Source organism: Nostoc spongiaeforme FACHB-130, assembly GCF_014698475.1.
Taxonomy (GTDB): Bacteria; Cyanobacteriota; Cyanobacteriia; order Cyanobacteriales; family Nostocaceae; genus Nostoc_B; species Nostoc_B spongiaeforme.
In genome coordinates, this window is the sequence record NZ_JACJTB010000001.1 from 1 (window position 1) to 115,343 (window position 115,343).

96 protein-coding genes (1 of these 96 running past the window's edge) are annotated in these 115,343 nt (G+C 41.3%); 42 read left to right on the forward strand and 54 right to left on the reverse strand.

Going from position 1 to position 115,343, the window contains the following annotated elements:
• Positions 1-243: 243 nt before the first annotated feature.
• The 9 genes from H6G74_RS00005 to H6G74_RS00045 form a co-directional block, all read right to left on the reverse strand.
• On the reverse strand, positions 244-696 hold the full coding sequence (locus H6G74_RS00005) for a nitrate reductase associated protein (protein ID WP_190965724.1): 453 nt from the start codon (positions 694-696) through the stop codon (positions 244-246).
• Positions 697-783: 87 nt separating this feature from the next.
• On the reverse strand, positions 784-1,242 hold the full coding sequence (locus H6G74_RS00010; protein WP_062289960.1) for a phosphate-starvation-inducible PsiE family protein: 459 nt from the start codon (positions 1,240-1,242) through the stop codon (positions 784-786).
• Between the two features lie 203 nt (positions 1,243-1,445).
• The gene (locus H6G74_RS00015; RefSeq protein ID WP_190965725.1) at positions 1,446-3,665 is read right to left on the reverse strand and encodes a molybdopterin oxidoreductase family protein; all 2,220 of its coding nucleotides are present in this window, start codon (positions 3,663-3,665) and stop codon (positions 1,446-1,448) included.
• 182 nt (positions 3,666-3,847) lie between these two features.
• Complete coding sequence (locus H6G74_RS00020) at positions 3,848-5,347, reverse strand: NarK family nitrate/nitrite MFS transporter (RefSeq protein WP_190965726.1); 1,500 nt, start codon at positions 5,345-5,347, stop codon at positions 3,848-3,850.
• 102 nt (positions 5,348-5,449) lie between these two features.
• Positions 5,450-6,280 (reverse strand): nitrate ABC transporter ATP-binding protein, encoded by an 831-nt coding sequence (locus H6G74_RS00025; RefSeq protein WP_190965727.1) that lies wholly within the window; start codon positions 6,278-6,280, stop codon positions 5,450-5,452.
• Between the two features lie 119 nt (positions 6,281-6,399).
• Positions 6,400-8,388 (reverse strand): ABC transporter ATP-binding/substrate-binding protein, encoded by a 1,989-nt coding sequence (locus tag H6G74_RS00030; RefSeq protein WP_190965728.1) that lies wholly within the window; start codon positions 8,386-8,388, stop codon positions 6,400-6,402.
• A gap of 59 nt (positions 8,389-8,447) precedes the next feature.
• Positions 8,448-9,287 carry a nitrate ABC transporter permease gene (gene ntrB, locus H6G74_RS00035; RefSeq protein ID WP_190965729.1) on the reverse strand — a complete coding sequence of 280 codons (840 nt, stop codon included), beginning with the start codon at positions 9,285-9,287 and terminating at the stop codon, positions 8,448-8,450.
• 69 nt (positions 9,288-9,356) lie between these two features.
• The gene (locus H6G74_RS00040) at positions 9,357-10,673 is read right to left on the reverse strand and encodes a CmpA/NrtA family ABC transporter substrate-binding protein (protein ID WP_190966085.1); all 1,317 of its coding nucleotides are present in this window, start codon (positions 10,671-10,673) and stop codon (positions 9,357-9,359) included.
• 119 nt (positions 10,674-10,792) lie between these two features.
• On the reverse strand, positions 10,793-12,388 hold the full coding sequence (locus H6G74_RS00045) for a ferredoxin--nitrite reductase (protein ID WP_190965730.1): 1,596 nt from the start codon (positions 12,386-12,388) through the stop codon (positions 10,793-10,795).
• A gap of 548 nt (positions 12,389-12,936) precedes the next feature.
• On the opposite strand from H6G74_RS00045, the gene H6G74_RS00050 reads away from it, so the two are divergent.
• The 4 genes from H6G74_RS00050 to H6G74_RS00065 all read left to right on the forward strand — a co-directional run bounded on the left by H6G74_RS00050 (position 12,937) and on the right by H6G74_RS00065 (position 15,819).
• Positions 12,937-13,131: a QcrA and Rieske domain-containing protein gene (locus H6G74_RS00050; protein WP_190965731.1), complete on the forward strand. Its 195-nt coding sequence runs from the start codon at positions 12,937-12,939 to the stop codon at positions 13,129-13,131.
• 163 nt (positions 13,132-13,294) lie between these two features.
• The gene (locus H6G74_RS00055) at positions 13,295-14,479 is read left to right on the forward strand and encodes a HEAT repeat domain-containing protein (RefSeq protein ID WP_242051126.1); all 1,185 of its coding nucleotides are present in this window, start codon (positions 13,295-13,297) and stop codon (positions 14,477-14,479) included.
• Between the two features lie 36 nt (positions 14,480-14,515).
• Positions 14,516-15,094: a Uma2 family endonuclease gene (locus tag H6G74_RS00060; protein ID WP_190965733.1), complete on the forward strand. Its 579-nt coding sequence runs from the start codon at positions 14,516-14,518 to the stop codon at positions 15,092-15,094.
• A gap of 23 nt (positions 15,095-15,117) precedes the next feature.
• Positions 15,118-15,819 carry a hypothetical protein gene (locus H6G74_RS00065; protein WP_190965734.1) on the forward strand — a complete coding sequence of 234 codons (702 nt, stop codon included), beginning with the start codon at positions 15,118-15,120 and terminating at the stop codon, positions 15,817-15,819.
• An 80-nt stretch (positions 15,820-15,899) separates the two neighbouring features.
• On the opposite strand, the gene H6G74_RS00070 is transcribed toward H6G74_RS00065, so the two are convergent.
• Entirely contained in the window at positions 15,900-17,291 is a 1,392-nt protein-coding gene (locus H6G74_RS00070) for a 1-acyl-sn-glycerol-3-phosphate acyltransferase (RefSeq protein WP_190965735.1), read from the reverse strand.
• A gap of 161 nt (positions 17,292-17,452) precedes the next feature.
• Here H6G74_RS00070 and H6G74_RS00075 point away from each other — a divergent pair, with 161 nt between their 5' ends.
• Together H6G74_RS00075 and H6G74_RS00080 are read left to right on the forward strand one after the other, a co-directional pair.
• The gene (locus H6G74_RS00075) at positions 17,453-19,267 is read left to right on the forward strand and encodes a proline--tRNA ligase (RefSeq protein ID WP_190965736.1); all 1,815 of its coding nucleotides are present in this window, start codon (positions 17,453-17,455) and stop codon (positions 19,265-19,267) included.
• A gap of 360 nt (positions 19,268-19,627) precedes the next feature.
• Positions 19,628-20,248: a GerMN domain-containing protein gene (locus tag H6G74_RS00080; protein ID WP_190965737.1), complete on the forward strand. Its 621-nt coding sequence runs from the start codon at positions 19,628-19,630 to the stop codon at positions 20,246-20,248.
• 155 nt (positions 20,249-20,403) lie between these two features.
• On the opposite strand, the gene H6G74_RS00085 is transcribed toward H6G74_RS00080, so the two are convergent.
• The 3 genes from H6G74_RS00085 to efp all read right to left on the reverse strand — a co-directional run bounded on the left by H6G74_RS00085 (position 20,404) and on the right by efp (position 22,107).
• Complete coding sequence (locus H6G74_RS00085) at positions 20,404-20,751, reverse strand: ArsR/SmtB family transcription factor (protein ID WP_062289993.1); 348 nt, start codon at positions 20,749-20,751, stop codon at positions 20,404-20,406.
• 62 nt (positions 20,752-20,813) lie between these two features.
• Complete coding sequence (gene accB, locus H6G74_RS00090; RefSeq protein WP_190965738.1) at positions 20,814-21,335, reverse strand: acetyl-CoA carboxylase biotin carboxyl carrier protein; 522 nt, start codon at positions 21,333-21,335, stop codon at positions 20,814-20,816.
• A 214-nt stretch (positions 21,336-21,549) separates the two neighbouring features.
• Positions 21,550-22,107: an elongation factor P gene (gene efp, locus H6G74_RS00095; protein ID WP_190965739.1), complete on the reverse strand. Its 558-nt coding sequence runs from the start codon at positions 22,105-22,107 to the stop codon at positions 21,550-21,552.
• Between the two features lie 263 nt (positions 22,108-22,370).
• On the opposite strand from efp, the gene H6G74_RS00100 reads away from it, so the two are divergent.
• Positions 22,371-23,477 carry a peptidylprolyl isomerase gene (locus H6G74_RS00100; RefSeq protein ID WP_190965740.1) on the forward strand — a complete coding sequence of 369 codons (1,107 nt, stop codon included), beginning with the start codon at positions 22,371-22,373 and terminating at the stop codon, positions 23,475-23,477.
• Positions 23,478-23,520: 43 nt separating this feature from the next.
• On the opposite strand, the gene H6G74_RS00105 is transcribed toward H6G74_RS00100, so the two are convergent.
• Positions 23,521-24,090: a Uma2 family endonuclease gene (locus tag H6G74_RS00105; RefSeq protein WP_190965741.1), complete on the reverse strand. Its 570-nt coding sequence runs from the start codon at positions 24,088-24,090 to the stop codon at positions 23,521-23,523.
• A gap of 100 nt (positions 24,091-24,190) precedes the next feature.
• Here H6G74_RS00105 and thiL point away from each other — a divergent pair, with 100 nt between their 5' ends.
• A complete protein-coding gene (gene thiL, locus H6G74_RS00110) occupies positions 24,191-25,189 on the forward strand; it encodes a thiamine-phosphate kinase (protein WP_190965742.1) in 999 nt (332 codons plus the stop codon).
• A 54-nt stretch (positions 25,190-25,243) separates the two neighbouring features.
• On the opposite strand, the gene H6G74_RS00115 is transcribed toward thiL, so the two are convergent.
• Positions 25,244-26,257 carry a type I glyceraldehyde-3-phosphate dehydrogenase gene (locus H6G74_RS00115; RefSeq protein WP_190965743.1) on the reverse strand — a complete coding sequence of 338 codons (1,014 nt, stop codon included), beginning with the start codon at positions 26,255-26,257 and terminating at the stop codon, positions 25,244-25,246.
• 116 nt (positions 26,258-26,373) lie between these two features.
• On the reverse strand, positions 26,374-26,997 hold the full coding sequence (gene nadD / locus H6G74_RS00120) for a nicotinate (nicotinamide) nucleotide adenylyltransferase (protein ID WP_190965744.1): 624 nt from the start codon (positions 26,995-26,997) through the stop codon (positions 26,374-26,376).
• Between the two features lie 398 nt (positions 26,998-27,395).
• Between nadD and murC the strand changes: the two genes are divergently transcribed.
• The 4 genes from murC to H6G74_RS00140 all read left to right on the forward strand — a co-directional run bounded on the left by murC (position 27,396) and on the right by H6G74_RS00140 (position 31,100).
• Positions 27,396-28,856: a UDP-N-acetylmuramate--L-alanine ligase gene (gene murC / locus H6G74_RS00125; RefSeq protein WP_190965745.1), complete on the forward strand. Its 1,461-nt coding sequence runs from the start codon at positions 27,396-27,398 to the stop codon at positions 28,854-28,856.
• Between the two features lie 95 nt (positions 28,857-28,951).
• Positions 28,952-29,953, forward strand: a complete 1,002-nt coding sequence (gene murB, locus H6G74_RS00130; RefSeq protein WP_190966086.1) for a UDP-N-acetylmuramate dehydrogenase — start codon at positions 28,952-28,954, stop codon at positions 29,951-29,953.
• A 210-nt stretch (positions 29,954-30,163) separates the two neighbouring features.
• Complete coding sequence (locus H6G74_RS00135; protein WP_190593026.1) at positions 30,164-30,511, forward strand: YbaB/EbfC family nucleoid-associated protein; 348 nt, start codon at positions 30,164-30,166, stop codon at positions 30,509-30,511.
• 103 nt (positions 30,512-30,614) lie between these two features.
• Positions 30,615-31,100 carry a low molecular weight protein-tyrosine-phosphatase gene (locus tag H6G74_RS00140; RefSeq protein ID WP_190965746.1) on the forward strand — a complete coding sequence of 162 codons (486 nt, stop codon included), beginning with the start codon at positions 30,615-30,617 and terminating at the stop codon, positions 31,098-31,100.
• A gap of 133 nt (positions 31,101-31,233) precedes the next feature.
• On the opposite strand, the gene H6G74_RS00145 is transcribed toward H6G74_RS00140, so the two are convergent.
• Complete coding sequence (locus H6G74_RS00145; protein ID WP_190965747.1) at positions 31,234-31,917, reverse strand: response regulator transcription factor; 684 nt, start codon at positions 31,915-31,917, stop codon at positions 31,234-31,236.
• Between the two features lie 477 nt (positions 31,918-32,394).
• On the opposite strand from H6G74_RS00145, the gene smpB reads away from it, so the two are divergent.
• Both smpB and H6G74_RS00155 read left to right on the forward strand, forming a co-directional pair.
• Entirely contained in the window at positions 32,395-32,862 is a 468-nt protein-coding gene (gene smpB, locus H6G74_RS00150) for an SsrA-binding protein SmpB (protein WP_190593029.1), read from the forward strand.
• Between the two features lie 235 nt (positions 32,863-33,097).
• Complete coding sequence (locus H6G74_RS00155; RefSeq protein WP_190965748.1) at positions 33,098-33,376, forward strand: WGxxGxxG family protein; 279 nt, start codon at positions 33,098-33,100, stop codon at positions 33,374-33,376.
• Positions 33,377-33,575: 199 nt separating this feature from the next.
• On the opposite strand, the gene H6G74_RS00160 is transcribed toward H6G74_RS00155, so the two are convergent.
• Both H6G74_RS00160 and H6G74_RS00165 read right to left on the reverse strand, forming a co-directional pair.
• Entirely contained in the window at positions 33,576-35,000 is a 1,425-nt protein-coding gene (locus H6G74_RS00160; RefSeq protein ID WP_190965749.1) for an IctB family putative bicarbonate transporter, read from the reverse strand.
• A 370-nt stretch (positions 35,001-35,370) separates the two neighbouring features.
• Positions 35,371-36,924 (reverse strand): GAF domain-containing sensor histidine kinase, encoded by a 1,554-nt coding sequence (locus H6G74_RS00165; RefSeq protein ID WP_190965750.1) that lies wholly within the window; start codon positions 36,922-36,924, stop codon positions 35,371-35,373.
• A 668-nt stretch (positions 36,925-37,592) separates the two neighbouring features.
• Here H6G74_RS00165 and H6G74_RS00170 point away from each other — a divergent pair.
• From H6G74_RS00170 to H6G74_RS00200, 7 genes are all read left to right on the forward strand, one after another.
• Positions 37,593-38,762 carry a DegT/DnrJ/EryC1/StrS family aminotransferase gene (locus H6G74_RS00170; protein ID WP_190965751.1) on the forward strand — a complete coding sequence of 390 codons (1,170 nt, stop codon included), beginning with the start codon at positions 37,593-37,595 and terminating at the stop codon, positions 38,760-38,762.
• Between the two features lie 133 nt (positions 38,763-38,895).
• A complete protein-coding gene (crtB, locus tag H6G74_RS00175; protein WP_190965752.1) occupies positions 38,896-39,795 on the forward strand; it encodes a cyanoexosortase B in 900 nt (299 codons plus the stop codon).
• A 10-nt stretch (positions 39,796-39,805) separates the two neighbouring features.
• Entirely contained in the window at positions 39,806-40,249 is a 444-nt protein-coding gene (locus H6G74_RS00180) for a hypothetical protein (RefSeq protein WP_190965753.1), read from the forward strand.
• Positions 40,250-40,416: 167 nt separating this feature from the next.
• Positions 40,417-42,462, forward strand: a complete 2,046-nt coding sequence (locus H6G74_RS00185) for an NACHT domain-containing protein (RefSeq protein ID WP_190965754.1) — start codon at positions 40,417-40,419, stop codon at positions 42,460-42,462.
• 152 nt (positions 42,463-42,614) lie between these two features.
• Positions 42,615-43,337, forward strand: coding sequence for a cyanoexosortase B system-associated protein (locus H6G74_RS00190; RefSeq protein WP_190965755.1), 723 nt, complete (start codon positions 42,615-42,617; stop codon positions 43,335-43,337).
• A 215-nt stretch (positions 43,338-43,552) separates the two neighbouring features.
• Positions 43,553-44,962, forward strand: a complete 1,410-nt coding sequence (locus H6G74_RS00195) for a polysaccharide biosynthesis/export family protein (RefSeq protein WP_190965756.1) — start codon at positions 43,553-43,555, stop codon at positions 44,960-44,962.
• A 66-nt stretch (positions 44,963-45,028) separates the two neighbouring features.
• Positions 45,029-47,209, forward strand: a complete 2,181-nt coding sequence (locus H6G74_RS00200) for a GumC family protein (RefSeq protein WP_190965757.1) — start codon at positions 45,029-45,031, stop codon at positions 47,207-47,209.
• Between the two features lie 131 nt (positions 47,210-47,340).
• On the opposite strand, the gene H6G74_RS00205 is transcribed toward H6G74_RS00200, so the two are convergent.
• From H6G74_RS00205 to H6G74_RS00235, 7 genes are all read right to left on the reverse strand, one after another.
• On the reverse strand, positions 47,341-47,538 hold the full coding sequence (locus H6G74_RS00205; RefSeq protein WP_062298195.1) for a hypothetical protein: 198 nt from the start codon (positions 47,536-47,538) through the stop codon (positions 47,341-47,343).
• Between the two features lie 112 nt (positions 47,539-47,650).
• On the reverse strand, positions 47,651-48,280 hold the full coding sequence (locus H6G74_RS00210; protein WP_190965758.1) for a low-complexity tail membrane protein: 630 nt from the start codon (positions 48,278-48,280) through the stop codon (positions 47,651-47,653).
• Positions 48,281-48,401: 121 nt separating this feature from the next.
• Positions 48,402-51,512, reverse strand: coding sequence for a translation initiation factor IF-2 (gene infB / locus H6G74_RS00215; protein ID WP_190965759.1), 3,111 nt, complete (start codon positions 51,510-51,512; stop codon positions 48,402-48,404).
• A gap of 475 nt (positions 51,513-51,987) precedes the next feature.
• Positions 51,988-52,263: a YlxR family protein gene (locus H6G74_RS00220; protein ID WP_190965760.1), complete on the reverse strand. Its 276-nt coding sequence runs from the start codon at positions 52,261-52,263 to the stop codon at positions 51,988-51,990.
• Positions 52,264-52,584: 321 nt separating this feature from the next.
• Positions 52,585-53,898 carry a transcription termination factor NusA gene (gene nusA, locus H6G74_RS00225; RefSeq protein ID WP_190965761.1) on the reverse strand — a complete coding sequence of 438 codons (1,314 nt, stop codon included), beginning with the start codon at positions 53,896-53,898 and terminating at the stop codon, positions 52,585-52,587.
• Positions 53,899-54,038: 140 nt separating this feature from the next.
• Complete coding sequence (gene rimP, locus H6G74_RS00230) at positions 54,039-54,500, reverse strand: ribosome maturation factor RimP (protein ID WP_190965762.1); 462 nt, start codon at positions 54,498-54,500, stop codon at positions 54,039-54,041.
• 272 nt (positions 54,501-54,772) lie between these two features.
• Positions 54,773-56,221, reverse strand: coding sequence for a hypothetical protein (locus tag H6G74_RS00235; RefSeq protein ID WP_190965763.1), 1,449 nt, complete (start codon positions 56,219-56,221; stop codon positions 54,773-54,775).
• A 238-nt stretch (positions 56,222-56,459) separates the two neighbouring features.
• Here H6G74_RS00235 and H6G74_RS00240 point away from each other — a divergent pair, with 238 nt between their 5' ends.
• A complete protein-coding gene (locus tag H6G74_RS00240; protein ID WP_190965764.1) occupies positions 56,460-57,110 on the forward strand; it encodes a peptidoglycan-binding domain-containing protein in 651 nt (216 codons plus the stop codon).
• Positions 57,111-57,205: 95 nt separating this feature from the next.
• Here H6G74_RS00240 and H6G74_RS00245 read toward each other — a convergent pair whose 3' ends face one another.
• The 3 genes from H6G74_RS00245 to H6G74_RS00255 all read right to left on the reverse strand — a co-directional run bounded on the left by H6G74_RS00245 (position 57,206) and on the right by H6G74_RS00255 (position 59,399).
• Positions 57,206-58,087 (reverse strand): SDH family Clp fold serine proteinase, encoded by an 882-nt coding sequence (locus H6G74_RS00245; protein WP_190965765.1) that lies wholly within the window; start codon positions 58,085-58,087, stop codon positions 57,206-57,208.
• Positions 58,088-58,299: 212 nt separating this feature from the next.
• Positions 58,300-58,851 (reverse strand): hypothetical protein, encoded by a 552-nt coding sequence (locus H6G74_RS00250; protein WP_190965766.1) that lies wholly within the window; start codon positions 58,849-58,851, stop codon positions 58,300-58,302.
• Positions 58,848-59,399 carry a restriction endonuclease gene (locus tag H6G74_RS00255; RefSeq protein ID WP_190965767.1) on the reverse strand — a complete coding sequence of 184 codons (552 nt, stop codon included), beginning with the start codon at positions 59,397-59,399 and terminating at the stop codon, positions 58,848-58,850. The genes H6G74_RS00250 and H6G74_RS00255 overlap by 4 nt, the downstream gene beginning before the upstream one ends.
• Before the next feature lie 476 nt (positions 59,400-59,875).
• Between H6G74_RS00255 and H6G74_RS00260 the strand changes: the two genes are divergently transcribed.
• On the forward strand, positions 59,876-61,207 hold the full coding sequence (locus H6G74_RS00260; protein WP_190965768.1) for a serine/threonine-protein kinase: 1,332 nt from the start codon (positions 59,876-59,878) through the stop codon (positions 61,205-61,207).
• A gap of 87 nt (positions 61,208-61,294) precedes the next feature.
• Here the strand turns inward: H6G74_RS00260 and H6G74_RS00265 are convergent, their stop codons facing one another.
• The gene (locus H6G74_RS00265) at positions 61,295-63,508 is read right to left on the reverse strand and encodes a phosphoketolase family protein (RefSeq protein ID WP_190965769.1); all 2,214 of its coding nucleotides are present in this window, start codon (positions 63,506-63,508) and stop codon (positions 61,295-61,297) included.
• A gap of 274 nt (positions 63,509-63,782) precedes the next feature.
• Here H6G74_RS00265 and H6G74_RS00270 point away from each other — a divergent pair, with 274 nt between their 5' ends.
• Positions 63,783-64,541: an LmeA family phospholipid-binding protein gene (locus H6G74_RS00270; RefSeq protein ID WP_190965770.1), complete on the forward strand. Its 759-nt coding sequence runs from the start codon at positions 63,783-63,785 to the stop codon at positions 64,539-64,541.
• A gap of 105 nt (positions 64,542-64,646) precedes the next feature.
• Positions 64,647-66,341 (forward strand): beta-carotene ketolase CrtO, encoded by a 1,695-nt coding sequence (crtO, locus tag H6G74_RS00275; protein WP_190965771.1) that lies wholly within the window; start codon positions 64,647-64,649, stop codon positions 66,339-66,341.
• Between the two features lie 152 nt (positions 66,342-66,493).
• On the opposite strand, the gene H6G74_RS00280 is transcribed toward crtO, so the two are convergent.
• Positions 66,494-67,192 (reverse strand): hypothetical protein, encoded by a 699-nt coding sequence (locus H6G74_RS00280; protein WP_190965772.1) that lies wholly within the window; start codon positions 67,190-67,192, stop codon positions 66,494-66,496.
• 455 nt (positions 67,193-67,647) lie between these two features.
• The gene (locus H6G74_RS00285) at positions 67,648-68,202 is read right to left on the reverse strand and encodes an SRPBCC family protein (protein ID WP_190965773.1); all 555 of its coding nucleotides are present in this window, start codon (positions 68,200-68,202) and stop codon (positions 67,648-67,650) included.
• 269 nt (positions 68,203-68,471) lie between these two features.
• Between H6G74_RS00285 and H6G74_RS00290 the strand changes: the two genes are divergently transcribed.
• The 5 genes from H6G74_RS00290 to lpxD all read left to right on the forward strand — a co-directional run bounded on the left by H6G74_RS00290 (position 68,472) and on the right by lpxD (position 73,076).
• Complete coding sequence (locus H6G74_RS00290; protein ID WP_190965774.1) at positions 68,472-68,666, forward strand: hypothetical protein; 195 nt, start codon at positions 68,472-68,474, stop codon at positions 68,664-68,666.
• A 204-nt stretch (positions 68,667-68,870) separates the two neighbouring features.
• On the forward strand, positions 68,871-69,035 hold the full coding sequence (gene rd / locus H6G74_RS00295; protein ID WP_190589008.1) for a rubredoxin: 165 nt from the start codon (positions 68,871-68,873) through the stop codon (positions 69,033-69,035).
• Between the two features lie 226 nt (positions 69,036-69,261).
• Positions 69,262-70,584: a BaiN/RdsA family NAD(P)/FAD-dependent oxidoreductase gene (locus H6G74_RS00300; protein ID WP_190966087.1), complete on the forward strand. Its 1,323-nt coding sequence runs from the start codon at positions 69,262-69,264 to the stop codon at positions 70,582-70,584.
• A 203-nt stretch (positions 70,585-70,787) separates the two neighbouring features.
• Positions 70,788-71,858, forward strand: coding sequence for a hypothetical protein (locus tag H6G74_RS00305; RefSeq protein ID WP_190965775.1), 1,071 nt, complete (start codon positions 70,788-70,790; stop codon positions 71,856-71,858).
• A gap of 183 nt (positions 71,859-72,041) precedes the next feature.
• The gene (gene lpxD / locus H6G74_RS00310) at positions 72,042-73,076 is read left to right on the forward strand and encodes a UDP-3-O-(3-hydroxymyristoyl)glucosamine N-acyltransferase (RefSeq protein ID WP_190965776.1); all 1,035 of its coding nucleotides are present in this window, start codon (positions 72,042-72,044) and stop codon (positions 73,074-73,076) included.
• Positions 73,077-73,230: 154 nt separating this feature from the next.
• Here lpxD and H6G74_RS00315 read toward each other — a convergent pair whose 3' ends face one another.
• Positions 73,231-74,136 carry a CoB--CoM heterodisulfide reductase iron-sulfur subunit B family protein gene (locus tag H6G74_RS00315; RefSeq protein WP_190965777.1) on the reverse strand — a complete coding sequence of 302 codons (906 nt, stop codon included), beginning with the start codon at positions 74,134-74,136 and terminating at the stop codon, positions 73,231-73,233.
• Between the two features lie 59 nt (positions 74,137-74,195).
• Complete coding sequence (locus H6G74_RS00320; protein WP_190965778.1) at positions 74,196-74,411, reverse strand: hypothetical protein; 216 nt, start codon at positions 74,409-74,411, stop codon at positions 74,196-74,198.
• A 40-nt stretch (positions 74,412-74,451) separates the two neighbouring features.
• On the opposite strand from H6G74_RS00320, the gene H6G74_RS00325 reads away from it, so the two are divergent.
• The 4 genes from H6G74_RS00325 to H6G74_RS00340 all read left to right on the forward strand — a co-directional run bounded on the left by H6G74_RS00325 (position 74,452) and on the right by H6G74_RS00340 (position 79,071).
• A complete protein-coding gene (locus H6G74_RS00325; protein ID WP_190965779.1) occupies positions 74,452-74,709 on the forward strand; it encodes an acyl carrier protein in 258 nt (85 codons plus the stop codon).
• Between the two features lie 154 nt (positions 74,710-74,863).
• A complete protein-coding gene (fabF, locus tag H6G74_RS00330) occupies positions 74,864-76,111 on the forward strand; it encodes a beta-ketoacyl-ACP synthase II (RefSeq protein ID WP_190965780.1) in 1,248 nt (415 codons plus the stop codon).
• 351 nt (positions 76,112-76,462) lie between these two features.
• Positions 76,463-78,475 carry a transketolase gene (tkt, locus tag H6G74_RS00335; RefSeq protein WP_190965781.1) on the forward strand — a complete coding sequence of 671 codons (2,013 nt, stop codon included), beginning with the start codon at positions 76,463-76,465 and terminating at the stop codon, positions 78,473-78,475.
• A 164-nt stretch (positions 78,476-78,639) separates the two neighbouring features.
• On the forward strand, positions 78,640-79,071 hold the full coding sequence (locus H6G74_RS00340; protein WP_190965782.1) for a DUF6006 family protein: 432 nt from the start codon (positions 78,640-78,642) through the stop codon (positions 79,069-79,071).
• On the opposite strand, the gene H6G74_RS00345 is transcribed toward H6G74_RS00340, so the two are convergent.
• The 6 genes from H6G74_RS00345 to H6G74_RS00370 all read right to left on the reverse strand — a co-directional run bounded on the left by H6G74_RS00345 (position 79,048) and on the right by H6G74_RS00370 (position 88,729).
• Positions 79,048-79,797 (reverse strand): phytochelatin synthase family protein, encoded by a 750-nt coding sequence (locus H6G74_RS00345; RefSeq protein ID WP_190965783.1) that lies wholly within the window; start codon positions 79,795-79,797, stop codon positions 79,048-79,050. The genes H6G74_RS00340 and H6G74_RS00345 overlap by 24 nt on opposite strands.
• A gap of 44 nt (positions 79,798-79,841) precedes the next feature.
• A complete protein-coding gene (locus tag H6G74_RS00350) occupies positions 79,842-80,783 on the reverse strand; it encodes a glycine betaine ABC transporter substrate-binding protein (RefSeq protein ID WP_190965784.1) in 942 nt (313 codons plus the stop codon).
• Positions 80,784-80,786: 3 nt separating this feature from the next.
• Positions 80,787-81,416, reverse strand: a complete 630-nt coding sequence (locus H6G74_RS00355) for an ABC transporter permease (RefSeq protein ID WP_190965785.1) — start codon at positions 81,414-81,416, stop codon at positions 80,787-80,789.
• Entirely contained in the window at positions 81,413-82,171 is a 759-nt protein-coding gene (locus H6G74_RS00360) for an ATP-binding cassette domain-containing protein (RefSeq protein ID WP_190965786.1), read from the reverse strand. The genes H6G74_RS00355 and H6G74_RS00360 overlap by 4 nt, the downstream gene beginning before the upstream one ends.
• Positions 82,172-82,596: 425 nt before the next feature.
• On the reverse strand, positions 82,597-88,113 hold the full coding sequence (locus tag H6G74_RS00365) for a translocation/assembly module TamB domain-containing protein (protein WP_190965787.1): 5,517 nt from the start codon (positions 88,111-88,113) through the stop codon (positions 82,597-82,599).
• 223 nt (positions 88,114-88,336) lie between these two features.
• Positions 88,337-88,729, reverse strand: coding sequence for a four helix bundle protein (locus H6G74_RS00370; protein WP_190965788.1), 393 nt, complete (start codon positions 88,727-88,729; stop codon positions 88,337-88,339).
• A gap of 248 nt (positions 88,730-88,977) precedes the next feature.
• On the opposite strand from H6G74_RS00370, the gene mgtE reads away from it, so the two are divergent.
• Positions 88,978-90,378 (forward strand): magnesium transporter, encoded by a 1,401-nt coding sequence (mgtE, locus tag H6G74_RS00375; RefSeq protein ID WP_190965789.1) that lies wholly within the window; start codon positions 88,978-88,980, stop codon positions 90,376-90,378.
• Between the two features lie 92 nt (positions 90,379-90,470).
• Here mgtE and H6G74_RS00380 read toward each other — a convergent pair whose 3' ends face one another.
• A complete protein-coding gene (locus tag H6G74_RS00380) occupies positions 90,471-91,766 on the reverse strand; it encodes an FAD-dependent oxidoreductase (protein ID WP_190965790.1) in 1,296 nt (431 codons plus the stop codon).
• 247 nt (positions 91,767-92,013) lie between these two features.
• Between H6G74_RS00380 and H6G74_RS00385 the strand changes: the two genes are divergently transcribed.
• The 5 genes from H6G74_RS00385 (at position 92,014) to H6G74_RS00405 (ending at position 95,347) form a co-directional block, all read left to right on the forward strand.
• Entirely contained in the window at positions 92,014-92,625 is a 612-nt protein-coding gene (locus H6G74_RS00385; RefSeq protein WP_190965791.1) for a GDSL-type esterase/lipase family protein, read from the forward strand.
• Positions 92,626-92,672: 47 nt separating this feature from the next.
• Positions 92,673-93,353 carry a Uma2 family endonuclease gene (locus H6G74_RS00390; protein WP_190965792.1) on the forward strand — a complete coding sequence of 227 codons (681 nt, stop codon included), beginning with the start codon at positions 92,673-92,675 and terminating at the stop codon, positions 93,351-93,353.
• A 45-nt stretch (positions 93,354-93,398) separates the two neighbouring features.
• Complete coding sequence (locus tag H6G74_RS00395; RefSeq protein ID WP_190965793.1) at positions 93,399-93,623, forward strand: type II toxin-antitoxin system Phd/YefM family antitoxin; 225 nt, start codon at positions 93,399-93,401, stop codon at positions 93,621-93,623.
• Positions 93,623-94,009 carry a type II toxin-antitoxin system VapC family toxin gene (locus H6G74_RS00400; RefSeq protein ID WP_190965794.1) on the forward strand — a complete coding sequence of 129 codons (387 nt, stop codon included), beginning with the start codon at positions 93,623-93,625 and terminating at the stop codon, positions 94,007-94,009. Before H6G74_RS00395 ends, H6G74_RS00400 begins: the two co-directional genes overlap by 1 nt.
• 87 nt (positions 94,010-94,096) lie before the next feature.
• A complete protein-coding gene (locus H6G74_RS00405) occupies positions 94,097-95,347 on the forward strand; it encodes a ribulose bisphosphate carboxylase small subunit (protein ID WP_190965795.1) in 1,251 nt (416 codons plus the stop codon).
• A gap of 134 nt (positions 95,348-95,481) precedes the next feature.
• Here the strand turns inward: H6G74_RS00405 and H6G74_RS00410 are convergent, their stop codons facing one another.
• The 7 genes from H6G74_RS00410 to H6G74_RS00440 form a co-directional block, all read right to left on the reverse strand.
• Positions 95,482-97,032 carry a mercuric reductase gene (locus tag H6G74_RS00410; RefSeq protein ID WP_190965796.1) on the reverse strand — a complete coding sequence of 517 codons (1,551 nt, stop codon included), beginning with the start codon at positions 97,030-97,032 and terminating at the stop codon, positions 95,482-95,484.
• Positions 97,033-97,214: 182 nt separating this feature from the next.
• Positions 97,215-97,964 (reverse strand): TVP38/TMEM64 family protein, encoded by a 750-nt coding sequence (locus H6G74_RS00415; protein WP_390848755.1) that lies wholly within the window; start codon positions 97,962-97,964, stop codon positions 97,215-97,217.
• A 126-nt stretch (positions 97,965-98,090) separates the two neighbouring features.
• Positions 98,091-98,840: a TVP38/TMEM64 family protein gene (locus H6G74_RS00420; protein ID WP_190965798.1), complete on the reverse strand. Its 750-nt coding sequence runs from the start codon at positions 98,838-98,840 to the stop codon at positions 98,091-98,093.
• 74 nt (positions 98,841-98,914) lie between these two features.
• Positions 98,915-99,616, reverse strand: a complete 702-nt coding sequence (locus H6G74_RS00425; RefSeq protein ID WP_190965799.1) for a TIGR04283 family arsenosugar biosynthesis glycosyltransferase — start codon at positions 99,614-99,616, stop codon at positions 98,915-98,917.
• 48 nt (positions 99,617-99,664) lie between these two features.
• On the reverse strand, positions 99,665-102,424 hold the full coding sequence (locus tag H6G74_RS00430) for a hypothetical protein (protein ID WP_190965800.1): 2,760 nt from the start codon (positions 102,422-102,424) through the stop codon (positions 99,665-99,667).
• Positions 102,425-102,969: 545 nt separating this feature from the next.
• Positions 102,970-103,740, reverse strand: coding sequence for an SDR family NAD(P)-dependent oxidoreductase (locus H6G74_RS00435; RefSeq protein WP_190965801.1), 771 nt, complete (start codon positions 103,738-103,740; stop codon positions 102,970-102,972).
• Positions 103,741-103,796: 56 nt separating this feature from the next.
• Positions 103,797-104,306, reverse strand: coding sequence for a GNAT family N-acetyltransferase (locus H6G74_RS00440; protein ID WP_190965802.1), 510 nt, complete (start codon positions 104,304-104,306; stop codon positions 103,797-103,799).
• Between the two features lie 135 nt (positions 104,307-104,441).
• Here H6G74_RS00440 and H6G74_RS00445 point away from each other — a divergent pair, with 135 nt between their 5' ends.
• Positions 104,442-105,110 (forward strand): class I SAM-dependent methyltransferase, encoded by a 669-nt coding sequence (locus H6G74_RS00445; protein WP_190965803.1) that lies wholly within the window; start codon positions 104,442-104,444, stop codon positions 105,108-105,110.
• Here the strand turns inward: H6G74_RS00445 and H6G74_RS00450 are convergent, their stop codons facing one another.
• Entirely contained in the window at positions 105,111-105,485 is a 375-nt protein-coding gene (locus tag H6G74_RS00450) for a DOPA 4,5-dioxygenase family protein (protein ID WP_190965804.1), read from the reverse strand.
• Between the two features lie 88 nt (positions 105,486-105,573).
• Between H6G74_RS00450 and H6G74_RS00455 the strand changes: the two genes are divergently transcribed.
• Positions 105,574-105,765, forward strand: a complete 192-nt coding sequence (locus tag H6G74_RS00455) for an RNA-binding S4 domain-containing protein (protein WP_190965805.1) — start codon at positions 105,574-105,576, stop codon at positions 105,763-105,765.
• Between the two features lie 204 nt (positions 105,766-105,969).
• On the opposite strand, the gene H6G74_RS00460 is transcribed toward H6G74_RS00455, so the two are convergent.
• The 5 genes from H6G74_RS00460 to zwf form a co-directional block, all read right to left on the reverse strand.
• Positions 105,970-106,224 (reverse strand): TIGR03643 family protein, encoded by a 255-nt coding sequence (locus H6G74_RS00460; RefSeq protein WP_190965806.1) that lies wholly within the window; start codon positions 106,222-106,224, stop codon positions 105,970-105,972.
• A 75-nt stretch (positions 106,225-106,299) separates the two neighbouring features.
• Complete coding sequence (locus H6G74_RS00465; protein ID WP_190965807.1) at positions 106,300-110,025, reverse strand: HEAT repeat domain-containing protein; 3,726 nt, start codon at positions 110,023-110,025, stop codon at positions 106,300-106,302.
• Positions 110,026-111,404: 1,379 nt separating this feature from the next.
• Positions 111,405-111,980, reverse strand: coding sequence for a hypothetical protein (locus H6G74_RS00470; RefSeq protein ID WP_190966088.1), 576 nt, complete (start codon positions 111,978-111,980; stop codon positions 111,405-111,407).
• Positions 111,981-112,478: 498 nt separating this feature from the next.
• Positions 112,479-113,843, reverse strand: a complete 1,365-nt coding sequence (opcA, locus tag H6G74_RS00475) for a glucose-6-phosphate dehydrogenase assembly protein OpcA (protein ID WP_190965808.1) — start codon at positions 113,841-113,843, stop codon at positions 112,479-112,481.
• A 164-nt stretch (positions 113,844-114,007) separates the two neighbouring features.
• On the reverse strand, positions 114,008-115,343 hold the 3' portion of the coding sequence (gene zwf / locus H6G74_RS00480) for a glucose-6-phosphate dehydrogenase (RefSeq protein ID WP_190588020.1). 194 nt of this gene lie beyond the right edge of the window; the window shows 1,336 of its 1,530 coding nt (coding positions 195-1,530); its start codon lies beyond the right edge, outside the window — the gene reads right to left on this strand; it ends in the stop codon at positions 114,008-114,010.

Here is a 115,343-nt window from a genome sequence, read left to right on the forward strand (position 1 = left end):
ATATTAGCTCAATTATCTTCTGAATTAGTATCCTCTTTGACCAGTTATGATTTCATCCTTGAAGCTCTTTTCCATCAAGCTTTATTCTATGCAGGTTCATAGAGAATTGGTATAACTACGTTCAAATTTTCTCTTTGTGTCACGCACCCTACAGAAAAAATATGTAAGTCCTCATCTACCTTACTCCCTTGTCCCTCTTGTCCCCTTGTGCCTAAATGATGTGGAGTGTGAGCTACAGATTTATTAAAGCAGATGAAATTCTGCTATGGCATGGGGAAAATTTTTATTTTCATGGCTGGGACGGCTGAGTTTAATTAAGGCAAATCTTTGCAAGGGAGTTAAAGCCGCCCACTGTTTTAAACTCAAGTTGACACCTAGTTCTTGAGCTTTTTCTTGTAAGATAGTTGGGATAGTACTAGAGTCCATCCAAGCAGGATAAGCATCTACAGGGAGTTGTCCTACAGGTGTACCTGTTTTTTCTAAAATTAGTTGTTGGAGATATTCTCTGTAAGCATCAATTTCGGTTTGTGTAGTGCAAGGTAATTCTAGTACAGCTTCACGCTCATCTTGCGTCATTTGTAACCAATCTGATAACTTGAGTTTAATTCCGCAAGTATCTAATTTATATCTCACTTGCATTGGTATGCAGCGTAGAGAACTTACAAAATCTGCTTCAAATTTAAAAAACGTTGTCATGTTTTAACTAATAGAATATGTAAAGAAGAGTTTTTCATCTACTAATTTTAATATTTTTTATATTAATTATTTTTAAATGTGAACGATCTAATGAGATTGTTTGGAATTACTAGAGCGAATTATCAAATAACTGATAGATAAAGCTAATATAGCGATTCCTAAGCCAATTATATCAATTCCTGTAACTTTCTCTAAGTCAAGAATAATAATTTTACGAGCGACAGCAATTAAAGAAGTGACAATAACTAATTCCACTTGGAATACATGTTTACGCAGGTATGCTGTGATATTTTCGAGAATTTCTAAGGCAATTAGAATATTTAAGAACAAGCCAAATATTTTAAATAATGTTGTATTGAATTTACCATAAGGAGTATCAAATAGCTCTTTAATCAAAAAAGCACCTAAATCTCCGATCGCAACTAATATTACTAGCACCATTAACACAGATAAAACTTTAGAAACTATTACCTCGACGTTTTCGATAACGTGCATAAAGCCTTCATCGGTAAATACTCCGAAGATGTTTTTGAATAGTTTTTTCATCTGCTGCATCCTGGTTATAGTTCAACAAGCAATTGGTAATAATGTAGATATAGTCAGTCAATATCAAGAATTACGATATAATTTCTTGATGTCTGCTGTAGTCAAGATTCAAGGATGAATGTTGTCAATCTTTACCATTGACTAGTATCTATTGATTTAATTACTCAATTACCAATTTCTTGTTTAAGGATATACCAAGCAGATCACCATTGTGACGATTGGAGTTGATAATTTTTGCTGGTGACTTCCACAGAAATTGGTGCTAGTTGGACTGCACAAGCTTTTAATTCTGGTTGCCCAGAATCTGGACAAGATTCGGGATGGGTGAGGGCGTTTGCTTCGGCATCATTTGCCCAGAGTGCGCCCCAGTGCATGGGGACAAATACAGTACCGGGTGCGATCGCCTTTGTCACTTTTGCGGGAAAATGAGCTTGACCACGACGCGATCGCACTTCGATTACCTGGTTATCGCTAATTCCCAACCTAGCCGCATCGCGGGGATGAATTTCAATAAATGGTTCCGGGTGCATTGAGCGAATTTTTTCAATGCGGCCTGTGCGGGTTTGCGTGTGCCAATGTCCATAAAGACGGCCATTAGTTAACACAAAAGGATAATCGGGGTCTGGTAATTCTGCTAAACCTTTAGAGTAATACGCCCCGAACCGCGCCCGACCGTCGGGAGTATGGAAGTGTAAATCGGTATAGAGTCTTTTTGAGTGTTGAGTTACTTCTTTATACTCAGCACTCAGCACTTTTAACTCAGCACTTTTTTCGGGATGCGGCCATTGGGTTGGGCCTTGTTTTTGTAATTGTTCATGACTGATACCCGACATATCGCATGGACGATTTTTTGTTAGTTGGGCAAATTCGGCGTAAACTTCGGCAGAGTTGGCAAAGTTAAACTTATCGGCAAAACCTAACCTTCGTCCGACTTCTGCGAAAATTTCCCAGTCGGCTTTAGCTTCTCTCGGCGGTTGACGGAATGCTTGACACAGAGTTACCCGGCGTTCAGAATTGGTCATTACGCCAGTTTTTTCACCCCACTGGGCAGCAGGTAACAGCACATGGGCGTAAGCGGCGGTTTCTGTGGGATAGTATGCGTCTTGATAAATTGTGAAAGGCGATCGCAATAACGCTTTCTTGGTGCGTTCCAAATCTGGCATACTTACAGCTGGGTTAGTAGCTGCAATCCACAATACACCTACATCACCAGTTTCCAAACCTGTAATCATATCCCAAGCAGTCATACCAGGAGTAGGGGAAATTTGACCACGCTTCAGTCCCCAAAAATCTTCAACTTCGGCGCGATGCTGGTCATTTTTCACCAAGCGATAACCAGGTAACAAATGCGCCAAACCTCCGGCTTCTCTACCTCCCATCGCATTTGGTTGACCTGTTAACGAAAACGGCCCCGCCCCTGGCTTACCAATTTGTGCAGTCATCAAGTGTAGGTTAATGATAGTTCTAACCTTGGCTGTACCTTCACTAGATTGGTTGACACCCATCGACCACAATGACAGCACCTTTTGTGACTGACCCCAATAACGCGCGGCTGTTTCTAAATCTTCAATGCTGATACCACATTGACGCGCTGCTACTTCGGGGGGATAGTGGCGAATGACTTCTGCATAAGCTGAAAAATTGCTAGTACAGTCATCGATAAACATTGTGTCAATGTATCCCCAACGCATTAATAAATGGGCGATACCATTTAACAAGTCGATATCTGTACCGGGACGAATTGCTAAATGTAAATCTGCGGCTTCGGCGGTGGGTGTGCGACGGGGATCAACCACCACCATTTTTACCTTGCGGTTTTTTTTGTGGTATTTCGCCAGTCTATTAAAAATAATGGGATGACATTCTGCGGTGTTAGTCCCAATTAAAAATGCACAATCAGTTAACTCTAAATCTTCGTAGCAGCAGGGTGGGCCATCAGCACCAAAACTTTGAATATATCCAGCAACCGCACTGGACATACATAACCGTGAATTCGCATCAAAATTGTTAGTTCCTAGACACCCTTTTAAAAGTTTTTGGGCGGTGTAATAGTCCTCGGTTTGAAACTGACCGGAACCGTACATACAAATAGCTTCTGGCCCTTGAGTGAAGCGTACAGTTTGGATGCGGTTGGTGATGATATTAAAAGCTTCATCCCAACTAACTTGGCGAAACTCTTGATCTAAAGAGTCCCGCACCATTGGGTAATGTAGTCTATTTTTATCTAAAGATTCGGCGATCGTTGCGCCTTTAACGCATACCATACCCTGACTAGAAGGGTGAGATTTATCACCTCTGACTCGCCAAATCGGATTACCTTTGCTATCTCGATTAGTTGCTTTATTAAGTTGTGCTGGTGGCGAAACTTCTAAACCACAGCCAACACCACAATAGGGACAAAGGGTTTTAGTAAATTCACTCATGTAGCTACACCACTTTTGATTTTTTGGAGGTTAGACACAGATAATTCATCTGTGTTTATCTGTGGTTTTTTATGAAAAAATTAAGGTAATTAGTAATAGAAAATAATTATTAAACGCTGGCTACGCAGATAAGAGAACAAGGATGAAATAATTTAGCTAATTTCATCCTTGATTTTTCGAGTTTATTCTTCAGCTAAAATTACAGATTTTTGAGTTGAATTTTCTGGTGATTCTTCCGGCGCACCTGCAAAAGAGCCTTGTGGTTCCTTGAGGAAGAAAGCACACATAAAAGCACAAATCATTGCTGCTATACCCATTGTAGAAAATAAGGTTGGTGCATCGGTTAAGCTGTAAATTGTCAGGTAAACTACGCCACCAAAATTACCATAGGCTCCGACGTTACCTGCAATTTGTCCGGTAGCTTCTTTTTTAATGAGGGGGACAATACCGTAAGTTGCACCGCAGCCAGCTTGGGCAAAGTAGGCACAAAACATAGTTACTGCGATCGCCAGCCCAATCGGCCAGTTAGCATTAATAAAATGTGCCATTAAATAGCCAACAGCAATGCCAGCCGAAATAATTGTCATTGTCCATTTGCGGGAACCAAATTTGTCAGAAATTACGCCACCGCTAGGACGAGAAACTAAGTTTAAAAATGGATAAGTTGCCGCAATCATCGCTGCAACTACGTGTTCTAAAGCAAAGGTTTTTTCAAAGAAAGCTGGCAGCATAGAAACAGCTGCTAATTCTGAACCAAAGTTAGTTACGTAAGTAAATTCGAGGATCGCAACTTGGCTAAAGTTATATCGTTGTGCGGGAGCGTAAGTTTTCTTCCCAGTTAATAGTTCTTTGTTGACTTCATAAGCTTTGTAAGTTTGGTAAGCAAATAATCCTAATAATGCTAACCAAACTAAATACATTTGGGGCAGAGTCAAAAAGTGAATATTTTTTTGTTCTAACCGCCAAGCTAATAAACCAAGGGCAAATATCAAACCAAAATTTGAGACTATCATCGCCCAGAAACTTTTGACGCTGGTAACTTCTAAAGCACCATTTTTCTTAGGTCGCTTGTAGACTTTGCCAGTAGGCGTATCTTGAACAGTGTTGAAATAAATTACGCCATAGATAGCGGCAATGATACCAGTGAGTGCGATCGCCAACCGCCAGTTAGAACCACCACCAGCCATAAAGCTAGTAGCCACAGCAAGCATCGGTAAGGCGAATTCTGCACCAAAAGCCCCAAAGTTGCCCCAACCGCCATAAATACCCTGCGCGCTTCCCATTTCTTTCGGGGGGAACCATTCAGCTACCATGCGGATACCGACGACAAACCCGGAACCAACAATTCCCATTAACAAGCGGCTGATGACTAGTTGATTAAAATCCTGAGATAACGCCGTAGCTAAACAGGGAACAGCAGCAAATACTAACAATATCGAATAAGTAATCCTGGGGCCAAAACGGTCTAACAGCATCCCAATAATTAGCCGCGCTGGAATTGTTAAGGCGAGATTGCAGATTCCTAAAGTTTTAATTTGCTCAGGTGCTAAATGCAGTTCCTTGCCAATCGTGGTAGCAAACGGAGCAAAGTTAAACCAACAGACAAAGGTGAGAAAAAAGGCAAACCAAGTCTGATGTAAGATGCGGTAGCGATCCCTGAATGAAAATAAATTTTTCAGCATTTCAATTTTCCTAAATTACTTTTGCGCTCTTCTTTGCGCAACAGTTGCTTCAAGTCGGCAGAGCCGCCCAATGCACTGCCTTGCCTATGCGCGAGAAAAATCTTACTCTTCATCATGGGCAAACCGACGATAAAGGAAATCTAAGGCGTAGTTCCGCAAGTTGTAGTATTCTGGGTCTTCCATAATGCGGCGACGGTTGCGGGGACGGGAGAAGGGAATCTCTAAAACTTCACCGATTTGAGCGGCTGGGCCATTGGTCATCATGACTACTCTGTCGGCTAGGAACAACGCTTCGTCAATGTCGTGGGTAATCATCAGGACAGTAACTTGATGGTCACTCCAGATTTGCAGTAGTTCTTCTTGCAATTCTTCTTTGGTGATTGCGTCTAACGCACCGAAGGGTTCATCCAGAATCAAGACTTTGGGGCGGATGGAAAGGGCGCGGGCGATCGCAACTCGCTGTTTCATCCCACCAGAAATCTGACTCGGTTTCTTATCTGCGGCTTCTGTCAGTCCCACCATTGCTAAATGTTCTCTAACAATGGCGCGTTTTTCGGCTTGGGGTTTTTTGGGAAATACGGAATCTACAGCCAGATAAACGTTCTCAAATACGCTCAACCAAGGTAGTAAGCAATAGTTTTGAAATACCATCATCCTGTCTGGCCCTGGTTCGGTGATGGGTTGGTCTTGCAGCATGACAACGCCATCGGTGGGTGTGTTGAAACCAGACACCATATTGAGGAGGGTGGATTTACCGCAGCCGGAGTGACCAATTAAGCAGACAAATTCGCCTTCACGAACTTTGAGGTCAATCCCATCGAGGACGGTGTAAGGGCCTTCGGGGGTGGGATAAATTTTGCTTACGCCTTCGATGACGAGGAAGTTATCTGCTTTGGTTTGTGGTTGTTGGAGAGTTTTATTTACTAATTGCATGATATTTTTTCGTTTTGCTAACTGAATTTATGAATTGTTCGCGCAAAGGCGAGGCAGCGCGGTGGACGGGTTTCCCGGCATAGAGCGACTGCCGTCGCAAAGACGCAAAGGGAAAATGACTAAATAAAGACTTCTTCTATACGGATGTCTCTTTTGATTTCTAGGCTTTTGAGGTATTCTAGGGGTTCTGAGGGGTTAAAAACTTTACCGTCGAATAGGTGAATTGGGTCGTCATAGCCGGTATCGAGTAAGCCGAGGTCACGGGCGGCTGCACCAAATATGTCTGCACGACAAACTCTTTCGATAACTTCTACCCAGTTTTTCGGGAAGGGTGTTAAGCCCCAGCGTGAGAGTTGAGTTACCATCCACAAGATTTCGGTGCGGTTGGGATAGTTGGTTTTGTTGAGGTAAAACTGGTTGTAGGCTGTGAGTGATTGGGGTTCTGTACCGTCGCCGCGATCGTAGGGATCGGTGAAGCCTGGGCGGATGTAGGCAGGATTGATATTGAGGTATTCAGGGCGGCAGAGGAAGCCGAGAATTTCTTCGCGGTTGCGGAGGTCATCACAGTATTTGCAAGCTTCTAAGAGGGATTTGACGAGGGCTAGATAAGTTTCTGGGTACTGCTGCGCCCATTCTTCCCGCACTCCTAAGACTTCTCTAGGCTGTCCTGACCATGTTTCTAGGGCGGTGGCGGCGATGAATCCTACGTCATCATGAACGGCTATATGACTCCAAGGTTCGCCTGCACAGTAACCGTCAATGGTTCCGGCTTTAAGTTGAGCGGCCATTTCCATTGGTGCGATCGCAGTTAAACTCACATCTCTATCAGGGTCGATACCACCAGCCGCTAACCAATAACGCAGAATTAAGTTCTGCATGGATGTGGGATGCACGACTCCCAATGTCAAAATTTGGTCGGGGGTAGCGTTAATGGCTGCTTTCAGGTCACTTAGATTTCGGACACCTTCGCTATACAGTCTTTTGCTTAAAGTAATAGCACTAGCATTTCGGGAGAGATTCAGCGCGTTGACAACCGGAATTGGTGTTTTACCGCCAGCACCTAAAGTAAGTGCTAAGGGCATCCCTGCCAGCATTTGGGCTGCATCTAATTTACCTGTAGCCACGCCTTTGGCGATTTCATTCCAATTAGATGCACGGCTGAGGGTGACTTCCAAACCATATTGGGCAAAGAAACCTTTTTCTTGAGCCACAATTAAAGGTGCAGCATCAGTCAAGGGCATAAAGCCAATTTCTAAGTTGACTTTTTCTAAACCTCTTGAGGATACCGCTACAGGTGCGACTGTTTGCTGTGTTTTGCGTTTCTTAGCTTGCTTTTGTTGGTTGAGGAAGTAAATCATCTCATTCCGCAGATTGTAGTAACTGGGATGATTAACGACTTCCAAACGTTGACGGGGACGAGGGATAGGTACTTCCAGAATTTGCCCAATGTGTGCTTCTGGGCCATTGGTGAGCATAACGATGCGATCGCTCAACAATAATGCTTCATCCACATCATGAGTTACCATCACACAGGTAACATTATGCTCATTGCAGATTTTCATTAATTGCTCTTGCAAACTCCCCCTTGTAAGCGCATCTAACGCACCAAACGGTTCATCTAACAACAACAACTTCGGACGAATAGCCAAAGCACGGGCTATTGCTACCCGTTGTTTCATCCCCCCAGACAACTCACTGGGACGCTTCTTCGCTGCTAGACGCAAGCCCACCATATCGATATGTTCTTCGATGATGGACAGGCGATCGCTTTTCGACTTATTTTGATAAACCTCATCCACAGCCAAAGCGATATTTTCCCGCACAGTTAACCAGGGAAGCAGCGAGTAATTTTGAAACACCACCATCCGGTCGGGACTAGGTTCTCGAATCTCCTTCCCTTCCAGAGTCACACCACCAATACTGGCTCTATCTAAACCCGCAATAATATTAAGTAAAGTAGACTTTCCGCAACCAGAATGTCCAATTAACGAAACAAATTCACCTTGGCGGATTTTTAATTCAATATTTTTCAGCGCAATGTATTTACCACCATTTGGTAAATCAAATATTCTATCAACGTGGTCAACTTCAACAAAAGTAGTAGTCATTGGTCATTTGTCCTTAGTCATTTGTCCTTAGTCAATGGTCAATAGAACTTAACTATTGACTACTTTTGTTCAGCTACAACTTTGCTTGCTATAAAACCAACCAACCTATCCAACAACAACCCAACCAAACCAACATAGATTAATGCCAAAATAATCTCACTCAAATTAGTTTCAGTCGTCGTGTTGTAAGCATCCCAAATAAACGAACCAATGCCCACACCACCAACTAACATTTCAGCCGCAACAATTGCTAACCAAGATAAACCAATTCCGATACGTAAACCTGTAAAAATATAAGGCACAGTCGCCGGAAACACTATCTTAAAGAAATACTTTGCGCCTCTTAATTTTAAGACTCTCGCCACATTCACATAATCTTGCGGAATTTGCTGCACACCCACAGTCGTGTTAATAATAATCGGCCAAATCGAAGTGATAAAAATTACGAAAATTGCTGAAGGATTAGCCTGTTGAAATGCTGCCAAAGAAATTGGAAGCCAAGCAAGAGGCGGTACAGTTCGCAATACTTGAAATATGGGATCTACCGCATTATATACAAATTGATTAGCACCAATTAAAATCCCTAATGTGATACCGACAACTGTTGCTAAAGAAAAACCTAAACCTACTCTTCCCAAACTGCTGAGTATTTGCCAACCTAAACCCTTATCACTTTCACCGTTATCAAAAAATGGGTTAATAATAAAAGGGTCAAAAGTTTCAGAAAATGTTTCTATTGGGCCAGGTAACTTAAAGCCAGGATTCAAACAAAGTAATTGCCAAACTACTAGAAAAATTGCAAGTGCTACCAAAGGCGGTACAACTTTTTGAGTAATAAATTTATTAATCGCCTTTTGAGGCTTTTTTCTAAATGTACGATTTCCTGTAATAGCTGTCATTGTTTTATTATTCCGTGGTAATTCAGTGGTACTAAATTTGGTTGTGATAGTTGGGATAAATGTTAGAAATTAGACTTTTTTAATTTTCAAAGATTGCAAATATTCTTCTGGCTTTTCAGGGTCGAATTTCACTCCATCAAAGAAAGTTTCCACGCCACGAGAACTGCTGGTAGGAATTTGAGAATCAGGTACACCAATGGCTTTTGCTGCTTTCTTCCACAGGTCTTCTTTATTTACTTGGTCAACAATTTCTTTAACTTTGGTATCTTTTGGCAAATAGCCCCAGCGAATATCTTCAGTTAAAAACCAAATATCGTGACTTTTGTAGGGATAAGAAGCATTATCAGCCCAGAATTTCATGCGGTATGGGTATTCTTTTTCAGTACGCCCATCACCATAGTCAATATTGCCTTTTGACCTTTCGATAATATCTGCTGCTGCAACATTAAAGTATTTACGGTCAGCGCAGATTTTACACATTTCTTCTTTGTTTTCTGCCTTGTCGCACCATTGTTGCGCTTCTAGAATTGCCATCAATATGGCTTGTGCCGCGTTGGGATTTTTATCAACCCAATCTTGCCGCATTGCAAAGGCTTTTTCTGGATGGTCTTTCCACAACTCACCTGTAACTAAGGCTGTGTAACCGATTTTTTGGCTGACTAATTGAGCATTCCAAGGTTCACCCACACAGAAAGCATCGATTGTATTGACTTTCATGTTGGCAACCATTTGTGGTGGTGGTACAGGTTCCAAAACCATATCTTGATCTGGGTTGATACCACCAGCAGCTAACCAATAACGCATCCACAAATCGTGTGTACCGCCTGGAAAGGTGATTCCAGCTTTCAAGGATTTTTTATCAGCTTTGGCTTGACTAGCAGCGTCTTTGAGTGCTTTGCTTTCTAGATTGACTTTGAGTTCTTTGAATTTATTGGCAACAGAAATAGCCTGACCATTGGTATTTAACCGCGCCAAGAGATACATTGGCACTTTATCGTTGATAGTCATCAGGTAAGGCATGGGGCTGAGGATGTGTGCGCCATCAATACCATCGCCAGCAGAACCAATTTTTAAGTTATCGCGGGTGACAGGCCAAGATTTTTGTTTGATAACTTCGACATCGGTCATGCCGTATTTAGCAAAGAAACCTTTTTCTTTAGCAATAATTAAAGGAGCAGAATCGGTGAGTGCAATAAATCCGAGTTTGGCTTTGGTTGTCTCTACTTTAGGAGCATTAGCAGAGGTCGAGACATTAGCTACTGGTGCTGCGGATGGGGCATTCCCGCCGTTAGAGGCTGTATTGCTGGAACAACCATGAGCAACAATAGAAGCTGCTGCTGCTGCACCAGTGGTGAGAATAAATTTTCTGCGGGAAAGATTGGTCATTAATTTGTCCTTTGTCATTTGTATGAGTTACGAACCGCCAAGGCGCAGAGTTCGCAGAGAAATGAGAGTTTTAGAGAGGTTTTGCGTAAGTAGAAGTCTAAAATTTCAGACTTCACTCTTCATACTTCAACCAAGGCTTCTTGTTTGAGTTTTGCGCCGAAGTGCTTAATTAGTAGGTCTTGCAAGACTGGTTGCAAGTCTTCGCAGGGGATACCTTTAATTGCACAGGTTCCTAAATGAGCGTCTTTGCCGACTTTGCCGCCCATATAGATGTCTACGCCTTCTACTGCTTTGCCATCTTTACGCGCTTTTGTACCCATTAAGCCGATATCTGCAACTTGCGGCTGTCCGCAGGAGTTTGGGCAACCAGTCCAGTGAATGCGGACTGGTTGGGTGAAGGTTAAGTCTGCTTCTAAGGCTTGAATGGTGGCTAAAGCACGGTTTTTGGTTTCGATGAGGGCAAAGTTGCAAAATTGTGCGCCTGTGCAGGAAACTAGCGATCGCTCCAATGTCCCCGGATTGATGGAAAATCTTTGTAGTAAGGGTTCTGCCAAAAATGTTGGGAGGCTACCATCAGAAATATTGGGAATGATGATGTTTTGTTCAACTGTCAGTCTGATTTCACCACTACCGTAAACTTCGGCTAGTCTGGCAATTTCAAACATATCTTCGGCATAGAATCTACCAACCGGGATGTTAAAGCCTACATAGTTCATTCCTGGCTGTTTTTGTTTGTATACGCCAATATGGTCGCGTTTTTCCCAATCAATTTCGTCTTTAGGCGCAGCAGGTAAAAACGATTTACCTAAACGCTGTTCGACTTCGGCACGTAACTTATCTATACCCCACTCATCAATTAGCCACATCAAACGCGATTTCAGGCGGTTTGCGCGTGAACCGTTATCTCGAAATACTTCTAAAACCGCTCTACATACCGCTACTACATCTTCTGGGGCTACCCAAGCATTAAGAGGAATTGCTGCATCACAACGTTTGGCAGAGAAAAAGCCACCAACTAAGATGTTAAAGCCGAATTTCAGTGCTGAGTGCTGAGTGCTGAGTGCTGAGTCTTCTTGGCTGTTTTGGAAAGCTGGGACAAATGCTAAATCGTTGATTTCGGCGTGAACAGAATTGTCTCGTCCACCTGTGATGGCAATATTAAACTTGCGGGGTAGGTTGGTAAACTCTGGGTTGCCTTCGCCTTTATTGGTGAGCATATCCTGAATTTGCTGCACCAAATCTCGTGTGTCGAACAATTCATCTGCATCCAGTCCAGCCACGGGATCGCCTGTGATGTTACGCACGTTATCCATCCCTGATTGCACACTGGTTAAACCAACGGCGTGAAATTTATTGAAGATATGGGGTAAATCTTCAATTCTGATCCCCCGCAATTGAATGTTCTGTCTGGTGGTAATGTCAGCACTACCTTCATCACCGTAACGCTGCAATACTTCAGCCAATACACGCATCTGGTCGCTGGTGAGAATACCGTTAGGCATCCGCAACCGCATCATAAACTTGCCTGGGGTAACTGGGCGGAAAAATACTCCTACCCATTTGAGTCGATGATCCCGGTCGGTTTCATCCATTGCTTCCCATCCGAGGGCGGCAAATTTTTCAATCTCTGCTTTAACGGCGAGTCCGTCTTTTTCAGCTTTGAATTTCTCGAATTTATTGACGCTGGTTTTGGTAGTGGTTCCTGTATCTGTCATGAGTTAACTCTCATTATTACTAATCCAGTGAGAACTTCAGGCGGTAGTTATGCAACATCAATCAACCCGTAGTTTGAATGTTGTTTCTACGAGGTTTTAGTGACTTTAAATCGAATATTTATTTATTACTAATTTTTAAGTTTTAAGTGCGTTCTGAAATAATTTATCTGCTGATGAATTGACTCAGAATTTTAGATTGATTTCAAATTTAAACTGAACGCGACTTCGTAAGGTTTGGGAGATAATTTTTAATCTTTTACATGGGGAAGATTTAGGAAGTAAACAGGGCAATTGTTTATGTAACAATTTCGACACTTTTAAGGTTAAAGTCAGATTTCTGCTAAAATCGTATAATTAGCTACAAAATATTAGTAAAATTTCTAATTTTGCATCATAAAAATGCGTTTTCTGCATTACACTGAGCAAATCAGTGATCTAACAGCGTCGCAGAATCACACCAGTATGATGTTGAGGCTAAAATCTGGAAAAACTGCTAACCGTAGAGCAGGCGATCGCTGTTAATCTAATTACAAATAATTTCCACAAACATGAAACGTCGTGATTTCATCAACTGGGTTGGTTTAGGTTTAATAGCTAGTAGCCTACCAGTGGCTATTGCTGCCTGTCCCTGTCACCGTGCAGAATATGCTTCTGATGGTCAAGTACAAAAAGGCCCAGCCGAAAAACCATTAAAAACCTACACCGCTAAAATTGAAGGTGATTCCGTTTTGGTGAAGAGTTAATAGTCAATGGTCAGATAACAGATGACAAGTGATAATTAAAAGTCTTTTGCTGTCTTGCTGATGTCCCAATTACTTTGCCAATTGCTATATTTCTACCTTGTCCCCCTTGTCCCTCTTGTCTCCCACTCCCTACCTTATGCAAGGCAATACCAACCAGCTTTTAATGCAGACACAGACAGCGTATGATGCAGCTGACTGGTCATCGTTGATTCAATATCTGCAACAGTTGATTTTGGTGGATGATGAGCAAAATCCAGAATATTTGCTGAAATTAGCACTACCTATTTTAGAAATGGGAGATTTTCAGCAGCGTTGGGAGGTTACAAAATTTTTAGTTCGTTTAGGAAATATTGCTATTGCGCCACTGGTTGAGATTTTAGAAGACGAAGAAGCAGAGGAAGAATTGCGTTGGTATGCGGCGCGGACTTTAGGCGAGTTTCAAAATCCAGATGCGATCGCACCTTTGGTAGAATTGCTTAAAACTAGCGATGATGAAGAATTAAAAGCGATCGCAGCTACAGCACTAGGACAAATGGGGAGTTTAGCAATTAGCGAACTCTCAGAACTGTTAAAACAAGATGATACCAGACTTTTGGCGGTGCGATCGCTGGCTTATATTCGCACTCCAGAAACCATTGCACCCTTATTGACTGTAGTACAAGATACTGAAGTTGCAGTCCGCGCCACCGCCCTAGAAGCCCTCAGCAGCTTTCACGATGAACGTGTACCGCCTGTACTCATCACAGCTTTAGATGATGTGGTGGCGACAATTAGGCGCATCGCTGTACTGGGTTTAAGTGTCCGCCCCGATTTAACTGGAGAATTAGATTTAGTTACCAAACTCCAACCCAAGCTTTATGACTTCAATATAGATGTTTGTAGTGCTACAGCAATCGCCCTTTCTCGCCTTGGTGGTGATGAAACTACCCAACATTTATTTTCTGTGCTGATGTCACCCCACACACCCACAACCTTACAACTAGAAATTATTCGGGCTTTAGTTTGGGTAGAGACAATTTCGGGTTTGGAATATTTACAGCAGGCGTTAAACCAAAGTAAATCAGAAATATTGTGTCAAGAAATTGTCACAGTTTTAGGAAGAGTCGAAAAACCACAATTAACTACAAAAGCCACAGAAATTTTATTAGAATTATTAAATTCACATCATCCAGCTAAAGAAATTGCCTATATCAAAAGTGCGATCGCTTTATCTTTAGGACGGTTAGGTAATCAGCAAGCTATCCCTTCATTAACTACTTTATTACAAGACTCGAACGAACAGGTAAAACTACACGCGATCGCTGCACTGAAAAAACTCGCACCAGAATTTATCCCCATTCAGTCTTGATTACAATTAAAGTAATCATACTTTTATATAGTTTTTATGAGCATCTCAACAGCTAAACGCTTCACAATATTTGAATATCACCGTTTAACTGAACTCGGCTTTTTTGCAAAAAATGACCGCGTTGAGTTAATCAAAGGAGAAATTATTGAAATGGCTGCGAAAGGTACACCACACTCTGTTTGTGAAACTCTTTTATATAGAGAAGTGATTAAACTTTTAGATGACCGTGCTTTGGCAAGAAGTCAGCAGCCTATCATCTTAAGTGATTACAGTGAACCTGAACCAGATTTAGCAATTGTTCGTAATGTAGATGATGATTATCTTTCTGCTCATCCTAGCCCATCTGATGTTTTACTGCTGATTGAGGTGTCTGATTCCTCTTTAAAATACGACCAAGAAACAAAATTATCTATCTATGCTGAAGCGGGTATTCCTGATTATTGGATATTTAATTTAGTAGATAATTTTTTGGAGTGTTACAGCGAAACTTATCAAAGTCCGCAAGGTCAATTTGGTTATCGTCGCAAACTTATATTTCTTCCAAATGAATTAGTCAATTTACCATACTTCAATGATTTAGTTTTAGATTTATCTAAAGTCTTCCCAGGTGTGTAATTTATTTGAAATTTCAATAAATTATGAGTGCTGATCCAGTTTGGTGCTTGTTTAGAATAGAGCCTTCAGATGTACTCAATGTATCTCAAGCTTTTAATCAAGCTGTGGAGCGATCGCAAATTGCATATCACCTACAAGACTACCTGAAAATCAGAACTGAAATTATTAATCAGCCACCTTTTCAAACACTAAATGAAGCTAATATTTATTTCCCTGATTGTCTGATTCAAAGACAGCAAAATTCTGATGTGTTCGACTGGGAGGATTTACATCAAACATACCATCTTTTTTTCCAAAAAGAACTTGTAGAAATTTTTGATACTCTATTTGTAGGCGATACTCCAATTATTTCTCAAAGAATGAGTCAATCTCAACTAGAATTAATCATAACTAATCGTGTATGTGCCACAGAAATGTTATGGGGTGGTTTAGGTTGGCAACGTGCAAATAAACTTCCTGGTTACTTAGGAAATATGTTTGTCAAACCAGAAAATATTGCAAATGTTTTAGCAATCATAGAAGAAGTTTTTGCAGAAATAAGTAATGATGAATTTATTCAAGGAGCAAAGTCAATCGGATTCAGAGGAAACTGTAATGAAGATGATGCAGAAGCTCTACAATCAATCATCTTGTCTTGTTTTCACACGGTTTTACAGGAAGGAAATGGGCTGTTAGCCTTGAGCCATCCACATATCGGTATGATGCCATTTCCTGAAAATTATTAATTGACCTGTTATGTTAATGAAATTATACTCACTCAATAACTCTCCGCGTCTCCGCGTCTCTGTGTGAAAAAATCTTCTCCTCATAAAATCAAACTTTGCATCGCCTGTTGTAAATCATTTGTAAAATCACTAACCGCTTGCTTTGCACCTGCACGACTTTCTTTATATGCAGAATAATGCTCAGATATAGATAGCGGCTGACCGATATTAATTTTAACTTTTTGCTTACCCAACTGTGGACGCTGAAAAGATTTTTCACCTTGAATTTTGGCAATCATCTGCGATAAAATTAAAGTCGTTTCCGCAAATCTTTCAACTGATGGTTTCTCTTTAATATAATTACCAGAAACTGCCACAAAACTTTCTACTAAGCGCATGTGCCACATTCTAGCAGTTGCTTCTTCCGCAACGCGATCGCCTAAAGCTATCTCCACAGAAGATAATGCGTTGATATCCTTAAAATCTTCCCTAAATATATAATTCCAACCAGCTTGTTCTACTTTCCGACAACGGTCTGTTAAAGTGCCTTTGGCTGGTAAATTAAAATACTGTTCAGAGATTTGCAAGGCAGCATTTAATAATGCTTGTAATCGAAATGCTAAGGCCTCATTTCTATCTTTAATTTCTGCGACAGCTTGAGCATCTGCTAACTTTTGATGATAAAACCGCGTGTAAAATTGCTCCATCAAAGTTAATAAATGTTCTGCTAAAGCCAATAATCGCGGATAAAGTAACTCCATCGAAGCAATATTATCGGTTTTTCCCGCATTCACAGGCAAACCACTAGCGGCTTCTAAATCACTTAATAATTGCGCGATCGCACTCCAAGGTGCAGCAGTATAACTATATTTAAGTCCAACTGGTACAATTAAAACCTGTTCCGAGCGTCCGGCTTTTTGCAAGTCTTCCGCACACCAAAAGCCTAACTGAGCAATACCGGGTTCTAATGGACTCACAATTTCTGATAGTCCATTTGTTGCACCTTCTGGCGCAGCAGCCATCGGGAATGTACCATTAGCAAACAAATCCCGCGCCGAACGTAAACCAGTCCAGTCAGCTTTACCGCGTTGGATAGGCGTTCCACCCAACTGTGAAGCCATCCAGCCTACATAGTTACCCGCCCAAAGAGGAATGCCGCGATCGTAGATAAAATGAGCATGAATCGGAGACTGTAATGCTATACCCTGTTGTCGTGCTATCCTCGGCACAAGTTGAGACAGCAAGTAAACCAAACAAAAGGGATCATCTGTTTTGGGATGACGAAACGCCAACAAAAAGCGCACCTTACCTTCTTGAAACTGACGATAAAGATCCGCCAAAATTTCTACGTTTTCAGCTTCTATCTGGGAAATAGCTGTTTGCCATTGTATCCAACTAGGTAGAACCGTGTGAACAACTCGCAAAAATAAAGGATTAAACGCTGGCGGAATAAATTCTAAAGGTGGCTGCGCTTGATAAATTACGTCTGACAAGGTAAGTTTCTCCTGAAGTATGAGGGAGTAGGGAGTAGGGAATTGGGAGTCGGGAGTCGGGAAAAATAACAAATGACAAATGACCAATGACTATTGACCATTGACTAACCACTTTATACTTCATACTTGAGAAGATTTGGAATTTGGAAAGGGATTAAACGATGCGACTGTCACAAATGTTATTCGTTACACTCCGGGATGATCCTGCTGATGCAGAAATTCCCAGCCATAAGTTATTACTTCGTGCAGGGTATATTCGTCGCATCGGTAGCGGTATTTATGCTTATCTCCCCTTTATGTGGCGTGTGTTGCAAAAGGTTTCTCAAATTGTGCGGGAAGAAATGAACGCCACAGGCGCACAAGAATGTTTGTTACCCCAATTACAACCCTCTGAGTTGTGGAAGGAATCAGGACGTTGGGATACTTATACTAAAGCTGAGGGAATTATGTTTTCCCTAATCGATCGCCGTGAGCAACAATTAGGATTAGGGCCGACTCATGAAGAAGTGATCACAGCGATCGCTCGTGATATGATTCGCTCTTATCGTCAGTTACCGCTACATCTCTACCAACTGCAAACTAAATTCCGTGACGAAATTCGCCCCCGCTTTGGTTTGATGCGTGGACGAGAATTCATCATGAAAGATGGTTATTCTTTCCACGTCGATGAAGAAAGCCTGAAAAAAACCTACCAAGATATGTATCAAGCCTACAGCAATATGCTGCGGCGGGCTGGGTTGGCGTTCCGTCCAGTAGAGGCTGACTCTGGTGCAATTGGTGGTTCCGGTTCGACAGAATTCATGGTGTTGGCGGAAGCTGGGGAAGACGAAGTTCTCTACACCGAAGATGGTAAATACGCCGCTAACGTGGAAAAAGCCGTGTCTTTACCTGCGGATGCGGAAACTTCACCGTTTACTAGTTATGAAAAGCGGGAAACCCCAGGAACCGATACGATTGAAACACTATGTAAATTCTTCAAGTGTTCTCCTACCCAAATAGTTAAAAACGTTTTGTATCAAACAGTCTACGATAATGGCGTGACTGTGTTGGTATTGGTAAGCATTCGTGGAGATCAGGAAGTTAACGAAGTCAAATTACAGAATGAATTAACGCGGTTAGCAAGTAACTACGGCGCAAAAGCAATTATCGCCTTAAATGTACCCAGTGCGGAAACACAACAAACTTGGGCGGCGAAATCCCTACCTTTAGATTACATTGCGCCAGATATTAGCGATGAATATATTGCAGGTAACAAACAAGTCCACGCCAAATTTGTGCGGTTAGTAGATAAAACAGCCGTTGATTTGAAAAACTTCGTGACTGGTGCAAATGAAACTGGTTATCACGTTGTTGGGGCAAATTGGAATAAGCAATTTAAGCTACCAGATAGTTTAGTAGATTTGCGTAAAGCTAGACCAGGCGATCGCGCCATACACAACCCTGAACAAACTCTAAACAGTGCTAGGGGTATCGAAGTCGGTCACATCTTCCAATTAGGGACAAAATATTCCCAAGCCTTGGGTGCAACTTATACCAATGAACAAGGAGAAGAAAAACCCTTGGTGATGGGTTGCTATGGTGTGGGTGTGTCTCGATTAGCACAAGCAGCCGTTGAGCAATCTTACGATAAAGACGGGATTATTTGGCCTGTAGCGATCGCGCCTTATCACGCCATTGTGACAATTCCTAATATTAATGATGCCCAACAAGTGCAAATAGCCGAAAAACTTTACACCGAACTCAATCAAGCCGGAATTGAAACATTATTAGATGACCGTGATGAACGCGCCGGAGTTAAATTTAAAGACGCTGATTTAATCGGTATACCTTATAGAATTGTTACCGGACGTGCAATTGCTAATGGCAAAGTTGAAGTAGTAGAAAGAGCCACTCGTCAATCTCAAGAAATTGCCATTGATGAAGTGATTACTACACTAAAACAATGGATTACAGCAGCAATAGAAGGTAAAAATTAACCCAACGAATCTAGCGCCAAGCTCCTGCGAGTTATTTGCAGTTAAAGGCAAGATAGCTTTTAAACTCAGAGAAACAGGTACAGGTAATAGATAGAAATTCTGTTCCCTGTTCCCTAATTCTTAATAATTTGCTAAATCTTACGAAATAATGAGATTTATGAAATTTGACAGATGACGGATTTAAAGTACAAATTCTAGAATTAGAACAGGACTATTTAGATTTAGCGATCGCCTGATTTTAGCGTATCGAGCTATTCACGAAATCTCTGGAAACTCTCAACTTATAAGTATCGTCCATAACCAGGCTGCTCTTCACACCAAAATTATTTCAGCCCTTAGTCAGTCAGGAAGGTTTTTAATATGAATGATGAACAAAAATCTAATCGCATATCTTCGGGCGTAGTTGCAGCCGTTTCCGCAGCCGTAATTGCGGTTAGTGGTGGTGTAGCTTGGTTAACTACCCAGACCCAAAAAGCACCTGTCACAACTAACCCCGCCAACCCCAATCAAAGTCTTCAACAACAGCCCACACAGCCATCAACCACCCAACAAAACGAAAAAACTGCTCAAGTTTATTGGCTGAAACCCAAAGACAAAAATATTGCTTTAGTGCCTAAATCAGTAGAAGTAGCTGCAACTCAGCCCAACCAAGCCTTAGAAAGAGCTTTTCAGGCTTTATTAGAAGGGCCAAGCGACGCGACAGACTCAACCACCATTCCCAAAGGTACTAAGCTACTAAGCCTAAAAGTCAAAGGTGATGAAGTCCACGTCAATTTATCCAATAGCTTTACCAGTGGTGGCGGTAGTACCTCAATGGTGGCGCGTGTTGGCCAAGTTGTGTACACAGCGTCTAGCTTGAACCCCAAAGCCAAGGTTTATATTGACGTAGATGGTAAACCTTTAGATGTGTTAGGTGGCGAAGGCGTAGAGTTGGAACAACCCCTCACCCGTGAAAGCTTTGATAAGAATTATCCACTTTAGTCATTGGTCATTCGTCATTAGTCCTTGGTCATTAGTAAACACGAATGACAAAGAACCCTTCGAGTGACGCTCGCAAGCTCGCTAACGCTGCGCTAACACCAGTTGCTCATGGGGGAGACCCCCAAGACCGCACTGGCTCACAAATGACACCTGACCTAAAGTTTTGTATTCAGAACGCGAAAGTTACGAGCTTGCTGTTCTAACCTTGTAGCGATGCGATCGCACACCTGATTACACAACTCAAAAATCATTTCGTCTTCCACCCGATAGTAAGCGCAAGTTCCTTCACTGCGACGGCTAAGGATTCCGGCTTGCCACATTACTTTCAGGTGTTTGGAGACATTCGCCTGGGAAGTTTGTGTTGCCTCTACCAATTCTTGTACACATTTTTCTTCATCCCGTAGTAAGTGCAACAGCCGCAGACGCATCGGCTCACTTAACAGGCTGAAATATTCGGCTACTTGTTGCACCACTTCCGGCGGTACAGGCAACGCTTGTTTCATCAGGAATGATCCGTAAAAACAGACAAGGTTAACAATCACTCATTTCATATATACATTAATACTTAATCAGGGTTAATTCGCATCAAAGGTTGACCATATTCTACAGGTTCTCCATTTTGAACCAGAATTTCCATAACTTGCCCTGATATTTCGGCTTCGATTTCGTTCATCAGCTTCATAGCTTCAATGATACACACAGTTTGACCCTGACGGACGCGATCGCCTACTTCCACAAATGGTGCTTCCCCTGGTGCAGGGGCGCGATAAAAAGTCCCTACCATTGGCGAAGCAACTTCTACTAATCTTTGATCTATCGCTGAAGGTGCATTTCCTGTCACCTGTACACCTGCACCAGCAGTATCTAAAATTCGCTCTGGAGATAGCGTTGGTGCTACTCCTCCGGCTGCAATCGTTGTTACTGTCGCCACACCACCAATACCAGCTTGCGGTACAGCGTGATTGTTTATGCTGCCAGCTTTACGTACCGATAGCTCAAAGTCATCACTTTTGAGAGTTACTTCTGCAATATCTGTTTGTGCAATAGTTACCAGCAGTTGACGGATTTCATTAAAGTCCAATGGCACAGCTTTTATTACCTCAACCTGTCCGTAAAATGATTATTTTATGTGATACCAATTGAATAAATGATTGAGACTGATGGATAGATACAACTAAAACACAGACAGTTATTTCCAACCCAAAAATCTAAAATCGCAAATCCAATATGGTATTAGGGCAGGGATTTAAACCCTATATAGGGATTTAAATCACAATTAACTCTAAAATTTAAGAGAAAATTTATTCCCTGCCTAAATATTTATCTTCACGAGTATCAATCCGAATCCGTTCTCCTTGAGAAATAAACAAGGGAACCATTACAGTTGCACCAGTTTCTACTTTGGCTGGTTTAGTACCACCTGTAGCTGTATCACCCTTGACACCAGGATCAGTTTCGATAACTTCTAGCACCACAGAGTTAGGTAATTCCACTTCTAGAACTACATCGTCCCAACGAATCACGTTCACTTCCATACCTTCCTTGAGGTATTTGACGCGATCGCCAATTTGTGATGCGCTCAGTCGTCCTTCTTCATAACTTTCCATATCCATAAAGACAAACTCATCGCCCTCTTTATAGGTATGCTGCATTGTGCTTTTTTCCAAAGTTGCTTGCGGCACAGTTTCCCCAGCCCGGAAAGTTCTTTCAAGAACCTTGCCACTTTGAACGTTTTTCAGCGTGGTGCGGACAAACGCCGAACCTTTACCGGGTTTAACGTGGAGAAAATCTACCACCCGCCATACAGACCCGTCTAATACAATTGATACGCCGGGTCGAAAGTCGTTACTAGAGATCATGAAGCTTTCAAATGTTGGAAGACAATCGGCATTTATTGTACCCTTCTAGCGGAGTAATTGGTTAATTAGTCAAGAGTCAATTGTCCTTCGTCCTTGGTCATTGGTCATTTGTTATTCTCCTCTGCACCCCAACTCTCCACTCCCAACTCACTGCTAAAAATACTCAGCACTCAGCACTCAGCACTCAGCACTCCTAACTATGGGAAGATTATTGATGGGTTCCGCCCAGTCAACAATATTCATGCTGCATTTGAGCCATACTCATGTTTAAGTTAATAAAATCCTGGCTAAAGTCCAGCCTAGTAACAATACTGTTGGTAGTTATATTTTTAGGCATCAATACAGCTGGCTGGACTCCCTCCAGTAATGCCGCCTTGCCCTCTGGCAATGCAATTACCGACGGCAAAGCTTTGTTGCGTTATGCACTCCCAATTAAAAATGAACCAGTCAGGCAATTACAAGCCAGTCTAGAAGACATATCAACTCAGTTGCGGGCTAATCGACGCTGGGGTGCTGTCTCCAAAGACCTGAGTAAAGCATCTCGCGTGCTTGATAAGCCTTCACAAATCTTAGCAAGCGTCCCCGAAGAACGCCAACCCCAAGCCACAGCATGGCTTGACGAATTAAAATCTGGTGTAACCAAACTGCAAGAATTGACACAATCTAAAGATAAAGAAAAAATTCTGCAAGGGCGAAACAAATTGCTGAGTTTAGTTTCTTTGCTAGAAGAGTCAATGGTGCAGCAATTTCCCTTTGAAGTCCCAGAAGAATACAGTAATTTAGCCCAACTCAAAGGACGTGCGACCATTGCAATTAAAACCAATAAAGGCGATTTAACCGTTGTTGTAGATGGTTATAGCGCACCTGTGACGGCTGGTAACTTTGTAGATTTAGTCCAAAGGGGTTTTTATAACGGGTTAGAATTTACTCGCTCTGAAGAATCCTACGTCTTGCAAACAGGCGACCCCCCAGGTAAAGAACAAGGTTTTATTGACCCCAAAACAGGCAAATATCGGGCAATTCCTTTAGAAATTCTAGTCGAAGGAGATAAAGCACCAACTTATGGCATTACCTTAGAAGATGCTGGTCGTTATTTGGATATGCCAGTTTTACCGTTCTCTTCCTTTGGTGCATTAGCAATGGCACGTCCCGAAAGCGAAGTTAATGGTGGTTCATCGCAAGTGTTCTTTTTCCTGTTTGAACCAGAACTCACTCCCGCCGGACGCAACTTGCTGGATGGCCGTTACTCAGTATTTGGTTATCTCACCGAAGGCAAAGATGTTTTAGATAAACTCAAAGCCGGTGACAAAATCGAATCTGCAACAGTAACTCAAGGCATAGAAAACCTAGTCCAACCCCAAGGAGCCTAAATCAAGTATGAAGTATGAAATTTAACACTTCATACTTCACACTTTACAAATTTCCCGCCGCGAATATTTGATGAGGAGCGATCGCTAATTCGGGAAACGTCTGCGATACAATTTTCTGGTCAGCCGTAAACACTGTCTCTTCGTAAAATCCTTCTTCCAGCAGCAATACAGTAACTTTTAATTCTAACGGGTCTACAATCCAATATTCCGGCACACCAACCGCCGCATACTCAGACCGCTTATGGCGATAGTCCCGCTTGATAGAATCTGGACTGACTACTTCTACAACCAGTAATGGTGTTGTCTCAAACACAGCTGAAGCCTTTAGTAAATCTCTTGCTTGCTCCTGTGTTACCACACACAAATCAGTTAACCTAGACTTATTTCTTCCTGTTCTTGTCCCAGTTTCCCGAAAAGTTAGCCAAGGTAAACTTAAACGTGCGATTTCTAGTTTTAATACGGTAGCTAAAAATTCGACAATTAAAAAATGTTCAATTGTAGGAGGGTTCATTAATTCCAGCCTGCCATCCACTAACTCGTAGTGAAAACCACTGCCATCATCATAGGTTAAATACTCTTCAAATGTGAGCTTTGTTACTGGTGTAGCGACCATCCCCACAGTCTCCTAAACTATACCATTATCGTAACTTGAGGGAGTAGAGAAAAAGTATGATGTTTCATTCTCCTGCCTCCTGCCTCCTGCCTTCCAAACTATGACCAAAGTTAAAGACATTGGCGAACAAGGACTATTAGCAAAATTACAAAGCTTTTGTCCCGCAGAAATTATTGGAGATGATGCAGCAGTTCTAGAAACACCGCCAGGAACATCACTAGTAGTAACTACCGATGTTTTAGTTGATGGCGTACACTTCAGTGATGCTACCACTTCCCCAGAGGATGCAGGTTGGCGAGCCGCAGCCGCGAATTTATCAGATTTAGCTGCAATGGGGGCTACTCCTTTAGGTATTACTGTTGGTTTGGGGCTACCTGGCGATTTACAGGTAAGTTGGGTGGAGCGACTGTACCAAGGAATGACAGAATGCCTGCAAAAATATCATACCCCAATTGTTGGTGGTGATGTGGTGCGATCGCCAACTGCAACTATCTCCATTACCGCCTTTGGTGAAGTTGATCCCCAGCGAATTATCCGCCGTTCTGCTGCTAAAGTGGGAATGGCGATCGTGGTCACGGGTGTTCATGGAGCCTCTCACGCTGGCTTACAATTGCTCTTGCATCCCCAATTAGGGCATAACCTCTCTCCAGCAGAAAAGACCGCCCTTATCAAAGCTCACCAACGCCCTCAACCCCGTTTAGATGTCTTACCCATCCTCTGGGAAATTTTCACTCCCCCACTCCCCGTAGCCGGAATGGATAGTAGCGATGGTTTAGCAGATGCAGTTTTACAAATTTGTCGCGCCAGTAACGTAGGTGCAGTTATCGACCGCCAAAAAATTCCTTTTCCTGCTACTTTTAGCAATTGGCTCAAACCCGAAAAAGCAATAGAATATGCCCTCTACGGTGGTGAAGACTTTGAATTAGTACTTTGCTTACCACCCACACAAGCAAATACCCTAGTACAACAACTCAACCAAGGCGCAGCAATTATTGGCACCATTACATCTGGTTCACAAGTGTTATTACGTGACCAACAACAAAAAATCCCTAACCAAGTTCTCAGTCTTAGTCAGGGATTTCAACATTTTGGTCAATAGTCATTTGTCCTTAGTTTTAACACCAATGACAAATGACCAATGACTATTGACAAATTATTGCCACTTCTGGGCTACTAGTTCAGCCAAATCTAGAACACGTTGGCTATAACCCCACTCGTTGTCATACCAAGCCATAACTTTTACTAAGTCGCTGCCCATTACTAAAGTCAAGCTGGCATCAACAATAGAAGAAGCATCAGTACCTTGGTAGTCTGAAGATACCAACTGAAGTTCGCTGTAGTCTAGAATACCTTTGAGTGAACCTTCTGAGGCATCCTTGAGGGCTTGGTTAACTTCTTCCGTAATAGTACGCTTCTCAACCTGAACAACGAAATCTACCATTGAGACGTTCGGGGTTGGTACACGTAAGGCAACACCATTCAGCTTACCTTTGAGTTCTGGAATTACTAGCGCCACTGCTTTTGCTGCACCTGTAGAGGTGGGGACAATGTTAATGGCTGCTGCTCTTGCCCGACGTACATCGCGGTGAGAAGCATCTAGCAAACGCTGGTCTCCGGTGTAGCTGTGGGTGGTGGTCATTGTGCCTTTAATGATACCGAATTTGTCATTCAGCACCTTGGCAATGGGAGCCAAACAGTTGGTAGTACAGCTGGCATTACTAATAACGTGATGTATGTTGTGATCGTAGTCGTGGTGATTCACACCAATTACGAATGTACCATCTTCATTTTTCCCAGGAGCAGTAATTAGAACCTTTTTAGCTCCAGCATTGACGTGCTTTAAAGCTCCCTCTTTGCTAGTAAATACCCCAGTTGCTTCAATAATCAGGTCAATTTCCCATTCTCTCCAGGGCAAGTTTTCTGGATTGCGATCAGATACGCATTTAATGGTTTTACCGTTAACGATGATAGAGTTATCATCGGCGGAAATGTCAACATCCTTTAACTTCCCAAGCATTGAGTCATACTTCAGGAGGTGAGCATTTGTTCTAGGATCTGATGTGTCATTGATAGCTACAAGGTCGATATTGCTATTTTGCCGACCTAACCAACAACGTGCAAAGTTACGCCCGATGCGCCCGAAACCGTTGATTGCGACTCTAATCACAGTGTCTTGCCCTCTGTATTTATGCCTATAAATTGATATCTTTGAACCCAATCATATCGCAAAGGGGGGGAGTATTAATAACTATAAAGTGTTAGATCCAAAAAAAAATATATATTTTATTCAGATTTTCCTGAATAGAGGTTATTAGTCGTGATGTAAAATCTTACCGGCTCTGGAACTAAATACTTAATAGATTGATTTTGACAAGAAAGTTTGCGAATAAGACTTGACGAAACTCCCACTAAGGGTATATTCAAGAATTGCCAGTGAATGGTAAGTGACTGCTGTTGTAGTTGTTGCTCGACTTGCTGGCAGATAATGTTGCTTTTAGCTTGATCACCATCTAATTGTCGGGGCGCAATCAACCAGTCACACATCTGTACTAACTCTTGTCTACGGTACCACCGAGGTAAGGTTTGGAAAGTATCCAAACCCAAAATCCAGTACCAATGAGTATTTGAATAAATAGCCGATAAGTCAATCAACGTGTTGATAGCGTAAGAGGTTCCAGAGCGATTTGAATCCACCAAGGAGACAGTAAAAGCTGGGTTGTCTCTTGTAGTTATTTCCAGCATCTTCACTCGATGCTCAAATGGCGCTGCTTTTTTGTGTGGAGGATTGAGCGATGGTACCCAAATTATTTGATCTAGGGGTACTTGAGACAAAGCCATTTCGGCGATGAGTAAGTGTCCCCAATGAATTGGATCAAATGTGCCACCGAAAATTGCCAGATGTTGCATCTGCTCTTACCCAGGCTTTCTACATTTGAAACACAATTTCACTGTCAATGTATTATTGTACTCAATTCATGCCTTAGCTTGATGAAATTTAAAACTCATTTAGCTAGGAATGTATTATCGTAGCCCTTACTAGTCAGGAATCTAAAAAGTATGTATTTCTCCTTACAAGAATTTCTTTCCCGATGCAGTGGAAATTTTCAGAATAATCTTAAAAACAGTTCAGAAATAGCAAAAACCTCCTACAAAGGTAAAATCATTCTCAATCCACATAACGAAAGCGGAAAAGCTCTCCGATAGCCAGCATAAAAAAGGTGTAGAAAAATTTACGGTAAAAAACAAATTCCTGTTATGATACGCGTGTCATTTGTGAATATGGTGTGGTGTAAGAGGAGTAATCAATGAATAATGCTGTGGATTTCGGCGGTAGACCATTCCATTTTATTGGAATTGGTGGCATAGGGATGTCGGCTCTGGCTTATGTACTGGCAAAGCGTCAATTGCCAGTATCAGGTTCAGATGTTCGTCCAAATCATATTACGCACAAGTTAGAATCTATCGGTACACATATTTTTGGCAAGCAAGAAGCAAGTAATCTTGAATTCTTTCGCCCCAAGGTGATGACGAATGCAGCAGCATTAAGTTCACAAGAATTATCAGATGCTATTGAGTCATCACTACCTCAAGTAATTTGTTCCACTGCAATTAACACTAACAATTTAGAATATAAAGCTGCTTTAGAATTAGGCTGTCCGATATTACATCGTTCAGATGTACTTGCTGCTTTAATTGCTGATTATAAAAGCATTGCTGTAGCAGGTACTCATGGCAAAACTACAACTAGTAGCATAATTGGTTACATGCTCTTACAAGCTGGTTTAGATCCCACCATTTTGGTAGGCGGTGAAGTCAATGCTTGGGAAGGAAATGCTCGCTTAGGTGAAAGTGAATATTTAGTAGCAGAAGCAGATGAATCTGATGGTTCTTTGGTGAAACATGCGCCGGAAATTGGCATTATCACTAATATTGAACTAGACCACCCTGACCACTACGACACATTAGATGAAGTGGTCGATACTTTCCAAAAATTTGCCCAAGGTTGCAAGACCTTAATTGGCAGTATTGATTGTGAAACAGTACGCGATCGCCTAAAACCGACAATCAGCTACAGTCTACATCAAGATACAAATGCTGACTATAGCGTGACCAATATTGACTATCGTCACGATGGCACCACAGCTTTAGTTTGGGAACGTGGTAAAGCTTTAGGTGTATTAAAATTACGCTTACTCGGTCGGCATAATCTGAGCAATGCTTTAGCCGCAGTGGCTGTTGGTCGCATTTTAAATTTAGAATTCGGTGAAATTGCCAAAGCGATTGCCACTTTTGAAGGTGCAAGACGGCGCTTTGAGTTTCGCGGAGAAGTTGATGGCATTACATTTATTGATGATTATGCCCATCACCCCAGTGAACTGCGAGCTACCCTTGCGGCTGCGCGTCTTCAGGCTAGACCAGGACAAAGAGTGGTGGCAATCTTCCAACCCCACCGTTACAGTCGCACACTGACATTTTTAGAAGAATTTTCTCAGTCCTTTGCCCATGCTGATTTGGTTGTCTTGACTGATATTTACAGTGCAGGGGAACCCAACTTAGGGCAAATCACTGGGGAACAGTTAGCAGCAGAAGTTGGTAAGTTTCATCCCCAGGTAGTGTATCAACCAACTTTGCCCCAAGTGCGGGAGTTTTTACTCAAAACGCTACGCCCCAGCGACTTAGCTTTGTTCCTTGGTGCAGGAAATCTCAATCAAGTCATACCAGAATTAATTACTACACTTTGTGAGGCTGCTACAGCCACCTCTTAAGACCGTTGAATAACGGTACGGCACCATTAATTCATATTCCTTGCTGTATTTTTGCGGCAGAAAAATGTAAAAATTTCACAAATATTGATGTCAAAATGAAAATCTCCCAGGCAGCTGGAAACATCTGCACAGTTTCTGCTACACCTACACAGAAACAGGAAACAGATAAATCATCAGATAACAAAATAATTTATTTACCAGGTACAGATTGCATGATCAGGTCTCAGGCTGCGTTGTCTGCGTTTACTTCTTACAGAGTTGGCGGAGCAGCAGAATGGTACGTTGCGCCTCGGAACTTAGAAGCACTGCAAGCCAGCTTGAATTATGCAAAAGAACATGACTTAACTGTAACAACTTTAGGTGCAGGTTCTAACCTGTTAGTAAGCGATCGCGGTTTACCTGGACTAGTGGTTGCCACACGCCACCTACGCCACACCCACTTTGACCCAGAAACAGGTTTATTAACAGTTGCTGCTGGCGAACCGATTCCCAGCCTAGCATGGGAAGCAGCACAACTAGGATGGCAAGGTTTAGAGTGGGCTGTTGGTATTCCCGGTACTGTGGGTGGTGCTGTCGTGATGAATGCTGGCGCACATAATAGCTGTATCGCAGATATCTTGGTTAGTGCCGAAGTTCTGTCTCCTGATGGCACACTTGAAACTTTCAGCCCTGAACAAATGGGTTATACCTATCGAACTTCATTACTACAAGGTAGCGATCTCATTGTCACCCAAGCGACATTCCAACTGCAACCAGGAGCCGACCCCGCCACAGTTTTAGCTGTGACGAAACAACACAAACAACATCGACTCTCCACCCAACCTTATAACTTCCCCAGTTGCGGTAGCGTCTTCCGTAACCCCAAACCCTATGCAGCAGGTTGGTTAATTGAACAAACCGGACTCAAAGGCTATCAAATCGGTGGCGCACAAGTAGCTCAACTACATGCCAATTTTATTGTGAATCGCGGTGGAGCCAAAGCCAGTGATATTTTCTGCCTGATTCGTCACATCCAAGAACAAGTGCAAGAACGCTGGTCGATTTTGTTAGAGCCAGAAGTCAAAATGATGGGTGAGTTTCAAGCAGCTTGCGGCTAGGGAGAGGCTAGAGGTTAGAGGTTAGGGGCTAGTGAGGAATTTTATTCATAGCCAGCCAGCGATATTGAATCTTCTCTTTCCTAGTCCCTATTCCCTACTCCCTACTCCCTATTTCCCACCGTTAATTATTAGTAACAAAAGTGGCAAATTACCACCCGCATCTATAATTGAATGTGATTTGTTATTGAAAGCACACGCGGACAATCAATTATGACAGGTAAAGGACAAGGATTCGGCTTTGGCTTAGGCAAAATGAAAGAACTTGCCGAAGCCTTCAAAAAAGCGCAGCAAGTTCAAGAAGGTGCAAAGCGACTCCAAGAAGAATTGGAGCAAATGGAAATTCAAGGAGAAGCTGGTGGTGGTTTGGTCAAGGTAATTGTCAGTGGCAACCAAGAACCCAAACGAGTAGAAATTTCTCCTGATGCCTTAGCACAAGGTGCAGAATTACTTTCCGACCTTGTAACAGCAGCGATGAAAGATGCTTACACCAAGTCCACAGCCACAATGCGGGAACGGATGGAAGAATTGACCAGTGGACTGGAATTGCCTGGATTTTAGTCATTATTCATTTAGTCATTAGTCATTAGTCATTAGTTTGTAGAAATGGCAAATGGCAAATGACAAGTGACAAAGAACAAAGGACAAAGTACAAAAAATACCTATGCCCTATAAGCTGTTGTTTGTCTGCCTGGGAAACATCTGTCGTTCGCCATCGGCAGAAAACATCATGAATCATCTCGTCGATCAGGCTGGATTAAGTGACAGCATTATCTGTGATTCTGCTGGTACATCTAGCTATCACATTGGTAGTCCGCCTGACCGCCGGATGAGTGCGGCGGCGGCTGCTAAATTAGGAATTCAACTGCGTGGTCGAGCCAGACAATTTGCCAAGTCAGATTTTCAGGAGTTTGATTTGATTTTGGCAATGGATCGAGATAATTACGATGATATTCTTGCTCTTGATCCCACTGGCAAATATCACCACAAAGTGCGCTTAATGTGTGATTCTTGCACTCGACATAACCTGAAAGAAGTTCCCGATCCCTACTACGGGGGAGTGGAGGGATTTAATCAAGTCATCGATTTACTGGTGGATGCTTGTGACGGTCTACTTCAGGAGATTACGCAGCAAGAATTACAAGCTTGATTAATGCACAAATAGTTTATAACTTACGCACAAAGGTTATTTGTAAAGAATGGGTGTAGGGGTTTTGAATACCTATATCCCTACACCCTCTTCCAAAGCCTTAGTTTTTTGTATCAATGGGTAAGTTCGATAGTTATTCGACTAAACCATGTTTAATTGCAAACCGTACCAGTTCAGCCCGGTTACTGGTAGCGGTTTTTCTTAATAAACTACTAACGTACTTTTCTACTGTCCTGGGACTGAGGTGTAATTGCTGACCCATTTCCACATTTGACAAGCCATGAGTCAGCAGTTCTAAAACTTCTTGCTCTCTGGAAGTCAGGGACGAGAAAAACTCTGGTTTGTCTAGGTGAGTAAAGACAGAGTTCTGAGCTTCTACGGCTGTTGCTGGAGTCGAATTAGTGAGATTTTCTTTATGAGAAACGCGGTATTGTGATTGAATGATTTGCGATCGCTCCAACAAATTGCGAATAGCCGCCGCTAATTCCTCTAACTCAAACGGCTTGGGTAAATATAAATCACAACCCGACTGATAACCCAAAATTCTCTCTTGGGTCTTAGTACGTGCTGTTAATAAAATTACAGGCAATAAACGGAATCCTGGTTGTTGGCGCACTCGGCGTACAAGTTCATAACCATTCATCCTTGGCATAACAATATCAGTGACAATTAAATCAGGACGGTATTCTTCTACCATTGACAAAGCTTCTTGACCGTCATTAGCCGTGATCACCGAGTAGCCAGACAGTTCAAGATAATCGCTAATAGACAGACGAGTGCCCAGGTCGTCATCCACTACAAGGATCGTCAAGGGCATGGACAGTACACCCCTAGCATTTTTGTTAATTGGAAATTTGCTTCTACGAGCTTTTTCAGTGAACACAGCTAATAATAGTGTTCTTATGTTTCATACTATGACAGGATTACCAGCTAATGACTGCCTGAATAAATAAATTATAAAGAAAATCTTAAATCATTAGGAGTGGCTCAAGCAGTTTAACGTAGGTTGTATAGCTAGTGCTTGCTAGACATAGAGACTTTTGTAATTCTTCACAAATTGCAATTAACTCAGAGTAATAACTCACCATACCGTAAATAATATTGACTTTATAAATCATAATGCAGCAACTTGTGAGGCAAAAAACATTTTACTTGATAGTTGTCAAAAGCTAGATTAATAGAATAACACTGATATTCCGAGAATAATTAATTTATAGTGGTTTAATATGCCTCTATAAATTCACCTGCCAATCTCAAAGATTTTGGCAACACATTTAAACTTATAAAAATATCAATGAGTGAAAAAAGCGAAAGTTACAAAGTCATTAGCGACAACCGTCAAGCCCGTTATTTGTATGAAATCTTGGAAACTTATGAAGCTGGTGTGCAGTTGACTGGAACAGAGGTGAAATCTATTCGTGCTGGCAAGGTGAATCTCCAAGATGGTTATGCGTTGATTCGTGATGGAGAAATATGGCTAATTAATGTGCATATTTCTCCATATACTGCTAGTGGGCAATATTTTAATCATGAACCCCGACGCACACGCAAGTTATTGCTGCATCGCCAGGAAATTCGGAAGTTGATTGGCAAAGTAGAACAGCAAGGTTTGACACTAGTACCTTTAAAAATGTATCTCAAGCGAGGCTGGGTAAAAATCAGCATTGCCCTTGGTAAAGGTAAAAAACTCCATGACAAGCGAGAAGACCTCAAACGTCGTCAGGATCAACGCGATATTCAAAGGGCGATGAAAAATTATTAGTCAATAGTCATTTGTCCTTGGTCATTTGTCATTCTCCCTTCCCCTACTCTCTGCTTTCAAGCCAAGAAGTGTAGGGAAAAAATTTCAGACTTCAGAATTTAGACTTCACGCTTTTTCTTTATATACCCTCAGCGTGAGTTGATAAACAGCCTAGTTTATAGCTACAGATTGATTCTGGTCTTGCTAGGAGTCGATACAGTGGTGGGTAACTTTGGAACCAACAAGGAACCTCACCATGAAACTCAACTTAACTAAAGCTGTTAGTGCTGGAGTATTAACATTGGGTATGGCAATTATGCCTTTAACAGTACCTGTGCAAGCTCAAGACAACACTACTACAACTACTGGTGATGCGCCAAGAACAACAACTTACGCTCGCAATGATTTTGATTGGGGTTGGTTGGGATTATTAGGTCTCATTGGTTTAGCAGGTTTAGCTGGTAGAAAGCATAACGATGAACCTACTCGTTATCGTGATCCTAATGCCCCTGGTGCTACTAGCTACAGGGACTAGCACCACAAACAAAATAAAATGCGGCAACATCAACAACAGAAATGGGCAAGTTTGCAGTGGAAACTTGCCCATTTATTCAGTCAGGAATTACGCACAAAGGTTGTCTGTTGAGGATGGGTTTAAAGATGTAAGGGTTTTGAACACCTACACCCTTTCCTAAACCTTGATTTTTCATTCTACGGCTTCAGTCCTGTCAATATTAACTAGTAGCCTCTGGGTTAGATGAATTAATGGCTTGGCTATTATTTTGATGTAGTGGCCGCCAGTAACTTGCAATGATAGCCACCATCAACCACCAAAGTGTATTTACTTCCGGCCGGAACCAAATTGTATCTACAGTACCGTGAGCTAACATTCCCAGCAAAGTTGCACAAGCACCAATTAGCCAAAAACCTTGAACATTGCCTGATTCGCGTAATCTCCGCAGTTGCATAAATGCTGAGTTGAAGGTGACTACTATCAACCACAGGAAACAAGCCAAACCAACAAAGCCAGTTTCCACCGCAACCTCTAGCAGAATTGAGTAGGCGCTTAAGGCACTATAGCGAGGACGTTGATAAAGTGGGTAGATTTTATTAAAAGCGTTGTGACCGGGGCCAATGCCGATAATAGGCCGATCGCGGATCATTTCAAAAACAGCATCCCAAACATTGCGGCGATAATTGTTACTACTATCTTGGCGATCGGCAAAAATACTAAAAACTCGCAAACGTACAGGCTCAACAAAGATGACTGCCAGTATCAATAATCCCAGCAAACCTCCCAAAATTATCGGCAGTGACCAAGTACGCCAAAAAGGAGGTAGCTGTAAACTCTGCCAATAAATTAATAATGCGATCGCTGTTAAAACTCCTACTACTAGTCCAATCCAGCCACCACGGCTAAAAGTCAAAACTAAGCAAGCCGCATTCACAACTACCATTGTCAACGCTAAAGCTTTTTTGACCCAACCTTGCCAAACAAAAATTGCCACTAAACTCAAAACTACAGCTGGCATTAAATAACCAGCCAACAAGTTAGGATTACCCAAATAACTATAAACCCTAGTTGTCTTAGACAAAGGTGATTCCGGGTCTACCCATGTAGCTAATTGGGCAGCACCAAAAAACCATTGCCGTAATCCATATACACTAACAATTAGCGATATATGTAGATATAACGTAATAATCCAAGACCTCAGTCGTGGCGACCTGAGTACCCTAGCACAAAGAGCAAACAGCAACAAATATAGTGTTAAAGTTGCCAAGTCATTCAAAGCAGCCTTTTTCACTGGTGATAATGCTGTAGCTACCACAGCAATTCCCCAATAAAGCAATACCAACAAGTGAATAGGCGTAACTAACGGCGCGTTAGCTGGTATTGGTTCATCAGATAAAGTCAACAACAGCCAAAACCCTACACATGCTATCAGCAGCAACCCTATCAATGTACTCGACACAAAAGGTGCAAGAACATAAATTAAGCTGATTAAAGCAGCTGCAATTATGTCTCCCCACTGAAGCAAAATGCTACTTTGCCGCCAGGAGTTCAGCAAACCAATCGAACAACGACGTAAATAGCTCGTTGCCAGGTATTCTTTGAGTGGTAAATCAGATAAAGTCAATCGTTGCCAGACTAAATTCATAAAACACGCTGCATTTAATGAGCAGGACTGCACAGACAGAACTTGCACTCAATGATAATGCGGGTGATTATAAACAGAGAACAACAGCGATCGCAAGGTAATATTGCATTTAGACGAAAATAGGAATATCACATCTAAAAATTGGAAAAAATCGAGATTTAAGATTTTAATCTTTTTACTTAGGGTACTCCTGTACTCTACAAGACTTCTATCCAACTTGTCTTCCTTGTCCTCCTTGTCCCTGAATGAGGGGATATTTTTTTAATGTTAGCCTTTTACTATCTCTTGAAACGAGTTTTGATTTATTTGATGATGCTGATTGATGGGAAAAAATTAGTAGTTGGGTAGATCCAAAATAATTAGCTTGTGATTAAATTTCGTTAACAGCTTCGCTCGTATTAGCAGTTTGTAGCGGCAAAGACAGTACATAACGGTGTCCTGATTCTGCTGAACCTTGAATCGAAATTTGTCCACCATGCAATTCCGCCAGCTGACAACTGAGCAACAAACCTAAGCTTTCACGAGATAAACCATTATTACTCTTAACTAATTCCATCTCAGTATTAGCAGTTAATAAATCTGAGTAGGAATCATTTAAGTTGGGTGATTGTTCTATTGCTATTGTTAAACCGCCTAATTCATCTGGGTTTGCGGAATAAGCACTGTATGATACGGCTTCATTGGTCAATTCCAATAAAGATAAGGGATGAAGCCGAAAATAAGGATCAACTTCAGTGATTCCATCTCCCAACCAAGGATGTGAAACCCAAACAGTAATATTCAGGGTATTTTCCTTGTAAGAGACATGAATCCGCACAATACTACCTGTAGCGGATAACTGAATTACGCTGAACACCATGTGATAAAGAATTTGCCGCACTTTGTCTTTATCTAAAGGCCAAATGCGACCACGCCCTGGTTCGATTGACAGGCGAATATCTTGTTCCCGACGGTTAGCTGGCTCTTCTAAGCTATTAATAGCTTGTTGGCATAACATTTCGATGTCTACTGGAGCTAGGTTGAGGCTCTGGGAATTGTCCTCTACAGCACCTAATTCAGTGATCTCGTTAACTAAAGAAAGTAAGTAACGACCACTGTGTTGGATGATTTCTAGGTACTCTCTTTGCTTGGTTGTCAAAGGCCCATAAATTTCTCTACCTAAGACACTAGCCATACCCAGCACAGAAGTCAAAGGAGTACGTAACTCTTGGGTAAGTTGCCCTAATAGCTCTAGTTTTAGTTGTTTAGTAGAATGTGATTCTTTTTCTAAACTCGCTGATGTGAGCTTAATGCCATTGCTAGACTCTTCATTGATGAACAAAGTAGACGCATTCTTGTGATTGCTTTTTTCTGGTCTACTTTGCAGGAGTCGGTTGCGCTCAAATTCACTCATGCTCCAACGAGCAATGATTTGCAGAAATTCAATATCTCGATTTTTAAATTCGCGCGGTACCAAATCCATCACGGCTAAGGCACCCAAACAATGACCGGAAGAATCAATTAATGGCACTCCCAAGTAGGCACGAATGCCATACTCTTGTACTAATTTGCTAGTAACAATAGTATTACTACTATATTTATGAGTGTCGTTAATGACTAGCTCTCTGCAAGTTTCAACGACTTGGGTGCAGAAAGATTCTCGGCGCAATAACTGACGGTTTTGCGCTAAATGATTCATTAATCCCAGTCTGGATAAACCTACTGCTGACTTAAACCAGTGACGTTCCTGATCTACAAATCCCAATATGGAAATTGGTGCTTCCAAAAAATGGGCAGCCGTTTGAGTAGCTTCCTCAAAAACTGGTATTGTTTCGGGTTGTCGCAAACCAAGTTCTGACAGCACTGTGAGGCGCTGTTGTTCTCTTGTTTCTTGAGAAGCCCAACCATCCTTAAGAGCAAATAAGTTATTTTCAGGCTCTACCATTGCCACCGCTACCTTGATAATTCGTCGATATTGTAATATATATAACCGCTGTTACCGGGTTATGATTTCCTATTGTTAAGCATTCCCCAATTTTGCCCTCGACAAACAATAATCGCATAGAAATTTTATACAACTGTGGAAAATACTGAGATATAAGAGGATGTCAAGATTACTCAAGGTTTTGATATCAGACAACGTTAGTTTTCAAATTGGACTGGGTAATATAATCCTAAGATTGGTATAAAAGTATTTTCTCTGTGGTAGTTTTATACATAGGGTAAAAATGAGGTTTTCTGCCGTACTTACGCAAATATTGTTTACATCCAAAATGTTTTTTACGTATAAATACAGTTAAGCAAACTTAATCGGATTTCAGGGAATATTTTGATTTTTGTGAGGAGAAAATACAGATTGTTTTAGTATTCAACAAATGAGAAAAATCTACTTTCACGGAAATATAAATTCGTCATTAACCAAAATTAGTATTAGGCTTTTACGTTGGTTATTCATGGATTTTATTGCAGAAAAAATTATATTCAAGAGTAAATTTTATCAAAGGTTTACTTGTATTTTACAAATATGATGTGTTTAAAGTTTATGGTTAAACACATCAGGATTAATAGATTTTTCAACAAGTTTTACACCTAAAATTTGAGGCGTAATTATCAATGAATAAAATGGCTGTGAGAGTACCTTTTGTTGATTTAAGTTTACAACATCAACCAATTCAAAATCAGTTAGAACAAGCAATTAATAATGTATTAAATCGAGGAGACTTTGTTTTAGGTAAAGCAGTTGCTGATTTTGAAACAGCCTTCGCAGCAGCATCTGGTTCACAATATGGTGTGGGTGTAGCTTCAGGAACAGATGCGATCGCTCTTGGTTTACAAGCTTGTAATATTGGTGTGGGTGATGAAGTAATTCTCCCAGCTAATACCTTTGTCGCCACACTCATCGGAGTATTACGTGTTGGTGCTAAACCAATTCTGGTTGATTGTGACCCGAATACAGCCTTGATTGATTTAGAAGCAGCAGCTAAGGTAGTTACCTGCCATACCAAAGCGATTATTCCCGTACATCTTTATGGGCAGATGGTATCACCAAAGCAGTTGTTAGATTTTGCTGCTACCCACAAACTGTTGATTTTTGAAGATGCAGCCCAGGCGCACCTAGCCGAACGAGAAGGTTATCGGGCTGGTTCTGTGGGTATTGCTGCTGCTTTTAGCTTCTATCCCAGTAAGAATTTAGGCGCATTTGGCGATGGCGGAATGTTAATTACAAAAGATCCAGAAATTGCCCAAAAAATGGTGCGCTTACGCAACTATGGTGCAGCGCAAAAGTATGTGCATGTAGAATCAGGGACAAATAGTCGTTTAGATACCTTGCAAGCAGCAGTGTTGCTGGCAAAACTTCCTTATTTAACAGAGTGGAATTGCGATCGCAATTCCATCGCCCAACAGTACGATACAGAATTAACTCCCTTAGCATCTGCTGGCATTATCCCCATCCAAAATCAAAGCGGCGCAGGACACGTTTATCATCTCTATGTAATTAAAATTGATGATTCGACTTCACCAGAACGCCGCCAGCAAATTCAGGACAAACTCACAGGAGCAGGAATTCAAACCGGAATTCACTATCCCATTCCTTGCCATCTGCAACCAGCATTCACCTACTTAGGCTACCAACAAGGAGATTTTCTCCAATCGGAAAAACTAGCCAAACAGATATTATCTCTACCCATGTATCCTGGTTTAAGTAGTAGCCAAATTAAAGAAGTCGTGGCAGAGATTACATCAATTATGAGTGGTGAACAACAACATTTGTTATCCGTTTAACAACCAAGAATTCATTTAATATAAAGCTGCACCCGATAAATCCTGTAGAGACCTTGCCTGCAAAGTCTCTACAACAGCCGATTAATTGCATCTTCATAAAGAAACGGTGTGAATTCTTCAATACCTTAAAATCATGGCACTTCCACAAAACATTCAAATTAGAAGCACCCAACAATTACTGAGCATAGCAATTTTCAGCGTTTTGGGATTATTGTATGCTCCTATGTTGCTACACTGGCTAGATGGTTGGCTACACAAAACTATCAGTATCGAACACGAATATTTTAGCCACGGGATTATTGGTTTACCGTTTGCCGCTTACCTGATTTGGTTGAACCGTAAAAAGTGGCAACGCTTACCAGATAGCACTCATCCCGTGGGTGCTTTTTTACTGTTAATCGGCGGTGTATTTTATCTAAGTGGAATTGCTGATTGGGTTAACCTGTCTTTGCCAATTATTCTGACAGGATTGTGCCTGTGGTTTAAAGGTGTAGCAGGTTTGCGCTTACAAGGCTTTCCGCTGGTATTGATATTTTTAGCAACCCCCACTTTTGTACCTTATTTATTAGTTCCCTATACCTTACCCTTACAAAGTTTTATCGCTGGCACAGCCGGATTCATTCTCAATCAAATTGGGATGCAAGTCACCGTTGATGAAATCAATATTTACGTTGGTGGACGTATTGTCGAAGTAGCACCCTATTGCGCGGGGTTAAAAATGTTGTTTACGACTCTCTACGTCAGCTTAATGCTGCTGTATTGGACTGGTGCTTTAGTTTCCCGGCGCATTAGTGTTTGGTTTATGTGTATTGCTGTAGCCATTAGCGTTACAGCTAATATTATTCGTAACACTTTGCTGAGTTACTTTCACGGTACAGGTAACGAAGCTGCATTTAAATGGTTACACGATAGTTGGGGTGGTGATCTGTATTCTGCTTGTATGCTTTTATTATTGGTACCATTACTGAACTGGATGAACAACAATTTGTTAGCAGATCCAGAAATTGCAGAACCAATAGAAGAGCAGAACTAACAAAAAAGCTATGTTGGGTAAAAAACAACCAGAACAACCAAGCCAATCTCAAAGTATCAGTGGTGTAAATTTAACTGGGAGTGCAATTCAACAAGGACAGGCGGGACGCGATCTCCAGCAAAGTCAATCGAGCAAGCTGGACACTCAGCAGCAAATCACTAACACCGATGTGGTTAAGCAATTGGAGAACTTGGAAACAGCTGTTAAAGCTGCTTCACTGACTCCAGATGAAAAAGATGAACTGTTGGACTATTTACGCCCCGCCAAGCGCGAAGCCAGCAAGGAAGAACCGAACAAAGATTTGGTAGGGCAGAATCTCAAACAGGTCAATGAGACGCTCAAAACGATGAAAGAAACCACAGAAGCCGGCAAAAGCTTGTGGCAAACGGGACAGGAAGTTTTTCAAGCTATTATCCCCTGGTTAGGAGTAGCGGCAAAATTTATTGGAATGTAGAGACGTTATATGTAACGTCTCTACAAGGGTTTCAGGCAGCACATCTAAATTCTGGAGATTCTTAAGTAATTAAACAGAATTAATTACACATATTCTTTCCCTGTAACCTATTCCATATCTCCATGAATGAATTTAATTTTGCGTAACTACCTTATTGATTATGGGTGATGGAGCAGAATCAGGGTATTGGCGATAGCTCACTGCAAAATAGTGAAGTTCAGCAGACACAAGCAAGCCGGGACGCGGTTAGCTTTCAAAATAGTCAAGCTAACCAAGTCACAATCAATAACATTATCTTGCGGATGTTTAGCAAACCACAGCCACCGCAAGTTAATTGGGACTGGGGACAACGGTTGCTGAAAGAAAAACAGTTACCTGATATTCGTCAACGCTTGACTGATACCTTGGGAAAGCAGCGAATTGCCATGAGTGTCTCTTTTGCTGAACAGTTATCTTGGGTAAGTCGAAGTTTGCAGATTAATGGTCAAGATTATGGGACTATAGATGCCAATAAACTGCTGATTGAGATATTTGACAGGGATGACATTCAAGGTAAATTGCTGATTTTAGGTGCGCCAGGAGCAGGGAAAACTACAGCACTCTTGGGTTTAGCAGAGCAGTTGGTGTGGGGGGCGTTACAAAATCCTAAAACTGTCATCCCTGTTTTATTTGAGCTTTCGACTTGGCGGGACGATAACCAAAGCATTGAACAATGGTTGATTGAGCAACTTTATGAACTACACGGGGGAGACCCCAAATATAAAATTTATGAGGGTTGGCTAGAACAACGGGTGTTATTACCTTTATTGGATGGTTTAGATGAATTGGGGCTAGAAAGACAAAAAAAATGCACCATCAAACTTAATGAATTTGCCCGTCATTATCCCCATGTTGTAGTTTGTTGTCGGATCAAAGAATTTGAGGCTGTCAACCTGAAGCTAAACAACCTCAGAAGTGCGGTGTGTCTCCAACCTTTATCAGACTCACAAATTCAAGATTATCTTGATAGCTTGAATCGTTCAGAATTATGGTCAGTGATTGAGGGAAATCCAAATTTAATCAATTTGCTAGAACCGACTTCAGAGAACGAGCCTGGTTTGTTGCGTGTGCCGTTATTCATCAAACTGGTGGTCGATGTGTATGACCCAGAACAGCCAATTAGCAACAAAGCAGATTTATTAGAAAAGTATATTGACCGCCAGTTGTCGAGGGATACCCGTGAACAAGAACGCCGCCAAGACAAGGAAGGGGGCAAATGGGCGTATAAAACAGTGGAAGATGAACCCGGTTGGCAGCAAACACACCGCACTTTAAGTTGGATAGCAAAGCGGTTGCAAGATAACAACACAGTAGAATTGCTAATTGAGCAAATGCAGCCGAGTTGGATTGAGTCTAAACATTCACGGCGACGTTATCGGCTGATTGTCGGGCTGATTGTCGGGTTGATTGTCGGGCTGATTTTCGGGCTGATTGTCGGGTTGATTTTCGGGCTGATTTTCGGGCTGATTTTCGGGCTGATTGTCGGGCTGATTTTCGGGCTGATTTTCGGGCTGATTGTCGGGCTAGATAAGATTGAACTTGTAGAAGCATTTCAAATTTCCATATCTCGCTACGCGATACGAGAATTTTTAGCAGATTTCCGCAAGGGGCTGATTTGGGGGTTGATTTGGGGGTTGACTTCCGGGCTGATTTTGGGGCTGACTTCCGGGCTGATTTTGGGGCTGATAGCAGGGCTAACTTCCGGGCTGATTATCGGGCTGATAGACTGGCTGAAGGAAGAATTAAAAGTGCGATCCCTGCCCAACCAAGGCATCTGGAACTCATTACAGAGTATGCTATGGACAACAGCCTTGAGTTATCCACTCAGCTTAATTGGGACTATGGCGGCTTCAGTGGCTCGTAGAGTAGCAGAAAAGCATGACTGGCTAGATTTATCAGGAATTTTATTCCGTAACTCTCCCCAGTATTTCTTCCCAGGGCTATTTGTGGTTCTGTTTTTCGGCTTTTGGTTTGGTGGTGGGCTTGCTTGTGTACAACACTTTTCTCTACGCCTCGTCCTTTGGCAAAGTGGTGCTATCCCCTGGAATCTTGCCCAATTCCTCAACTACTGCGTTGAACGGCGCTTACTCTTGCGTGTTGGTGGGCGTTACCGCTTCCTGCACCGCGAACTCCTTGACCATTTTGCTAATTCTGGCGCTGCTCATTTCAGGTAATAAATTAACTTCAAATACTTGCAATGTATGGCTTTACCAGCAATTTCAGCCTATTCTTCTCTACAACCCCATCATTAGAGACTGCTACTTTTACTGAACTCAGAGTACCAATTATTCAGTAAAATCTTGCGTAAATCTTGCAAATTTTACTGATGATTTCCTTTTCCAAGGTTCTCAAAGAAAAACAGGTGACTTATATAATACCTCTGGTATTGTTGCTGCTGCTCTTGGCAATGGGCGCAGTTCCCAGCTACTTAAAAGGGCGCTGGGAATGGAAACAGCCACCACCTGTCACCACCCTCAAGGAATTAAGAAAAATACGCAAAACTGGATTAACCATTCCTGGCTGGGAAACCGTTCAACAAGCCGAACAACAAGTAGGCGAACATAAATGGTCGTTGCAAGTTCTCAAACAAGCAAGTCCACCCACTCAGGTGATTTTGCTATTACTGCCACAAAACGGCCCAAGAGATCAACCGGAAGTGGAATGGACGGAGATTAACGGCTGGGGTAGGTTACGCTGGGGAAAATGGGATATAGCCCAAGAACGTTCTCTGGAATTTTCGGTGAAACCATCCCAAACTGCCAGTTCTAATACTGATGCGTTGGTAAAAGCGAAATTTTTCCGCGTTTCCACTCAACAAGATACCTTTGCTGTTTTACAGTGGTATGCTTTCCCCAATGGTGGCAACCCGTCACCTTTGCGCTGGTTTGTCAAAGATCAATTGGCACAGTTGCAAAAACGCCGGAATCCCTGGGTAGCAGTGAGTATAATGATACCGATTGAGCCTTTGGGTGACGTGGAAACTACTAAGTCTTTAGCTCAGTCTTTGGGTGAAGCGGTGCAAACTACATTAATGGCAAATGCTTTATAGCCAGTTGGTAAGTAATTTGGTTTGTAACTATGTAAACTTAACTCAATAATGTGGAAAACCTGTTATCTTTGATCAATCAATTTCCCAGAGTAGTAAGTTAAAAATTTACCTCTTCTCTATAATCAATTCTGCAACTCCAACCAAATATACAAGTTACTTTCAACCTCAAATAACGACTCGGTAGAATTAATTCTCAATACAGTTTGACTGCACCGATGTTTATAGTTTCCCATCCTTATATACGTGCATTTAGCACTTTATGTTTTGTGAGTTTTCAGGCAGGTGTTTGGCTGACAAATTCTGTTCAACCTGTTGTAGCTCAATCTTTACCATCTCCCGAAACATCACCAGGTCAATTCCCGGTGTTACCACCTGCAAATCCCACCCAGGAAGAATCGCCGCTACAACCTCCTGCACCGCCTCCAAATGCTGATGGTATATTTCCCAATGAAAGTGGCGCAACTTCTTCTCAACTCAATCGTTACCTTTTAGGGCCGGGAGATGCAATTAGTGTGACGTTTCAACGTCCTCCTGGTGCTTATCGCTTGGGGCCAGGGGATTCTGTTAGTGTGCTGGTTCAACGCTTCCCAGATTTAAGTTTCCAAGCTTCAATTAATCCAGAAGGTAATATTGCCGCACCCTTGCTCGGCACAGTACCACTACAAAATTTAACTTTGCAAGAAGCTCAAGACAAAATTCGCTTGTTATTCAATCGTTATGTCATTAATCCTGTAGTTGTGTTGTCTTTGACAGGTCTGCGCCCGGATTTGAGTTTTCAAGCGCAAATTAGTCCCGAAGGCAATATTGTTGTGCCACAGGTGGGTATATTATCTATACAAGGTTTGAGTTTGGCAGAAGCTCAAGAAAAAATTCGCTTAAGTTTAAGTCGGGTCATGGTTGATCCGATGATTTCTGTATCTCTATTGTCCACAAGACCTGTACAAATTACGATTAGCGGTGAGGTTTTTCGCCCAGGCATTTATTCTGTCAGTTCTGCAACCCCAAGAGTTGCTGATGCTTTACTGATAGCTGGTGGTTCTACAATGAGTGCTGACCTGCGCCAAGTGCAAGTACGGCGGACATTAATGGACGGTTCTGTGATTTCACAAAATATTGATTTGTATGCTGCATTGCAAAATGGCGCTTCTGTGCCGAATTTGCGCTTGCAAGATGGTGATGCAGTGATTATCCCCCGTCGGGAGGTGGGTAATGATGATGGTTATGACCGCAATTTAATTGCTCGTTCATCTTTGGCTGTACCACAAATTCGTGTCCGGCTGTTAAACTATGCTGCTGGAGGACTGGTGACACAAACCCTACCAAATGGCAGTACTTTTGTAGATGCTTTGGGGGGAATTAATTTAGATACAGCGAACCTCAGAGATATTGCTTTAATTCGATTCGATCCAGAACGAGGTCGAGCAATTACGCAAAGACTTGATGCCAAAAAAGCACTTTCTGGTGATATATCTCAAAATGTCCCGTTACAAGATAATGATGTTATTGTTGTTGGTCGCAACTTGATTACGAGAATCACCAATATCTTTAGTACAATTACTCGGCCGTTCTTTGATGTTCAAAGTTTTATCCGCTTCTTCCAATTTTTTGGCGGTGGCTCAAATTAAGACATCTCTGGCTTGGTAAATAATTCTTGACCACTATTCTCTCGCTTATTTCTATGTGTCTCTGCTATGACCCCACCAATTGTTAAACGCTATCTAATTTCATTCGAGAAGTACAAGTGGATTGGACTAGCTGGTTTTGGGCTAGTTGTTGTCGGGTCAACAGTGGTGGCTGTACAACCAGATCCGCCAATAAATTACATAGCAAATGCGGCACTGACTTATAATCGTCCACCTGTTTCATTTTCGCTGACGGGGAATGAAATCCAGCAGCAAGGACAAGACTTAAGCGAAGGGGCTTTACTATCAGATCAAATTATTGAAGCAGTCGCAACAAAGGTTAATGTCAAGCCCAAAACTATTGGTACAAATGTGGCTTTGAAGTTACCCGAAAAAGCTGCCAAGGCGGGAGAAGTTGTATCCACAGTAATTGATCTGAAGTATAAAGATACTGATCCAAAACGCGCTCAAGAGGTGCTTCAAGAATTAATGCAAGCAATGATCAAGTTGAGTGCGGAGATTAATACAGGGCGATTAAGAGCAATTATTCAAAAAATTGAAGAACGGATACCCCAGGCGAAAGCAGAATTACAAACGGCGGAAAAAAGATTAGAACAATACGATCGCCGGGAACGTCCAGCAATATTATCAGCAGAAAATGGTAGTCTGTTGGCAGCCATCACAAACAGCCAAAATCAACAGCGACAAATTCAATTAAATATTGCAGGGATTGATGCTCAAATTCTCAGTTTACGCACCAAGTTGGGTTTAGATGTTAATCAGGCTTATGTTTCTTCGGCTTTAAGTGCTGATCCAATTCTGGGAAATTTGCGAACGCAGCTATATCAAACAGAATCGCAAATTGCTTTGCTGCGGAAAGATTTACGCCCTGAACATCCAACGATGATTCAGTTGTATCGTCAAAAAGAAGCCACTGAACAATTAATTCAACAACGTGCTAACGAAGTGATTGGTGGTGGTGGTGCGGCTGCACCTTTGGCGGGAAATATTTCGGGGATTCGCGCCCAAAGTAATTTAGACCCAGCCAGACAAGGGTTAGCGAATCAAATGGTGACTTTGCAAACCCAACGCGACACACTACAACAACAGTTGGCACAGCAAATCCGGGAGGAAGTCCGACTCAGGCAAGAGTATTCTTTAATACCCAACAAACAATTAGAGCGATCGCGCTTGGAACAGGAAGTTGCCCTGAAAAAAGCGGTTTATGACCAAATGCAAGCCAAACTTACTGATTCTAAAACCGCAGAGGCGGAAACTGTTAGTAGCTTAACTGTTGCCCGCTCACCATTAATTATTCCCGAACCCACGAAAGCCAAGAGTGTACCAACTACTTTAGGGATTGGTGGTTTTTTGGGCTTGTTGGTGGGTGGTGGTGTGATATTTTTACTGGGTGCTTTAGAAGGGACATTCAAGACCAAAGAAGATATCCGCGACAGTCTCAAAGAACGAGAAGTGGTGTTACTGGGCGAAATACCTTTAATGTCAGTGGATGATTTACCTCCAGACACAGTACCAGTGGTATTTTCACCAGATTCGCCATATTTAGAGTTTTATGAAAAATTCCGTAGTAATTTACGTCGCTTGGCTGGTAAAGATGTAAAAATACTCCTAATTGCTAGTACTGGCGCTCAAGAAGGCAAAACAGTTAGTGCTTACAATTTGGGTGTGGCTTGCGCTCGTGCTGGGAAACGTACTTTGATTATTGAAACTGATTTGCGATCGCCTTCGCGGGCTGCATCCCTAAAAGTTAATCTCGACCCCGACGCGACTATTGAACCTTTGCGTTATTATGCCAGCTTGAGTGATTGCATTCGCTTAGTACCAGATATAGAAAATTTATACATTATTCCTAGTCCTGGACCTGTACGCCAATCACCAGCTATCATTGAATCTAGCGAAATGCGGCGGCTGATGGAAGATGCTCGTGAACGTTATGATTTAGTAATTTTAGATACTAGCCCTTTAAGTTATTCCAACGATCCTTTGTTGATTCAACCCTACAGCGATGGTATAGTTATGGTCGCCCGGCCGAACTATACACAAGAAAGTTTGTTGGGTGAGGCGCTCGATCAATTACAAGAAGCCGAACTGGGGTTATTGGGTGTAATTATCAACGGTGCTGATATTGAAGTTGCTTTACCAGACACTAAAGAACCATCACCAACCTCTTCACCAGAACCAGAATCAGCAATTGTTGAAGAAATTGACCAGGTTTCCGTAGGGAAGTAAGGGTGTATGGGGCGGAGTGCAGGGGAAAAATTTTTTACCACTCAGCACTTTGCTAAAAATCAAGGGAAGTATGATGATCATGCTTCCCTGAGAATATTACTTGTAAATAAACAAGCTGAATTAAATTGATTTTAGTAAGCTAAAGTTTCTAAAGTCTCTCTTAAATACTTTTGTACTTGCTGTTCTAGGAGCAAACCTTGCAATTGGGTATTACGTTCTAGTTGCCAACGTTGGAAACCGGAACTAGCCGCGATCGCACATTTAAGGCTATACCAAATTTCGGTATCTGCGGGATATTGGAGATTACTAGCAGCAGAAGTTGGAGTCATAGTCCCTGATTCCTCAACTTTAACAGTTATGGCAGTTTTCATTGTGAGTAAATACGAATCTGTCTGAATAAGACAGTGTATACTCTGCGAAGAATTGTTTAGGTTCTGATTTTTAGGGCTGCTGCGAGTTTCTATTACTCCCAATGAAGGATTGAAACAACCTGGGTAAAATTTGATTAACTTGCACCCCTAAAATAGTGAAATCATGCTTGATATTTTCTAAAGATAACGGTTCGATGGCAGCAAATTCTGTGTCATTAGTCACTAAAATCCGTGCCACACTCACGGGAACTTGTAAAAATAAATTACTTGCTAAAAAAGCTAAAGCAGCTAAAAGTAAGCCTAAGCTATGCCATTGCGGCAAAAAGCTAACTAAATGTTGCATTTGGGGTACAACTTTGTAAAGCTGCCACAAGATAACAGTTAATATTATGGCGGCTATCAGAGACAACACCCGATTTAATTTAGTATTAATTAAACAAAGTATCTTGCGCTGTTGTTCTGTTAAATTTTCGGGTTTGAGAGCGATCCCTAAAAGAGAATATATATAAAATGGGCGGCGTAGCTGCATCCACAATAGTGGAGCTACCCCGACAGTGGCGACTAACAATATTTCTCCCCACACCGGGAAGAGTGGTTCACCGATCGCCAAGGACAATAAGCACAAAACCAAGAAAAATGGCAGTGTCGCTAATCCAGCAATGTGAATCCACAATATAGGGTCAGAGCGAAACGAAGACATACTGTAAGTGCTGAGTTTAAAGTGCTGAGTGCTGAGTTGGAAGTTTTGCGTGTGGAACCTAGCTTATTTTCAGTTCGACACACTTCAACTTTCACTGAAACTCAGCACTGAGTGTTGACCACTATCTTGTCAAAGTCAGAGTACGGCGTTTTGTCACCATCTGGTAGGCTTCAATAATGTCGCCTTCTACCCAGTCATGGAATTTATCAACGTTAATACCGCATTCATAACCGGCATTGACTTCCCGAACGTCGTCTTTGATCCGTTTGAGAGAATCAAGGACTCCTTCGTAGACGACTTTACCGCCACGACGCACACGCAGTTTGCAGTTACGTAATAGCTTGCCAGACTGCACATAACAGCCAGCAACGGCTCCTTTACCAACTGGGAAGACAGCACGGACTTCGCACTGACCAAGGGCTTCTTCAACCAACTCTGGTTCCAGTAGACCTTCCAAGGCTCCTTGGATATCTTCGAGGAGTTTATAGATAATGTTATACTCCCGGACATCCACACCAGCCTCATCAGCCGCTTGTCTTGCGCCACTGGCGTAGGTAGTGTTAAAGCCAATGATGACTGCGTTACTAGCAGCAGCTAAGTCAATGTCTGTTTGGGTGATTTCTCCAGCCGATGCTAACAGCATCCGAATCTGCACTTCGTTTTGAGGAATTTGCTTCAGCGAACCAATGATCGCTTCTACAGAACCTTGCACGTCGCCTTTGAGGATTAAGTTGAGTTCCTTCAACTCGCCTTCTTGAGCTTGTGCCGATAGGGTGGTGAGGGTAACACGTCCCTGCAACAGTCGTGATAGACGTTGTTTGTCAGCGCGATCGCCTGCAATACTCCGGGCTTCTTTTTCGTTCTCGAAGACCTCGAAATCATCCCCGGCTGCGGGAACATCACTTAAACCCAACACCTCAACCGCAAAGGAAGGTGTGGCTGCTTCGACTCTCCGTCCACGGTCATCGACCATTGCCCGGACTTTACCAAAGGCTGAACCTGCCACCAGCATATCTCCGACGTGGAGACTACCGTTTTGAATCAACAAGGTAGCAACTGCACCCTTGGCTTTATCCAGGTGAGCTTCAATCACAGTACCTTTAGCTAGGCGATCGGGGTTGGCTGAGAGTTCTTCAACTTCTGCCACCAATAGAATCATTTCCAGGAGTGTATCGAGGTTTTCACCCTTAATCGCACTCACTGGCACCATGATGGTTTCACCACCCCATTCTTCTGGGGTTAAGCCATATTGTGTCAATTCTTGTTTCACCCGGTCTGGTTGTGCGCCTTCTTTATCAATTTTGTTGATAGCGACTACAATTGGCACTTCGGCGGCTTGGGCGTGGCTGATGGCTTCAATTGTTTGGGGACGCACACCATCATCGGCTGCTACTACCAAAATGGCGATATCTGTCACCCTTGCGCCTCTAGCCCGCATTGCGGTGAAGGCTTCGTGACCCGGAGTATCTAAGAAGACAATCTGATGCAGCTTACTGTCATGTTCGATGTCCACATGGTATGCACCGATGTGCTGGGTAATACCGCCAGCTTCTCCAGCCGCAACTTTGGTTTTGCGAATCGAGTCGAGTAGGGTGGTTTTACCGTGGTCTACGTGACCCATGATGGTTACAACAGGCGGACGACGAATCAGATATTCTAAATCTGCTACGTCGATCATCTCTGTGACTTTCCGCGCTTCTGCTTCTGGTTCGGCGGTTTCGACTTCTACTTCTAACTCTTTACCTACTAAGGTGATGGTGGGGATATCCAAATTTTGGGTGATACTCACCGCCATACCTTTGAGGAACAGGATTTTTACAATCTCTGTATCTGCCACTACCAGTTCGTTGGCGAGTTCCTGCACAGTCATCGGGCCTGTGACCACGATTTTGGCTGGGCGATCGCGTTTTGGCTCTGCTTCTTGACGACGGTTCTGTTCACCGCGATTTGAGGTAGTTCTCTTGCCCCTAACAGTTGGGGTAGCCACGGATGTGGGTGCTGTTTGGGCTGGTCGCGCTGCTTTTGGTTTTGGCGGACGAGCGATCGAAAGAGTTGCCTGGATGGTAGCCGGGATGTCTAGACCTTCTTCTAGCAAATCATCATCTTCAAAGTCATCTTCCAGAATTGGTTTGACCCGCTTGCCTTTGGGGGCACCTTTGCCGGATTTCTCTTTAACTTCGTCGATGATTTCTTCTTCTTGCCATTTTTTACCACCTTTGGCTAAACGAGGTGGCGTAGGACGTTTTAAGTCTAAGAGGTCTGGAACGACGGGTTCATCATCAACCCCGATTTTGCCTGTGGCTGCACCTGTAGGTCTGCTAGGCGGAGTTGCCAAGGGTACAGTCGCCGCCGATTCTGATTGACGCACTGGTCTTTGGGGACGTGGTACATCTCCTGAACCTGGAGCCGAGTTCCGATTTGTGCGCGGTTCGGCTTTGACAGGCCCTGAACTCTGGCGACTTTGCTTGGGTGCTGGGGATGAGTCTGAGTGAGACTGAGATGGTTTACCAGCCTTAGTTGGTTTACTGTTGCTACTTTGGTCGCGATCGCGCTTCAGTATCGGTTTTTCTGCCGTACTTGACCCACCAACTGCGGGTTTTTCCGCTTCTGGTCTGGCAGGTGGCGCTGATAATTGCGGTTTTTGCGGTTTTTCTGGTCTGGACTTATGCGAAGGCGCTCTTTCTGGTTTTTCTGCTGCTGTGTTTTCTGCTAAAGGCGCATTTGCTTTTTGGGGTGCATCTGTAACAGCAGGTACCTGTGAGTTCTCAGATTGATTCCGGGGTACTGGTCTGGTTGGTGCCGTCGGCTTCATGGATGAGACTGGTGTAGCGAAGGGCCGTGGAGGTGCTGGAGAATTGACTTCAGAAGAAGCTGATTGATTCTGATTAGCAACTGATGCCTCTGGGGCATTGGTGTTAGGATTTCTCAATATTTTGGGTTTACGAATTTCCAAAATTTGTTGTTTGTGTGGTGGTGGTGCAGGTCGGCTATGAGAGCCTGGTTGATGTGAGTTTGGTTTTGGGGGGTGTGTTCCTATTTCTCTTTTAGGTGTTCCATTCGTTACTGCCAATTTTTCGGCAGCCGTCCGGATTCGTTCTGCCTCTGATTCTGAAATTGTGCTGCTATGGCTTTTGACCGCAATATTGAGCTGGTCGCAAATTGCTAATAGCTCTTTGTTATCCAAATTCAATTCCTTTGATAATTCATAAATTCTAACTTTGCCGTTGTTCATCCACTCTTCCCCTTTAATTTACAGTTTTTTGGCGGATGGTTGCCTGGGAGTGCGACATCTCCATCCTTAGATCACTGTTTTTCGGTTGCCCTTGGTAATTTTGCCGGTGCCTCCAATCAGGAAAGAGAGATGTTTCAGGTTAATGTTGGCATCTGTGCCAAATTTGGCTGTTGACTGGCTCCCATAAAAATTTTGTTAATAAAAAAAATTTATTGGAACTGGTGATGCCGAATTGCGCCTGATCGCTACCAGGTTGCCATTCTGTAGTTTTTTGTTTTGCTGATTCTGAGTCTTCCACAACACAATCGAGTAAAACTTTCTGGGAGCATTGCTAGGTTCTTTTTTCAAGAGCCGCTCGCAAACTACGCCCTTTTACTATTTTGGCACTAACCCCAACAATTGCAGAGGGTGTGTTTGAAGCGCGAGTAGTTCGGCTTTAGGCACAATCCTCTGGGGATTACCGCCACCAAGTTTTTCAACCTGATATTTGATTTTGGTGATGACTTGGGGTTAGACGTTGCCACAATGTTTGGTACAGTGTTTCTGGCACTGATGCTTGTAGCGATCGCCCTAATCTATTCTTTTTTTGTGCCGTTTGCAAACAAGTTGCTTGCGGACAAAGATAGGCAGAACGCCCCATGCCCTCATATAATTGTACCTTTCCCGATGGAAAGACGCGGACAATCCGCCAAAAGTCTTGCTTCAAGCCGACTTTGCGGCAACTAATACAACGCCGATAATTCGGTTTCATCAGTTTTTTATAGGCATGAAGTCAAACAATTAAGAATTTTGGATTTACCTCCCTAATGAATAATCATGGCTGAACCGGAATTTTAAATTTTTTATTAATTCCATCAGCAAATTATGACTCAGTAGTTTTATAGCAAAGTTAAGCTATTACAGCTAATCTTTTACTAATACCTCATATTTTCTCAAGTAATTATTAAAACTCTTCCTGAGCTAAATATTAGCAGAACTATAGCCATCGTATTTGCTTTATCCTGTGCTGGTTGAAGCGGAGATTTGTTGCTAATTCCTATAGAGACTGCTATTTCTCCAGAAAATTAAGAAATTATTCTGTTTCATCCAGATCAAAAGATTCATCGTCTAATTCTTGTTGGTTTTCTGCCTCTAATTCTTCGAGTTCCAGATCATCATCTTCTAAGTCGATGTCATCTTCCTCTAGTTCCATTTGTTCTTGCTCTAGTTGAGCTTGGGCGCGGACAGCTGCAAATTTCTCATCTTCGCCTGCATGGTCGTACTTGGCTTTATCTTTAATATCGATTTTCCAACCAGTCAAGCGAGCTGCAAGGCGGACGTTTTGACCTTCTTTGCCAATTGCCAAACTCAGTTGGTCTTCGGCTACTAAGACGTGAGTTTGCCGCGTTTCCGGGTCCATCAGGCGGACTTCATCTACTCTGGCTGGACTTAAGGCGTTGGCAATATATGTAGCTGGGTCGGGCGACCAACGAATTACATCGATTTTTTCGCCGCGTAATTCATTCACTACTACTTGAATGCGTGATCCCCGTGCGCCAATACAAGCACCTACTGGGTCAACATCTCGATCTAAGGTGTCTACAGCGATTTTTGTCCGGGGGCCGACATAACGCGATGGTGGATTTGCTTCCCGTGCGACAGCGACTATCCGCACCACTTCATCTTCGATTTCTGGAACTTCGTTGGCAAACAAATAAACCACTAACCCAGCATCAGCGCGGGATACTAAAAGCTGTGGCCCCCGTTGTTGCCCTTGGGAAACTTTCTTTAGGTAGACTTTAAAGGTGGCATTGGCACGATAATTATCGTTTGGTAGCTGTTCTCGCTTTGGTAACTCGGCTTCTACTTCTGGCTGACCAAAAGTACTGCTAACTGCCAAAATGACTGATTGTCTTTCAAAGCGCAGAACTCTGGCTTGCAAGACGGTTCCTTCTAAATCTTGGAACTCTTCTTGCACCATTTGGCGTTGTTGATCCCGTAATTTTTGCGCCAGGACTTGTTTAGTTTGCATGGCGGCCATCCGACCAAATTCGCCTTGATCGGGGGTGACATCCAAAACTACAGAATCACCTAATTGGGCTTCGGGCGCGACTTGCTGCACTTCGTCTAAAGAAATTTGATGGTCGGTGTTGTTAACTTCTTCAACGATGGTTTTTGTGGAGAGGACACGAAATCCTTCTTCATCAATATCGAGTTCCACTTCAAAATTGTCAAAGTAATCTTCATCAAATTGCCTGCGTTCTATATTTTGAGCGCGGCGATAACGTTCATAACCCTTGAGTAGTGCTTCTCGAATGGCTGATTGCACTGCTAACCGTGGTAAGTTTCGCTCCCGACTAATACTTTCAATTAATTCTTTTAATCCTGGTAGACTAACCATTGACATAAGCAATCTCCTTATAAAAGTGAGGGAATAGGGAGTAGGGAGTAGGGAGTAGGAAAAAGCATTAAGGAATAGGGATTAGAGAAAAGATTGAATCTAGTCCCTAGTCCCTAGCCTCTAATCTCTAGACCCTAATCCCTCGTTTATCGACGTTCGTCTAGTTGCACCCTAGTAATGAGAGAACGAGGAATCTCCACTACCCGACCTTTTTGATTTAAATAAATGTTGGTTTCATCCCGGCGAATCAACTGACCATTCCACTCTGTTTGTCCTTCATGGGGTGGCGAAGTGGAAACAATCACAGGAAATCCTTTGAAGGAAATAAATTCCCGGTCAGTTACCAATTGGCGTGAAATACCTGGACTAGACACTTCCAAGACATAGGCATCTGGAATGATCTCCACTGCATCTAAGCAGGCTTCTAAAGCGCGGCTCATCCTTTCACAATCATCCAAACCAGTATCTTGCTGGGGATTACGGATGTCTACCCGCAATACTGGTGGACGTTGGTTAGTATGAAAAACTGCGCCAACGACTTCTAATCCCAGTTGTTCTGCTACTGGTGTCGCCAAATCGATAATTTGTGGGACTAACGGATGAGTCATGCGAAATTTCAATAAAAAAAGTGGGCTTCGACCCACTTCCTGCGATAGGGATATCTTCCAAGAAGTCTTGTAACGAACTGATGATAGTTCGCCCTAAATTGAGTGTAGCGCATTTCTCTAAGAGTCAATAGTTAAATGGTTATTTGTTATTAGTCAGTGGTCAATGGCTAGGGGGCTAGGGGTAGGGAGAAAAAGAAATATATCCTCTATGGAAAAATGAATATTTTATTTTCTCTAAGCCCCTGGGAGAATAAAATTTCAAAGTTCGTACTTTATTTATCTCTCATTTCGACGATCGCAGTACTTTGCTCAACGATGGGCTGAATGTATGCTTGTGTTCTTAGCTGTCTGGTTTGCTCGACGATGCTTTCGATGTCTTCTTGGGATAGACGTTGAACGTAGTTGAGCTTGATTTCTTCTAAGAAATCAAATAACAAGCTTTGAATTTCGGCTGTGACTTTTTTTTGCTGTACTTCTGCGCCTAAAGCGTTGGTGAAGCTTTGGGCGAGTTGGGTTGTTAATTTTGCACCCACGGGATCTTGGATAGCACTGACTAAAACGCTGTATAAGCTGGTGGTGATTTGAGTTGCTAATTGTTCGCTGAGTTGGGTTTGGGCTTGTCCAATGCCTGGGAATGTTTGAAGATTGCGGTACAGGGGAACTTGATTGAGTACTGTGTCGATGTTGTGGCGCAAAATTGCTGCTATGTCGGGCTGAATTTTGGGTAAAACTTCATAGACGACGGTTTGGGTTAAAATGCCTGCGATCGCTTCGATTTCATTAACATTATTAATATCAACATAGGGACGTAAGTTTTCTTGTTGCGATATCCAACGGGTAAAATCTCCTTGTTTAATCGAAATTTGAATTTGGTTGATCACCCGCACCACCACAATTTCCGTGAGTTCTTCGGCAAAATTCGCTACAACTGTTTGACTCATTTGGTGCTGTAATGGTTGCAAATTTAATAGTTGCGCTTGGTCGAGACGCACAATTACAGGTATAACTCGCAACCATCGACAAAACGGCATCAGCAGAAATAAGTCATACCAACGGTCAAATACTGCATTTAACCAACTAGAACCGGGGTGGCGACGCTTGATGTAAAAGATGCGTGCGAGCAACTCAATCGCAAAGATGGTGACAAATGGTAGGTCAATCAGCCAAAAATAATCGAGATATTCGCTATTTTCACCGATTTGGCGGTAATAGTTGCTGGCGATTAAAGGACTAATTTTTTGGTTGAAAAAGGTAATTTCTTGATTCCAGCCTTGTTGAGAGAGGTAGGCTTGACTCCAGAAAGTAGCAAACGACTGCTTGGCGGAATCTTTACCGATGCGATCGCGCATTCGGTTTTTAATTTTTTCCAGAGTACCACTCTTGCCAACGGCTGCAAATGGGTTACTATCAATCATCTCCACACTCAGATGGCTGAGTTCGTCAAGTTTCGCCTTCGCCTGTGGAGATGTTAAACCTGTCTGGCTCACTTGTTCTTTGAGGGCATCTATTGCTTTTAAATAACTTTGAGTTTCTCTATGGGCGGCGATACCTTTAATTGGATCATAAATTTGAGTTATTTGCGGTAATCTCCGCAGATAAAAATCCCGCCATTGTACATAAGTCAAATCAAACACAACTAAACCTAAGTTGACTGTGGCCACCAGTGCCATCAACCTTTCAAACCAAAGGTTTTTGTGTTTTGGCAAGGTTTGATTAACCATTTTTTTGTTTTCGATTATACAAGCTTTAAGTATTTAGTTATAACCCAATTAAAGAGTTGAGAAGTAGACATAGAAAATCTAAATACTTCTCTAGCAAGATTGCCAAAAATTTATATCAGTTTTATTTAATTTTAATTAATCACAAATGATTAAACATTGAGACAAAAGTCTTCAAGAAACGTAAAATGCACCTGTTAATCTCTATATAATGCTGATTTAACTGCAAGGAGTTTGAGATATGTGGTGTGGGTTTAATAAATCCAGCGCGATTATTGCGGCTACTTGCCTTATAAGCGCCGGTGTCATCATTTCTGACAGTTCCTTTGCTGCCCGTCAACGTAACTATACACCCCAAGAATTTAGGGCTGTGTTGCATGGGCTAGGTTACAAAGTTAAAGTCTCCAATACACCTTTAACAGACGAGGAAACCAAAAAAGCAATCCGTGATTTTCAAAAAGGCTACAAGCTTGGTGTTGATGGAATAGCAGGGCCAAAAACTCAAGACTTTGCTGCCAATATTGTGCAGATTCTACAAGCCAATTTAAATGCAGTCCTCAAGCCCAATCCGTCCCTTCCCCGCGATCAATTCTTTGGCCCACGCACAGAAGAGTTAATTAAGGAATATCAGAAAAAAAATCAGCTTTCAGAAACCGGAATTGCTGATTTAGCACTCCGTCAGAAGCTAGATGCAGCAGCAAAGGAAGTTATAGGTAAACCTAAACCCCAGCCAACGGCTAAACCGACAGCTAAACCGACAGTTCAACCAAATACAACCTCAACGCCAACACCGACAGCTACGCCAACAGCAACACCAACCGCGCCACCAACTCCCACACCGACACTAACACCAACACAGGCACCAACACCGACAGGAACACCAACACCTTAAATGTTATAGCTGTAGTCAGATAAATTAAGAAATCGCTGATGGCTACAGCTTGATAGACTGAGTGTGAACTCAGCACTCAGCACTCAGCACTTAATCTAAGCTTCTTCTAAAGGTCTACCTTTGGGTGTTGGTAAAATTGGACGACGGTCATCATAAGGCATAGGAATATACTGGACAGTTGGCCGTCCTCCCTGGGGTTGGGGATACAAATCCATCAAGTCGTAAATAGAACGGGGTAGTCCGACTGTGACAGGTAAGCCCATTTCTGTAGCTTCTTCCACCGTGACAGGATAATCATGAGTCACACGTCCAGTTGTCAAAGCATCAATAATCGGTTCAATATTTTCTGGCTGAACCTTTTGTTTAGGGATGTTATCTTTTAGCAGCGTCCGCACAAAGCGTTGTACTTGTTGAATGGCTTTTTCTGCTTGGTCAGCCATAATTAAAGTCTGGTCATCAATCTCGCTGATGGGTTTATCTTTGACTACCTTTAAAATACTGGCTGCGGGGAGGTTTCCTAATTGGGGATCAACAGGCCCTAAAACAGCGTTCGCATCCATAACAATTTCATCAGCAGCCAAAGCCAGCATTGTGCCACCACTCATAGCATAGTGTGGGATAAAAACTGTCACCTTGGAAGGGTGACGAATTAACGCCCTGGCAATTTGTTCGGTAGCGAGTACCAAACCGCCAGGAGTGTGCAGAATCAAATCAATGGGAACATCTGGGGGTGTGAGGCGAATCGCCCGCAAGATTTGTTCTGAATCTTCAATGGTGATGTAGCGTGATAAGGGAATGCCGAGTAAACTGATCGATTCTTGACGGTGTATTAGTAAAATTACCCGCGTTTTGCGTTCTTGTTGAAATTCTTGTAAGGCGCGAAAACGTCGATATTCTACTTGGCGCTTTTGCCAGAGAGGCTGTAGGGAAGAGAGCAGTAGAAAAATCCAGAATAAATCACCAATACCGAAGCCCATAGGTTTGATTGTCCAAAAATAACGGTTATCGTCATTTATTGTGACAATTTTTGATTCACAGCAGGTCTATCTAGGGGTTTATCTCTATTAACAAGGGGTGTAGGGGAGGAAAGAGAGACAGGGAGGATAAGGGAGACAAGGTTGGGTGGAACGAGATGAAAACTAACACATAATCTGTGTTTTCAAGAAAATTATCTATTCAAAACGGGTGATTAATTAATCACTACAGAAGATGGAATTAGGGATGTGATAAAAGCTATTATTGATTCTATTAATTGATGTTGTTGTAATATTTTTATTTCTGCATCTGTGATGTTTTCAAATATTTTTACATTTATTTGTTCACCTTTTCCAAATACTAGTTCTAAAAACTCTTTAGGTTTACTTTGGGCTAATTGCCATTCTAAATCATTAAATTTGCGTTGTGCTATTTTTTCAATTAATGATTTATCTTGTAGAAATACAATTTCTATTTCGGGAACTGCAAAAAATATTTGATAGGGAATCCCTGGTGATGCTTGATTTAGCGCATAGTTAATTAAATCATGTCTTTCCCATATTTGAGATTCGTTATCTGTATCTGCATCTAAGACAAGAGCAACAGGTGTATTTCGAGTCGCAAGCAATGAACTAGCTAAAGAACGCGCACCATAAGAGCTTTCACCTGCTATAAATTGAATATCTTGAGTCAGATTTTTTGGCAGTAATTTTTGTAAAATTTCTTTATCTTTATTGCCTACTGTAATTATGTATACCAATGTCATATAAAAATCTCCGTTTTAATGTCGTAATTAGGGATACATTTTTGAACACAAACACGATATTTTTTTACTAGAAATCTACATATACATTGATTTGTAAGTGAGTATTCAATTTCTTCTCCTCGCCACAATAGAATAGTTTGGGGTGCGACAAATCCAGTTAAAGTTACTGCTGATTCTGTAAAGCCACTGCGGCTAAACACGCTACCAATAGCTGTTGCTGATCTTCTTAGTAGTTGATTTCGTAACTTTGCTATGGGTTCAATATTAACTTCTTTGGCTGTATCCTTACATTCTATTAAGCAGGCTAGACCGTCTGTATATACTACGCCGTCAATTTGTTCTACTATTGTATCTTGAATTTTCACGGTATAAGGCCAAGCAATTTCCGCTCCATCAAGTTGGAATGCACGTAAAACTAAATATTCTAATGCTTTACCTTCATCCCAAAAGTTTGAAGTATTTTTTGTTTTAATTTCTGACCATAATATCTTTAAATCGTCCCAGGCATAAGTGATAATTCTTGCTTGATATTCTGCATCTGTAGTCATGCTTGCACGTCAGGTTTAGTCTGTTAAATATTTAAATTAATATTACATGATTACAATTTTAAAAAGTGATGATAATGCTAACAAAATACTCTCTGTAGGTTGGGTGAAACGAAGTGAAACCCAACAGATATTTTTACTCTTCACAACAACAATTTTACATATTAAATTAACTGTTTTAAATTAGAATGAAACTTGAAACGTAATATGCAGGATTTACATCTCTATTTCATATAAACCAATATGCTTCATTTACTTAGAAAAGTAGGCACAAAGATGTTGGGTTTCGCTATCGCTTCACCCAACCTACAACTACGACTATATCTAGAATAGGTGAATAGAAATTCTATGTCCACCAGTCTAATCGCTATTTTAGTGATGTTATACCACTCCAGGTCTAATTTTTAATGCTGGGCAAGATATAAAAAAAATCTTATAACAGTAATCATATTGATTTGCGAGTTTATTTGTACAAATTTATGATTATTTGGCAGCCCAATCAAAAAATCAACAACGGTAGATTTATTATTCAGGGTAAACCCTTGGGTAGTGGTGGTTTTGGTATCACCTACAAAGCCTTGGAAGCCAGCACAGGAAAACTATACGCCATCAAAACCCTGAATCAGCAAATGCAACTCAGAAACGACTTTGCTGAACAACAGGTTAAATTTATTAACGAAGCCTTGACTATTAAAAGTTTTGATCATCCCCATATTCTCAAAGTTAATGAAGTCATCCAAGAAAGTGAACTGTTTGGCGTGGTGATGGAATATATAGATGGGGTCACTTTATTTCAATACATCCAAAATAAAGGACAATTATCAGAAACAGCAGCATTGTTATACATAGACCAAATCAGTCAAGCCTTAGAATGGATTCATCAAAAGGGACATTTACACCGAGATATAAAACCCGAAAATATTATCCTCCGACAGCATAAACAAGAAGTGGTTCTTATTGACTTTGGTTTAACCCGGAGTATTGCTAACCAAAGCATGACTAACGCATTAACTCAAGGTTATGCACCCATTGAACAATATAGACGCAAAGGTAATTTTGGTACTCATACAGATGTTTATGCCTTAGCAGCCACTTTATATTATTTGCTCACGGCTGATGGACTGAAAAAAGAGGGCGAAATAAGCCCTGTACCTGCGCCAAATCGTAAGTTTGATGATGAACCTTTGCCAGAACCACGAAGTTATAATCCCCGAATTAGTCAGAGAGTGAATGATGCAATTCTTAAGGGAATGAAGTTAGAACCGGAAGAACGTACTCCCACAGTTCTAGAATTTAGGAAAAATTTGGGTTTGTTTAGTAGTGGTAATCAGGGAGAAGTACAAATAAAATCACCTGTGGGTATAGACTACCGTAAACTGCGTGACTTACTCGCGGCGGGTAAGTGGAAAGAAGCAGATGCAGAAACAGCACGGGTAATGTTAGCTGTGATGAAACGGGAAAAGGAAGGTTGGTTACGAGTAGAGGACATTGATAATTTTCCTTGTGAAGACCTCCGCACTATTGACCAGTTGTGGGTAAAATACAGCGATGGAAAGTTTGGGTTCTCTGTTCAAAAGCTTATTTATCAAAGCTTGGGCGGAACAAGAAACTACGACGATAAAATTTGGCAAGCCTTTGGCGACAAGGTAGGATGGCAGAAAGGAGAAAGGTGGTTATACTACAATGGTCTTACTTTTGATATAACAGCACTAAAAGCACACCTTCCTACACCTCTAGCGATAGGGTTTTCTTGCTTCGATGGATTTTATGTAAAGGCTCTCTTCTCTCGCATCGAGACTTGTAAAGTTTAATATATAAAGGTTACAGGGAATTATAAAAACACAGATGTACGCAACCAAACACCAATCCGTGTTCATCTGCGTACATCTGTGTCCTAATTAATGCACTAACTCGATCGCCCGTTTCGTCAACGCTTCAGCAGTCAAACCATTAAACGTCATCAACTCACCAGCACTGGCTGTAGTTTCTCCACGTTTCCAGGCAAAAGTATCGCGCTTGCTGTTACTTCTTAACATAATTGGTTCTAGCATCGCCGCAGCACCACCAGTTACACCAATTAGTGCATCACCACCAAATAATTGGGCGAATTTTGCATCATCAATAAAACCACCATCGGGTTCAGAACAAGTATCCCAAGCGACATCACTAGGGCGATATAAACGGCGGGGGTTAATAATAGAAACTATCTTGACACCAACACCTTCAGTTTCTAAAAATGCTGCGGCTTCAAAGACAGGAATTAATGTCATATCGCCAATAACTGCAAACACAACTTGCTTTTCCCCAGCAATTTCATGCAATAATATCGCACCCTCTTCTAAGCCTTGCTGTGTTTGTTTTAATGTTGTACGAATTGGCAAGGGTGACTTACTCGCAGTAATCACAATTCCCTTATTTCTTGTTTGCAATGCCCAGTCATAACAAGCTTGGATACTATTAGCATCAGGAGGGAATACAGGAAATACATTTCCATTTCGCATCATCGAGGCAAAGTAAGCTTCAATTTCTGGACGTTGGTGAGTCCAACCGTTACGACCTTGTTCTAATGCGCCAGCAGTAAATAAGGTAATTGTTGAGGGAGCTTGACGGCGTAATTCTGCCATTGCTTGGGTGACTGTTTGCCAAATGGGTAAACCATTGATGGCAAAAGATTCATAAGAACACCACAAACTTCTTGCACCCATTAGTGATAAACCAACGGCTAAACCTGCACAAGCATCTTCACTTAATGGTTCGTAAACTTGACCGTTTGGTGCTTGATTATATAAGTCGTCGGTTGTGGGGTGAATAATTTTTAAGGCTTGGTTGATGTTACCAATTCCTGATGCTTCGTTACCGTCGGCGTTGGTGACGAGGAAATTTTTGTCCTTTTGTCCGACGATACCAACTAATCTTCCCATTGCGGTTGTCGAAACTTTGGGTTCGCCACCAACTGTATATTCTTCTAATGGCAATTCGCCTAAGTCTGGTAATTCTAATTCAAATTCAGTAACTACAGTTTTAGCGGCGGGGCCACCACCAGCGCGTTCTGCATTGGTTCTGACGGTTTGCCAAGCCTCTGGTGATAAGGCGCGTCCTTGTAATGCACTGATAATGTGAGGTGCATCTAAGGTGTCTTTGGGATACAAGTTATGAGATTTTGCACCTCTGGCGTGAACGCCTGCGCCTTTGAGTTGTTTGATAATGAAGACGGTGAGTTTACCGCTAAGGGCGGAACGGGCGGCTTTATCAACAGCTACTAGTACGGCTTGGGTGAAGGCGAGGCGTTTCTCGAAGGAAAAGGCGGTACTATCAACGTAGTCTCCTGGTTGATTTTGGTCGTCAAATTCTTTGGCATCTACAAGAATGACTTCCTCAAAACCGTTACCTTGCCAGTATGCTTTCATCTGTTCGTTGGTTTTGAGGGAAACCATACTGTGATGTTCTTGGCTATAACCATTCCACACCAGCACAGGTAAGAAGTTGGTGACGCTGGGATAGGCGGTGTTGAAGTGCGCCATTGAACTCATGATGTAGGGTTCACCTAGTCCACCGTCGCCGAGGGTGAAGGGGAAAAGCTTATCTCTATGGAGGAGTGCAGCCGCCATTGCAAAGTGTTGCCCTTGTCCCAAAGGCCCGGCGGGTGCGAGAATGCCAGGAATGTAACCGGAGAGGTGTCCTAAAAGCCCGTGTTTTTCGCGGAAGCGATCGCGCAATTGTTGTACTGTAAAAATGCCCATGTCTTCTAAGGAGCGATCCAAAAACATGGCACTATAAAATCCGGGGGCGTGGTGTCCCACTTCCGTAATAATATTTTTGTAACCCAGCATGACCAATGCTGCGTAAGCTTCCGCTTGGCTGGCAAACCCGCCTGGATGTCCTGATGCTTTACTACCAGTGATTTGCAATGTCAGGTAACGCAGGGCATCAGCAGCAAGTAAAGTTTGATATACGGCTGCGGTATCTGTAGGAGATGCGATCGCTACTTTATCTGAATCTATCGCAGGTGTAGCACCATAACTGGCAAAATCTGGTAACGCTTCGCCAAAATATTGAATTCCTTCGCAAAAATTAGGAAGCGCGGAAGCTGCCTTTGGTGTAATTGCTGTCATGCTGAGTACCTTATAAGGATGAAGGGAAACTGTAGATGCCCGTTGAATTTAACAGAAATTTTACATCTTCAGGGCTGTAACAGTTTATTGCATTTTTACAACCAAAGGATAAGCAGTTTAAATGATTGCTACAGAAAAACTTATATGTGAATTTCTCTGTACCTATCACCGCTCAATCATCTATACTCCCACCTGTATATACCATCCTGTAGATCCATTTTTGGGTACACAAAGTCTAAAGTAAGCATTATGGGACGCTATGAGATAAAAATTCATGCCTGAAGAACGCAGGTTGGAAGAACAGTTAATCTCACAAGAAGCCGAACGTCGGCTATCCAACCAACTGGATGAAGCTGAACAAATTGATGTCGATGTGCAGACTGATTTGTTCAAGATAGTTCAAGGACAAGCTGATGGAGTTTCCTTGAGTGGCAAAGGATTGGTTTTTAAAGAAAATATCCGGGTTCAAGACATCAAACTGCAAACAGATAGTATTGCTGTAAATCCTTTAAGTGCAATTTTTGGGCAGATTGAATTAAATGCACCAGTAAATGCGATCGCCCGCATTGTTATGACAGAATCTGATATTAATCAAGCATTAAATTCTGAATTTGTGCAAAGTTCACCAACGAATTATCAATTGAATGTTGAGGGTGAAATTGTCAGCTTGGAAATGCAAAATTTACAATTAGCTTTCCCTGGTAATCACAAAATTCAATGCCAAGGATTAATAGGCATCACAGAAAAAGGTAAAAGTCGCTTGCTTGGTTTTAATGCCCAGTTTAAACCGAGAACTTACAATAATTCTATCATCCTCGAAAATTTTAATTGCCATCAGGGTGAAGGTGTGAGTTTAGAATTAGTTTTAGCCATCATCCAGAAAGTCAAAGAAATAGTTAATCTGCAATATTTTACCTGGGAAGGGACAAAATTTAAAATTATTCACCTGGATGTCAAACAGCATCATTTAATACTGTTAGTTGAAACTCAAATGCGACATATACCAGATGCTATTTCAGAAATTACTAATTAGGAAAATAATTATACCTGTTAGCTGATTTAACTAAATTTACTTAATGTTGTAATTTTTTTTGAGCCTTTGTAATATTAACAAGCCACCCTATTCTAAACTACAAATATGCAAGAGTATGATGTTGTAATTATCGGTGCAGGACATAACGGACTAGTTTGTGCAGCATATTTGCTCAAAGCTGGCTATAGTGTTCTGCTTTTAGAAAAACGTTCTGTTCCTGGTGGTGCAGCCACAACTGAAGAATGTTTACCCAAAGAAGCACCAGGATTTAAATTTAATTTGTGTGCGATTGATCATGAATTTATTCACCTGGGGCCAGTAGTTGAAGAATTAGAACTGAAAAAATACGGCTTAGAATATTTAGAATGTGACCCAGTAGTTTTCTGCCCCCATCCTGATGGCAAATATTTCTTAGGACATAAATCTTTAGAAAAAACTTGTGCAGAAATCGCCCGTTATAGTGAACGTGATGCCAAAAAATATGCCGAATTTACTGAATATTGGCAACGGGCATTAGGGGCAATGATTCCAATGTTTAATGCACCGCCAAAGTCAATTATCGATATTGCAGGTAACTACGACATCACAAAAATCAAAGATTTATTTTCAGTCATTGGTTCACCAAATAAAACATTGGATTTTATTCGCAATATGATGACCAGTGCGGAAGATTTACTCAATGAGTGGTTTGATTCAGAATTTTTAAAAGCACCACTAGCCAGATTAGCATCAGAATTAGGTGCGCCCCCATCACAAAAAACCATTGCGATCGGTGCAATTATGATGGCAATGCGTCATAATCCTGGTATGGCAAGACCGCGTGGTGGCACTGGTGCATTAGTCAAAGCTTTGGTGAATTTAGTCACCAGTAAAGGCGGCACTATTCTCACAGATCAGCATGTTGAAAAAGTTTTAATTGATAATGGTAAAGCTGTTGGTGTGCGTGTTGCTGGTGGTAAAGAATATCGGGCAAAATACGGCGTAATTTCTAATATTGATGCCAAGCGGTTGTTTTTGCAAATGACCGATAAAAGCGATATTGACTCAGCCGATCCTGATTTGTGGGAAAGATTAGAACGCCGCATTGTTAACAATAACGAAACTATTCTTAAAATCGATTTGGCTTTAGATGAACCGTTGCGTTTTCCTTTCCACGCGCACAAAGATGAGTATCTGGTTGGTTCTATCTTAATTGCTGATTCTGTGGCGCATGTGGAACAGGCTCATAGTAAGTGTACCTTGGGCGAAATTCCTGATGCTGATCCTTCAATGTATGTAGTGATGCCCAGTTACCTTGACCCCACCTTAGCACCACCAGGAAAACATACTGTTTGGATTGAATTTTTTGCACCCTATCAAATTGCTGGCGCAGAAGGTACAGGCTTAAAAGGTACTGGTTGGACTGATGAGTTGAAAAATCAAGTTGCAGACAAAGTAGTTGATAAGTTAGCTACTTACGCACCTAATGTCAAAACCGCGACTATTGCTCGTCGGGTAGAAAGTCCCGCAGAATTAGGAGAAAGATTAGGCGCATACAAAGGAAATTACTATCATGTCGATATGACTTTAGATCAGATGGTGTTTTTCCGCCCCTTACCAGAAATCGCCAACTATAAAACCCCCATTGACAATTTATTCTTAACGGGCGCGGGTACTCATCCCGGTGGTTCAATTTCGGGGATGCCAGGACGCAATTGTGCGCGGGTATTTTTACAGTCGAAGCACCCAATTACTCAGACTTTGAAAGATGCTAGAGATTCGATTAAATCGACTGTCGGTTCTGTGTTTGGGATTGTTTAGAGTCTAAGCGATCGCTCTTCGCATTTGTTACATTTTTGTTACAAAATAAAAACCCCACAAAAATTTGTGGGGTTGTTTTGTGAATTACGGTGACTCTAGTTATCTAAAACACATCAACTTTGTTCAGTTCAGGCTATTTTATGTTACAAAAACTAAACATTTGCGAGGCGTTGTTCCAACTCTTCAAGACGTTGAGCCATTAAGCTGAGTACTTCTTGGCTATCGTCTACTACATTAGGTTCGCCGGGTTGAGATATCACAACAGGCGGACGCACAAGAGATGGTAATCTGACTAAGCTACCACCGCTTGCTGTAGGCAGAGCGTAGGCAATTTGATCAAAGTCAGGAACAGAATCATCGATGTTTCTGGGTAGGAAAGTTCCCCGATGTTCTGGAGTTACTAGCAGTTCATAAGCTGGCCCGGCGATGGTAGCTCTAGAGATGCTTACATACCCACGAATCTCTAAATTTTTCGCTCCTGTAAACAGGTCTACATTTTGTAGATCAGGTAGTAAAGTAACTAGTGCGGTGTCATTCGCTGGAATACCAACATTAAAAGTAAAGCGTCTAGGATTACCCGGAACTGGAATCAACTCAGAAAATTCATTGTTTCCTAAAACATCGCGGATTGTGACTGTATCTACTAGATTTAATTCAGGTGTTGTGGCTGTAAATTCCAGTCTCAAACGTGCAGGTGCATCAGTAGTATTAGCAATAGTTAAAAAGTAACCTTGCACAACTCTACGAGCAACTCTTCCTAGCTTTTGAACAACATCGGGTGGTAAATTACCTAAATTATCTGTAGGAGCGATAGGGTTAACAAGTAATTCAAAAGTTGAAACTAATGGCATAATTAATTCTCCATGTGATTTAGTTTATTTCTCTAAAATTGTGATGATTATTGCCAGATTTATAAATGGCAAAATCACAAAATTAGAGTGGAATTGCAGACTGATGAATGTTTTTTGTCTGCTAATTATTCCACAGATTTAAATCTTGTATTTACGCAAAACTTCTGACTCTTTAATATTTCTTTACAATTATGCTGGCTGAGGGATATCCAGAAAATTGATGAAAGTCTTGTAGGGTAAGGATTATCAGTACTATGAATCTATGCAAGAAATACGGATAAAGCACATATAACCATTCCCCAGGACTCAAACAACTCTATTCCCTATTTCTGCTGTTAAATAATTAAAGCTTGCTATTATGCCATAAATTCTACTGATAAAAAATTTAGCCCAGACGCTTGTACTGTCTGGGCTATATGCAGAAGTTTAAATTAATTCCATTGTCAATATTGCGATTACTGCTTACACAAAACCTGACGCATTTTCCGCATATTTGCAGGTAGTTCAAAGTTCATAGCTTGCTGAACAAAAATTGAAGGAATGGGGATATTTGGTGTGGCTTGGACATTATAAGCCAGCAAAGTACCGTTACCAAAATCTTTTAAATCTACGCAGGCGCTAAAGTCTTCAAAAGTGCCTTTTTCCATACGGAAGTGAATTTGTTGTCCAATTACTTCCGCAACGCTGAGATAAATTTCAACTTGGGCTGTGAAAAATAAAAAGGCTTTTTGTGCTGCTTGGTACAGGCGTTTTGCTTCACCTCTGTGCAGCACTTCGCTTCTGGTGATATCAGGAAAATATTGCACCCAACGAGGGTAGTCAGTGAGTTGCTGCCATACTTGCGATCGCATCATTGGTAAATACATCCATGCAGTAACTGCACCGCCCCACGCCGTATGCGATCGCGCTTCTACAAAAATTTCGCCCTGCATTAACAATCTTCGCTTGTCATCGCTCCAAGGCATATCTAAACCTGCAATAATTGGGTCGGAAATATGAGACGCAGCCATATTAATTCACTCACTCCTCACTTTGCCACACTTCCAGAGTTAAAGTTAATCAACGTCTATTAGACCTTAAGATCAACTCACTCAAATTTAGTTCCACTTTTACAGCACCATTTTCCGGAATTAAGATCATCTGATGTTATTTTTCTGTGAAATCACTTATAAAATCGTATTGTTGATTACATTTAATCAAATCTAAATTTCGGCAGCTTTAACAATAGCACTACTTCTAATATAGAAGTGTAATGAATTTTGAATCAAAGGCAAATTCAATGAATCAATCTTCCTTAAATCGTTGGTTAACTCAAGTTTTTGGAATGCTACTGGGTATTGGCATTACCATTTGGATTCTCAGGGGTTTTAGGATTCTGACATTTCTCCCAGGCGGAATCATTTGGTTGTTTATCTTAGGTGCGATCGCGGTGGCCATGATCAATTTCGCCCAAAGAACATGGTGGCGTTTCTAATCTAGAACTAATCAGCAAATTATGTGATTTTACTGAAATAAGGTTGTCGAAGCTGGTAGAAATACAACTTTTTCAACTTATTTGATTTTAGTTTTTTAAGAAATAAACACCATATAGAGAAAATGCGGAGGTTTGAGTACTGAGTGCTAAAGCAAAACCTCAATCATCCTGCAAAAATCATTTAATAAATTCAGGGAGAAAACAATGGAAACTTACGAATGCACTGTTTGTGGCTACGTGTATGATCCAGAAGTGGGTGATCCTGATGGGGGAATTGCCCCAGGAACACCATTTGAAGATATCCCGGAAGATTGGGTGTGTCCCGTTTGCGGGGCGACAAAAGACCAATTTGAACCAGTAGAAGTGTAATTTGGGGAGTAGGGAGTGGGAGAGACAGGGGAGACAAGGGGGACAAGGGAGACAAGGTATAGAACTGACGGATAAAAACAAAAAATCACGCGGTGAAATTCAGCCGAACTGTGTTGTGATTTCAAACCCTGACACTGAGTCTCCACAGAAAATATTTGTGCGTAAGCCCTAAGATAAAAGAACAAATGACTATTGACCATTGACTAATCAACGAGATTCTTTAAAATTGCAACCGTTACAAATTGTCGTTATTGGGGGTGGGGCTGCGGGATTTTTTGGTGCGATCGCTTGTGCTAATGCCAACCCTTATGCCCGTGTTATTTTACTCGAAGCCAGCCGTCAACCATTAGCCAAAGTCAGGATTTCTGGTGGTGGACGCTGCAATGTCACTCATGCTTGTTTTGAACCAGCCGCCTTAGTGGCGAATTACCCCAGAGGTGGAAAAGCTTTGCGGGGTGCTTTTAGTCGCTTTCAAGCGAAAGATACTATTTCTTGGTTTGCTAATCACGGAGTACCACTGAAAAAAGAAGCTGATGGGCGAATGTTTCCGGTGACAGACAGTTCGGAAACAATTGTGCAGTGTTTGATGAATGCGGCTGAAGATAACGGCGTAGAACTGCGGACTGGTACACCAGTTGTCTCAGTGAAACGATTACCCCAGAACACTCAGAACTCACACTTCGACTCCGCTCAGTGTACAACACTTGAAACTCAAAACTCAGCACTCAGCACTCAGCACTCAGCACTCAAAACTCAGTTTGAAGTTTATTTGAAATCAGGTGAAACTTTAAAATGCGATCGCCTACTATTAGCCACTGGTAGTAACCCCATCGGCTATAAAATCGCCCAAGAATTTGGTCATCAAATTGAACCACCCGCGCCTTCACTATTTACCTTTAACATTGCTGACCCTAGTTTGCGGGCTTTAAGCGGTGTGAGTATGAATCCAGTGCGTTTGCGGCTGTCTGTTCCCCAACAACCAGCCTTAGAACAAATAGGGCCGTTGCTGATTACCCATTGGGGTGTAAGTGGCCCGGCGGTGTTGAAACTTTCGGCTTGGGGGGCGAGAATGTTGTATGACAATCGTTATCAAGCCACTTTAACAATTAACTGGCTACCTGATTTATCACAAGAAGAAGTCCGGGAAAAAATTGTAGCAGTTAAAAATGAGTGGGGAAGAAAAGCGATCGCCTTACATCGAGGAATTGATTTACCCCATCGTCTTTGGCAATACTTGATCAACCGAGTCGATATTAATACGGAACTTCGTTGGGCAGAAATCCCTAACAAAACCCTAAATCAATTAGTGCAAGAAATTTCCCAGGGTAAATACTTAATTAATGGCAAAGGTGCTTTCAAAGAAGAATTTGTTACCTGTGGTGGGGTTAGCCTTAAAGAAGTAAATTTTAAAACAATGGAGAGTAAATTAACTACTGACCTTTACTTTGCCGGTGAGATTTTAGATATTGATGGGATTACAGGTGGATTTAACTTCCAAAGTGCCTGGACAACGGCTTATTTAGCAGGTTTAGCAATGGCAGAAAATTAATAAAAACTACAGAATTCCGAATTTTAGCTATCTAAGTACTGTATCCTTTGTTTTACTGTGAAGAAGTGGGAATAATACTTCAGTAATGCTACATCAACCGTAACAAATAATACTTGTTTTCAAGCATTTCTCTCATTGTCACTCCACATTTGCAGCAGCCACCCTAGAGTAAGCGATTTTTCGCATTTTTTGTTGAAGGGTGTATGTCAAACTACCAATCTACTCTGTCTGAAATTACATTGCAGGGCAGTCAATATATGCTGCATGGCTTTCCCGTATTAGGAATGCCATCTCAAGAACGTGCCGTTAAATACTTCAGTCTGAATCCATTTCTCCCAGATGCCCAGAATCGTTGTCCGGTTGAATGTGCTTATTGTGTCTGTCACCAAGACCGGGAATGGCATCATCATCCAGAAAGCTTTGAGAATAATGTCACCCCTACTGACTTAATTGATCGTTTATTAGACCGGATTTTTGCCACCCCAGAAGGAGAAAAAGGCTATCCCATTTCCTTATGCGACTATTCTGACCCATTCATTCCGGCGCATCGGGAACGTGTATTGTCAATCCTCAATGCACTGATTGACCGTCAAGCCGCCAATATGGTCTACATCACTACCAAAGTTCATCCAGGTCAAGCATTTCTCGAACGTTTGAAAGCTACCTTAGCCAGACCAAATGCACTGCGAGTCACAGTTTTTGTGAGTTTACCACCTTTAAAACCTGGTTATGAACAAGCCTCGATTCCAGGAAGAGTTAGACTGCTACAAGATTTAGTTCAACTTGGTATTCCTTGCTGCTGGTATCTCCGCCCTTTAGTGGAACAGTGGTTTGATGAAGCTTTGATGTGGCAATTAGCACGTACACTTCTGCCCTACATTGCCCACCATGTAATTTTGTCTGGGATTGTCATGTCAGAAGAAATCGAAGAGAGTTTATTAAAACAAGGTTTGATGGTACCCCAATGGGATCGTACAAAACCAGGACGCAAGCAGCTTTTATCAGCAAAATTTGAGTCACAACTGCGTTCTATTCTCAGCACAGTGGCGAGTGAACACAATATTTCCCTTGGCCCAGTTATGGGACATCGACTCTGTGGTACAAATGGCAATCATGCTTACGGCTGTTTGATGTGTGGTAAACAAAATCGTTATTGCCAACTGTTTCAACTCCATCACTACAGTGAAACCATCGCTGCTGAAGATAATCAACGGCTAAAAGTCCTACTCAGGCAAAATCTCCCCAGCAAACTCCCATCAGCAGAAGAGTGCTAGTAAATGACCTAAAAGCCAGAAAATAAACAGGACTTATAAAAAAATTCATTGTTGAGATTGGGTGTAAGGAAGCAAAATCCTTACACCCTTTGTCTTTATCTTTGATTTTTCATTTCACTGCCTAAATCCTATTAAAAGAGGGACAATAATTTTGCTTGGAACGAATTTTCAATCAATCTCAAAATGAAATTCAGCGAAATCATCCATCAATTCGGGGATATTACTACTAGTAATAGCCTGATAACTAACCCAGCCCAAGATATAGACATCACAGGGGTTGCTGCTATTGATGAAGCCATAACTGGGACTATCAGTTATGTCGAAAGCAGTAAATTTGTATCTTTAATTAATAAAACAAACGCAAGTGCTTTAATTCTGCCCGAAGATCCAACTTTACAAACTCAAGCCCAAGAACGTGGGATTGCTTGGGTAAGTACAAAAGAACCAAAACTTTTATTTGCCAAAGTTTTGACTCTGTTTTATCAACCATATCGCCCCAATCCAGAAATTCATCCGACGGCTGTGATTCATCCCACCGCCAAAATTGGTAATGATGTTTACATAGGCCCCCACGTAGTTGTACAAGAACGGGTGGAAATCGGTAACTACGCGATTATTCATCCCAATGTGGTGATTTATCCTGATGTCAAAATTGGCGATCGCACTACCTTACACGCTAACTGTACAATCCACGAACGCAGCCAAATCGGTGCAGATTGCGTAGTTCACAGTGGCGCTGTGATTGGTGCAGAAGGTTTTGGCTTTGTGCCTACCCGCACTGGTTGGTTCAAAATGGAACAATCAGGTTACACAGTTTTAGAAGATGGTGTAGAGATTGGCTGTAACAGTGCTGTTGACCGGCCAGCCGTCGGTGAGACGAGAATTGGTAAAGATACCAAAATTGACAACTTAGTACAAATCGGGCATGGTTGCCAAATTGGGATGGGTTGTGCGATCGCAGGTCAAGCCGGGATGGCTGGTGGTGTCCAAGTTGGTAATCGGGTGATTTTAGCAGGACAAGTGGGAGTCGCCAACCAAGTCAAAATCGGTGATGGGGCGATCGCCTCTGCCCAAACTGGTATTCACAGCGATGTCCCACCCAAGGAAATTGTTTCTGGTACTCCAGCCATACCCCACAAAATTTATCTCAAGGTTAGTGCAATTACTAGTCGTTTGCCAGATATGTATCAAGCATTCAAGCGATCGCAACGTCAGTAAAGTTAAAAGTAAAAAATAAAAAGGTAAAATACTTTTTTTACTTTTACCCTGACGCTCCTGCGTCGCTAACGCTGCGCTAACGGGTTCGCCAGTCGCTCATGAGGGAAACCCCAAAGACCGCGCTGGCTCACCTTTTTATTTTTGCCTTAATTAATTACAATCCCAATTTTTCTAACACTGGTTTTGTCGAAACAATATGCCTTTCTAAGCCAAGTGCTTGCGGACTAATCCCCAGTGCTAAAGCAATTAATTGCGGTAAATGTAGTACTGGCAAACCTAACTTTTTACCAATCACTTTCTCAACTTCTGGTTGACGAGAATCTAAATTTAAATGACACAAAGGACAAGGTGTCACTAAACAATCAGCCCCATTTGCCAAAGCTTCTTGAATGTGCATTCCTGCCATTTTAAAAGATTCATTAGTGGCGTAACTAGCTAACGGCCAACCACAACATTGGGTACGCCCACGATAATAAATTGGTGTTGCACCCACAGCCCGAAACACATTTTCCATTGCTTCTGGTTGGAAAGGATCATCGAATAGCATAGTTTTTTGTCCACGCAGCAGATAGCAACCGTAAAAAGCAGCGCATTTTAAATTGGTTAACTTGCGGGTGACACGCTGGCTAATTTCCTCTAAGCCATAATCTTTGACCAAAGCATAAAGCAAATGTGTTACTTCTGTACTGCCCTGATAAGGTGAACAACCTTCTTTTTTCAGTAAGCCATTCACTTGGTCAACGTAAGTCGGATTACTATTTTGGCAATCTTTTAGGCGTTCATTAACATGACCAATGACACCTTGACAGGTACTGCAATGAGTGAGTAGTGGAAGATTTAATGATTCTGCTAGGGCAATATTTCTGGCGTTGACAGTATCTTCCAGTAATTGAGAGTCTTCTTTAAATGTACCGGAACCGCAGCAAGCAGCTTTTTTGAGTTCAATCAATTCAATCCCTAAAGCTTGCGTAAGGGCTTGGGTTGATTGATACAATTCTCGACAAGCACCCTGGGCGACGCAACCTGGAAAATAAGCGTATTTCAGCGTTGAAGTAATCATAAAAATAAAAGGGACTAGGGGTTAGGGACTAGAGGCTAGTCTGGTTTGTTACACAGCAATCAGCACTCAGAATTTATTTGGACATTAGTCAAAAAAATAGTAACAATTAATAAGTAGAAGCATTTATACAGTGTATGCGATCGCCGAAATTGCCATGCTACCTTGTCTAACCCTGGGGGGCTAGGGAAAAGTTTTCGAGAAGAAAATACCTCGGTAGTATACGGGCGATCGCGCTTTCCGATAAGATGTATATGCTCAAAAACCATGTCACTCATCAAGAGCGGCTAATAGCAACTGGTCAAGGAATTTTATTGTATGAGCCAAAACGAAACTTTTGAAAAGGTCAAGAAAAGCGTCGCTGATCAACTAAGTATTGACGAAGAAAAGATTACTATTACTCCCCAATCTAATTTTATCGATGATTTAGGTGCTGATTCCCTGGATCTCGTCGAGCTAGTTATGGCTTTTGAAGAAGAATTCGAGATTGAAATTCCTGATGAAGCCGCCGAAAAGATTTTGACAGTCCAAGATGCGGTTGATTACATTGAAAAGCAAGTTGCCGCATCCGCTTAAGAAAGTGCTGAGTTAAAAGTGCTGAGTGCTGAGTAGTCAAGAGTTAAGAACTATTTTATCTTTTTCACTTAGTCTTCCTACTTAAAAACTCAGCACTCAGCACTCAGCACTCAGCACTTTAATTTGCAGCTTTCTCGCTACCTTTAACTGAGTCATGACAGATTATATACGTAAACGTGTTGTGGTAACTGGTGTTGGCGCGATTACACCTATTGGCAACACACCGGCTGAATATTGGGAAGGATTAGTCAGTGGACGCAATGGTATAGACTACATTACACATTTTGATGCGTCCAGCCATGATTGTCGCATTGCTGGCGAAGTAAAAAACTTCGATCCACATGCTTATCTAGAGCGCAAAGAAGTTAAGCGGATGGATCGCTTTTCACAGTTTGGGGTTTCAGCAGCAAAACAGGCATTAGCTGACGCAAATCTGGTAATTAACGAGCTAAACGCAGAACAGATAGGGGTGGTCATTGGTTCTGGCGTAGGTGGGATTAAGGTATTAGAAGACCAGCAAACAGTCTACCTGAACCGTGGCCCCGATCGCTGTAGTCCGTTTATGATCCCAATGATGATTGCTAATATGGCAGCCGGATTGACAGCCATTCACACTGGTGCAAAAGGGCCAAACAACTGTACAGTGACTGCTTGTGCTGCTGGTTCCAACGCCATTGGGGATGCCTTTCGTCTGATTCAAGGAGGATACGCCCAAGCCATGATTTGCGGTGGCTGTGAGGCAGCAATTACACCCTTATCTTTAGCTGGATTTGCCGCCTGTAAAGCTTTGTCTTTCCGCAATGATGATCCGGCTCATGCTTGCCGTCCCTTTGATCGCGATCGCGATGGATTTGTCATGGGTGAAGGTGCGGGAATTTTAATTTTAGAAGAATTGCAACACGCTCTCAGTCGTGGCGCACGCATTTATGGGGAAATCATTGGTTATGCAATGACTTGTGATGCTTATCACATGACTTCCCCAGTTCCCGGTGGTGAAGGAGCAGCGAGAGCCATTCAACTAGCACTCAAAGATGCAGGCATTACCCCAGAACAAGTAACCTACATCAACGCACATGGCACTAGCACCCCAGCTAACGACTCCAACGAAACCAAAGCCATCAAAACAGCCTTGAGCGACCATGCTTATAAAGTAGCAGTTAGCTCGACAAAATCGATGACAGGTCATTTGTTGGGTGGTTCTGGTGGTATTGAAGCCGTTGCAACAGTACTGGCGATCGCCAACGAAAAAATTCCCCCAACTATTAATCTCGAAAATCTTGATACTGAGTGTGACTTGGATTATGTACCTCACACCAGCCGCGCCCAAACCATTGAAGTGGCGCTATCCAATTCCTTTGGCTTTGGTGGTCATAATGTTACCTTAGTCTTCAAGAAGTACTGAGTGATGAGTAATGAGTAATGAGTGCAGAATTCAGACTTCACACTTCATACTTTTCCTCAGATTCGCCAGACAAAAGTATCATAGATATCATTCCCAGCTGAACCAAGGGTTCAGCATGACCAATATTCTCAGGTTGATTAATTACCATAAACTCAGGAGATCCCGCTTGTCCATCGCCAATCGGGAATGGGATGATGAGGATACGGTAGGGGAATACCTATCAGTTATCAGTAATCAGTTCAGAGCAGTAGTAAATTCTATTTTGATGACTGTTAACTGTTAACTGTTCTAACAACCCCGGTAAATGAGAAGATCGCAGAGTGCTAACCCGTCGTTAAAAACAATCTTATTATGGCTGTTGCAACCCAATCCCTCGAAGAACTGTGTATTAACTCAATCCGCTTCTTGGCTGTCGATGCTATAGAAAAGGCAAAATCGGGACACCCAGGGCTGCCGATGGGCGCTGCTCCAATGGCATTTGTGCTATGGGATCGCTTTATGCGGTATAATCCCAAAAATCCCAAATGGTTCAACCGCGATCGCTTTGTCTTGTCGGCTGGTCATGGCTCGATGTTACAGTATGCACTGCTGTACTTAGCAGGTTATGACAGTGTAAGTATCGAAGATATCAAGCAATTTCGTCAGTGGGAATCTAAAACCCCTGGACACCCAGAAAACTTTATGACCGCAGGGGTAGAAGTTACCACTGGCCCTTTAGGACAAGGTATTGCGAATGGAGTTGGTTTAGCCATAGCTGAAGCGCATCTGGCAGCTAAATTCAACAAACCCGATGCCAAAATTGTTGACCATTATACTTATGTCATTCTCGGTGATGGTTGCAACATGGAAGGTGTTTCTGGTGAAGCAGCTTCTCTGGCTGGACACTTGGGCTTAGGTAAACTCATCGCCCTTTATGACGACAACCACATCTCTATTGATGGTTCTACAGATGTGGCATTCACAGAAGATGTTTCTAAGCGTTTTGAAGCTTATGGCTGGCATGTACTTCATGTCAAAGATGGCAACACCGATTTAGAAGCCATCCACAAAGCTATCGAAGAAGCAAAAGCTGTCACCGACAAACCATCAATGATTAAGGTGACAACAACTATTGGTTATGGTTCTCCTAACAAAGCCAACACTGCTGGTATTCACGGTGCAGCTTTAGGTGGAGATGAAGTAGAATTAACCCGGAAAAATCTGGGTTGGGAAAACGAGCCATTTGTTATTCCTCAAGATGTTCTCAACCATACCCGCAAAGCAGTAGAACGCGGTGCAGGTTACGAAGCTGAGTGGAACAAGGCATTTGCTGACTACAAAGCTAAGTATCCCCAAGAAGCAGCTGAATTTGAGCGTTATCTCAGTGGCAAACTGGCTGATGGTTGGGATAAAGTACTCCCCACCTACACCCCTGAAGATAAAGGCTTACCCACCCGTAAACACTCAGAAACCTGCCTCAACAAATTGGCGGCGGTTTTACCTGAATTAATTGGTGGTTCCGCCGACTTAACTCACTCCAACTTGACCGAAATCAAAGGTAAAGGCGATTTCCAAAAAGGACAATACCAAAACCCCAACATTCACTTTGGTGTGCGGGAACATGCAATGGGCGCAATTTGTAATGGTATTGCCTTGCATGGTTCAGGGTTAATTCCCTACGGTGCTACCTTCCTAATCTTCACCGACTATATGCGGGCGGCTATTCGCTTATCTGCCCTGTCTTTAGCAGGATCGATTTGGGTAATGACTCACGACTCCATCGGTCAAGGTGAAGACGGCCCCACCCACCAACCAATCGAAACCCTCGCTTCCTTGCGTGCTATTCCTAACTTAACAGTGATTCGTCCCGCCGATGGTAACGAAACCTCTGGTGCATACAAAGTAGCGATTGAAAGAGCAAAACAAAATGATCCTACTTTGTTAGCATTAACTCGGCAAAACGTTCCTAACTTGGCAGGTACATCTATTGAAGGTGTAGCTAAGGGTGGATACACTGTTGTTGATTCTGAAGGTACACCAGAATTAATCATCATTGGTACTGGTTCAGAATTGAGCCTTGCTGTCACTGCTGCGGAGAAACTCACAGCCGAAGGTAAGAAAGTACGTGTTGTCTCCTTACCAGCTTGGGATTTATTTGAAGCACAAGACGCAGCTTATAAAGAATCTGTTCTACCCAAAGCTGTCACCAAGCGTTTAGCAGTAGAAGCAGCTTCTAGCTTTGGCTGGCACAAGTACATTGGTACTGACGGTGATACTGTCACCATTGACCGCTTTGGTGCTTCCGCGCCTGGTGGCGTTTGTTTAGAAAAATTCGGCTTTAGCGTTGATAACGTGTTAGCTAAGGCTAAACAATTGTTGGGTTAATCGCAACAGCCAACATATTCTCTTAACTTGCTAGGGTGGGTAATTTACCCGCCCTTTTTTTGTTTTTCATCAGAGGTAAAAATATTGTGTTGCATAAATGCTAATACCGATACATATAGATTAAATGAAAAGTACAGATTAAATTTCCGTATTGGTGAAGCATCATGAAAAACATCACAAAGTGGCTTTTGGGCTTGGCGATCGCTCCGGCTGGTTTATTGTTATTATCTAGTCACACTCAAGCCAGTCAAATTGTCGGTGAGTGGTTCTTTGGTTCGTGGGATTGTAACATTGACGGTAGACCAGCCCGAATGGAATGGAAAGTAGTAGATGACCCCCAAACTAATTGCAATGGGAATATTTGCTCTACTACTTCTGGTGTGCGTTTGCTTGGGCGGTTCAGTGATAACGGTAGTGCGTGGGTTCCTTTAGCAAAACGTTTTTCTAGCAGCCGCAGACAAGATTTAGGTATTCGTTATTTAGGCGCAGAACAAGATAATTGGTATTTGAAATACAACAGTCAGACTCGACACGCAGAGGGTTGGACAACCTGGCGGGGTAATCGCTATCCACTACAATGTCGTAAGCGCAGATAAGCTATTTTTACTCACTAAAACAAAGCCGCGTGTCTTACCGGAAGTCGTATCTGTAGTGTTCATCGCCTTCCATAAATCTGCGGCTTTTACCCAAACTGGCGGATATTTATAACGAGAAACATCCATAATTAAAAATCTATCTGTCTGCTCATTGTAAGCCGCGATGGGGGAAATATGCCCACCTTTTTCTTGACCAATTTCTTTACGTAAATAATTAACTATCACAAAGTTATTAGGTTGCTTTAAATTTGTCGAAACTAGCTTACGAAACTGTTCTAAATTAGTATCAGCAGCATGATAAACCTTGACTTGGACATCATAACTAGCAATTAATCCACCTAATTCTGCTAAAGTCATTCCTTGACGGGCGACAACTTCAGGTGCAATGACTTTTTTAGTCTTTTCATTGCTAAAAAAGTTTTCTTGCGTGAACACTCTGTAAGGAGAATATTGTGGTGATTCTGGTGCGACAATTCCTAAACTATTTAACACCATCACACTACTAGCCACACCACAAAAAGCTTGATTATGTTGCGTGACAAACTGCATACTCAAAGGAAAAAAATCTTCTCTGGAGCGACTTTGAATTAATAACTTCTCTCCCTCCTTAGAATTAAAAGCAATCAAGTTATTGGAGAGAGGTAATGTTTGAGCAATAACAGTTCCACTAGAAACACACAGCCAAATAATTGCAGCTTTAAAAGTTGTGTCTAACTTAAAACTCATAACCTCTCCATATAAACACTTTGCGCCTTTGCGCGGCAGTTGCTTCAAGTCGGCGGAGCCGCCCAACGCACTGCCTTGCCTTTGCGCGAGATTAACCCTTTAGATTTAAGAAACTCACGCACAACCTCTTTAATATCTCGTAACTCCCCTTCAACTAAATAATTTAACTGCCGCATTTCATCTGCGGAAATTTTACCAGAAAGTTGAGCGATCGCACTTTTTAATTCCGGGTATTTATTTAAGGTTGCTTGTCTGACAATTGGCGTAGCTTCGTAAGGGGGGAAATATTGTTTATCGTCCTTTAACACAGCTAAACCTAACCGCGCAATTTGCCCATCACTAGAATTTCCTGCTACCATATCGACTTGTTTTTGAATTAAGGCGCGGTAGATTAAACCCAAGTCCATAATTTGCGGTGGTTTAGAAAAACGCAAATTATAAGTTTTCGCTAACCCCGGAAAACCATCTTCCCGTTCTAAAAATTCATAGCCAAAACCGCCGCGCCATTGGGGTGTATATTGTGCAGCTTGAGATAGAGTTTGAATATTATACTTCTTGGCATCTTCACCGCGAATTACCATTGCGAAAGTATCTTCAAAGCCTAAACTTGGCATGACTTCTAAGTTGAATTTTTCGGCATAAATTTGTTTTAATTTTTCGTAAACTACCTTTGGGTCGTTAACGGTCTTTTGTTTTAAAATCCCTGTAAAAGCTGTGCCTGTATACTCAATATAAGCATCAATTTTGCCAGCCAAAATCGCATTGTGGCAGACAAACGAACCCCCCAAACGAGGACGACGGGTAACTTTGAGATTAGTTGTGGCTTCGATGTGTTGGGCTAAGAGTTCGCCTAAAATATCTTGGGCGGTAAAATCTTTAGAAGCAACAACAATATCGCCCGTGGTATTATTCGCACTAGGGTTACAAGCTGCGATCGCCACTACTAAAGTAAAAGTTAAAATAAAAAATATTAAAAATCTTTTCATTACTTATTTAACTTTTAATTTGGTTTCCAACAACCCAATTAACAAATCTGCCAGTAAAGCAATCACGGCTGCTGGTACTGCACCGGCTAAAATTAAATCATTGTTTACTACAGCAATGCCGCGAAAAATAAACACGCCTAAACCACCAGCACCAATAGCAGCAGCAATTGTAGCAATACCAATACCTATGACTGCGGCAACTCTCACACCTGCCAAAATTACACTCATTGCTAGGGGAATTTCGACTTGTAATAATAATTCTTGATCAGTCATTCCCATACCTCTACCAGCTTCGATAATTGCTGGATCTACACTGGTAATGCCTGTGTAAGTATTCCGAATTATCGGCAGAAAAGAATATAAAGTTAAAGCAACAATAGCTGGGACAACACCAATTCCACCAATAATCGGGACAGGAATTAGTAAACCAAATAACGCCAAACTTGGAATAGTTTGCAGTACATTGGCAATACCCAAAATGGGTTGACGCAAACGAGTTTGACGGGTAATTAAAATACCTAACGGAATGCCAACAAGTGTGGCAATTGTAATGGCAATGCCTACCAAAAATAAATGTTCCAGCGTGTGCTGTAAAATTTCTGGGGCATACTTAATCAAGAAAAAGTCTTTCATAAATTGTCTTGCAGAGAACGCAGACATTGAAGAAAAGCTAGGCTTTCTGGATGTTGCGATCGCAGAAACTCCTCCTTTGTACCTAATACTACCAGTTCTCCGTCATACATTAACCCAATTCGAGAAGCTAAGACAAACGCCTCTTGGATATCATGCGTCACAAACACCACTGTCTTACCGAGTTCTTGCTGTAACCGCCGAAACTCCTGTTGCAATTCTAAGCGCGTAATGGGGTCAAGTGCGCCAAAAGGCTCATCCATCAACAACACTGGAGGATCTGCGGCTAACGCTCTCGCTACGCCTACCCTTTGTCGCTGTCCCCCCGAAAGTTGATGGGGATAACGCCCAGCAAACTGCACAGGATCTAACCCTACCAATTGCAACAATTCATAAACTCTTGTTTTAATTTGTTTCGGTTTCCAACCTTCTAAACTAGGAACTAAACCCACATTACGTTCTACAGTGAAATGGGGAAATAAACCAGTTTCTTGAATGACATAACCAATTTTGCGCCGCAGTTTAATTTCATCCCATTGACTTGTCGGAGTTCCATCAAATAGGACTTCACCTGTGGTTGGTGTAAACAGATGATTAATTAATTTCATTGTGGTAGTTTTACCGCTACCACTGCGTCCAAGTAATATTAATGCTTCTCCTTGATGGATTGAAAAATTAAGATTTGATACTAAATTGCGACGGTTGCTGCTAAAGCTGACATCGCGGAATTCAACAGCAATTGAGCGATTTTGCGACATGGTTGACTGTTGGTTGTTAACTTGAAGCTATTATTACTGATTTTGCTAATAAGTAAATATAGACTTTTGTCTCACGCAAAGGCGCAAAGAGTTAAGAGAATAGTAAGGTTGGGTGTAGCGATAGCGTAACCCAACAAAGTCTTGAAAATGTTGGGTTCCGTTCCTCCACCCAACCTACACCAGTCTAAATTGTTGCCTTAACTGAACTGTATTGGGACTTACGCAAGAACTCTCTCAAACTCTTATAACTTCGTGTCCTTTGCGCCCTTTGCGGTTCGTTTTTTCATAAAATTCAACCTAAATTTAGATTAACGGGTTTCGACTTCGCTCAACCCTTTTTTAGCAAGGCTACTGAGCATTGAGCGACTCGCCCTGAGCGTAGTCGATGGGAGTTGAAATGCTCCTTCTAAATCCCATATACCGCACTAAAATCGAGTTTCATATTCAAAGAAAAGTAGATTTTCATTGCCCAAATCGGTTGCGCCGCGTACTAAAATTTCGTCATTGAGCCGATAAAGGACGTTGTAACGGAAGGACGCATCACTACTAAATAATGGTCGTGATAAAGAAACAGAAAAATCTCGATTCACGTTGAATACACCTTCGGCTGATAAATCGAGAACCGATGAACGTCTTGCTGTTTGATCAGTAATTGGAGTAGGAAAGATGCGAAATTCACTAAAACCAATTGCTTGACCGATCGCAGTAATCGTACCTTGTAAACTACCTAAAATCGTCGTGCCAGCAAAATTAGTTAACCCTTGGGTGATATCTCCGGTTTGAGCAAAGTTATTCAAAATTGAGCCACCCAGTAAAGCGACAATTTCTCCTTGACTGCGGCGGGGTTGACTTGTTAATTCTAAATTTTCGTTTAATCTACTCGCGCGTCCTGTCACCCTTGCTTGTACGCGCACAGTGCGTAAAGTGCCAAAATTAATCGCAGAAGTATCGCTGATTTCTGACGATGCAGGGGATCTTAAAATTCGATTATTGATTGCTGAAGTTTCAGGAACGATCGCTAACAGTCGCACATTCAAGGTAGGATCAAGTCCTTGACTGGGGGTAAAGGTGGCTGTTTGTTCATAGCCACGTTCTAAGGTGAACTCGGTACTAAATAAACTGACTCTTCCGCCTGTTAACCGAATTTCTCCTTGGGGGAGAGGTTTGGCTAATGTACCATTAATTGTTAAGTCACCTTTGGCGTTAAAGCTGAGTATCGGTTGACTAAATCCTCCTACTCCCGGTACAAAACTGAGTAAAGATTGACTCGTCACCCGCACATCATCACCTAAAGTCAAGCGTAAGTTGTCAAACGCCACAGGTAAATTAGGTCTAGTTACAGCAGCAGTAGTTGTTGTAGGCTTGGGGTTAGTTTCTGCGGGTGTGACGGCACTAATATTAACGTCACTACTATCGGTTGTTGTTGGTTGGGTGTTAGCAGTGGTGGAGTTGCCAATAATTACCTGTCCATCACTCAGTTCAATTTCACCGCCAATTTGTGGTTTGAGTGCTGTTCCTTGAATCACCGCATTACCACTCACACCACCTGCATACAAACCAGGAACTTGAAAATCTAGGGGTTTTTCTATTAATACTGTCAAAGGATTGGTTGTATTGGACTGGGGTGTAAAAATTGGCAAAATTCCCGATGCTGTGACTAACCCTTGATTGTAATTAGCTTGAATACCTTCTATATTTACTATATTGCCGTTAAACTGGGCTGTTCCTGTGACATTTGTGAGCGGTTCCGATAAAGCTTGAGCGCGAATAGTAGCATTATTCAATGTGGCATTGCCGTTAATAATTGGCTGGTTTAAAGTCCCGCTAACATTCACAGCTACTTGTCCTTGTCCATCTAGCCACGAGACTTGATTGTTAGTCAACAGATTTAACAGTGTTAAACCTTCGTTACTCACATTCGCCTGGACACTAATTTGATTACTAGCTGGTTTGGCAAAGGTAAAAGGTAAGGGTGCAGGAATACTACCTGTAGCTGTGATGGGTTGGGTTCCTGTCAGCAGTAACGCACTGTCAAAATTTAAGCGGGCATTTTCGTAGGCAAATTTTACCTGTCCTGTCTGCACTGGTTGGTTATTCAGAGTCGCATTCGCTAGTGATACTTCACCATTCACACTGGGGTTGAGGAAATTACCTTGCAAATTAGCCACAGCATTCACTTCACCTGTGACATCTAGCGGATATTGGGTGATAAACGGCTGAAATAAAGATAACGGTAAACTCGCTACATTTAACTGTCCCGCCAGTTGATTCAAGCCTAACTTACCTGCAAAAGCTACCTGTCCTTGATTAATGCCAATACTCAAGGGTGAGAGAGTAATTACACCATTGGCAAAATTACCTTGAGCAATAACTTGATTAATCGTATATTGTCCCCATTGCCAGTTATTACCTTGAAGATTAAACCCAGCATTCAACCCAGATTTTAAAGAACCACTGGCTACTAAGGTTCCATTTAAAGCACCTGTTAATTCTGCCAAGCTGGGTAAAGGTGGTGCTTGTTGTTCTGCTTGCTGTTGCTGTTGGGCTATCAATGCGCGAATTTTATAGTAATACTTTAATTTGGCGAGTAAGTCTGCATTGGGTAAGCTGAGAGGTGTAGTGTTGAGTGCTTCTGCACCTGCTAGTGTGGGCGGTTCTGTACCTGTGCTGAAGTCTTGAAAATCGTAGATATTAAATGCTTGTAAAAGTTCTTGGATGCGAGTTTGAACTAGATTAGCTTGGACTTGAAATTGGGGGTTATTGCCAGTCTGCACACTCCCACTCAGGGCGATGCTACTTTCTCCCAGACGCAACAGACCGTTAGTTAAGTTAGCCGAACCATTGGCATAATTAAAACTACCACGAAATTCATTGGCGGAAATTCTGGCAACACGGGGCTGAGAAATTGCCACATCTCCCGCCAAGGCATAATTATTCAGATTAACTACTAAATTGCCTGATAATTGCCCGCCCAAGGGTTTCAAGTTATTGTTAGGTAAAAAGCCGCCAACCAAAGCGATGGGAAATTGTTGGGCGTTGATAATTAAATTATCTCCCTCGGTTCTACCTGTGGTGACAGCGCCATCACGCCGGACTAAAAAGGAAGTTGGGCGATAATTACCATCGAGGTTCAAAGCTATCCTATCTTGTGTACCTGCGAGGCGCAGACTTCCCCCTTGTCCGCCTTGAAAATTCACATTACCAGTTAAAACGGGGTCAAATGCCACGTTCCCGACATTGAAATTCCGCAGCCGTACATTACCCGTAGCTTGGGGGACTTCTGGAGTACCTGTGACTCGCCCATTAAAATCAACAAAACCTGATAAGGCGATATCTCCGGGAACTTGCACACCAGTATTGTTGAGGTTGAAATTCTGCGCCAGGACATCGAAATTAAAGCCGGCGATTTTCGGTGTACCTGTTGCTGGTAATTGTACAGCGATCGCACCACTCGCACTTACCCCCGGTGTCGTCGCTCGTGGCACAATAATTTGCTGACCATTCCAACGAAACTCGGCTGATAATGGTTGTGCTAACTGTGCTATTCCCTGGTTGGCGCGAATTTGTCCGGCGGCGCGGATATCTGCTAAAGCAAAAGATTTTGTATTCCCAGCCACCTGCACATTCCCATTCAGCCTACCGCGTAATTGGGGTGAAAAACGGCTGAGTTGAATTTGAGAAGCATTCGCTACTGCTTGCCAGCGACCATTATTCAAGCTAATATCCCTGACATTGACTCTACCCCCCGCCACACTCAAGTTTGCTTGTCCAGAAGCTTGAATGGTTTCCGGTTGCAAAGATTTCGTGCTGCCTGATAAATTCACAGAAGCACTAGTTAATACTCCCTGAAATTGGGCAGGAATCTGGGAAAAACGGCTGAGTTGAATTTGGGAAGCATTCGCCACTGCTTGCCAGCGACTATTATTCAAGTTAATATCCCTGATATTGACTCTACCCCCCGCCAGGTTGAGATTTGCTTCCCCTGTGGCTTGAAAAGATTTCGTACTACCCGACAAACTCACCGATGCACTCGTTAATACACCTTGGAATTGGGCGGGAATTTCTTTAAATCGGCTTAACTGAACTTTTTCGGTATTAACAACAGCTTGCCAACGGTTTTGGGAAACCCGCCCCTTAGCAGTGATGGTATTACCTGCTACATCAAACACAGCCGTTGGCAAAACAAGATTCTGCCCTTGTTGCTCAATTACTGCTGCACCGATGGTTGGGTAGGTAGCATTCGGCGCTTGTACTTGGGCGACCGTCCGCAAATTCCCCAGATAGCCAAACACCCTAGCATTGGCTGAGACATTCCCAACTTTGATGCTAGATGCAGAGTTGTTGGTTTTGGCGATGACATCCCCTGGTAAATTTTGGGCGAGAACATTCAACAATACTCTGCCTTGGGGCGCTAGTTGCACTTGACCACCGCCGACAATTTGCCCCCCGGCTGGTGGTTGCACCAAGACTCTGGCAATGTTGAGGATTAAAGGTTGTCTGCCGAGGGAGCCAGTGATTTGTGTATTAGCTGAGACATTGCCGATGCTAATGGGTGGTGTAATCCCGTATCTCTGCGCCAGTATATCTCCTGAAATACCTTCGGCTTGTAGGTCAAATTTTACTTGACCACCTAGTACTGCTTGACCGCCACCTGTAATGATTCCACCTGCGGCGGGGACAAGTTTGAGATTTGAGACGGTGATTTGAGAAGCATTTTTATTGACATTGAGGCGAAAGTCAGTATTAACAGCTTGGAACTGTACGCGGTCAACTTGCAGAGGTTTGGTGTTGCTGACTGTACCGCTAAGAACTGGCTGTTGCAGAGAACCTTGCACCTTGACCTTGGCTTGGACTTCTCCCGTGGCGAGGACGGGAGATTTGACGTTGAAGGTGTCTAAGAGATTTTTCGCACTGACGGGTTTGACAAGCGCGGAAAGGTCAAAACCTGTTTTGAGATTGACTGTACCATTAGCTAAGAGAGGAACTTTGCCTAAATTTGTGGTGAGATTATCTAATGCGATCGCCTGACCTTGAAATACTAATCTACCGTTAGAATTAATGAAGCGTTGGGGTATATTTTGAATTTGGGCTGTGACTTGTTCAGGAATCGCTGTCCCGGTAATCGCTATCTCTGACGCATTTGCAGGAATCTCCACACCCAAGTCAGCACTAACTTTTCCTGCTTGCAAAACAATGGGTAACTCAATTAACCGACTCACATCAGATGCTAGTAAACTTTGGGCGACAACCTGTAGATTAGTTTGTTGTGCTTTTGGTTGTGTTGACCCAGTAATTTTAACCGCACCACCTCTGGCAAATTGACCATTAATTTTATAACCAATCTCTGTATTATCTGGTGCAAATCGCGCCCCACCAGCAAAGTTATCGATAATTACAGAACCTTTTGGTTTAGTTGGTGCAGAGGTTGGTAATAGTTCTACACTGCCATCAACAATTTGCAGTGTTTGTAATTGAGTTTGAATAATTCCTTTACCTTCAGCACTTGTTACCTCTGCTTTCACCCAACGACCATCTTGATCTTGTTGAATAAAAACACGCGGCTGCACCAAGGTGACATTTAACGGTAGTGTGCGGCTGAAAATGACTGGTAATAGCGCAAACTGCACCTCAACAGCCTTTGCTGTTACTTGGTCAGCATCAGTAGATGTTGCAGGTATGGATAAAGAACTAAATCTCAGACTCGAAAGCGAAAAAGACTCCACTTGCCCTAGATTAATTGGTCGCCCTAGTAATTGTTCCAGATTTGTCTCTACTAGTGGCGCTAAATCGTTATACACATAATTTCTTGCCCACCAAATTCCTGATGCAATACCAGCAAGCAAGAAAATTCCTATAACTAAACTACTACGACTAAAAAGTAGGAGATATAAACGACGGTTAATTGGCTCCTGATCATTTTCTGAGTTTGGAGGGCGCGTCATTTCCGTTACCAGCAACGCTATCGAGTAACAAAGTTTATTATTACCCGAAAACAACATAGTTGTTTTGCCGAAGTTTTCAAAACTTGTTCTAGATAGATTAGTAGTTCCTTCTGATGAGGGATGACAGACTCATAGTACTGGTGAAATTGGGTGTGGGAGGGGTGGGGAGTGTGGGAGGTGTGGGGAGTGTGGGGGGTGTGGGAGGTGTGGGGAGTGTGGGAATTTAGTCAAGTAACCAATCATCTGGATGGGTAATCATCTTGACTAACCCACTAAGGACTTGATTGTAAGGAGCGTAGAGTTTTCTTCCTTGTTCAACGGTAAGATATTGACATTTCACAGCAAACTTTAACCAAACTTGAGTTTCTGCTGCCTCTGCTTCACAATCATTGAGTTTAGCGACAAAAGCGGCTTTATATCGCCGTTTTCTCCAAGCTTCTGCCATATTTGCACAGACAGAGCGAGAGGAGCGACGAATTTGGTCAGTTAATGAATATTTTTCTTCAACTGGGAACTTTTTAGAATATTCAAAAATTTGCATTGCTGTCTCAAATGCTAATTGATAAATGGCTAAATCCTCATGATTTCTAAAATACTTTTTCCCTTTTTCTTCCATCTTCTTTAATTTCGACTGCTCCTTTCTTCATCTTCCCACACCCCCCACCCTTCCCACACCTCCCACACTCCCCTTCTTGACTAAGTTTTGAGCATTAATTAACAGTCTATTTGCTACGTTAATAGGAGAAATTTGAGAAAAGTTGATTTAAAGTAAAAAAAATTACATCGTTTAAGGTTTCATCTTCCGGCATTGTCTCATAGACTAGGGGCAGCAACCTTATTAAAACTGGCTGAGGAAAGTGGAAATTGACTGAGACAAACAACTTAAATTCTCCGTTCCAGGATGTATCCCGTAGAGAATTGCGAGATTTAGTCAGAACGCAACTGCAAATGCTGTTAGAAGCAGGAGATTTACAAGCTGCAAAATCAATTCTTGTACCCGTACAACCTGCGGATATTGCCGAAGCAATTGAAGGTTTACCAGAAGCGATGCACGCTTTAGCTTTTCGTTTGCTTTCTAAAGATGAAGCGATCGCAGTTTACGAGTATCTTGACTATAGTGTACAAGAACGATTAATTGAAGAATTAAAAAGTCAAGAAGTTCGTGATATTGTCGATCAAATGTCTTCGGATGACAGAGCGAGGTTATTTGATGAATTACCTGCAAAAGTTGTCAACCGCTTACTAGAACAATTAAGTCCGGTAGAACGTCAAGCCACGGCTTTGCTGTTAGGTTATGAACCTAATACGGCTGGGCGAATTATGACTTTAGAGTTTATTTCTCTCAAAGAAAATATTACAGTTACTCAGGCTCTAGAGCGGATTCGTCGTTTAGCTAATGCCAGCGAAATAATTTACTATCTCTACGTCACAGACGCTGAAAGACGGTTGACAGGGATTGTCTCTTTGCGAGATTTAGTAACATCTCAACCAGAACAAATCATTGGGGAAATTATGACCCGTGATGTGATATTTGTTCGCACAGATACAGACCAAGAAGAAGTAGCAAGAGTTATCCAAAGATATGACTTTTTAGCTGTACCTGTGGTAGACAAACAACAGCTTTTAGTTGGTATTGTTACCGTTGATGATGTAATTGATATTTTACAAGAAGAAACCACCAAAGATATTTATGCGTTAGGTGGTGGTGTGCAGTCGAGTGGCGATAATTATTTCCAGATGAACTTGATGGAAGTCGCACGTAAACGAGTGGTATGGTTATTTGTTTTATTAATTACTAATACTGTTACAGGCACAATTATTAAATCCCAAGAAGATATTTTAACCAAAGTAGTTACGCTGACGGCATTTATTCCTTTATTAACAGGAACAGGCGGTAATGTGGGCGCTCAATCTTCGACAGTGGTAATTCGGGGGATGAATACTGAAGAAATTCGCTCACTCGGTACATGGCAAATAATTGGCAGAGAAGCGATCGCTGGTTTACTCTTGGGTGGTATGCTGGGGATCATCGCTACAATTTGGGCATATTTTTTACAAGGCAGAATTGAAGTTGCGATCGCTGTCGGTACTAGTTTAGTGGCGATTTCGGTTTTAGCTTCCGTTTCTGGTTCCACACTACCATTTTTATTTCGGATGTTACGTTTAGACCCGGCCTTGATGTCTGCACCATTTATCACCACAGCCGTCGATGTTTTAGGAGTCTTGATTTATTTCAATTTGGCACGGGTAATTTTAAAGTTATAGCTGAGTCAATCAAGTTTGGATTTTAGATGAGAACAATCTTTCAATCTAAAATTCTTCTACCTTAACCTACTTAATTGCCATCAAACCACTTCTCAGAATCTTTCATTGGATTTTTTGACTTTAGCAATCCAAGGTTGGTATAAATTCAAAATCTCTGCATAAGGAACGGTAGTTTCTGAGATTAAATAAAATAGCGGCTGGGCGAAATTATTAGGGAATAATTTGTGGAGAATTTTGGCTGAAATGTCTCTAATCAGATACTCAATAAATAACCATTGTGCTAAAGGAAATGCGTTATTTCCCAGTTCTACTAAAGCATAACCATCGGGCTGACGGCGCACAGTAAATTGTGCGATCGCTTCTGGGATATGATCAGAATACTCATCTAAAAGCTGGTCAAATATAAATACATCTTCCAGAGCAGCATTGCAACCTTGACCAATGGATGGAGATACAGCGTGAGCAGCATCACCTATGAGCAATACACTATCACCATAATGGTAACTCTGACAGCGAACTGTTAAAACTGTTGATGGTTGTTTATTACAAAAAGCTTCCGCCTCTGATGCTGGCATTAATTGACCAATGTCTGGGAAATTGGCTTGAAAAAATTTCAATACTTCTTGCTGACTGGCAAGATGAGCTACTTGATTTTGTTGGCGAGGAAAGTGAATAATTCCACTCATTGTCTTGCCTAATTGATGGAGTAAAAACACAACTGTGCCATCTTTTAGCATCCAAGAATGGATTTTATCTTGAGCTAAATTAATCTTGGAGTCAGCATCAAGAGCAGGTAAGAAAAACGATTTATAATCTGTGGGAATATATTTTTGTTCGCAGACACAATTTGCCGTCAACTTCAAATTTTCTCTAACCGCCGAATAAGCTCCATCAGCACCAACTAAAAAATCATAATGCACAGTAATAACTTCTTCTGATGCTTCAGACTTATTGATAATTGTTAAAGTTTTAGTCGCAAAATCAACTTGCTGACATTGACATTCAAAGTGAATATTTAAGCGATGATGATACTTATGAGTTAAGTCTGCTAAAATTGCGATCGCTAAATTTGTTCTGTCAAGAGTGAATAAGGGATTTTGTCGCGGAGTATATCTAGTTTTGCCATTACTTTGATGAAAAATCGTGCCATTCATGACTAAACTTATATCTTTAACTGCTGCTTCTAATCCTTCAATTTGTCTTAAAGCATACATCCCTCTCTCATTGAGAGAAATGGGATAAGTCCTAGATTTAGAAAAAGCTACAATTCTAGGATCACTGCGGCGCTCATAAATATCTACTTGATAATTATCACCACGACGTAATAAATACTGAGCCAATAAAAGTCCACTTGGGCCAGCACCAACAATCACTACTTTTTTTAGCATAAGTTTAGAATTGATATATATATGATGATAATAATTTGTAAGTTTGCCAGTCAAAATTCAGCATTCTGCTAGATAGAAATTTTTATAGTCTCATATTACTTATTATCAAAATCCAAGTGATTCTGTCTGTTTATGTCTATGAAATGATCATAGTTTGAATATTTATCTTTAATTATTAAATTAATTTAGAATATTACTAAAGAATCTTTCGACAATAAGTAATCAAACTTAGATGATAATAAAAAACATGAATAACACACCTCTATCACAAGTGAGAATTTGCTTTTTGGGTGAATCATTTGTCAACGGTACAGGCGACCCAGAATTTCTTGGTTGGACAGGGAGAATTTGCGTAAATGCTTATCAAAAAGGGTATGAGATCACCTACTATAATTTAGGTGTGCGAAGAGAAACCAGTACTGAACTCAAAAATCGTTGGCTTCGAGAAGTAACTTATCGTCTACCAAAAAAATATAACGGGAGAGTTGTATTTTCCTTTGGGGTGAATGACATGACTATCGAAAATGGACAAACTCGTGTCGCTGTTGCAGATTCACTCAATAATATACGTGAGATTTTGAGTGTAGCCAAACAGCTATATCCTGTTTTGATGATTAGTCCACCGCCATGCACAGATGTAGAACAAAATTACAGAATTGGTAATTTAGCCCAAGAATTTGCTTTAGTTTGTCAGCAATTAGATGTGCCTTATCTTAATGTTTTTACGATATTAATTAAGTCACCTACTTGGATAGAAGAAGCCAAGAATTATGATGGCGCTCATCCACAAGCCACAGGTTATACCGAATTTGCTCAAATTGTTAATAATTGGGATGCTTGGTTAAATTGGTTTAATTAAGAATTGCTTATACTAGATGCAGTAAAACTCCTGCGAGGAATCTGAATATGACAGCATCAGATATTAAAATACCACCTTTAGAAAGTGGCGATCGCCTAACTCGGCAAGAATTTGAACGTCGCTATTATGCCATGCCTCATACTAAAAAAGCAGAACTAATTGAAGGAGTTGTATACGTGGCCTCACCCTTACGTTTTAAAAGTCATGGAAAACCCCACGCTAATCTGATTGGCTGGTTGTGGACTTACAAAGTGGCTACCCCTGGTGTAGAGTTGGGTGATAACTCTACAGTCCGCCTAGATTTAGATAATGAACTACAGCCAGATGTCATGCTATTAATTGATGAACAACTGGGTGGACAAGCAAGTATTAGTGAAGATGACTATATAGAAGGCGCACCAGAATTAATTGCTGAAGTTGCTGCGAGTAGTGCGGCTAATGACTTGTATGATAAAAAGCGAGTATACCGACGCAATGGTGTAAAAGAGTATATTGTTTGGCAGGTTTTTGAGAATCAATTTGATTGGTTTATGTTAGAAAATGGTGAATATAAATCATTATCACCAGATATAGACGGGATTATCAAAAGTTATATCTTTCCTGGTTTATGGTTGGATGTAACTGCGCTATTAACTGGAGAAATGACCCAAGTTTTAGCAGTACTGCAAAGAGGCTTGAACTCACAAGAACATCAAATATTTGTACAAGAATTAGCTAATAAATCTTAAATTCTTCACTCAACGCTAAAATTTTATTAGTAAAAGGTAGTTTTTATGCAGCAAATTAATTTAGCTGAAGCATCCCAACACTTATCAGAATTAATTGACGCGGCGCTGGATGGTGAAGAAATTATCATCACAAAAGATAATCAGCAGGCTGTGAAGTTAATTCCTATATTGCCAGTGAAACGCCGTCGTCAACCTGGAAGTGCAAAGGGATTAATCACTATGGCTGATGACTTTGATGCGCCTTTAGAAGATTTTCAGGAGTATATGTAGTGCTTTTTTTGATGGACACGCATACTTTTATCTGGTATGTAACAGAGAATTTAAGACTAAGTAATCAAGTACTAGAGTTAATCAATGATGAAGATAATAAAATTTTTCTTAGCATTGCTAGTATTTGGGAAATGGGAATTAAGCAGGGTATAGGAAAGTTAACTTTTAATCTCCCATTAGAAATGTTAATTACCCAGCAAATTAGTATTAATGACTTCAGTGTATTAGATATCAAAATTAGTCACGTTAGTACTGTTTCCCAACTGCCATTACACCATCGTGACCCTTTTGATCGAATGTTAATTGCTCAGGCAATAGTAGAAAATTTACCTATATTAAGTGCTGATACAATTTTTGATGCTTATTCTGTCAAGCGTTTGTGGTAGCAATGCTGAAATTCTACCGCAAGATTAATAAACATTAGTCACCAAAAAAACTTAGCATTATTAAATCGGTCTTCACCAGGGATGGTTATGAGTTATTATATTGCTCCTCGATTTTTGGATAAAATTGCTGTTCACATCACTAAGAACTTCTTAAATCTTCCTGGTGTGAGAGTTCCTTTGATTTTAGGCATTCATGGACGTAAAGGTGAAGGAAAAACCTTTCAGTGTGAATTAGCTTTTGAAAAAATGGGTGTGGAAGTGACACTCATTTCTGGCGGTGAATTAGAAAGTCCCGACGCGGGAGACCCGGCGCGGTTGATTCGGCTACGCTATCGAGAAACAGCAGAACTGATTAAAGTGCGCGGTAAAATGTGCGTGCTGATGATTAACGATTTAGATGCAGGTGCAGGACGCTTTGACGAAGGCACTCAATATACTGTAAACACACAGTTGGTAAATGCCACATTGATGAATATTGCTGATAATCCCACAGATGTGCAGTTACCAGGAAGCTATGATGCAAATCCTATCCGGCGTGTACCAATTATCGTTACAGGTAATGATTTTTCCACACTGTATGCACCGTTAATTCGAGACGGACGGATGGAAAAATTTTATTGGGAACCTAACCGTGATGACAAAGTTGGAATTGTCGGCGGGATTTTTGCACCAGATGGACTTTCTAACCGGGATGTGGAAAAGTTAGTTGATACTTTTTCTAATCAATCAATTGACTTTTTTAGTGCGTTGCGTTCTCGAATTTATGATGAACAAATCCGCGACTTTATTCATCAAGTCGGTTATGAACGCATATCTTTGCGTGTAGTAAATAGTGTGGAAGGGCCGCCAGAATTTAAAAAGCCAGATTTTACTTTGTCTCACTTAATTGAGTCTGGTCATTTTATGGTGGGTGAACAAAAACGGGTGGAAAATTCGCAGTTGGTGGATGAATATAATCGTCTCAATCGAGGTAGAAAAAGTTATCAGCCAGCGTCATCTGTGGCGGAAACACCAACTCCTCAGCCGTCAACAAATGGTTCTCGTCAACAACCAGCTTTAAACACTCATATATCCCTAGAAACACAAGAACAAATTCGGCAAATTTTGTCTCAAGGTCTAAAAGTTGCTTTTGAACATGTTGATGAACGGCGCTTTCGTACAGGTGCTTGGCAAAGTTGCGGGACAATTCACATCGATGCGGAATCTGATGCGATTTCAACTTTAGAATCCCATCTTACTGAATATAGCGGTGAGTATGTGCGCTTGGTAGGAATTGACCCAAAAGCTAAACGGCGAGTTGTGGAAACAATTATTCAACGACCGAATAGTAGAAATTAATCATCCTATTTGATAGGGGAATAATAGAGACAAGGGGGATAAGGGAGAGTGTTTGTCTATCATTTAGGATTGTTATAGATTGATTTTAAAGAGCGATCGCACCACAAACACAACAGGCGATCGCTTTTTTATAGTTATGAAAACTTAGTCAAAAATCCGAGAATGCGTTTGGTATTCGCAGTTAAGAGAGTGCGACGGTAAGCATCGGCGGCTTTTTTAATGGCTTCGGCTTGGGTAGGGTATGGATGAATAACGCTACTTAATTTGCTCAAACCAATTTTATTCACAATTGCGGTGGTGACTTCCGAAATCATCTCACCTGCATGACTGGCAACAATGGTAGCACCGAGAATTTGATCAGAACCTTTTTTGTGTAGAATCTTGAGAAATCCGGCTTCTTCACCATCTGCGATCGCACGGTCTACACTACTAAAAGGAATTTTAATTGTTGCTACCTCAATACCTTGTTTTTTTGCTTCATGTTCATACATTCCCACATGAGCAATTTCTGGGGATGTATATGTTACCCAAGGCATAATTAAACTGCTGAGTTTAGAACGCCCTAAACCAAAGGGAGAAAACAGCGTATTTTTAATCACAATTCTGGCTGCTGCATCCGCCGCATGAGTAAATTTCCAATTCATGCAGATATCGCCAGCCGCATAAATTTTCGGATTGGTTGTTTGTAGATAATCATTGACTTGTATGCCGTGATGAGTATCGTATTTTACCCCCACAGATTCTAAGTTTAAACCTTCGACATTGGGCGCACGTCCCGCACCTACTAAGATTTCATCAACCGTGACTGAATCTCGATAACCATTGCTAGAAAAATAAAGTCGCTTACCTTCAGTAACAGCGACCACCTCTTCTAATTGGCAATTTAAGACTACACGAATACCTTCTTGAATTAACACGTTCTGAATAATTTCGGCTGCGTCTGTATCTTCTTTATTTAACAGATGGGAACCGCGATGTAACAGTGTCACTTCACAACCCAAACGCTGAAAAGTTTGGGCTAATTCACAACCAATTGGCCCGCCACCAATCACAGCTAATTTATCAGGGCGCTGAATCAAAGAAAAAACTGTTTCATTAGTTAAATAACCAACATTTTCAATTCCGGAAATTGATGGTTTTACAGCCCTAGCACCAGTCGCAATTACCGCTTTTTTAAATCGCAGAATTTTACCACCGACTTCTACAGTTTGGTTGCTAGTAAAACAACCATTACCCAAAAAAACATCAACGCCTAAATTTTTAAAACGTGCTGCAGAGTCATGATGACTAATTCCCGACCTGATGCGGCGCATCCGTTCCATGACTGCGGCAAAATCAACTTCTACTTGTTGTTTAGGAATATTAATTCCTAAATTTTTGGCGTGCCAAATTTCACCAATTACCCGTGCCGAACGAATAATAGATTTTGATGGTACACAACCCACATTCAAGCAATCTCCACCCATGAGATGCTTTTCAATTAATGCGACTTTTAAACCTAAATCTAAACCTGCTGCACCCGCAGCGACTACTAACCCGGCTGTTCCTGCACCAATAACTACTAAATCATAACAATCAGCAGGCTGTGGATTTACCCAATCTGGTGGATGTACATAAGAAACTAATTTTTGATTGTATTCATCTACTGGACGGACAATAACTCTTGATAATTCTGAATTAGACATAGTTTTAAGTGTGAAATATTATACAAAATGAAGAAATTTTTATAGCCTCAAATCTTCCACCCAGTGACTGAAGTCGCAGCTACACAGACAAAACCCGCCTGCGCGGGTTCATAACCCTTGATTTTAATTTAGTCCGCGTGGTGCGCCAAGCGCAGCACAAGCGCACCACGCGGACTTGGTTTTTATAGCAGCCGCGAATTCCGTTCGTCGGGGCTAGGTGCTTCTTCGTTTATTTTTACTTCTTCTGCTAAGGCTTTCCGGGCAATGCGGGTAACATAAACAGTAACTGCAACTGTGGCGATAAAGCCAATGATCCGAATTGCCCATTGTAAGGTAGGATTACTTGGTTGACCTTCAGTACCAATTAATGCCAAATTCCCGGCTAATGAACCAATATAAACATACATAATTGTGCCAGGAATCATCCCGATTGAACCAATAAAATAATCTTTCAGGGAAACTCCTGTAACACCAAAGGCATAGTTTAATAAATTGAAGGGAAATAGAGGAGAAAGTCGAGTTAATAAAACAATTCTTAATCCTTCTCGACCAACTGCTTGGTCAATGGCGGTAAAGTTTTGATTATTAGCAATTTTATTTGCAACCCAATTTCTAGCTAAATAACGTCCTACTAAAAATGCGGCTGTTGCACCTAAAGTTGCACCAATAAATACATACAAAGAACCCCAAACAACACCAAACACAACACCAGCGCCCAAGGTGAGAATTGACCCAGGTAAGAAAGCTACAGTAGCAATAATATACAGTCCAATAAAAGCGAACGCACCTACTGTTCCTTGGCTGTCAATCCATTGTAAGGCATTGCGTAAAAGGGTTTGGGGATTCAAGGTGTTACTTTGTACTGCTGTTTGGGCGATGGCTGATTCTGTGTGAAGTAAAATGGCGATCGCTACACTAATTAAAGCTATAATTAGTAAACAATGAGCTTTAATTAAGCTTTGCAAATGATAATTTTTTACTAACAATTTGTTACTCCTTTTATTAAATCAAAATATATTTATTTTAAAATTCTCGATTTTTTCCATCATTCTAAAATATTATCGATTCTTTTCTTGAACTATTTCTGTAACTGCCATACTTTGCGATAAAGCTTTCTGGGCGATTTTGGTAATATAAATAGTTACAGCCACAGTTGCAATTAAACCAATTATCTGCATAATTAATTGATAAGTTTTAGCTTCGGGTGTGAGTGTTTGATTGGAAATATTCGTCATCGCTAAATTGCCTGCTAATGTCCCCATATAGACATACATAACTGTCCCTGGCAGAATCCCAAAAGAACCTAATATATAATCTTTAAGGGAAACTTGGGTGACACCAAAAAAGTAATTTAATAAGTTAAAGGGAAATAAAGGACATAACCTTGTTAGTAAAACAATTTTCCATCCTTTTTTAGCAACTGCTACATCAATGGCTTTAAATTTAGGGTGTTGTTCAATTTGCTGGGATACCCAATCTCTTGATACATAACGCCCAATTATAAAGGCTAAAACTGCCCCAATAATTGCAGCTATTAATACATATACAGAACCCCAAAATAAGCCAAATAAACAGCCAGCTTTTAAAGTTAAAACTGAACCAGGAATAAATAATAATGTAGCTAAGTTATAAATACCTATATATGCAACAACACCCCAAATCCCCAAACTCTTGACCTGGGCAACTAAATTAGTAAAAATTGCTGAAAAATTAAGAAACCTAGCAGTAATAACCAAGGCGGCGACAAGTATAGCTAGTAGGATAAATTTGAGTTTGCCTTTAAATTTAGGACGTGGTTGTGTCGCCATAATTATTTAATCGTATATCATTTGTAAAAGCATCTCTCTTTTAACTAAAATACGCTATTTAAATGAGAAATAGCTTAATTATGCTTAAATTTTTCCCGACGATACCAGCTACGAATGCGCGTTGGTGAAATGCCAAACAAATAAGCAACTACAATAATTTGATTTAGTAAGGTAGTTTTCACAATTCCCTTTTGCAACCATCTCCGCGCTGAAGTTACTACTGGCGTGCTGATAATTACAATGCTTCCTGTAGAATTTAATCGGCGAATTAATTCAAAGTCTTCCATGATGGGGAGTTCAGGAAAATTGCAAATTTTTTGGAAGATTTCTGGTGTTAAAAAAATTGCTTGATCACCGTAGGGCATTTGGAAAAAACGCGATCGCCATTTTACACCCAACTCCACCAACCTTAACCCAAAAGCTGGGTGATCAATCTGCAAATCAAACGCACCAGCCACTACTCCCGGTTGTTGCAAAGCTGTGCGAATCAAAACATCAAAGTCAACAGGTAAACGAGTATCTGCATGAAGAAACAGCAACACCTCACCACTAGCCACCGCCGCACCTGCATTCATTTGCACCGCGCGTCCAGGCGGTGAGGAAATCACTTTCGCACCCAAAGACTGAGCAATTTTGATTGTGTTATCAGACGAGCCACCATCGACGACAATCACTTCTATATTTTTACCAGATTGCGTGCTGGCGATCGCGCCTAGAATATTCTCGGCTTCGTTGAGAGTGGGAATAATAATTGAAACTTTAGCAGTTTGTTCCATTTAGATTACCAAAACAATAAATTATCTACTCTATATACCTTATCCATTTTAAAACCGAAATCCCCCCTCAAAACGCGCCTCAAATGTATTTCCACTCATACCTAAGCGAGATTCCCAAAACATATCATTATCTACCGTTTCACGCTTAATTAATAACCCATAAGAAAAATCATTAACTCGGCTTCTAATACCACGGCTAATATCTCGAAAGTTTTGCAAATAAGCGCCAAAATGCCAATTCTCATTTAACTTTTGCGTGCCTTCTAGAGTGTAGAAAAGATTCTCACTGATTTCTACCGTAGTTTTCAACTCTACTCCTGTACTAAATTCCCATGCACCTTGAAAAAATCCTGTTTGTCTCAGACGACGAGTTTCATCATAAAATATAATTCCCGTAGTCAATGAATAATTATTCCTATCTTTGTCTTGACGAATCAAAGAATAACTCAAATTAATATAAGCAGGATTTTGATAATTGCTGCCACTATTCCAATGAAATCTTAATGCAGGAATATGGCTAGTAATAGCTTGAGGTTGCCCAGCAGCATTTAATTTTATATGAGTATTAATATAGTTTAATAAACCATTAGTATAGAAACCTAATGTTGGCTCGGAAGTCCCAATTTCATTTGTAATATCAAAAGCATTGTTTGAATTTAAATTCAACCAAATTCCAGAATTAATACTATAGTTCCAATTACCAGTAGCCCCAGCCCATAAAGTTTCGATCGCAGGTAAAGATAAATAGCCATTAAAAGTTTTGATATGAGTAATCAGTCGTCCATTCTGGCTGAGTTCAATATTATCAAATGCCAAATCAAATGAGCTGATGTTTACCGGAACTGTTGTAGTATCAGATGAATTATAGTTTTGGACAAAACTCTCGCCATTAGGACTAATTAAAGCCACCTGTAAAGCTGTGGAACGGTTATTAGAAACTGTAGGTATTTGTGTTGCAGGAATCGGTACATTCACATAACTTAAACGTCCAAAACTGCGATTAGAAATATCTATTTTAGAAATATAAGTTTCACCTTCTCTCCATGTACGTTCGCCATTGATAAACTGCACTGTTCGACGATAATTTCCAGTGCGGATTTGTAAAATACTAGAACTAGTTGGTGTAATTGTGCTGGGAAAAGTATAAGTCCCAGAAATTTGATCTAAACTACTTGACCGATTTCCTAAAAATAGGGTTCTGTTGAGAATTTGATTAATTTTTCTTCTCTGTTCTGGTGTAGATTTGGAGTTAATAGGCGCAAAATTTTCTTGTCGAGAGAATCGCGTTTTAGCTTCTTGTAAACTGTTTGCTATTTCAGGAGGATTGATAAATTCAAAAAAACTTCCAAACAACATTCCTAAAGAAGTATTAGCAGTTTGGATTTGGTCTACATCTATTTGATCAAGAGAAAAAGACAAAGAAACACCAGGATTACTATAAATATTAGTGTAAGTTGCTTTGTTAATTAATGAATCGTACTGCAACAAAGTCCGATTATGGGGACGACTAAAATAAAATCTCTGCCAATTTTGATTTTCGGTTTTATCTCTAGTTCTTCGGAGAGTTTGTTGTTGACCTAAAGTCACCCAAAATAGCGAATTTAGATAAGAAAAATTACGTTGCTGATCACTAATATCAGAATTTAGCAAAATATCAAATAAATCAGAGTTATCAAATTGTTCTCGATTCCCTTGTTTGATTCCTGGTAGAGATGTAGTTGGCGCTTGAAATCTTGTTAATTCACCAGTTAAAGGATTTCCCCAAATAAAGCCAGCTTGTTTTAAATTATTTTGAGGAACTATTTCACCTCTATGTAGGCTAACATCGCCTAATAATGGTTGTAAGTTATTCGTAGGGAAAGATTGTAAAATTACAGGAGGACTATTAGCATTCAAGCTAGAAATATTAGGAACTATAGAAGTTATTTGTAAACCATTAGCTGTCAGTGGACTATTAATTTGAACAGGTGGTGCAGGAATACCTACTGGATTGACTAATTCAGCAGCAATTGATTGAATAGAAAATTGATTGAAGCTAGTTCCTCCTACTAATTCTTGAAAGTCTTGAGGAAGCGAAGAAACAACTTGCATTCCCCACAGCCTTTGCGTTAAGCGCACAATTTGGGTACGTTCAAAGTCTATGATTTCTCCTTGATATGAAATACCAGTTTGCCAACCCTGAGTTTCTACTACAATTCGATTACTAGGTAACACCCAATAAAATTGCTCTGCTTGCGGAAAGTTGGCAAAATTAAATCGCTCAACTATGGGATCAGTAGCAGAAAATTTAATCGAAAAATCAATATAATTGGCATTTTTAAAAGGGTTAAATGAGGATGTAGCGAAATTTAAGTTATATCTGGGGTCAATTATCCAAGGATATCTCGTAGCACTGTTAGTGAGAGCGTTGAGTATTAATAGCTGTAACTTTTTTTTGTTGTCAACAGAAGTTTGTTCCGAATCATTTAGATTATTCGGCTTGCTAGTATCAGGTTCAGTATTATAAAAATCTGGGTTGAGAGTTGGATTAAATAAATTTGGGATATTTGGATTATTGATATTCGGAAAAAATTGAACTGGGTCTGAATTTATATTTTGTGCCGTACATATATTTATGGAAGTACATCTAATGTTGTTCCCAGACTTATAATTAGCAAGAGCTTGGTTATCCTTTGGCTGAGAATTAATTAAATCTTGAATTGGAATAGTTTTAGCTGCTACTTTTTCAAGTATGAAATGAGGGAATAATATTACTATAAATAGTAATATTATAATATATTGCTTGTCACGCAATAATTGATTAAACATGAGCAAACCCAATATATAGTTTTAGGTGGCAATATAGGCAAGCTATTTCAAAAATTGCTCAAGATTTACTCACATATTTTTTAGCAGATAATATCAATTCAAAAAATCATTGTTACAAATTTTACTGTGATAGAAACATCATCTAGACTTTGTTAGATTTCGCTATCACTGCATCCAAATTTGTATATTTAAATAGATTTCAATTAAAAATATAAATTGGGACTTTATTACTGTAGTAAAGTCCTATAAATTTGATACTTTTGTGTGCCATTGTTGGTAAAATATTATGTCTTATACAACTGTAGATACACCCTACATATTGCTGAAAATTGTAGGCGATCGTGGTCTTTAATCCTATTGAACTAAAGACTGAATTAACTATCAGCAACAAAAGCTATATTAAATAGTTTTAGGTGAGTTTAATGCAGCAATAATGTCTTAAAAATATATTGAAATGCTAAACTTTTATACTGGAATATTATATGATTAATTAATGGGCGATCGCACTTAGCAATCCACCCAATTTAAGCTCTAGCTTCAGATTTTTACCAAGGTAGCTTGCTCCCATCCCAAGAGAAAAATTGCCCGCTATCACTTGGTTCCAGTTTTTCAATTACAGTTAATAATTGGCTCACAGTACGTTCTACAGAAAATAATTTTTCTGGGGGTACATTGCGCTGAAATGGTCGAGAAAGACGTGTATCGGTTGTTCCTGGATGTAAAGTTACAACCAAAGTTTGAGGAGAAATTCTGCCATACTCAATTGCGGTTGTTCGCATCAACATATTCAGCGCCGCTTTAGAAGCACGATAACCATACCATCCACCTAGTTGATTATCGCCAATGCTGCCCACTTTAGCAGATATAGAGGCAAATACACTTGGTTCTTGATGACGAAATAAAGGTAGTAAATGTTTAGCTAATAACACCGCACCAATACTATTAATTTGAAAGTAGCGCAGTAAATTTTCTGGATTAATATGTTTTAAGCTTTTTTCTGGTTGTAAATCACCTTCATGTAACAGCCCAACACAGTTAATTACTAAGTGCAGTTTATTGATTTGTGATCTGATATTTTGTACTGCTTTAACAATCTGTGATTCATCAGTAATATCCATCTGTAGGGAATTTAATTTATCAGGATATTCCTCTGTTAAATCTAGTAATTCTTGAGCAGTTTGTTCTTGCCGATGTGTGGCATAAATTTTGTCAATTCTTGTATCTTGAATTAATTGTTTAACAAAACCTAACCCAATGCCTTGACTGGCTCCGATAATCATGGCATTGGCATTATTAAAATTTTCTCTAAAAGGCATTTTACTTAGTTTATAAATTTAGTAATTCAATAATATTACATTTTCTTGCTTGATCATCAAGCTTTTAACCGATAAAATAAATGAGGTAAATTAGCATAAATCATTTCTCGCTCATACTTAAAGCCTAATTTTTCCATCACTCGTTGTGAAGCTTGATTTGTGGTTAGAGTAAAACAAACAACTTCTTGTAATTTCAGTGTTTCTAAACCAATTTGCAAGATTTTTTCACCCATTTCGGTAGCTAAACCTTGTCCCCAAAATTTAGCTATCAGAGCATAGGCGAGTTCAACTTCATTAATTCCATCTATCTCAGTATTACGAAGACCAGCCCGCCCGACAAATTGATGATTAAGTTTATCTCTAAATACCCATAAACCATAGCCATAACGCTGCCAATGATGCAAGTTATTGAAAATAAACAACCTTGTATCTTCATCAGAACGTACACCACCTAAAGTTGCCATAACTTGTTTGTTTTGGTGCATCCGATTTAATTCATTTAAATGTTGAAATTGCAGCCTTTCAGCTAACAGACGATGCGTTTTAAAGGTCTCCAATGACTGCATATTTTCATCCAATAAATTAATCTTCCGTGTTCGTCCTGTTTCTCTAAGTAAAATAATACTACGTTAAAACGAGCGATATGCAGTAATTTGATAGAATATTTACACAAATCAGCAGTAAACACAAGATATAAAAATATGTCTACTGGTAAAACTCTGAACTTGACACAAAATTTGTACGAGTATCTGTTGTCTGTCTCTCTACGTGAACCAGAAGTACTTTTGCAGTTACGACAAGAAACGGCTCAACATCCCCGTGCAAATATGCAGGTTGCACCGGAACAAGGACAGTTTTTAGCGTTCTTGGTAAAGTTAATTGGTGCTAACAAAACTTTAGAAGTAGGGGTTTTTACTGGTTACAGTTCTTTGAGTGTTGCTTTAGCATTACCACCTGATGGCAAAATTATCGCCTGTGATGTGAGTGAAGAATTTACATCTGTGGCTCGGCGTTATTGGGAAAAAGCCAGTGTGGCAGATAAAATTGACTTAAGAATTGCACCAGCGACGGAAACTTTAGAGTATCTTTTAGCACAGGGTCAAGCGGAAACTTTTGACTTTGCCTTCATTGATGCTGACAAAGAAAACTATTATCGCTATTACGAATTGGCGTTACAGTTAGTCCGTCCTGGTGGTTTAATTGCGATTGACAATGTATTGTGGTCGGGAAAAGTGGTGCAATCAGAACTACAGGACTCATCTACTACAGCTATTCGTGAGTTTAATAGCAAGTTAGCGCAAGACGATCGCATCGATGTCAGTTTGATTGCGATCGCAGATGGGCTAACTTTAGCACGCAAGCGTCATTAATTATCTCAATCGTTGCAAGACTTGGATATTCAATTCCAGCTTATTTCCCAACCATAAAGCATGGTCTGTATGATCTGTCACATCATCACCAGTCTCAGGATGAACGAGAATCTCTAAACCCCCACGGTTCAACATTAACCAAGGTACAACTTGGAAAAATTGGTCTGGCGCAAAAGCAACTTGATACATTGATTTGGGATGTGGCCCAACTGGCTGATCATGCCAACGTCCTAATTTAACTTCAAATCTTACACCTAACTCTTCGCGGATTTGAGCAGCAACATCACGAGTTTCGGGATCATAGTAAATATGAGCATGAAAATCGATGATGCTGCTGTTTTCTTTTATGGACTGACTCAGATTATTTTGTGTCATTTTAATCAAAATTGTCTAAACCAAGCGTTAAGCTAATCGATAAAATAAAGTTGATGTGCAGTGCTAACTACATTCAACAAGTAGCCAGATGATTAAACTCGACCAATTTTTAAAGTTCTTGGGTATCGCTCCAACTGGCGGACAAGCCAAACTAATGATTATTAATGGTGATGTAAAAGTTAATGGGATAGTCGAAACCCGTCGCGGACGGAAATTAGTTTCCAGCGACCAAGTAACAGTAGACGGCAAAATTTTTACAGTTGAGGATGTAATTGAGTAGCAGGGTTATCATCTGGAAGGGGGACAAGGGAGATAGAGGTTGATTGGATAACTTATTTTTGGGATTACCTTGATGGTGTAAAATGAGCGATCGCTCACTTCTTCCAAGGTAACTTTGTCCCCATCTCGGTCAAAGCCGAAAAAATTAAATATATAATTAGCACCCCAGCACTGAGCAAAAAAATGACAACATCGTTATTCATATTTATGATTTTTGATTTTGTGATTTAAATCTGCCGGCAACAAATTCTCGTTTATTTAAATGTTTAGTTTTTCGTTTAGTGACTCGTTCTCGCCACATCCGAAAACTTGATGGTTTCATTTGCTGACGCATTAAGGCAATTACCTGTTTTTCTTGCAGTCCAAACTGTGCTTCAATGGCTTCAAATGGGGTTCTATCTTCCCAAGCCATTTCAATAATTCGATCAATTGTTTGGAGTTCAAGATTTGGTAGTTTCATTCCTTTGCTAATAATTTTTCACTGCGGGTTAAATTTATTTTACTTTTTGATTAATGCCAATTTCCATCTCAACAATCACGAAAATTTCTCGCCTAATTCCGTTAGCTTTTTCTTCGCCAACTCCCGCACCTGCTCATCAGGGTCATTGGTGGCGCGATCGCGTAACAATGGTAATGTCTGTGGATAGTGGGGATATTGTTCGGTAATGGCTTCTAGTGCGACTTGGCGGGGATTATCTTGAAAACTATATTCCCGCGTAAAGGGGTCGTTAACAGCACAGTTATAAAATAATTCAAATAAATCAAGTTGGTCTTGAAAACCCCTGGCTAACTCTTGTACAGCCACTTGTCGGACATTCGATGATTTATCAACAATGGCGCGTTTCTTGAGAATTACCAGCGTCTCAGGGTCATTTTTGAAACGTCTGGCTAATTCTTGCAAAGCAGCTTGACGGACATCTGCATATTTATCAGCTGTTGCGTGTTTTTTTAATATTGGGAGAATATCAGGGTCATTGGTGAAATTTTTGGCGAGTTTTTGCAATGCTGTGCGGCGGACATATTCATTCTCATCGGTGGTGGCGCTTTGTTTGAGAATGAGTAAGGTATCGGGATGATTTGTGAACCCTCTCGCTAATTCTTGCACAGCCGCACGCCGGACATCAGAATATTGATCTGCGATCGCCCTTTGTTGCAAAATCAACAGAGTTTCAGCATCATCTTTAAATCCTCTAGCTAATTCTTGCACCGCCGCACGTCTGACATACTGGTCGTTATCCGCCGTCGTACGCTGTTTTAGCCAAGGTAAAATTTCTGGTTCATCTTTAAACCCCCGCGCCAATTCTTCAACGGCTGTTTGACGCACACCAGAATATTGATCAGTTATGGCGCATTGTTGGAGGATAGAGAAAGTATCAGCATCATCTTTGAAACTCCTAGCTAATTCTTGCACAGCCGCTTGGCGGACATATTCATTTTCATCATTGATAGCGCGTTGCTTGAGTATCAACAGAGTATCAGCATCATCTTTGAAACTTCTAGCTAATTCTTGCACAGCCGCTTGGCGCACAGTCCAGTCATCATCTGTGGTGCGTTGTTTCAACCAAGGTAAAGTTGCTAAATCATCTTTAAACCCCCGTGCTAACTCTTGGACTGCTACTTGGCGCACAGTCCCAGAATTATCAGCCGTCACACGCTGTTTTAGCCAGTGTAAGATATCGGGTTTGTCTTTAAAACCCCTGGCTAATTCCTGCACAGCCGCTTGACGCACATATTCATTTTCATCGCTGGTGGCGCGTGTTTGCAGCAATGGGAGAATTTCTAAATCATCTTTGAAATTCCGTACGAGTTCTTGCAATGCTACTTGTCTGACTGTCCAATCATTATCTGCGATCGCCCGTTGTTTTAACCATACCAAAGTATCAACATGATCTCGAAAACTTCTCGCTAATTCTTGGACTGAAGTCCGGCGCACATCTTCATGTTCATCAGCGTTAGCCAGTTGCTTCAACCAAACTAAAGTATCAGCATCATCTTTCCAAGTTGTCGCCACAGATGTCACTGCTTTAGTCCGAATTTCTTGGACTAATTTTGTTTCTTCTTCATCTCGATAAGGTTGATAATAATAACCAAGGTCATATTTCGTTAAATCTTTCAGTCGATTTAATAATTTATTCGCCGTTGTTGTGACTAACAAGCGATTCCGTACCTCTGCAAGACACTTAGCCGCTAAAAACAAATTAATAAACTTTTCCCCTTCACCATCTTGTGCCATTAAATATTCGAGAATTTCGCAAACAAACCTCGGCTCAATCATTCCAGTAATCAGGCGCAAAACCTCATGCCAAGTTTCATAACGCCAATGTTTGCCAAACACTTCATTATTTAATTCTTTAATGGATAGTGTTTGTGTTTCCTTAAACTGCCAGACAAACTCCCAAGCACAAAAATATTCTAAAAAAGTCCGATGCACAAAAGCATAATAATCTCCACCCAAAAAACACAACATAAAATTGCGCGTCCGTAGTTGATTAATCATCACCCGCGCCACTTTAGTTGGGTTTTCAAATTCGATATTTTTTAAATAGCGAATCAAGATTTTTTCTAAATCATGCACACTAATTAAATTGCCAGTCAACCCTTTAGCACTAGTTTGCATGTGATAAGCAACTTGACGCAACATCGCCTGCTTATCTTTATAGTCAATCGTTTTCGGATCAAGCCGCGAATCTTCTACTAAAGCGCGTTCCACATCCCATTGATGCAGCAACACTCGTGATGCTTGTTCATAAAGTGTGGCGCGATCGCGGGGCAATTCTTGGTTACGATTGAGAATTGCCATCATCGTTAATAACAGTGGATTTCCTGCCAATTCACCAATCGATTTTGAAGTATCAATTGCTTTTTGTAACCGTTCCCGTTTTCGTAACTTATCTTCTTCATCATGAAAAGTTAACTCATGCCAACGATAGATAAAATCTTGAATTTGTTCTGACTCCAAATCTTGCAACATAAAATGGCGAAATTCTGCATCTCGTAACCGTTGTGGTTTATAGCCAATTACCCGCGAACTTACAATTACTCGCACATTAGGATAGACATTCGTAAACCGATGAATATCTGTAATCACATCTTCACGTTTTCCCAACTCAAAAACTTCATCTAAGCCATCAAACATTACCAAAGCATTTCCCGCTTTTAAATGTTCATGGAGTTGATTTTGATTCAGATGATGAACTATACCACTACATTTATGAAAAAACTCTAAGAAATTACTACACTCATTATTTTCTCGTCTTCTAATATAAGTGCGTAACTCAATTAATAAAGGAATCGGTTGGAAAATAATATTATTTAGCGGTGTTTCCGCCCAATTCAACGCTAAAAATTGCAATAATGTCGATTTACCAGAACCAGGATCACCTAAAATAACTATATATTTACAAACAGGATTATTAATAACATCTAATACCGAAACAATTGGCTGTTCAAAATAAACTCGGCGGTAGCCTTCTAACTCTTCTAACAAAATTTCCGCTTCTACTTGATTGCTGTCTCGCTGCTTTTTGAGATGTTCTTTAGGTAGTTCATGTACTTGGGGTAAAACTTGATGCACTTCCCGGACATTCTGAGCAATAAACATCCGCCATAACTTCAATTCATTATAAGCATACCCAGTGGTATCTAAACTATCTAATTTCAGATTTCCATAACGCTCATATAGTCCTTCTTGATACTTTTGTAAATCAAAATCTGTCGGAATCCCACCTATATATTTCAAACTGCTATTTATTTCTTCTAAATTTTGGCTATCTAAAAGAGAGCGTAACTTATCTGACTCACGAATAAGAGCTTTAACTTTTTTGATATATCTTTTGGTTAATCTTTCCCATTCAAATTTATGGGGTAAACTCGGTAAATTCATCTCATACCAAGTACGGAAAAGTACTTGAGTATCTAGAGAATGACATTCTGCTTGAAAAGGATAACCGAGAATCTCCCTGAGAAATTGGTTACTAATAAACTCTTTCAAAGCTTTAGTATATTGTTGCAGTGCTAGTTCTTCGATATCTGCATCTTCTAATTCCTGCTGGATTAATTCTAAAAATTCCTTTAAGGCTTTGCCAGCAGTAATTTCTATTTCTTCCTTTTTAAACTGCTGTAAAATGTTCTTCGGTATACACTTTAATATATCCTTAGCCCAGTCCTTGACTACATCTTTGGCTAATTCCTCAAAAATCGGTTTAAAAGCAAATCCGACAGCTTGAGTTACGCCCCAAACAGCCAACCAATCTATTATCATAATCGCATTTACCCAGGTTTAAACTTACAAGATATGCAATCGTTACAAGGGTGAACTAAGGCAGGTAAAAGATTATGAGCATTTTTCTCTAAAAAGTACTTTATATTTAATTGTAACTAATTAATTTATGCTTGGTGAATGTACAAATAAATATGATGATGATATTCCAAAGTAATATACAACTTTTGATACACTGTATAGATTAGATTTTTAATTATTAGTAATAACCGTAAATGAGTCAATTCAACTGAGTAAATAATAAGTATATATATGACTCATATTTGACTTTTGAAATACAAGTAGTGGACTGACACAGTTAAATTTGTACAATAACCGAAATTCCATCCTCGTCCATCTGTCTTGAAAAGTTTGCTCAAGTCGGCAGAGCCGCCCACGCAACGCCAGTGAGGGAGTCGGGGAACCCGCCCAACGCACTGGCTCAACTTTTCGCTGCGTCCATCGGCGGTTAAATCTATCCAAACTCTATTGCATCACCTTAGTCGTGTCAGTCCACTACTAACTAAGAGTTATAGCTTTATCCGGATTAGTTAGCATCTACCGGGAACAGTTTATTGGTAGATGCACCTTGATCTTCAACTCCCCTGGCTGTTTAACATAGCTGGGGGTTTTTTTTGGAAGTTTTATCCGGTTAGAGACAGCCGTCAATAGAACAATTAATTGGTAGATGCACCCTGATAACTAATTCCCCTAGCTGGCTTTCACCAACTGGGGGATTTTTTTGCGTAATTTCAGAATCAGAAAAATTTTATCCGGTTAGAGCCAGCCGTCAATAGAACAATTAATTGGTAGATGCACCCTGATAACTAATTCCCCTAGCTGGCTTTCGCCAACTGGGGGATTTTTTTGCGTAATTTCAGAATCAGAAAAATTTTATCCGGTTAGAGCCAGTCGTCAATAGAACAATTAATTGGTAGATGCACCCTGATAACTAATTCCCCTAGCTGGTTTTCACCAACTGGGGGATTTTTTTGCGTAATTTCAGAATCAGAAAAGTTTTATCCGGTTAGAGCCAGCCGTCAATAGAACAATTAATTGGTAGATGCACCCTGATAACTAATTCCCCTAGCTGGCTTTCACCAACTGGGGAATTTTTTTGCGTAATTTCAGAATCAGAAAAATTTTATCCGGTTAGAGCCAGCCGTCAATAGAACAATTAATTGGTAGATGCACCCTGATAACTAATTCCCCCAGAGGCTGCCACCACTGGGGGATTTTTTTATGGATTGCAAACATCATTGCTGCGAGTGTGATTTCCAAGCTACAGAGATAAAAACGCAGTTGATTTGTGATAACACTCCTCAGTTATTTACCAAGAATAAATAATAGTAAATATTTAAATTCTCACAAATCAAGCAGATTTATCTTTGCCAACCTACTAAACCCACTATTTCTAATGCTTCCGCCACTTGTGGATGCAATGTGCAGTACCAAACATCCTCAAAACTCCACTCAACCAAAATGGCAGTCGGAAATGGCGAACCATCAGCATGAGTCGGTAACACACAATTTAAATGTTTTGCCAGCAAGTAGCCAAGCCTAGCATATTGCAAATTCACAGCCCCGTAATGGTCATAACTAGCTGCTTTGGCTAATTCAGAAGTTGTCGTAGTCCGGTTAGGGAAATGATAATGAGCCACTAACATCGCTCGGTGTCCCGGCGTGAGGCTGGCTTCAATAGTGGTAAAAGCTTCGGCATATTCTTCAGCCGAAGGAAGAAACTTATCAATGTGAGAGTCAGGAGTATCAATTACCTCTTCCATATCATCCAACGCCGCCGCAATCAGTTCACTGCAAAAGGCGCTTTTTGTGTATCCCATCAATTGCGCTAGTTTCTCTAGGCGGGAGTGGTCTGTAGGTAAGAGCGTTACAGAAAACCTCACTGACTCTTCCTGGCACTGCAACATCTTGTGTGCTAATCTTTGAACCTTAGTCATAACGGCAAAATGCACCAAAAATAATTCATCATTTTTAACACCAGTATTTACGGTGGTCAAATTCTGGTGACATATATTTTGCACCTAGTCCCAATAGTATTCCTGCTCTGATACCAATTCACGAAATTACTGATACAAATAACTTCCTCTGCCCCTCTGCTTGCCTATTTGTATCAAACAGGACTTACGCAAAAATTCGCAAAAAGCTTAATTTATCGAACCGCCAAGTCGCCGAGAGCGCCAAGAAATCGTAGAGTCTGTGTAAGTCCTATCAAACTTAAAATGAAATGGTATTATACCAATTCACAATTCGCAAGTCGCAATTCGCAATTAAAAAACTTAGATACAGTAAACCTTTCAGGGTTTACATCTGTATCAGATTTTTCGTGAAATGGTATTACACCCATTCTTAACAGACAATCTTTGTGTATCGCCCTATGATGGAAAAAAGCCCCCCATTTGGAACCACGGGAGGCTTTTTTGAGAAATTTGCTGAGATTACACTGCCAATTTCAGGATTTGGGCAATAACTCCTAAACTGTCTTCTAATAAATTCTCACGTCCCCAGCGTTGTACTTGCTGACTCAGCAGTACTTCGGCTTTTTGTTCGGAAAGTGAGCTAACTTGTTGGACTAAACCAGAAGTTTGAGCGCCGCCGTGGGTTTCCATCCGCATACAACCGCCGGTTTCTGTACAAATTAAGGTGCTACAGTCGGCTTTGGGATTGGTGGAACTGAGACGTAATGCGATTAAGTCTCCGGGAATTTCGCCGACATCAGCAACGGGAACTCCGGCTAATTCGGCTTCTATTTGTTTTTGGTCTTGTGCGACAAAGCGAATCCGCAGAATATCATAGTCATCGCTTTGTTTTTGGCAGGAAATTGGCATCCATTCTAGACGACTAGCCAGCCAACCCAAAAACAATAGTGCTTGGGCAGAGTTGCCTTTTTCATAATCCAGCATTACGCGGTCAATATCTTTTAATGCGGCACGACGGTGTGGTGGGTCGTAGGCTTCTGCTGTTAACTCTTGCCATGCTGAGATTCGTCGCCAGTTCAGGTCAGCTAAAGGTACGTTGGTTTCAACCAATTCTTGTAAGCTGAGTAAGTCATGTTCTGGCTCGTTAAAGTTGCAGGAATCAACTATGACGTTGTTGCAAACTGCTGCCAGTCGCTTAAATAAGGGGTTGTTGGGGTCGGGAGTCGCTTTCCACCACAAGAACTTGGGCAAACCACCGATGAGTAATGCGGGAATCATCCCGCCAATTCTTTCTAAAGCTGAGGTGGTTCCAGAGAGGGTGATGTATTCGCAACAAACCAAAGTGCTGGAAGATTGCTTTTGAATTGGGCAGTAAGCTGAAACTTGGGCTTTTACACCTTCATCTTCGCCTGCGATCGGGCAGAGGGCAATAATCCGGCAGGGGTTACGCAAAGCAATTTCATCAGCAATTCTGGGGCTGGTGACACTGAAGTTATAGGAACCGTTACCATTGTCTGTAACGACTCCATTACCTTGACGTTTGCTGTATTCTTCCCGTAGTTTGGCTAAGGTTTCTGGTGTAGTGGTGCCGGTTTCGGGCAGTTCATATTTTTGTTGTGCTAACCGCAGGGCGATGTCAGTTTGTGGCCCTAAAATCCCATCAATGGGGCCGTTATAAAATCCCAGAGATGCTAGGAGATATTGGGTTTCTTCGGGTTCGTAAACCACTAAGGTAAAAGTTGTGGCACGAGTGGCGGCGGGTAGTGCGCCATCTTCACCGGTGATACCGTAACTTTGCCAAATTTGATTCAATTCCGCTTCGATTTCGTTGAGCGAAATGTCTTTGGGGGCTTGGAGTGAAAAAATGGTAGGAGCTTGGGTCATAGTAATTTTGGATTTTGGATTTTGGATTTTGGATTGACGATTTAAGATTTTTGATTAAGAACTACTAAACAGAATTAGCAAGAAATGGTTTTTACTTTTATCTATTACCTATTCGCTATTTATTTAGTCCCTAATCTAAAATCTAAAATCTAAAATCTAAAATTTTAGAGTCTGCGCCAGCGACGGCCGTCTTGGTTAATCAAAAATTCGGCTTCTGCGGGTTCCCAGGTACCTGCTTCGTACTTAGGAATGGTGGCTGGATCTGAGGGCGCATCCCAAACGGAAAGGGCAGGAGTAACTATTTGCCAAGCTGCTTCCACTTCATCCGCCCTGGTGAATAATGTTTGATCGCCCATCATACAATCTAAGAAGAGGCGATCGTAGGCATCGGAAGTGCCGGAAATCCCAAAGGAACCGTAGCTAAAGTCCATATCTACGGAACGGGTGCGGAATTCTGCTCCTGGCATTTTCACATCAAAACGCAAGGAAATGCCTTCGTTGGGTTGAATCCGCATGGCCAGGACGTTGGCGTTTCTTTGTTGGGCGGCGGACTGGAACATCCGTGAAGGTACTTCGCGGAAATGGATGGAAATTTCACTGACTTTTTTCGGCATTCTTTTGCCAGTCCGCAGGTAGAAGGGTACACCTTGCCAACGCCAGTTATCCACCATGAATTTCATAGCTACATAAGTGGGTGTACCAGAGTTGGGATCAACTCCTGGTTCTTGGTGATACCCTGGTACAGGCTGTCCTTTCATCCAACCGGCGCTGTATTGACCACGGATGGCAGAACGGGACAAGTTGTGGATATCGGCTAGACGGGTAGCTTGGAGTACTTTAACTTTTTCTGTCCGAATACTGTTAGCATCCATTGAGTTGGGTGCTTCCATTGCTGTTAAGCAATAAAGTTGCATTAAGTGGTTTTGCAACATATCGCGGAGTGCGCCGGCTTTTTCATAGTAACCAGCCCGGTCTTCTACACCTACGGTTTCAGCAACAGTGATTTGTACGTGGTCAACAAATTGACGGTTCCACAGTGGTTCAAAAATCGCATTGGCGAAGCGGAAGACTAGTAGGTTTTGAACGGTTTCTTTACCTAAGTAGTGGTCAATGCGATAGACTTGGTTTTCTTTACAATATTTCTGGACAACAACGTTGAGGCTTTGGGCAGAAGCCAAGTCTCGACCAAAGGGTTTTTCAATTACGAGGCGGTGTTTCTCTGGATTATCCAGCATTCCACCTTCTCCTAGTTGCTTGATGGCTTCGGGGAAGAAGTTGGGAGCGACGGAGAGGTAGAACATCCGATTCCCGCGTGTGCCACGTTTCTCGTCTAATTCGTTTAATAAGGTTTTGAGTTTTTGGTAACTTTCTGGGTTATCTATATCACCGGGACAATAGAACAAACCCTGAGAAAAGTCTTGCCAAAGTTCTTCTAGTTCAACACCACCGTGTGCTTCTTCCATGCCTTTACGCATTTGTTCACGGAAGTATTCGTGGCTC

Coding starts and splice junctions, on each gene's coding strand:
- H6G74_RS00135 (WP_190593026.1), top strand. CDS start 30,164: ATGACAGGTAAAGGACAAGGATTCGGCTTTGGCTTAGGCAAAATGAAA.
- H6G74_RS00245 (WP_190965765.1), bottom strand. CDS start 58,087: ATGGGCTTCGGTATTGGTGATTTATTCTGGATTTTTCTACTGCTCTCT.
- H6G74_RS00005 (WP_190965724.1), bottom strand. CDS start 696: ATGACAACGTTTTTTAAATTTGAAGCAGATTTTGTAAGTTCTCTACGC.
- H6G74_RS00020 (WP_190965726.1), bottom strand. CDS start 5,347: ATGCTGAAAAATTTATTTTCATTCAGGGATCGCTACCGCATCTTACAT.
- H6G74_RS00240 (WP_190965764.1), top strand. CDS start 56,460: ATGTGGTGTGGGTTTAATAAATCCAGCGCGATTATTGCGGCTACTTGC.
- H6G74_RS00065 (WP_190965734.1), top strand. CDS start 15,118: ATGAGTGCTGATCCAGTTTGGTGCTTGTTTAGAATAGAGCCTTCAGAT.
- smpB (WP_190593029.1), top strand. CDS start 32,395: ATGAGTGAAAAAAGCGAAAGTTACAAAGTCATTAGCGACAACCGTCAA.
- H6G74_RS00410 (WP_190965796.1), bottom strand. CDS start 97,032: ATGTCTAATTCAGAATTATCAAGAGTTATTGTCCGTCCAGTAGATGAA.
- efp (WP_190965739.1), bottom strand. CDS start 22,107: ATGATCTCTAGTAACGACTTTCGACCCGGCGTATCAATTGTATTAGAC.
- H6G74_RS00435 (WP_190965801.1), bottom strand. CDS start 103,740: ATGCCTTTTAGAGAAAATTTTAATAATGCCAATGCCATGATTATCGGA.
- H6G74_RS00170 (WP_190965751.1), top strand. CDS start 37,593: ATGAATAAAATGGCTGTGAGAGTACCTTTTGTTGATTTAAGTTTACAA.
- rimP (WP_190965762.1), bottom strand. CDS start 54,500: ATGACTCATCCGTTAGTCCCACAAATTATCGATTTGGCGACACCAGTA.
- H6G74_RS00265 (WP_190965769.1), bottom strand. CDS start 63,508: ATGACAGCAATTACACCAAAGGCAGCTTCCGCGCTTCCTAATTTTTGC.
- H6G74_RS00055 (WP_242051126.1), top strand. CDS start 13,295: ATGCAGACACAGACAGCGTATGATGCAGCTGACTGGTCATCGTTGATT.
- H6G74_RS00385 (WP_190965791.1), top strand. CDS start 92,014: ATGAATAACACACCTCTATCACAAGTGAGAATTTGCTTTTTGGGTGAA.
- H6G74_RS00220 (WP_190965760.1), bottom strand. CDS start 52,263: ATGAAACCGAATTATCGGCGTTGTATTAGTTGCCGCAAAGTCGGCTTG.
- H6G74_RS00010 (WP_062289960.1), bottom strand. CDS start 1,242: ATGAAAAAACTATTCAAAAACATCTTCGGAGTATTTACCGATGAAGGC.
- H6G74_RS00195 (WP_190965756.1), top strand. CDS start 43,553: ATGTTTATAGTTTCCCATCCTTATATACGTGCATTTAGCACTTTATGT.
- murB (WP_190966086.1), top strand. CDS start 28,952: ATGAAAATCTCCCAGGCAGCTGGAAACATCTGCACAGTTTCTGCTACA.
- H6G74_RS00355 (WP_190965785.1), bottom strand. CDS start 81,416: ATGAAAGACTTTTTCTTGATTAAGTATGCCCCAGAAATTTTACAGCAC.
- H6G74_RS00045 (WP_190965730.1), bottom strand. CDS start 12,388: ATGACAGATACAGGAACCACTACCAAAACCAGCGTCAATAAATTCGAG.
- H6G74_RS00060 (WP_190965733.1), top strand. CDS start 14,516: ATGAGCATCTCAACAGCTAAACGCTTCACAATATTTGAATATCACCGT.
- H6G74_RS00405 (WP_190965795.1), top strand. CDS start 94,097: ATGAGTTATTATATTGCTCCTCGATTTTTGGATAAAATTGCTGTTCAC.
- H6G74_RS00340 (WP_190965782.1), top strand. CDS start 78,640: ATGAAAAACATCACAAAGTGGCTTTTGGGCTTGGCGATCGCTCCGGCT.
- H6G74_RS00430 (WP_190965800.1), bottom strand. CDS start 102,424: ATGTTTAATCAATTATTGCGTGACAAGCAATATATTATAATATTACTA.
- H6G74_RS00075 (WP_190965736.1), top strand. CDS start 17,453: ATGCGACTGTCACAAATGTTATTCGTTACACTCCGGGATGATCCTGCT.
- H6G74_RS00140 (WP_190965746.1), top strand. CDS start 30,615: ATGCCCTATAAGCTGTTGTTTGTCTGCCTGGGAAACATCTGTCGTTCG.
- H6G74_RS00395 (WP_190965793.1), top strand. CDS start 93,399: ATGCAGCAAATTAATTTAGCTGAAGCATCCCAACACTTATCAGAATTA.
- rd (WP_190589008.1), top strand. CDS start 68,871: ATGGAAACTTACGAATGCACTGTTTGTGGCTACGTGTATGATCCAGAA.
- H6G74_RS00155 (WP_190965748.1), top strand. CDS start 33,098: ATGAAACTCAACTTAACTAAAGCTGTTAGTGCTGGAGTATTAACATTG.
- H6G74_RS00205 (WP_062298195.1), bottom strand. CDS start 47,538: ATGACTCCAACTTCTGCTGCTAGTAATCTCCAATATCCCGCAGATACC.
- H6G74_RS00160 (WP_190965749.1), bottom strand. CDS start 35,000: ATGAATTTAGTCTGGCAACGATTGACTTTATCTGATTTACCACTCAAA.
- H6G74_RS00345 (WP_190965783.1), bottom strand. CDS start 79,797: ATGAGTTTTAAGTTAGACACAACTTTTAAAGCTGCAATTATTTGGCTG.
- H6G74_RS00360 (WP_190965786.1), bottom strand. CDS start 82,171: ATGTCGCAAAATCGCTCAATTGCTGTTGAATTCCGCGATGTCAGCTTT.
- H6G74_RS00420 (WP_190965798.1), bottom strand. CDS start 98,840: ATGGCGACACAACCACGTCCTAAATTTAAAGGCAAACTCAAATTTATC.
- H6G74_RS00465 (WP_190965807.1), bottom strand. CDS start 110,025: ATGATAATAGATTGGTTGGCTGTTTGGGGCGTAACTCAAGCTGTCGGA.
- H6G74_RS00250 (WP_190965766.1), bottom strand. CDS start 58,851: ATGACATTGGTATACATAATTACAGTAGGCAATAAAGATAAAGAAATT.
- nusA (WP_190965761.1), bottom strand. CDS start 53,898: ATGTCAATGGTTAGTCTACCAGGATTAAAAGAATTAATTGAAAGTATT.
- H6G74_RS00145 (WP_190965747.1), bottom strand. CDS start 31,917: ATGCCCTTGACGATCCTTGTAGTGGATGACGACCTGGGCACTCGTCTG.
- H6G74_RS00260 (WP_190965768.1), top strand. CDS start 59,876: ATGATTATTTGGCAGCCCAATCAAAAAATCAACAACGGTAGATTTATT.
- H6G74_RS00100 (WP_190965740.1), top strand. CDS start 22,371: ATGTTTAAGTTAATAAAATCCTGGCTAAAGTCCAGCCTAGTAACAATA.
- H6G74_RS00370 (WP_190965788.1), bottom strand. CDS start 88,729: ATGGAAGAAAAAGGGAAAAAGTATTTTAGAAATCATGAGGATTTAGCC.
- H6G74_RS00445 (WP_190965803.1), top strand. CDS start 104,442: ATGTCTACTGGTAAAACTCTGAACTTGACACAAAATTTGTACGAGTAT.
- tkt (WP_190965781.1), top strand. CDS start 76,463: ATGGCTGTTGCAACCCAATCCCTCGAAGAACTGTGTATTAACTCAATC.
- ntrB (WP_190965729.1), bottom strand. CDS start 9,287: ATGACAGCTATTACAGGAAATCGTACATTTAGAAAAAAGCCTCAAAAG.
- H6G74_RS00425 (WP_190965799.1), bottom strand. CDS start 99,616: ATGGAACAAACTGCTAAAGTTTCAATTATTATTCCCACTCTCAACGAA.
- H6G74_RS00185 (WP_190965754.1), top strand. CDS start 40,417: ATGGAGCAGAATCAGGGTATTGGCGATAGCTCACTGCAAAATAGTGAA.
- H6G74_RS00460 (WP_190965806.1), bottom strand. CDS start 106,224: ATGAAACTACCAAATCTTGAACTCCAAACAATTGATCGAATTATTGAA.
- H6G74_RS00350 (WP_190965784.1), bottom strand. CDS start 80,783: ATGAAAAGATTTTTAATATTTTTTATTTTAACTTTTACTTTAGTAGTG.
- H6G74_RS00470 (WP_190966088.1), bottom strand. CDS start 111,980: ATGACTAAGGTTCAAAGATTAGCACACAAGATGTTGCAGTGCCAGGAA.
- H6G74_RS00270 (WP_190965770.1), top strand. CDS start 63,783: ATGCCTGAAGAACGCAGGTTGGAAGAACAGTTAATCTCACAAGAAGCC.
- H6G74_RS00285 (WP_190965773.1), bottom strand. CDS start 68,202: ATGGCTGCGTCTCATATTTCCGACCCAATTATTGCAGGTTTAGATATG.
- H6G74_RS00235 (WP_190965763.1), bottom strand. CDS start 56,221: ATGGTTAATCAAACCTTGCCAAAACACAAAAACCTTTGGTTTGAAAGG.
- H6G74_RS00380 (WP_190965790.1), bottom strand. CDS start 91,766: ATGCTAAAAAAAGTAGTGATTGTTGGTGCTGGCCCAAGTGGACTTTTA.
- H6G74_RS00305 (WP_190965775.1), top strand. CDS start 70,788: ATGTCAAACTACCAATCTACTCTGTCTGAAATTACATTGCAGGGCAGT.
- H6G74_RS00085 (WP_062289993.1), bottom strand. CDS start 20,751: ATGAAACAAGCGTTGCCTGTACCGCCGGAAGTGGTGCAACAAGTAGCC.
- thiL (WP_190965742.1), top strand. CDS start 24,191: ATGACCAAAGTTAAAGACATTGGCGAACAAGGACTATTAGCAAAATTA.
- H6G74_RS00015 (WP_190965725.1), bottom strand. CDS start 3,665: ATGAGTGAATTTACTAAAACCCTTTGTCCCTATTGTGGTGTTGGCTGT.
- H6G74_RS00450 (WP_190965804.1), bottom strand. CDS start 105,485: ATGACACAAAATAATCTGAGTCAGTCCATAAAAGAAAACAGCAGCATC.
- H6G74_RS00040 (WP_190966085.1), bottom strand. CDS start 10,673: ATGACCAATCTTTCCCGCAGAAAATTTATTCTCACCACTGGTGCAGCA.
- H6G74_RS00200 (WP_190965757.1), top strand. CDS start 45,029: ATGACCCCACCAATTGTTAAACGCTATCTAATTTCATTCGAGAAGTAC.
- H6G74_RS00025 (WP_190965727.1), bottom strand. CDS start 6,280: ATGCAATTAGTAAATAAAACTCTCCAACAACCACAAACCAAAGCAGAT.
- opcA (WP_190965808.1), bottom strand. CDS start 113,843: ATGACCCAAGCTCCTACCATTTTTTCACTCCAAGCCCCCAAAGACATT.
- H6G74_RS00315 (WP_190965777.1), bottom strand. CDS start 74,136: ATGATTACTTCAACGCTGAAATACGCTTATTTTCCAGGTTGCGTCGCC.
- H6G74_RS00190 (WP_190965755.1), top strand. CDS start 42,615: ATGATTTCCTTTTCCAAGGTTCTCAAAGAAAAACAGGTGACTTATATA.
- H6G74_RS00325 (WP_190965779.1), top strand. CDS start 74,452: ATGAGCCAAAACGAAACTTTTGAAAAGGTCAAGAAAAGCGTCGCTGAT.
- H6G74_RS00440 (WP_190965802.1), bottom strand. CDS start 104,306: ATGCAGTCATTGGAGACCTTTAAAACGCATCGTCTGTTAGCTGAAAGG.
- H6G74_RS00165 (WP_190965750.1), bottom strand. CDS start 36,924: ATGGTAGAGCCTGAAAATAACTTATTTGCTCTTAAGGATGGTTGGGCT.
- H6G74_RS00290 (WP_190965774.1), top strand. CDS start 68,472: ATGAATCAATCTTCCTTAAATCGTTGGTTAACTCAAGTTTTTGGAATG.
- H6G74_RS00280 (WP_190965772.1), bottom strand. CDS start 67,192: ATGCCATTAGTTTCAACTTTTGAATTACTTGTTAACCCTATCGCTCCT.
- H6G74_RS00210 (WP_190965758.1), bottom strand. CDS start 48,280: ATGTCTTCGTTTCGCTCTGACCCTATATTGTGGATTCACATTGCTGGA.
- H6G74_RS00390 (WP_190965792.1), top strand. CDS start 92,673: ATGACAGCATCAGATATTAAAATACCACCTTTAGAAAGTGGCGATCGC.
- H6G74_RS00105 (WP_190965741.1), bottom strand. CDS start 24,090: ATGGTCGCTACACCAGTAACAAAGCTCACATTTGAAGAGTATTTAACC.
- crtO (WP_190965771.1), top strand. CDS start 64,647: ATGCAAGAGTATGATGTTGTAATTATCGGTGCAGGACATAACGGACTA.
- H6G74_RS00320 (WP_190965778.1), bottom strand. CDS start 74,411: ATGAGTGACATGGTTTTTGAGCATATACATCTTATCGGAAAGCGCGAT.
- murC (WP_190965745.1), top strand. CDS start 27,396: ATGAATAATGCTGTGGATTTCGGCGGTAGACCATTCCATTTTATTGGA.
- H6G74_RS00030 (WP_190965728.1), bottom strand. CDS start 8,388: ATGACTACTACTTTTGTTGAAGTTGACCACGTTGATAGAATATTTGAT.
- H6G74_RS00365 (WP_190965787.1), bottom strand. CDS start 88,113: ATGACGCGCCCTCCAAACTCAGAAAATGATCAGGAGCCAATTAACCGT.
- lpxD (WP_190965776.1), top strand. CDS start 72,042: ATGAAATTCAGCGAAATCATCCATCAATTCGGGGATATTACTACTAGT.
- H6G74_RS00455 (WP_190965805.1), top strand. CDS start 105,574: ATGATTAAACTCGACCAATTTTTAAAGTTCTTGGGTATCGCTCCAACT.
- H6G74_RS00080 (WP_190965737.1), top strand. CDS start 19,628: ATGAATGATGAACAAAAATCTAATCGCATATCTTCGGGCGTAGTTGCA.
- nadD (WP_190965744.1), bottom strand. CDS start 26,997: ATGCAACATCTGGCAATTTTCGGTGGCACATTTGATCCAATTCATTGG.
- fabF (WP_190965780.1), top strand. CDS start 74,864: ATGACAGATTATATACGTAAACGTGTTGTGGTAACTGGTGTTGGCGCG.
- H6G74_RS00050 (WP_190965731.1), top strand. CDS start 12,937: ATGAAACGTCGTGATTTCATCAACTGGGTTGGTTTAGGTTTAATAGCT.
- crtB (WP_190965752.1), top strand. CDS start 38,896: ATGGCACTTCCACAAAACATTCAAATTAGAAGCACCCAACAATTACTG.
- H6G74_RS00255 (WP_190965767.1), bottom strand. CDS start 59,399: ATGACTACAGATGCAGAATATCAAGCAAGAATTATCACTTATGCCTGG.
- H6G74_RS00180 (WP_190965753.1), top strand. CDS start 39,806: ATGTTGGGTAAAAAACAACCAGAACAACCAAGCCAATCTCAAAGTATC.
- infB (WP_190965759.1), bottom strand. CDS start 51,512: ATGAACAACGGCAAAGTTAGAATTTATGAATTATCAAAGGAATTGAAT.